The sequence below is a fragment of the Bradyrhizobium sp. CB2312 genome (assembly GCF_029714425.1).
Classification (GTDB): Bacteria; Pseudomonadota; Alphaproteobacteria; order Rhizobiales; family Xanthobacteraceae; genus Bradyrhizobium.
Window position 1 is genome coordinate 5,813,100 of record NZ_CP121668.1, and the last position, 112,503, is coordinate 5,925,602.

The following is a 112,503-nucleotide window of genomic DNA, read 5'->3' on the forward strand; positions in this document are numbered from 1 at the left end:
TTTGATGGTGCAGGAAGGCTTCTACTCCAACCGCACGGATTTCATCCGGACCGCCATCCGCAACCAGCTCGAACGCCATGCCGACGTGGTCAAGCAGTCCACGGCGCGAAAGAGCCTGGACCTGGGCTTGCGAAACTACAGCCGCGAGGATCTCGAGGCGGCGCGGCGCGCGGGCGAGATGCTGCACATCAATGTTCTGGGCCTCGCCACCATCGCCCCGGACGTCACGCCCGAGCTTGCCCGCGCGACGATTGCATCGGTCTCTGTGCTGGGGGCCCTGCATGCCAGTCCAGCGATCAAGTCCGCTCTCGCTGACAGGACGAGGTAAGGTCATGTTGAACCAGGACATCATTCGCGAAGCCACACGCCTCACACGCTCGGGCCAACTCGTCGAGGCCACCACGCTGCTTCAGCGCATGCTTCGGGGCGAGAAAGAACGGGGCGCTACCGCACCGATGACCGGCCACGCCGCCCTTGCAGCAGCAAGAGAGCCGCCGACCATCGACGCCAAGGCGAACGCCGCCGAGACGAGGCGTCCGCGTCGGGCGGCCCAGCCGGCAGTGGACATCGCCAAAAATCTCCCCGGGCTCGGACTGGGAGAAGCCCTGAGGCGTGCGCCGCCTTCCATGGCGGACATCGTGCCGGACGGCGCCAGGTTCGTCGAAGGAGTCTACGCAAATGCCGCGGGAAGCCGCGCCTACCGGCTCTTCATCCCGAGCGGCTATCATGGACAGGCCATTCCGCTGGTGGTCATGCTCCACGGATGCACGCAGTCGCCGGAGGATTTCGCCGCCGGCACGCGGATGAACTTCATCGCCGAAGAACAGACCTGCTTCGTGGCATATCCCGCGCAGCGGGCGGAAGCGAACCAGGCGAAATGCTGGAACTGGTTTCGGCCGGCCGACCAGCAGCGCGACGGAGGCGAGCCCTCGCTCATCGCCGGCATCACCCGCCAGATCATGCGCGACCGTTCGGTCGATCCAGAACGCGTCTACGTCGCCGGATTGTCCGCCGGAGCCGCGGCTGCGGCTGTCATGGGATCGACGTACGGCGATCTGTACGCAGCGATCGGCATTCATTCCGGACTGGCCTGCGGAGCAGCCAGCGACCTTCCCTCCGCGCTGATGGCCATGAAACAAGGCGGCGGAGCTGAGGCAATGCCGAGCGACGGCCCGCCGCTGCCGACAATCGTCTTCCACGGCGATCGCGACAGCACGGTGCATTCCAAAAATGGCACTCGGATCGTCCGACAGTTGATCGGCGGATCCCGCACCAAGGCGAAGGTGCATCGCGGGCGGGTACCTGGAGGGCATGCCTACACCCGTACAGTCCACACCGACGCCGACGGGCGCGAAATCCTCGAACACTGGGAAATCCACGGAGCCGGACACGCATGGTCGGGAGGCAGTCCCGCCGGCTCCTACACCGATCCAAACGGACCGGATGCGACGAGGGAGATGCTGCGTTTCTTTCTCGAACATTCGTTGCAGCGGAGACAAAATTACTAGCCTCGCTGAGGACGCAACGATCCGGTCTTGGGCTTGTGCTTGACGGCCGCCTCGCAAGCCAGCCGCTCCGCCTTCAGGCGCTCCCGGTTTGCATGGAATGTCTGTTGGTCGCGCTCATACTGCGAGGCCGGCACGCTGGCGCCTGAATCTCGAAACACCTTTGGAGCCTCACACTCGGCCGCGTTCGGCGCTCTCAATCCGATATGCGTTGCACATTGCTCCCTCCTCTAGGCGCAAACGGTCCTTACGCTATAACTGCATTCGGACCGCCAACCGCGATGGCGTCCGCTCCAACAGCAAGCGGATGAGAACCGCGCCTGCAGACAACAAGAGTCTCCGCTAACTCGCTTGCAATAGGTTGCTGAAATTTTTTTATGACTTGTTTTCGCGCGAAGTGACTTTATCTCCGCGCCATGGATCTCAGCGACACCCAGGACTACGCGATTCAGGCAAAACTAGCCGGTGTAATAGGCGCGACCGTATTCTACCGCGTGTTCGCCGGCGTCAAATTTGCTGAAGTCGACGGACCGCTTTTGTACGTATATGCGAAGGACGAAAGCATCGCCGCCGAGATCGAAGATGACTTCGCCTTGGTGATTGCGGATTTGGCTACGGAGATCTTGAAACAGGTGATTGAGGTAATCGTCGTGCTGCCCAAAGTCCTTCAGTAGCAGCAACCCGCAGCTTGCCACCAATGCGAAATAGCCAGTGACGGTAGCTTGCAGGTCAAAAAAACGGCCCCAGCACAACCCGCCGGAGCCGCCGTTGGAGGCCTCGACAGTAATGGGGAGCCGCCGAGGCATGCCGAGATCTAGGGTGATTCGGCAATCGGGTCTGTATCCCTTTGGATATAGGCGGCGCCCTTGATCGCGCCCTCTACGTGACCGACACGCTTTGCTTTTCCACACCCACGATGGACGGTAGCTCGGGGGTCTTCCGAGCCGCTAGGAATCGATAATTTGCGAGGTACTCACGATGCCGCTTTGATAGCGGCATGTCTCTCCCGATCCGACGCCACACTCCTAGCCACGCCGACGGCCGGCCGCTTAAGATCACTTTCGGTGAGATGCGCGAGATGGGGCTGCGCGATATCCTGGTCTACTGCCACTGCGGCCACCATGTTGCACTGAGCGCCGATCTCGAGCCTCGGTTCGTCTGCCGCGGATGCGGCAACCGGGGGGCGGTGCGGCCCGACTTCGAACGGGGCGGCGGACGGATTGCAATCGTGGGCCTGCGAAGTAGCCGCCAGACGGCTGAAGTGGCGACCTTATCGTCCCCCTGCAATCACACGGAAACGAGGAGCCGCCAGCTTGTCAGGCGGGACGCGAACTGGCGTGAACGTTGTATCGGTCCGCTGAGCGCGTTTGCAGTTCGGGCAGACAAAGAGGTGGGCGATTAACGGATCCGGAGTGTGTCGCACCAACTCGGAGCGAAACCATCTCATGATGATCCGGCAACTCGGACAGTCCGGGGCTTCGAGCTGCCCCAGCGCATTCTTCAGCCGATCCATGGCCCCTCCTTTGATCGGGAGACAGTAGCAGAGCCCTTTGGATCGCAACGTCTCAAATGATACACGAGAGCAAATTGGGGATGGAAAAAGCAGCTAACACGGCGCTGCCGCCAGGCGTCATGATGAGCAGCATTGTCAGCATTAAAACCGCCGGACGGCCCCGGCCGGCGGGGCATTTGGGGGTGTAGGCCGGGGCCGCTGCGCTTGGTCTCGGTTGCACCAAGCAAAGGCGAGCCTACGCACAGGTTAAAAGCCTGCTCTGTTCGCTTTCGCACAGTCTGTTGCCTATTTTTCCCGAATTGATTCACATAGACAAATGCAGTCGGGACATGATCAGCGTACTCGCCACCTCCGCAGGTGATTGAGAGGCGATGGTGAGTGAAAGCGCGCGGCCAGCGAACAGATTTCTCATTCGCATGGGGGGCGTGGGTTGGATGGTTTACGATCGAGAGCGCCGGGGGCCGGCACTGATCGGCAGCGACTGGGCAGCGAGTTTGACGCGGGAGCAGGCCGAGCGAGCGTATGAAATCCTTATTGGCTCAGCAGACGACTCTGAATAGGTTCTGCCGGCCAACTTGTGCTGCTCGATCAGTGCGGAGAGGAGCGCTGGACTTGAAAACGATTGATGAACGTGCCTTCACCAACCCGGAAATCGCCGCCCGCAAGCTGATCGAGATCGCCAGGGGCATCGAGGCCGTCCAGGACGGCCGCATCCACATTGAAAAGATCAATGCGCCGTTTCTCTATACGGTAAAGCCACCGGGCCCGAGTTCGGCGCCGCCATCAAGTTCGCCATCGAGAAGGGTTGGCTCGAAATGCACGAGAGCGGAACTTACGTGCGACTCAAGACGGGGCAGGTCTTCGTTTGAAGCGATCGGCGGCAAACTGCGGCCTTACTCATCCCAGACGCGTTCGCCGCACCGGCATTCGTAGAGACGAACTGTCTTGCCCCGTTGCGGGTCAAGCATCGAATGCCGCAGGCGAGGAAACGCGGCGCAGGTCGGGCAACGCGGCCCCTGATCCTGCACCGGCTGCTTAGCAAATTCGGCTTGCTTCCCGTCGGTCACACTCCCCCCCTCAGAGAGATGATTCATATAAGCACCAAAGTGAACACTTGTTCCCGTCCGGGACAGCTAGTCGGCCACATCCTTGACCGTTCGGACCTTCTCAGCTCGCCGGGCGAGGTAGTCGTAGCTCGCTGCCACCTTGCTCGGGGTTTCTTTGGTTTGTTGGTGCTCGCAATTGGCCGCCTTCGCCCGAAACTCCTCCGCGCGGTCGCGGAAGTACTTGGGTGAGTAGATGCGTTCAATGCCCATGACGCCAATCCCCGTTGGTAGGTATCCTAATTCCCCCCTGCGGGTGCGAACGGCCCCGGGCCTCTCCCGGGCTGGACGGAGACGCACCGAGACCGCCCGACGCACCGGCTCAATGCCGGACGCCGGTTGATAGTGTCCCGCCCGCTATTCGCTCGCGGCGTCTCAAATGATACGATGTGCTAAATTTAATCTGCGGGCGTCCTAATTATTAGGACAGCACCCGGGTCAAGACGGACAGGCTGCCAAGTGAGGCCTCACTGCCTCCTCAGTCGTTCTATCTTGATCGTGAAGCGCACCCGCATGACCGGGCCGGTATCGTCGCGGACCTCAATGGCGGCCTCGCCGGGTTTGATAGGACGGTGCAAGCTTTCTCGGGCCGCGTCGGCCATGGCTTGCGTGGCTTCCCGCTCTACACCCTCCATGTCCGTGAACTCCAAGCCTTTCCTCGTCAACGACAAGGCCCTCTTGGTCGACCAGGTCGAAGTAGTAGCGCGCCATTTGATCCCGCCAGTCTTTGGGCCAGTCGTAAGCGTAGCGCCGAGGCCCTTTGGATTGTTTGTGCGGAGTCTTGAGAGCACCGCTAGAAGAGTCATCTTCTGCAAGGGTGCTCATAATGGACGACCAATCTGACGACATAAGACGACCGTTGTCACCACGTATCGAAGTGTATGCTGGTGCAGGTCGCAAGCGCTGGCCGGACGATTTGAAGGCGCAGATTGCCGCCGAAAGCCTCGAGCCGGGTGCGGTTGTCACGGATGTCGCCCGTCGTCATGGCTGCCGGCCCCAGCAGGTGCATGACTGGCGGCGCCGGGCGCGGTTGGGCCAGTTGGTGCTTCCGGCGTCGGCGGACACGCTGTCGTTCGTGCCGGTGGTATCGGAATCGGCGTTGCCGGCGACCGCAGAACCGTCCGGGTCGCCGGAAGCCGCCGTTGTGACGGTCGAGTTCCAAGGGGCGCGCGTAGAGGTGCGCGGGACGCCTGGCCTTGCTGTGCTGAGTGATGTGTTCCTAGCGCTCCGACGGACACGTCCATGCTGACAATGCCCGCGAGCCTCATGATTTACGTGGCGACGCAACCTGTGGACTTCAGAAAAGGTGCGGAGGGCTTGGCGCTGTTGGCGAAGGAGACGCTGGGCCATGACCCGATGAAGGGCGTAGCGGTGGTGTTCCGTGCGAAGCGCGCCGATCGGGTGAAGATTGTCGTCTGGGATGGCAGCGGCCTTGTGATGTATTGGAAGCGGCTCGATGGCAGCGGCTTCAAATGGCCTCCCATCGTGGCCGGCGTGATGCGGATGAATGCCGCCCAGTTGTCGGCGCTTCTGGCCGGCATGGATTGGACACGCATGCACGCGCCTCGAATCCCGCAGCCGAAAGCGCTTGCGTAAAAATACAAATCTTCGCTGCATCACGGCGCGAAGCATGGCAAGCTCGGGCCATGAGTGATTTGCCCGATGAGCTGCCGAGCGATCCAGCCGAGTTGCGTGTCTTTGCCGCGGCTCTGCTGGATCGCTGCGCCAGGCTCGAGCGGTTACTCAAGCTTGCGAAAGATGCGCAGTTCGGTCGATCCTCGGAAAAGCTGGACGCTGATCAGCTGCAGCTTGTTCTGGAGGACATCGAAGAGGCCGTCGCGGCGCTAGAAGCAGCCGAGGATCGCGCTAATCCCAGAACCTGCGAGAAGAGAACTGCTAAGCGCAGGGCCAACCGTGGCAAGCTGCCGGAGCATTTGCCGCGCATCGTCGAAACCTTGCTGCCGGCTGACACCTGCTGCCCGTCCTGCAAGGGCGATCTCGTTGAGATTGGCCGCGATGAGAGTCAAAGGCTCGACGTCGTTCCGGTGCAATACCGAGTGATTGTGACCCGCCGGCCCAAACTGGCCTGCCGCGCCTGTCATGGCGTCGTCCTCCAGCACGCCGCGCCCGAACGATTGATCAAGGGGGGACTGCCCACCGAGCGGCTGGTCGCGCATGTGATCGATGCCAAGTATCATTGGCATTTGCCGCTTTATCGCCAGGCGCAGATGCTGGCGACGCATGGTATCGCCATCGACCGTTCCACGCTCGCCTTCTGGGTCGGCTATGCCGCCCAGGAATTGAAGCCCTTGTGGCATCGTCTGCGCGAGCTTTTGCTCGAGTCCTCGAAGCTCTGTGTCGATGAGACCCCGGCACCGGTACTGGATCCGGGGCGCGGCAGGACGAAAAACCGGCTACTTCTGGGCGCTCTCGCGCGATGACAGGCCTTGGGCCGGACCTGACCCGCCTGGGGTGGTCTATGCCTATGCACCGGGCCGTGGGGCCGTTCATGGCTTGCGGTTGCTTGAGGGCTATCGCGGCATCATCCACTGCGACGGCTATCAGGCTTACAAGACCATGACCCGAGAGACGCGTGCGGACGCCCTGTCCGGGACGCTCGCCTTCTGCTGGTCGCATCTGCGGCGCCAGTTTGTGAAGATCGAGCGCGAGGCTGCTCCGGCGCCAGCTCCGGTTGCCCGCGAGGCTCTCGAGCGCATCGCCCAGCTTTATGCGATCGAGAAGGCTCTCCGCGGCCGATCTGCGGACGAGCGCCACGCCGGCAGGCAGGCGCATGCCAGGCCTCTGGCTGCAGCCTTGAAGCAGTGGTTTGAGGCCAAGCTTGATCACCTTGCACAGAAGAGCGACACGGCGAAGGCTTTGCGCTATGCGCTGCGGCATTGGAACGGCCTGACGCTATACCTTGATGACGGGCGCATCGAGATGGATACCAATGCGGTCGAGCGAGCGATGCGGCCGATCAAGCTCAACGCCAAGAACTCCCTTTTTGCCGGCTGCGACGAGGGCGCCGAGAATTGGGCAGTTCTGGCTTCGTTAATCGAGACCTGTAAGCTCAATGGCGTCAGTGCCGAGCACTGGCTCGCTGATGTTCTCGCGAAGCTCGTTAATGGCTGGCCTGCGGCGCGACTGGACGAACTGCTTCCCTGGGCATCGACCTATACGATGCATGCGCTCGATCCGAGACTGGCAGCATGAGCCTTAACACGACCGTCGTCCGGATCAGGGTAACCCTCAAGGACGTGAAACCGGAGGTGATGCGGTGTCTTGTCGTACCGATCACTTTACGTCTTGACCGGCTGCATCTGACGCTTCAGGCGGCGTTTGGCTGGACGAATAGCCATCTCTTCGAGTTCCTAGCCGGCGGCGGCCGTTGGGGTATCCCTGATCCCGATGGAGATTTTGACCCTCAGCCCATCGATGCCCGCAAGACGCGGCTCTCCAATATCGTTCAAGAGACCGGCGCCAAGACGATCCATTATCTCTACGACTTCGGCGACAGCTGGGATCACGTGATCAAGCTTGAAAAGTGGTTCGACAACACGACAACGGAAGGACTTCCCCTCTTGCTCGAGGCCGCCGGTCGTTGTCCTCCGGAAGACGTCGGCGGTGCGTCCGGCTATGCCGAATACCTCGAGGCCATCAGCGACCCCGCCCATCCGGAGCACGAACAGATGCGCCTCTGGGGCCCGGAGCGGTTCGATCCCAACGTCGTCGACCGCAAGGCGCTCGAGGCCACCGTCAATGCATTGTCGGAAATATGGAAGCCTCGGCGACGCACCACGCGCTCAAAATAGCCGTCAAGCGCCGTTCAAAAAGGCCGCAGAGCTACGCTTACGGCCAGTCAATTAACGCATGTTGGCTTCGTTCCAATTTGGACGCCGCGCGGAACCGCCGGACCAAAACACCGGGATCGCCAGCTAGGTAGGCACACCGCTAATTGGGCCCGCTTGCGTATTACCGCACTTCGAGTTCTTTGATCGCGAGAGCCGATATCTTGGCCGGTTCATGGACGCCGCTTTGGGCGATCTCGATGATCTTCTTCGCGATCATTTCGGCCAGGGGATCATCGCGATCCTTGACGCAAAGAGTATTGAGCGCTTGCCCGTAAGCGGCCGTGATGCGGCTGACCATTTCCGGCTCAATCGCGGCGTCTTGAATTAGTTGATGAATAACACCCATCTCTCAACGGCGGGCGCGCCCAACTGCCTCCAACTCTTTCAGGATGCGGTCCCGATGCGCTACGTGGCAGGCCTGTAGCTGGCAATAGTTATCCAGCAAATCCACCGCCAAGCCCGTGCGTGACCGGCCAGCGCTAGTTCGTCAATGATTTCGACCTGCCGGGCAATATGGCGCTCACCGAGTGCAACGTGCTGCTCGGCTTCCGCTAAGTGCTGGCGCACCATGGGAAGGTCCATGGTTCCATCTTCGCACGAAAGCGGAATCGCACCTAATTACAATCGCCCAGGGCGGCCTATTCTTCCGTCTGGTAAGGCAGCGGAATGGGGTCGTAATGCTTCCGCCCCAAGAAAGTATCGGGCGGCGGCTCGCTCAATAGCTCGACCGATCTTTCCACTATGTCGCGGTATCTGGTCCAAAGGTGAGCGATGTCGGCCTCCAAATTCTCAGGTCGATAGACGGTCAACCTCTGTTGCAGCATCGTCTCCCTCCCATGCTGAGACGAACCATAAGAAAGCTTCCCCAGACGGAATTGTCGAAGGGAAGGCCGTGAATGCTGTGTAACACATCCGAAGTTCAGCGGTTCCCCCCGGAACCGCAAGGCCACGCGGGATCGCGGGCCGCGCGGCTTAAATGTCGCGCGGGGAGCGGCTTCCCACAAACAAGGGCCGCTGGTCTGGTACAGCGGCCCCCGCCGGGTTTCAATTATTTCCGAAATGAAATGGCTCGCCAGCCCCGGAGTCAAAGCATTCTTCCGGTTGGATGTTCCCGCTTTCACATGTTAATCCGGCCCCAAGCTCAGCGCTGAGAGCCGCTAAGACCACGGCCAGAGGTTGTCACCTCGGCAGGGCGACGGCTCGCTTTTGCAGCTGAGGTGCCTAACTGGGACTCTGGTCACTGGAGTTTTCGCGTATGGCCTCGCCTTCAATTGTCCCGAACGATCGGCTCGATAAAGACTTTTATCTTGTGCTCGAGGAGTTTCGAGATGGCGCGGCGTTCCGGGAAGCCGACTAAGGCATCGACCACCGGACCTTGATCGAAGACCTGCTTTCCGGTCAGTACGGCCAGGTGCTGCGTGTGGTCGCTTTTAACGCGGTTGAGAGCTGGTCACGGGATGCATCTGAAGACATCGCTGTAGAGATCGAGGGCGAGTGGCGGCTGAAGGTTGCGACATCTCCGATGGTCTGAAAGATTTCGTCGAGGACCAGCACGGGCGCGCGGTCGGTGGGCAGCTGACTCTGCCTCTAAGGAGCACCAGCCATGCCTGACAAAGGAAAGCCCGTCGGCGCTCGACCGCCGCAGCGCGAAGCCGCCCACTACGTCCGTTGCACGATCTGCGGTGAGATATTCGACAGGCGCGAGCTCCATCAGGTGCTTGATCATCTGCACAGCCAGGAAGTCGAACAACAGCCGACGCAACACTGGCGAACAAGAGAAAGTGACCTGCGTACGTTGCGCCGATACCCGCTGGGTGTGTGTGAAAGCCATCGCGACCGGCATGGGAAGGCCCTTTGGCTTGCGGTTGCGGAGGAGCCGGCGCTCCCTGCCCCCTCTGCAACAACGCCGTGCCAGACGACCTGCCGTTGTTGCCGGAAGGCTCCGAAACAGGTTTCACGACGACTGAGATCATGCGGCGGCGGCTTCGCAAGAAGTCACGTCCGAAGCGACCGCGCGACCCGACTTAGCTCTCCCGGGCAGAAGACACTCACCCCGTTTCACAGTATTCAGACGCGACGAATTGCGAGGCTGTTCACATCTCCAGCCACGACGGCATGCTACCGTACGGCGCGGTATGATCATTGAATCAATCTTTTAATGAAGTAGGATTGGGCCGCCTGAACTAAGATCAGGCTCTGAGATGCTGAACCACCTGCTACTCACAAGGATCCTGGCATGGAAATCAGGACGTGGCTGAGAGGGCTGGGCCTCGGACGGCATGAGTCCCTGTTCATCGCGAACGCCATAGATTGCGATGTGCTACCGCAATTGACGGAACTGGACTTCGAAAAGATCGGTATCCCGCTCGGCGATCGGAAGCGCCTCATGAGCGGGATAAATGCACTTCCCCCCGCCCTCCCTCACTTGTCCCGAACGCTGCAGTTGCGCCCTTCGCGGAACGGCGTCATCTCACGGTGATGATTTGTGATTTGGTTGATTCGACCGCCTTGGCGGCCCGGCTTGACCCGGAAGATATGGGTGCCGTTATCGATGCCTATCACGCCGCTTGTGCTCGTATAACGCGCTCCTATGACGGCTTTCTCGCGGACTTTCGTGGAGACGGCATACTTGTCTATTTCGGCTATCCCATTGCACATGAGGACGATCCCGAACGAACAGTTAGAGCAGCACTAGACATCATTGCTGCTGTCGCACGGCTTGAAACGCGCGCAAGTGAACCTCTTGCAGTACGCATCGGCATCGCTACGGGAATGGTGGTCGTGGGCGACCTCGGCGGTGAAGGCAAACTTCGTGAGCATTCCGTAGTTGGAGGCGCTCCTAATGTCGCGGCTCGAGTCCAAGCCTTGGTCGAGCCGAATACCGTGGTCGTCGCCGAGTCTACGCGCCGTCTTCTCGCCGATATCTTTGATCTTCGCGATTTGGGCGCACACCATCTCAAAGGCATTAGCACCCCCGTAAGCGCTTGGGTCGTTAAGGGCCTCTCGGCCTCCAAGAGCCGCTTTGAGGCGGTACGACCGGCAGAGCTCAGCTATCTCGTCGGCCGCGATTCCGAGTTGAAATTCCTGTTGGAACGCCGGCATTTGGCTCGGGCGGGCGAAGGCCAGATCATCCTCATCTCTGGTGAGCCGGGTATCGGCAAATCACGGCTTGCAACCGCTCTGACGGAATGTGCAGACAGCCATCTATCAGAAGTGCAATTTCGCTATCAGTGTTCGCCTTATCACGCCAACAGTGCACTTCATCCCGTGGTAGAGCAATTGGAGAGGAGCGCTGGGATCAAGGCGGAGGATACGGCCGAGAAGCGACTCGATAAGCTGGAGGCGCTGCTCGCCTTGAGAGCGCCGGAACTTGAGGCCGTGGCACCACTTTTCGCTGGATTGCTATCAATCCCCTTCGAAGGCCGCTATCCGGCACTGCAGCTAAGTCCCGCACAGCAGCGTCGACGCACGCTTGCCGCGCTGCTCGATCATTTCGAGAGCCGATCGCGCAAACAGCCGATCCTCTTGCTCTTCGAAGATGTTCACTGGGCCGACGACACCACCCTCGAACTGCTCGACCTCATCGTCGAACGAGCCCGTCTGCTGCCTATCCTTGTGCTGGTTACCTTTCGACCAGAGTTTGAGCCTGCTTGGACAGGACTTGCAAATGTTGGAAGCCTGACGTTAGGACGGCTCAATCCCGACGATGTTAAAGGCGTGGCCACCCAAGTGGCCAATGGCCGTGCGCTTCCGACCGACGTGATGAAACAGATCATAACCAAGACCGATGGGAATCCGCTTTTCGTCGAGGAACTCACGAAGGCTGTCCTCGAAGCGGGAATTCTGGTTGAAGATCAAGATCGCTATCAACTCGGCAGTCCGTTGCCGCCTTTCGCGATCCCAGAAACCCTTCACGATTCCCTCATGGCGCGGCTCGACCGCCTGCACTCAGTTAAGGAGATCGCCCAAATCGGCGCTGCCATCGGTCGTGAATTTTCCTATTTCTTGATACGAGCTGTGGTCGCTCGAGAGGAGACGCGTTTGCAGCAATCCCTCTCTGAACTCGAACAGGCCGGACTCATTTTCCGACAAGGTGACTTGCCGGATGCGGTGTACACATTCAAGCACGCATTAGTGCGAGATGCGGCTTATCAAAGCCTACTGAAAATACGACGGCGGCAACTCCATGCTCAAATAGGGCGCGCCCTGGAGGAAGAATTCCAGACAGCCGCCGTGAACGACCCTGAAATTCTTGCGCATCATTTCACCGAAGCCGGCCTACTTGAACAGGCTACTGATTATTGGCTCAAGGCCGGAAAGCGTGCGCTCGGCCGGTCCTCCAATGCCGAGGCCGTAAAGCATCTGGCGCGAGGCCTGGAGCTGATCCGACAGCTGCGGAGTTCACCACAACGCGACCGCAAGGAACTGGACTTCTATCTGGCTCTTGGGCCAGCAGTCGCCGCGACTGAGGGCGACGCTGCGCCTGAAACATTACGGGTCTTCTCGCGAGCTCGCGCGCTGCTTGGCGAAAGTGCGAGCCTCGAAGAACGAATGACGATCCTATGGGGCAATTACCTAGCTCACAGCATGCGCGCGGAGTATAGCACAGCACTCGAGGATGCCCGCCAATGCCTTGCGCTGGCCGCAGAGTATGATCATCCTGGCGTCTCTGTCTTAGCCACACGCTTCATCGGACAGACGCTGCATTGCACAGGCGTGTTCGCCGACGCGCGCAACCACCTGGAGCGTGCGCTCTCGTTGTGCTCAACCAATCCAGTCACGATATCGACCTATCGCCGCTTTGGAGTCGATGACGCGGTGAACAGCCTAGCTTGGCTCTCGTCGACCCTATTGGTGCTTGGTTATCCTGACCAATCTGCAAGGATCCTCGAGCAGACCGAAACTCTTGCTCGAACGAGGCAACAAAGCTTCACAACCGCGCTTGCTCTGGGGAACGTAGTCATTTTGGGAATAATCGGGGGCGACGCACAGCGCGCCTTGGCGCACGCCGACGAGGCGATATCACTCAGCGTTGAGCATGAATTCGCGGCGATCGAACGAAGAGCACGTTTTTTCCGTGGAGCACTATTAGCCCAAGCAGGAGAACTTCAAGCCGGAATCGACCTGATGCGCAGCGCCTTGGCGGCAACTTACCGCAATTCTGAACGAGGCCGTCGCACTCTCTACTTGGGCCATCTCGCCTTCGCCCATGCCAAACTCGGAGAGCCGGAAGTTGGACTTCGTCTGCTCGACGAAGGCGTTCAGATGGTGCAGTCAACAGGTGAGAGGTTCTTTGAGGCCGAGTTGCATCGTCTTCGCGGCAGCATCAACCTAAAGCTCGGCAGGCATGACCAAGCAGAGGCCGAGCTGCAGAAGGCCGTGGCGATCGCGCGGCAACAACAAGCCCGCTGGTGGGAGTTGCGTGCCTCGATCTGTCTAGCGCGGCATTGGAGCAACGAAGGCAGATATTTCGAAGCTAGGTCCCTCGTAAAGCCAATATACAATTGGTTCACAGAAGGTCGAGATACACCCGATCTGGAAGACGCTAGGACTATCGTAAACGAACTAAGCGCAGTTTCAGGACTGAAAGAGGAGCCAGATCACAGCAACTGCTAGCCACGCCTCTCAACATTACTCCCGTAAACTGACCAGCTTCCAATCACCGCCTCCCCTTCGACCCCTCTCGAGCCTTACGGCCCGTTCGTTCAAGCTTGGCAAGGGCGCTCTCGACATCTTTGATTGCCTTCTTGAGCTGCTTCTCGCGATTTAAAAGAATACTCTTGAGTTCTTTTCGCTGCTCGGGGGTCAATGCGGCAGATTTGATCAACTTCGCAAATGCGATGAAAGCCATTGCTTACGCTCCCGTTGGTAGAGGTCGTCAGGCGGTGATCACGATGTGCAACGGTGGAATGTAATATTCTCCAATATCACGGGCCTGTAGTCAAACGGCATTCTTCAACTCGATCGGCCCTCCTGCTGCGCAGTGGTGTCGTGGCGCGCGAGAACCAACGGTAACCTCACCCATCTCACTACGCACCGACATAGCTTTCAATTCCGCTTCTATTTTTTGCTACTTCGGTCGTGAGGTGCGCTTCGTGCGACCGGTTCGGGCGATCCGAACAGCCGGAGGGTCATGCTCGGGCCTTCGCTGCAATAAGCCACGAAGCATGGCAAACTGGTGTTGATCCAGCTGTTTGGCAAAGCTCTCAAAATTAGTCGCCTCACTGCCGATCTGGCTTAACCAAACAAACGCATTGTCCAGCGTGCGTAGCTCGGGCGTCTGGTATGACAGTAGATCGCGATAGTAGGTGGCCGAATCCTCGCAAAACAGATCACGCGCGATACCGTTTACGAGCCGCCGCACCCCATACTTTATTCCCGTGATGGCCGCTCCCGATATACCATTGCTCAAGATCGCTCCGAACGTGAAGTTGTGTAATCTTCGCAGGAACGGAGCGGCCCCCCGGTGCCGCTCCGTGAATTCAAAGGCTTGGCCCAAATAGGGATAGCGCGCGAGTAGCTCGCTCTCCTCGCCGCGTGGAGGCGTGAAGCGGTCGCACCAAAGGGCTATTTGCTCAGAGAATAGAGCGAGCTCCGGACGTGCCGAGAGATCCGTCTCGGCTCCGCTCGCGAAGATCAGGAAGTCGAATTCGAAGCTGCGATCGATGCTTCGGACCCTCGCAACACCGCATGCTTCGTCAACGAAGCTCCAGTCGCAGTCGGGGTGCCAGGCGAAATTCTCAAACTTGAGGCATCGCCAATAGGCGTCCTGTGTGGGCGGGACCGGAAGCTCCTCAAGAATGTGGCGCATGAATCGCCAGCGGTCCAGGTCCGTCAGCTCCCCGAAGTGGCCCAACATGCCGGCAAAATTCATCCAGGTGAGTGGGTTGACCCGCGGTATCTCCGAACGGCGGAAGCAGAGGTCAACTCGCGCGGCGCCCATCTCAAGTGCATGAGCTGCGTTGTCAAAGGCGGATGCCCCTGCACCAAGGATGCCAATGCGTTTTCCCGCAAGCTTGCGAAAATTGATATCATCTGCCGAATGCGCATAAAGATCTGCCGACAAACACGTAACCAGAGACTTAGGAACGCGCCAGCTACCGCTTCCCTCAAAGCCCGTTGCGAGAACGATCTTTCTTGCATGTACCCGCTCAATCCTGTCGGCACGCCGGATATGAGCAAGAAGGAGATCATCTGCAGGCTCAATCAATGTTAATTCGACGTCGTTTTCGACCGGGAGATCCAAGACGTCCCGATACCAATCCAGATAAGATCGCCAGATCTCCTGAGGGAGGGTATCTATCCGATCCCATGCTCGACGCCCAAATTTTTCTTCGTACCACGCCCGCACCGTCAGACTCGGGATGCCGAAATCAATGCCAGTCACCTCTTTCGGCGTGCGCAACTGTTTCATCCGAGCGAAACTTCGCCAAGGCCCTTCAAAGCCATTTTGGCGACGATCGATGATCCTGAAGTTTACTATACGCTCGAGCTTCAAACCGGAGGCTATTCCCAGCCCGCTCTGTCCAGCGCCGACAATCAGAACGTCCAGAACCTTCACGCCGTCAATAAATCGCGGGACTGTCCATTCCCGAGCCGGATAGTCCAAATAAGTCAGCTCGCGCCGAACGCGCTTTGTGAGTTGGGAGACGCTCATGGGACGCTCCTGCCGCTGCGATCTTGTCAGAAATGATCTTCGCTGTTCAGCCAAATTCTGTCTCATTATCATCGGAGGCAAATGATGGCTCGATCACGGATCACGCCCAAATCTTCCCTGGATTGGTGACTTGGCGCGCACGGCGGCTCGCCCAATCGCGCCGAGCCAACGCGGTCGAGACGAAGTCCCTTTCCGCAAACTCGATGCAGTGCCGAATAGCGCGGAACCATTCGTAGCTCGTCAGTAGCTTTTCAGACTAGCTTCGGGTAAATCGTCGGAAGTTGCAAGGAGTTCAACTGCTTGGTCAATGCTGTTTGGAGGAGCGGTGATCCTCGAAGCCGGCCATTCAGACGGGCCAGCGAAGACGCTCGCCATCCTGAGCACATTCTACCAAGGGCCAAGGCCCACAACGAACTCCCGATCTGATTACGAACGTGCGAGGCATGCGGGCGACGGAGCGCTTCGAGAAGGCCGAGCGCGAGGAGCATGCGCGCCGCATGCAGTACATCCTGCAGGGCTACCAGCCGCCGACCAACCAGCACGGCATCACCATCCCGATGTCGGTGGCGATGGCCACGGGCATGGTGCTTCAGCGCCGTGCGCCCGCGCCGCCGAAGTGCGAGTTTTCACCCGAGGAGTAACTCTGCGTCACGAGACCAATCCAACGATCCGGGAGCGGATTAAAGGAACAGGGAATGTTGGCAAGACCGAAGAAGCCAGACGAACTCGATCAAAAGGCTCCACTTATGAGAACGACTTCCGATAATACTGCCGGGCTTCTGGCTCAGGCCCGACCAGCATTGGTCGCCACTGTCCAAGAAACCATGACGGCTTTAAGGATTGGGCGCGCAAAACTCTACTAGCTCTTGAATGCCGGGATCCTGGAAAGCTACCTGGAAGGTTCGTCCCGCAAGATTACGTGGCGCAGCATTGAGGCGTATGTCGAGTGTCGCCTCCGCCAAGAGGCTGTGCGGCGGCAACAACGCGCATCTCGCGGGCTAAAGGTTGAACAAAACAGGGAAGATCACGAGGTAGGTTAACAGCAATGCTGGACATATTTCCTGGTGCCGAGATCGGGTCTGCACCCTACTGGCGGATACTCCCTCCTCCAAATCGCTTTGTTTGTGTTCGCTCTTTTGCGGCTTTGCTTGATAGCTACGGTTGAAATCTACGGTCATGGCTTCGAAGCAGGGTCTCGCAATCACGGAGCGCGGAGGTGTCGGCTTTTGGGGTAGGAAGCAGACGCAGGTCTAGAGCGACTGGATGCCGGCTTCCGCTTCAAGAGGTCGGTATTCCGCACGGACCATGCGTCGGGTGATGTAAGGCGCCTACACGTTGATCTCGCCGGCGGCCCGCACAATCGCTGCAATCGCTGCCTTGGCTGCCGGCGACGAGGTTCTCCCTCGTAAACGGACGATGCCCGTGCTCGACGGCGGCGACAGCCAGCCCTGCACGACAAGACGAACGAGCGCGCCGGACTCCAGCTCCTCTTGTACCGCCGCGTCCGTCGCACCCAGAACGGTATCGGTGGTGAGCGCGACAGTCTTGAGCATGCCATAGTTGTCGCACTCGAGCGCAATGGTGGCATCCTGGCCCTCAGGCAGGCCCAGCAAAGCGGCCAGTTCAACCGTTGAGGGGCTCAGCAGCTTAGGTACCGCAAGACCGTACGCCCAGACTTCCTGCAGCGTGTGCTCGCGCCCAGCCAGCGGATGGCCTGCCCGCACATACAGGTTGGCCGGTTGCCCCCCGATCAGCTGGATTTCCAGCGCGGCCTCCCTGGGCATGTCGCGCACATCGGCGGCAAAGAACTCGATGCTCTCGGTACGCAGACTCTCCAGCAACTGCACCGAGTTGCCGACCTCCATGCGCAATGCCACCTGCGGGTGCTGGCGGCGAAGCGCCACAAGCGCACGTGGCATAAGGGTGGCCGTCAACAGCGGCCCTACACCGAACGCCGTGTCGCCTAGCTGGCTGCCGCGGTAAAGATCCACGTCACGCTGCAGGCAGCGTGCCTCGAAGAGCAGCTTGCGCGCCCGCTCGATGACGAATTCGCCGGCCGGGGTTGGGCGGACATCACCCACGTCGCGGTCGAACAGGCGGATACCCAAGTCGCTCTCGATGGCCTGGATGCTGCGGCTGAAGGCCGGCTGACTCAGGTGGACAGCTTCGGCGGCGCGGGCGAAATGCAGGGTGTCGGCAAGGGCGACGACGTGGTTGAGGCGGCGCAGATCCATGGTAATGCGCTCCTTGCATCAAGAGAATGAGAACTATGCATTAGACGCATCGGGTTGGCACTCCTAAAATCGTTCCCACGATAAAAAACATGTGAGCGAGAGGAGACCCCACATGAGCTCGCAACTGCAATACCTCCTGATCGGCGCCTTAATCCTGGGCTTTGCCGCCATGGAGGTCATCACCCGGCGCTACCAGACCACCGTGCGAGACAATGCGACAGCCAACGACACCTGGCTGGAGGTGCTGATGTTCGTCAGCCTGATCGCCATCACCCAGCCGATCGCACTGTTGGGCAGCAACGCGCTGTGCAACTGGCTCATGCCCGCGCAGCACAACGCCTGGGCCAACCTGCCGTGGTGGGCCATGGCCGGCCTGCTGCTGATCGGCGATGACCTCACGCAGTACCTCTGGCACCGCGCCTCGCACACGCCGCTGCTTTGGCCGCTGCACCGCGCGCACCACAGCGCGGCCTACATGAGCGTGCGCATTACCTACCGCAACAACTTCTTCTACTACCTGATGATGCCGGGCCTGTGGATCGGCGGCGTGGCGGTTTATCTTGGCTTCGGCCCGATCTATGCGGCGTATTTGGTGGTCAAGCTGGCGGTCATCCTGGGCGCGCACTGCGCCTGGGCGTGGGACGCGCCGCTGTACCGCATCCGCGTGCTGCATCCGCTGATGTGGGTGCTGGAGCGCACCATCTCCACGCCGGCCACGCACCAGGCGCATCACGCGCTCACCAACGAAGATGGCATCGGCCACTACAAGGGCAATTTCGGCAACCTGCTATTCTTCTGGGACGTGTTGTTCGGCACCGCGCATATCACGCGCAAATATCCGGCCAAGGTCGGCCTGCAGGACGACATCCTGTTTGGCCCGGAGCGCTGGACGACGCAGATGTTCTACCCGCTGGTCCACTCCAAGCGCGAGCATTCGGCGCTGCGCCCCGGCGGCTATGGCTTCACCGAAGCCGACCTGCAAATCGAAGCCAAAAAGTAGGCCGCATGAACGACCGCACCTCATCGGTATCGTTTAGGAGAAGGCGATGATCGTCTGTTCTTGCAACGTGTTCAGCGACCATCAGGTGCGGTCAGTGGTCGCAAAAGAGGAGCGACGGCCTCGTATGAGCGAGGAGTATGCCTGCCTCGGATGCAGCGCCCAGTGCGGCCGCTGCACTCACGCCATCAAGCGGATCATGGATGAAAGACCCGGCTCCGTCATGCGGACGCAAGCGTGCACCAACCTGGAGTTGATACATCATGAACGTGCCTGTCAATTTCCGTTCGATCGCCATTGCCACTGAATTTCAGTCCTGCTTTGACAAACAGCGTGCGGCCTATCTGGCGGCGCCGGAGCCGTCCTACGCTCAGCGCAAGGCCGATTTGAAAGCGCTCGCTCAGCTCCTGAAGGACAACAAGGACGAGTTGGTCGCGGCGATCAACGCCGACTACGGCTACCGGTCTGAATTCGAGACCCTGTTCGCCGAATACTTCGTCGTCCTCGAAACGATCGCCGATGCCGCCAAAAATTTGAAGAAGTGGATGAAGCCGCAGCGCAGACACGTCGATTTCATGACCTATCCGCTCGCGCGCAATCGTGTCATCCCGCAGCCGCTCGGCGTCGTCGGGGTCATCGTTCCCTGGAATTTTCCGCTCAATCTCAGCTTCTGTCCGCTCGCAGCGATTCTGGCGGCCGCAATCGGGCGATGGTCAAGATGTCGGAAAACTCAAAGGCGCTCGCCCAGGTTCTGATGCGCGTTTCGCCAAAGTATTTTCCGATCGAGAAGCTTGCCTTTTTCGAGGATGGCGGCGGACGAGGACCGGGATTCTCGTCATTGCCCTTCGACCATCTGCTGTTCACGGGATCCGGTGCTACCGGTCGCTCGGTTATGGCCAATGCGGCCCGCAACCTCACCCCGGTCACGCTTGAACTGGGCGGAAAGGCGCCTGCGATTGTTGGGCCTGACTTCCCGGTCAAAACAGCGGCGGAGCGCATTCTCTGGGTGAAGATGTTCAATGCCGGTCAGATCTGTACGAATGTCGACTACATGTTTCTGCCCAAGGGAAGTGAGGACGAGTTCGTCCGCCATTGCCGTCGACTGTTTGCCGACCGCTTCCCTGATATCAACGGCCAGGACTACACGTCGATCATCGATGAACGGTCTTTCGCGCGGCTGCAGGCGACGCTGGAGGATGCCCACACAAAGGGCGCAGTCCTGATAAATCTTGCGGAACAGCAGGAGCCAGACGCGAAGCGTCGCAAATTTGCGCCGCATCTCGTGTTAAATCCGACCGAAGACATGATTGTCATGCAGCGCGAGATCTTTGGTCCGATCTTGCCGATCAAGACCTATGCAGATCGGCAGGAGGTCGCCGATTATATCAATAGTCACGACCGCCCGTTGGCAATCTATCCATTCACTCACAATGCCGAGCTGCGCGACTTCTACATCTCGCGGGTCATGTCGGGTGGCGTATCGGTCAATGAAGCTCTGCTGCACGTCGGCCAGCACGACCTGCCATTCGGTGGGGTCGGGGCGAGCGGCATGGGCCATTACCACGCGCGCGAGGGGTTCAACGCCTTTTCAAAATTGCGCCCGGTCTTCTACCAAGGCCCTCTCTCGCCGATCCAAATGCTATTTCAGCCGCCCTACTCCGGCCGCCCAATGAGCATCTTGCGGACGATGATCAAGTGGAAGACGTGATGTGCGCGCTTGATCCTCCTAACCAATTGGCTGCGGCCCGGCTTCATTCTCATTCGCGCGGAGACCATCATGAAGGGTAAAGTCGTTGTTATCACCGGCGCGCTGGGCGCGCTTGGCAAGGTGGTCGCCGAGGAAGCACATTCGCGGGGCGCGCGCGTCGCGGGCATCGATCATGCGGCGCCGCAGTTCGCGGCAACCGCCGAGCGGATCGAACTCGGCGGCGTTGACTTGACCGACGCCGTCCAGGCGAAAAAGGCGGTCGATGCTGCGGCGGCGCATTTCGGCGCAATCGATGCGCTGATCAATATTGCCGGCGGGTTTACCTTCGAGACCATTGCCGACGGCGATCCCAAAGCCTGGCAGCGCATGTACGCTCTCAATGCCGAGACGGCGCTGAACGCTACCCGCGCCGCGATCCCGCATCTTCTCAATTCGCACGCAGCCCGCATCGTCAATATCGGCGCGATGGGCGCACTGCAGGCCGGCTCCGGCATGGGTCCTTATGCGGCGTCGAAGGCCGGCGTGCACAAGCTGACAGAGTCACTCGCTGCCGAATTGAAAGGCAAGATCACAGTGAACGCGGTGCTGCCCTCGATCATCGATACCGCGGCAAACCGCGCCAGCATGCCGAAGGCCGATCCCGCCAAATGGGTCGCGCCGGAGGAACTCGCCGATGTTATCCTTTTCCTGGCAAGCGACGCCGCCAGTGCCGTCACCGGCGCGCTACTGCCGGTCAACGGACGGGTTTGACGCGTGACAAAAGTCATTGAAACGTAACGGGGAGCCACGCGAATCCTGGACGCCGCGGTTTGCGGTCATTAGCTCATTCAAGAGGCGAGCGACCGATCCTCGGCAGGTCCAGTTCGCGCCGCTTTGCACGCTATAGTACGCCGCAATACTCCACCGACAACCCTGGACTGGAATGGGCCACTAAGGTCGGGTTAAGTCGACGCGAACGACGCCGGTCAAACACCAGGACAGGACGGAGTGAGAAGAGCCATACGAAAACCCGCGCCAATCCGCGCAGCGGCTACCGGCCGCCCTACTCCCACTCAATCATTTAGGTGCACACTACCGCGTTGACTTACCAGCACAATGTCTCAAAGCCGACGGACAAATCCCGACGGTACGTCCGCCCCAACTTTTCGGTCTTGAATTCACAGATAAATTTGCGTGGCGCCGAGAAAGGGCTCCCTCGCTAACTATCGGAGTCAATCGATGAAGTGAACGCGTTGCTAAGGCGCAAAGCCGCCACCGCTACGCACTCCTGTCCCTCCCATACCGTCAATCTTCGTCAGTTCTCGGCAGAATGAGATGTGGCACCGCTTGGCGGCAGGACTGCCTTTGATTCGAAGCCGATTTTGATCCTCTGCTTGAACCGCTTTGCGCATTACCGGTGTCTTGAGGCGCAGGCCATTTAAGCGCGGTTGTAGACCACCGCCAATGATCCCCCGAACGGCAAAATATAGACGAGCTCGAATCTCTACACGCCGTCAGAGACCACAATGGTCTCGCCGGTGATCCGGCGCGCGTCGTCGGATGCGAGTAACGCCAAACCCATCGTTTGATCTACGGCCGAAAAGTTGGCGTTTCACTTCCGATTTTTCAAGGACTCCATCGTGAGTCATCTAGGTACTAGCCCAACCCTTCAATTTCTCGGCGGCCGTCGCGCCAGCCGTTCCCGGACCATCTGCCTCGCGAGCGGGTGCTCGTGCCGGGACCTGTGGCGTGCGCCTGCTGCGGCGGAGCGAGGTTGTCCAAGCTCGGGGAGGACATCACCGAGACGCTGGAGGTGATCCCGAAGTCCTGGAAGGTGATCCAGCACGTCCGGGAGAAGTTCAGCTGCCGTGATTGCGAGAAGATCAGCCAGTCCCCGGCGCCGTTCCACGTCATCGACCGTGGTTGGGCCGGCCCCAGCTTACTGGCGATGGTGCTGTTCGAGAAGTTCGGCCAGCACCAGCCGCTGAACCGTCAGGCCGAACGCTATGGCAAGGAAGGCGTGCCGATCAGCCTGTCGACCCTCGCCGACCAGGTTGGTGGCTGCACTGTTGCGCTGACGCCCTTGTTCCGGCGCCTCGAGGCCCATGTGCTGAGTGCCGAGCGATTGCACGGGGATGACACGACGGTGCCGGTCCTGGCCAAAGGCAAGACCGACACCGGCCGCATCTGGGTCTATGTACGCGACGACAAGCCTTTTGGCGGGCAGGCCCCGCCGGGAGCAGTGTTTTATTACTCGCGCGATCGCGCGGGCGAGCATCCCCAGGCCCATCTGGCCGGCTACAACGGCATCTTCCAGGCCGATGCCTATGGCGGCTATGGCAAGCTTTACGACCCGAGCCGCAACGTAGGTCCGATCCTGGAAGCGGCGTGTTGGGTCCATGCCCGACGACCGTTCTTCGTGATGGCTGATCTGGCGGAGAATGCGCGCCGCAAGGTACAAGGCAAAAAGCCAGCGGTGATCTCGCCTCTGGCACTGGAAGCAGTCCGTCGGATCGACGCCTTGTTCGAGATCGAGCGAGGCATCAACGGCGAGACGCCCGAACGGCGCCGGGCCGTCCGCCAGGAGCTGAGCGCGCCGCTGATGGCCGATCTGAAAGTCTGGATGCGTGAACAACGCGCCAAGCTCTCCCGGCGCAACGACGTTGCCAAGGCGATGGACTACATGCTCAAGCGCTGGGATGCGTTTACCCGCTTCCTCGACGATGGCCGCATCTGCCTGTCGAACAACGCCGCCGAGCGAGCCCTGCGCGGCATCGCCCTGGGGCGGAAGTCTTGGCTGTTCTGTGGCTCCGACCGCGGCGGCGACCGTGCCGCGATGATGTACAGCCTGATCGTCACAGCCAAAATGAACGACGTGGATCCACAAGCTTGGCTCGCCGACGTCCTGGCACGCATCGCTGCACATCCCGTACAACGGCTCGACGAACTTTTGCCCTGGAATTGGCGCGACCGAAATAAGCAAGTCAACCAAGCAGCCTGAGTGACCGCTACGCGGTCCTCACCGGATGCTTACCATTCAACCAATTCTGGCAGTGGCGAGAAAAGCCGCCCGGCAGCAGGCTGGTAATGTCGAACGAGATGTACGGCGCGGTGATGTCTTTGCCGGAAGCGGAGCGCACAAGCCGGAAGGCGGTCAACGCGGCAGTGGAGAACGGGGCCGAACTGCGCCGAACTGGACAAACCGTCTGGGTCTACCTGAACGGCTCTATTGAACACACACTCGATGTACGAACGAAGCTTAGAACTTTACCTTGAGAAGCTCATGGCCGTGAAACTGAGTGGCCCCATCTGAAGCCCCAGCGTCCAACTTTCGCTCCTCATGCTCAACAATGTTTGCTATCACAGATGTGTTGCTTTCTTTGACGGCGGCTCTTGCTTCGACGGCGTGCGGGATCGCCCGGTTTGGCGCGACGCGCGGTAAGTTGTCGTTTTCGCTAAGCTCGTTGTTAATGCCCCAAATGGCGGCTTGCGTCCGATTGTGCACCCCGATTCTGTGAAAGATCGCCTTTACATGGACCTTAACGGTCGACTCCGCGATGTCGATCTTCCGTGCAATGCATTTATTCGAATCGCCTTCGACGACGCAGCGCAAAATCGACTTTTGCCGCGGAGAAAGCTGTTGTGCGCTCCGTTCGTCTGGCGCGATTGTCATGTCCTTGCGCGCAGTTGCGCGATCATTGCCTCCACCCTTGAGATCGAGTGCCAAGGGCAGGAATGCCGGAGGAAACACCGTTTCGCCCATGATCACGAGTTCGATCGATCTGGTGAATACGTCACGGCTCATGACATCAACGAAATACCCATTAGCACCGGCCTGAAATGTTGCAGCCACTTCATCTGGCCGGTATCGATCGGCAACCACAACTACGCGCGCATCTGGGTGACCGCGTCTGAGAGGCTCGATTTGCTCGCGAGCAATCTGGAAATCGTGTCCGGTATGAACAAGGACAAACAGCTTTTGCCCCTGTTCGAATTTACTTTCGCACAATCGATCAGCACATGTCACTGAACTTACTGTGCCGAAATCCGCAGAGCGTAGGAATTCAGCAAGAGCGTCCTTTCGTAAGCAATTTTCTCCAATCACTATCGTTGTTAAGGAACGTTTCCTCCTGATAGATCTCCCGCTCATAATTGATCTCCCGCAGGCAATTCAAATCTCTCAAACGACAGGATGCCGCTCGGTGGCACTTATTCGATACTGATATTCCACGCGGCCCGGCTGAACCGGCATCTCACCAATCGGAGGCTCCTTTGCCTACGGTTGAGAAGCGCAATTACGGGCAAGATGTCGATAAAATGCGAAATCGCCGCACCTTAGGCCCGCGGCACTGCGCTCAGTAGCGTAGCGCGACCGCATGGCAGGCCGAGCACGCACTCTGCATGCGCGGCCACCACTGTAGAGGCAGTCGCATAAAGACCACGTGAGAGTCTGTATTGCTCAATACAGTCTACCACTTTTATTTGGTGCTGAACCAAAATTGGAACCGGACATCCGCAGTCTCCCTCCGGTGAGGGCCATCTTGCCGGGTTAAGACGGGTGCTGTGTAACAGCTCTTATGGACAGCAATAAGTTCAGTGCTCAGGTTGAACGGTTCGAGGTTGTCGAGACTGGCCGTCGCCGTCGCTGGACCGATGATGAGAAACTCAAGATTGTTTTGGAGAGTTTGCAGGCTCCGCGCGCGGTCTCGTCGACAGCACGTCGATACGGCATCTCGCGCTCGCTCCTGTTGACTTGGCGACGATCCTTCGGGACGCGGACGAGCGAACAAACTCAGCCAGCCTTTGTGCCGGCGATGGTGATGCCGGACCCACCGTCGGCGCCGTCAGTAGCTTTGGCGGGGCCAGCGGGCGGACGCATGGAGATTGTCGTCGGCAAGGCCTGTCGCGTGATCGTGGACGCCGGCGTTGATATGACCGCGTTGTCTCGCGTGTTGGATCTGCTGGAGCGGCGATGATCCCGATCGCAGCAGGGGCGAGGATCTGGATCGCAACCGGTCACACGGACATGCGCAAGGGCATGCAGGGTCTGGCATTGCTGGTGCAGGAGGGCCTCGGGCGAGATCCTTTTGCCGGCGACGTCTTTGTGTTCCGTGGTCGTGCCGGCACACTGATCAAGGCGCTTTGGCACGACGAGGTCGGGCTATCGCTCTACGCCAAGCGACTGGACCCTGGCCGCTTTATCTGGCCGGCGACGGTGGACGGCGTGGTGTCGCTGACGGCAGCTCAGATGGGCTATTTGCTGGAGGCGATCGACTGGCGCAACCCCCAACATAGTTGGCGGCCGCAGAGCGCAGGATAAGCAGCGCAATAGTCCCGTGAGATTGCAAAAAGGTCGCGCCAAATCGCGGCTTTTGTGATTCCATCGGTGCATGGGTGATGGTCCCGAAAATCTGCCGGAAGATATAAAGGCGCTGCAGGCGGCGTTACTGGCCACGCGGGCCGAACTTGCCAGCGTTCGCGCCCAGCAGTCCGACGACCAGGCGCTGATCGTGCACCTGAAGCTGCAGATCCAAAAGCTGAACCGCGATCGTCATGGCCCTCGCTCGGAGCGTACCGCAAGGCTGCTGGATCAGCTCGAACTGACGTTGGAGGAGCTCGAGGCTTCTGCGACTGAGGACGAACTCGCTGCCGAAATGGCCGCGGCCAAGACGACGAAGGTGGCCTCGTTCACGCGCAAGCGGCCGTCGCGCCAGCCGTTCCCGGACCATCTCTCTCGCGAGCGGGTGCTTGTGCCGGGACCGACGTCGTGCATCTGCTGCGGCGGTTTGCGGCTGTCCAAGCTTGGCGAGGACATCACCGAGACGCTGGAGGTGATCCCGAAATCCTGGAAGGTGATCCAGCACGTCCGGGAAAAGTTCAGCTGCCGTGATTGCGAGAAGATCAGCCAGGCCCCCGCGCCCTTCCACGTCATCGCCCGTGGTTGGGCCGGCCCCAGCTTGCTGGCGATGGTACTGTTCGAGAAGTTCGGCCAGCACCAGCCGCTGAACCGGCAGGCCGAACGCTATGCCAAGGAAGGCGTGCCGATCAGTCTGTCGACCCTCGCGGACCAGGTTGGTGGCTGCACAGTTGCGCTGACGCCCTTGTTCCGGCGCCTCGAGGCCCATGTGCTGAGGGCCGAGCGATTGCACGGGGATGACACGACGGTGCCGGTCCTGGCCAAAGGCAAGACCGACACCGGCCGCATCTGGGTCTATGTGCGCGACGACAAGCCTTTTGGTGGGCAGGCCCCGCCGGGAGCAGTGTTTTATTACTCACGCGATCGCGCCGGCGAGCATCCCCAGGCCCATCTGGCCGGCTATAGCGGCATCTTCCAGGCCGATGCCTATGGTGGCTACGGCAAGCTTTACGAGGCGGGCCGCAACGCAGGTCCGATCCTGGAAGCCGCGTGCTGGGTCCATGCCCGACGGCCGTTCTTCGTGATGGCTGATCTGGCAGAGAATGCGCGCCGCAAAGTGCAGGGCAAAAAGCCGGCGGTGATCTCGCCTCTGGCGCTGGAAGCAGTGCGCCGGATCGATGCCCTGTTCGAGATCGAGCGCGGCATCAACGGCGAGACGCCCCAGGGGCGCCGGGCCGTACGCCAGGAGCTCAGCGCCCCACTGGTCGCTGATTTGCAAACCTGGATGCGTGAGCAACGCGCCAAGCTCTCACGGCGCAACGATGTCGCCAAGGCAATGGACTACATGCTCAAGCGCTGGAGCGCGTTCACCCGCTTCCTCAAAGATGGCCGGATCTGCCTGTCGAACAACGCCGCCGAACGAGCCCTGCGCGGCATCGCCCTGGGGCGGAAGTCTTGGCTGTTCTGTGGCTCCGACCGCGGCGGCGACCGTGCCGCGATGATGTACAGCCTGATCGTCACAGCCAAAATGAACGATGTGGATCCACAAGCCTGGCTCGCCGATGTCCTGGCGCGCATCGCTGCACATCCGGTCCAACGGCTCGACGAACTTCTGCCCTGGAATTGGCGCGACCGGAACAAGCATACCAATCAGGCTGCCTGAGTGACCGCTACGCGGTCCTCACCGGATGCTTACCATCCGCAGCAAGCCACCTGTTGGAAACAGGAGGATCGGGTGGGGTGCAGATCAAAGATCAATTACTCCGGCACGACCGTCTTACGCGACACAGTCGACTTCTTGAACGACCTTAGGATCGCTGATCGTTATGGAGTAGCCCAAAGGATGTACTTGCACGGATGCGGTCGCTGCTCAACACTTGTGCGAGCGGACCGGCCCGGTCGCGAGGTATTTCGCCACCTGATCTTATCGGCAGCGAACGCCAATACTGATATTCATTTTCCAGGATAGACTTCCGATGAGAAGGCAGCTGGCTAAAAATAAACTACTTGCCGCCATGTCGCCTGCCGAGGTTGAGCTTCTCAGACCGGAGGAAGCTGAGTTCTCGCGCGGTGACGTCCTGTTTGACTGGCATGGTCGGGTGGACCGGATTTACTTTCCTCATACGGCGCTTGTATCGCTTTTGACCCACCTGAAGGAGGGCGGGACGATTGAAACGGGTACCATCGGTTGTGAGGGGATTGTTGGGTCTTTTGCGATTGATGGCGATGGCATTGCTCTGACGCGGTCGATTGTGCAGATTCCGGGACGTTGTTCCGTGGTCAAACTCAGTCGGATGAAGAAGGCGGTTTCCGAAAGCGACGGAATCCGTATGCTCGTCGGTCACTTTCAACAAGCCTTCGCCGCGCACGTTCTGCAGCAAGTTGCGTGTAATGCAGCCCATGATGTGCTCTCGCGATGCGCGCGCTGGATTCTTATGGGGCTTGACCGAAGTGAGACTGACGTTGTCCATCTCACGCACGAGTTCTTGGGAGAAATGCTTGGTACGGTGCGACCGACCGTGTCGTTGGCTCTCAAGAAGCTTCAAAACGATGGGCTCATCGAGACGTCCTACGGTAGGATCCGAGTGCTGGATCGTTCGGGACTCGAGAATGCGAGTTGCGAGTGCTACCGGATCATTCGAACGACATATCGGAGGCTGCTACCCCTGACGTATGCGTAAGGCCATCGCGAGGGAGTTGCGAGCGAGTGCGAACATGACTCAGCCCCGCGAAACATCCCTAAGCAGTTCCGAACAGACCTGCCACCTGGTTGGCCGGGCCTCGGTAGCACGCGTGCCGATTTTGAACATTGTTTGACCAACATCCGGTCCTGCGGCCTTCAATTGTACGTATGTACGCAGCTGGGCTCGCGAAGCCTTGGCGGTAACACGCTCAGGGCTTAACGTAAGTCCAGCCCTGCTCCTCCCGCTCCATGATGCGTACGACGCCCGAGTTGACGACTGAAGCCTCTGGAATGAGCTGTATCTCCTTATTCTCCTGCCTGCGCATGTTCTCCCGCGTGTTGCCGCACGCTTTAAACGTCACCTCCGGCGTGCTCGCCGACATTGTTTCAATTCGGCCTTTTACGGGCGAGGTATCGGTGCGGAGCATGTGCAACCCGGACCCGAAGGTGATCACTTCGATCTTAACCTTCTCGCCCATGTCTTTATAATGTTGCACCACGTTTGTAGCGTTGTTCAGGGTCAAATTCATCGCCGCCGCATCGTTGCTATTCACCTGCAAGATGAGGCGATGCTCCTTCTTAGCAGAGGATCGACTCTCTGAGCTGGATAAGCGGCGCACGTTTTTCTTCGTCGCAACCGCCCTTTTTTGTTTTAGCAGAAGGGACTCCGGCGCCCGGTCGGCCGGTCGGGCAACTTCTTGCCCCGCAGACAAAGATACCCCCAGCAGAAGCACAGCCAAGCTCGTCGTTCCCTTTAGCGCAATTTGCCGTAACATGCTTACCCACCTCCCATTAGCTTGTCAATCGGCGTTCGACTGGGACCCCCTATCGGCATCCAAAAGGGACCCCTTTGATCGGCGCGCTCTGCTGGTAGCGCTCGGGTCGTCGGAGCTGGTCGGGGTTGCGGAGACGGCGCGAGCGCGGGTTGTTTGAACATCGTCGCGGCTTTTGAAGCGCCAACTGTCGTTGCCGGTCTCAACGATGTCGCAGTGATGGGTCAATCGGTCGAGTAGCGCGGTGGTCATTTTGGCATCGCCGAACACGCTGGGCCATTCGCCGAACGCAAGATTGGTGGTGACAATGATGGAGGTGCGCTCGTAGAGCCGGCTGATGAGATGGAACAGGAGCTGACCGCCCGATTGCGCGAACGGCAGATAGCCCAGCTCGTCGAGAACGATGAAGTCCATGCGGGTCAGATGCTCAGCGAGCCGTCCCTGCCGTCCGTTGCGGGTCTCGGTCTCGAGCCGGTTGACGAGATCGACGACGTTGTAGAAGCGTCCTCTAGCACCATCGCGGATGCAACTTCTGGCAATGGCGATGGCCAGATGGGTCTTGCCTGTGCCGGTGCCGCCAACCAGCACGACGTTGCGTTGCTGGGCGATAAAGCCGCCGCCAGCGAGATCATTGACGAGAGTTTGATTGATCGGCGTGCCGTCGAACTGGAAGTCCGCGATGTCCTTGGCAAGCGGCAGCTTGGCAATGGTGAGCTGGTATTTGATCGAGCGGGCTTGCTTCTCGTTGATCTCGGCGTTGAGCAGGTCGCCGACAATGCGCTGGGGTTCGTGCTGGCGCTTGACGGCAGTTGCCATGATCTCGTCGAAGGCAGCCTTCATGCCGTAGAGCTTGAGTTCGCCCATGAGGTCGAAGATTTGGGTTCGTTCCATCAGATGGTCCTCCGGAGGTTGTCGTAGCGGGCACAATCGGCGATCGGTGCATGACGGAGTGTCAGTGCGGCCGGCGTCATGATGTTGGCCGGTGGGGCGGGTTCACGTTGACGGGCCAGGATATTGAGAACGACATCGGCGGAATGGACGCCATGACCGAGCGCTTCGGCACAGGCCGCTTCCACCGCGGGCAGACCGTCAGTCAGCACCGCGTTGAGGATGTCGACCATCTGCCGATTGCCATCGTCGGTGCTGGCAAGCTTGCGCCGGATCCGCTCGATCGCAGCCGGCAGCACCCAGTCTTTGAAGGGAGCACCGTTGCGCAAGGCGCCGGGTTTGCGGGCGAGCACCGGCACATAATGCCAGGGGTCGTAGACGGTATCGCCGCGGCCAAAGGATCGCGGGTGCTCGGCAACGATGCGCCCATCCTGACGGATCACGATACGATCGGCATAGGCTTGAACCTCGACCGGTCGTCCGACTGCGCTGGCTGCGACGGAGTACTTGTTGTTGTCGAAGCGCACCAGGCAGGTCTTCGAGACCGATGCCGTCACCGCATGGAAGCCGTCGAAGCGGCCGGCATAGGGAACGAGTTTGGGGCGCTCGGCTTCGAACACGTCCCAGATCGTCTGATCGGTCAGCTCCGGATGGCGATGAGCCTTGGCGTAGGCGATGCATTTGTCGAGCAGCCAGGCGTTTAACTCGTCGAGGTTCTTGAAGCGCAGCCGCGGGGTGAAGAAGCGTTCGCGGACCAGCCCGACCTGGTTCTCGACCTGCCCCTTCTCCCAGCCCGACGCCGGCGTGCAGGCGACCGGATCGACCAGATAGTAGCTGCACATCTGCAGGAAGCGGCGATTGTAGAGACGGCCTTTACCGACGAAGATCGTCTCTACGGCGGTCTTCATGTTGTCGTAGATGCCGCGGGTGCAGGTGCCTTTGAACAGGGCGAACGCCCGGTCGTGGGCGTCGAACACCATCTCCTGCGTCTCTCGCGGATAGGCCCGCACGAACAGCATGCGGCTGTGACAGAGCCGGACATGAGCAGCCTTCACCATCACTGTGGTGCCGCTCAGCAGGACGACCTCGTGGCTCCAGTCGAACTGGTAGGCTTCGCCTGGTGCAAAGCTCAGCGGCACATACGCCGACGCTGTCGAGGTGCCGCGTTCCTTGCTCCACCGTCGTGCGTATCGACGAACCGCATCATAGCCGCCGACATAACCGAGGCCGCGAAGCTCTTCGAATATACGGATCAGCGTCAGCCGTTCCCGCGCCGACTTGCTCTCATTCCCTGCCAGCAACCGGTCAAGCTCGGCACTCCAGGCACCCATCTTCGGGAGCGGCTGCGTCTCGCGCTCATACCGGAACTCCGTCGCTTGAGAACGAATGACCTTGCGAACCACCTTCCGCGATACGCCAAGTTCTCGGCAGATCGCCTTGATCGGACGACCATCAACAAAGTAGGCGCGACGGATCTTACCAATCGTCTCCACCACCAGCATCCCAACCTCGGCTTCCATGACTCGATGGAAGCCACTGTGGACCCTTGTCCCGGGGTCCCGATTGGATGCCGATTACCCCGAATACGGGGTCCTTATTCCATGCCGAAACACAATTAGCTTGCCTTGTGCGCAATATCAGCTGTTCGGCTTAGCGATGGCGGCAGGCCATTTGCATGCCATGGCTATCTTGGTACGCACCGCCTCAAGTCCGACCAGGGAGAACGTTCCATGTTGAGCGGCTCCCAGGCGGGAAGCAATGTACACGACCAGTTCGCCATCGCTTGGAAGAGACTGAAACAAGGCACTCGGATCGACCTTGAACGCGATACCGGTCCCGAATGCAGGAGTGGCTGCAGCGATTTGGACCGGCTGACCACCCTTGGTGCTGTAGGAGACGACGTAATCCTCAGCCCGCCCTGAGATCGCGGGGCCGGAGACAGCGAGTTCGCTCCGTCCACCCCGGCAGCGCATGGTGAGCTGCAGCGGTGAGCCGCCTGCGACCTCGCCCGACGCGGTCGTCGCGGTGGCGATGGGCGTGTAATCCACGGGCGACGTCGTCAGACTGATGACCCAGTCGCTTACCGCCGTTGTGGGCCCGGCTGGCGGCTCGACACTTCGCGCGAGCTTGTCCAAGCATTGCACTCGGTCCTCGCGCTGCATCAGATTACAGGTCCGAAGTTGCGCCAGCGGATCCTCGGCGCCTTGCGCGAGCGCCACTCCTGTAACGACAGCGAGCGCGGAAGCTGCGGTAAAGATCGCGCGATTCATTTCGATGCCTGCGTATCGCGAGAATGGTTATCCAGCCACGCCTGCGCCGCTGGAAAGCGGGTAAGCCCGGGCACAGTCGCGCCTAGATTGATCGATTTCCATTTCCGATCAAATCCGGGCTCCTGCAGTCTGCTGATGCGAGAGAACAGATGATCGACAAAGCGAGCGACACGCTCATAACGATACGTGTTATTTTGCCAATTGTAGGCGACCAACGCGGTCGGCACGGCGATCGTGTCGACGTGTTCGCCTTCTTTAATAAGGCTGGGATAGTCGGACGCTTCGAGAGATGCAGGGAGATAGTAATCCTCCAGCCGGCTTTCGTACGGTACAGGCAGGAACTTGAATCCAGGGTCCCAGCGTCCACGCACGAAGGGCTCGACCGGCTTGGACGTGATGAACACGACCGCAGCCATATCGCCTGTGCGCATTTGTTCCAACGCGACCTGATGCGGAATGAAGGTCTGCTGCACGTCAAGTCCGAGACGACTGAAGATCAGCGGCCCAGAATAGGCTGCGGCCGTGCCCTGATTGTTGAAATTTACCTTCTTCCCGACCAAGTCGGTCAGAGTGTGAATCTCCGGCCGAACAAAAATATGCAATTCGGAGGGGAAGAGATTCAGTACGTAGGCGAGGCGCTGCTGGACGTCAGGCACTTGCCTCTTGTACTCGTCGAGCACGTCTGCATTGATGATGGCTGCATCGATGCCACGCAAATAGAGCAATGAGTTGACGTTTTCGGCGGCTCCTCGCGTCACGATAGGCAACACATGCAGATTGTCGCCATCATCCGCAACACGAGCTATCTCTGCGGCAAGACGGATAGGCGCGCCCTCAAGAAGGCCTCCGGCAAGGCCGACAGTCCAGGCATTCATCGTCACTCGTGGTTCGGGGTGAGCGGGCGCTTTCGCTGACGAAGCAGTATTCATCCTGGCACCTTTTGTCCGCGCATCCAGGCCGGAGGGCTGCAGCAGCAACAAAGGAGCGAGTGCAGCGAGCAATAGTTGCGAGCGAAAGAACGTTTGCATTCGGCACTCCTTTTGGTGTGAGAATGAGTCACTTATCTCAGCGCTACAGTTCCTCTACCGAAGCGCTTCCAATCGCTGTTTCGCCTGAGTGTTGCCGATTGCCTCGGCCTTTGCGTAAAGCTCTCGCGCCTTTGTCGCGTCCCCAAGCGTGCCAACTGTTGACCATTTGGGAAGAACGTAGGGGTCGTAGGTCTCCGCTAGTGTGAAGACTGCCTGTGCGCTGCCTCTTTCGGTCGCGCGCTCAAGTACAATCCGGGCTGCGCCTATATCGCCCTGCTCAAGCAACATCCTCGCACGTGCGACCAATCGTCCTCCGGCCGCATCCTCGTCGGCACTGTCGGGCCGTGCGGCTCCGACACTTGCTGACCTGATCTGGTCTGCTTGGAGGGGCTTTGCCGTGTCACCCTCAGGCTTACTGCTAGCGCCTGGAATCGGACCGGCGTTTGCTACCACTGCGGCTGTAAGGGCGGGCTTGTTCGTGCGCTCGGACGTCGGAACGATTTGCTTCGCGCTTACCTGTTCTTGGTGCAGCGACTTGCGCCGGTCCGTAGAGTCCGTTTCGAGCACTTTCTTTGGCTGCTCAATTTGCCCGCTCTCATTGCGAGCCCGAGGCTCGTACTCATCTCTCGTGGCGTGCGCCGCCTGGAACTCTTTCGCCAGCGCCTCCGCCTTGTCACGCTCCTGCTGTAGCGATCGCTTCAACTGCGTCGCGTCACTCTCGGCTGCCTGCTTCAGTCGGCTGGTTTCGTCCTGTGCCTTAGTTACCAAGGCCGTTTGCGTCTCGACGTCGCGCTTAGCCGATGCCAGATCCTGTCCGAGCTGCGAGGCTCGTTTGCGCTCCTGCTGCAGCAATTTTCGCAACTCGGCCGCGCTATTGTCCGCTGCCCTCCTTTTGAGGTCTTCCAATTGCTCATCGGTTTTACGTGCTTGCGCCTCGTAGGCATATGTCTGGGTGCGCGCGCTTGACAGTTCCTTTGCCAGCGCCTCCGCCTTATCACGCTCCTGCTGCAGCGATCGCTTCAACTGCGCGTTACTCTCTACTGCCTGCTTCAGTCGGCTGGTTTCGTCCTGTGCCTTGGTTACCAACGCCGTCTGCGTCTCGACGTCGCGCTTAGCCGATGCCAGATCCTCTTCGAGCTGCGACGCTCGTTCGCGCTCCTGCTGAAGCAATTTTCGCAACTCGGCCGCGCCATTGTCCCCTGCCCTCTTTTTGAGGTCTTCCAATTGCTCATCGGTTTTACGTGCCTGCGCCTCGTAGGCATATGTCCGGGTGCGCGCGGTCGAAAGCTCCTTTACCAGCGCCTCCGCTTTGTCATGCTCCTGCTGAAGCGATCGCTTCAACTGCATCGCATCACTCTCTGCCGCCTGCTTCAGTCGGTTGGTTTCCTCGTTTGCCTTAGTTGCCAAAGCCGCTTGCGTCTCGACATCGCGCTTGGCCGACGCCAGATCCCGTTCGAGCTGCGACGCTCGTTCGCGTTCCTGTTGCAGGGATGCTCGCAACTCGGCCGCGCCTCTGTCCGCGACGTGGGGTGGCGCGGCACCCTCCTCTCCCTTGGCTGCTAGTGCTGTTTGGGCTTCTTTTTCGTGCCGATTTCCGGTGAACCCCTGGTTCGGCAAATCAGCCTGATGATGCTTCGGCTCGAGAGGATGCAGCAATCCGAGAGCGCGCGTTCCAACGGTGAGTTCGCAGGACCGTCTCTCCGCCGAGCCGTGTTCCACAGATTGTCCTATATCGCTGACGGCCGCTTGCGAGATGTGCATTGTTTTTTCACTGCTGTGCCGACCGGAGAGATAAGAGTCCTTCGCGGTTCCGAACTCGGACGCCACGAGCTCCGCCCCGTGGTGTTCTTCCGGCGCCTGCCGCGACATTGAATTGTTTGCTGCCGCTTGCATAAGCCGGGTCGAAGCGTTGCCGACACTGGCCGATCGCGCACCTGCGATGATGAGGGGACCCGCGGAAACGGGCCGTTGTTCCTGGGCGGCCTCCGAAAACGCACGCGTTTCCGCCCCTGATGTGGCCGCTAGGACGCTTACAGCAATGAGGACAACCGCCCGCCCATGAGGAAAACGCTGGCGCGCCGCTGGCTGTGCAAAAGCAATAGGTGGCTCGGCGGGGCCACGCGACGTTGCACAGGCGTTTGCGTCTTTGAGAAGATCATTCTGCTCTTCTCCCGGAGCATACCAAATCAACTTCCGCATGGCGAACCGCCCCTACTGCGATGCGTAACGGTACTCTTCTCAGCTTTGCGCTGCCATTCCTCGCATGGAGGACGTCCAATACTCCCTCTTTCCGTTCCTCGGATGGCCGATCCTTACCTATCCTTTTGGGTTAGGGTCGCGCACGACAGACCGTTGAGGCGGGATGGCTCCGTTGGCGATTGAGTGGTTCGGGATGGCTCAGGGCATGACCTACACGATCACATACATCATCCGCGGATCGCGAGCGATCGGCTCAAAGGTCTCTAATGGGGAGAGGTTTGTCGGCAACGCGACACCGGCTATAAGGCCTGAGATGCCCAACAGGAGCTCGCGTCCACTTCAACGAAGCGCACGATCGGCTTGCCCGCGTCGAACGTCAGGATCCCAATGAAGGCACAGTCAACTTAGCCCTGCAGCACCGCCCCTGGCCCAACACAGAATAGCGGCCCTGCTTCGTGCGCAATATACCTTGTTGCGTCCACTTAGACCACGTCGGCCGCTCTTCTTGGCGTCGCTCGAACGTTGCGGCCAGAAAGTAAGGAAGCCGCTCGAATGCGATATCGACTACAGCCTTTCGTTCGTCGATCAGCTCGTTTCGTCTACCCTCGTCAGGGTGCTGTCAAAACGCAACATCGGTTCGACAATCCGTTCTTCGATGTCGGCGGAGTTTGCACACTCTTCTGCGACCTGGACTTCCGTCAACCCAGTACAATCAAGCGCAATACCCTGATTTCCAACGAGAGCCAATTGCGTCCTGTTTGCGGCACCAAATTTCCTCATCAAATGGCCTACGTACACCTTCACTGTTGCTTCCGTCATCCCGAGCTCCCGCGCGATCATCTTGTTAGAGTCTCCGAAGCGGACACGCTCAAGCACCTCTCCTTCTCGTCCCGTGAGCTTGTTTTTCCTCCTGCGCCCGCTCTGATCGGATTTCGAGCCAGCATTGCAGTACTGTGATCGCGGTCTCTCTTCCTGTGACTGGTTTTGCGCTGATTGCCGCTGAAGTTGACGAATAGCAGCTTGTGGAAAATACGAACCACCATGCAGAATGAATGACAATGCTTCGCATGCGAGATTGGCGTCTATACCGGTTGGGACAAAGCCTGTTATCTCAGCGGCGACTGCGGCCTCGATCTCCTGAGGATCATCTCTATCCGAGATAATGATTAAAGGTACGTCGCCTGATTTCCCACGGAGCATCATGAACGTTTGCAAGTTTCCCGGCTCAGCGATGGAGTCGCCGCCCACGTTGACAATCAGCATCCGAATGTCTGCTTGTGCGTGAAGTGCTTCGCAGGCCTGCTCGACATCGAAAGATGTCAACCTCAGATCTTCCGAGTTTGCCCAATTCTGAAAGAAGCTTATCAAGCTCGCGCGTCGCAGGCTTTTTGAATCAATAATCGCAACTAACGGTTTCCCATGAGCGATGGACATTCCGCGACTCATGCGTCTGCGCCCCACACACTTGCATTGCGATTGGCAATTCAGATAGCTCAATTTGCCCGTGTACCGCAATCTCCTTCAAAATAGGTAGAGGCCATCACCTCAGAGGGGGATGGGACATGAAGCTCTCATGGATATAAGGCTCCCGTCAAAAGAATGGTGACGGCGGCCGCTAAGCGAGACGCATCCTCAGATCACATGTCAGGTCAAGCGGCGAATGCGTTCTGTCGGTGCGCATCGGAGCCATCGAACCGCACGATGCGGCAGCGCGACGCTCAGCGAGCAATTTGTCGGAGGTCATCACCCGATCGCGCATCGTAACAGAAGGAAACTCGTTTTAGGTCAAAGGTCGTATATCGCCGTTCTCAGAGCAACGGTCGTACGCGGCGACATTGGTCATGGGGCAGTCAAATGTCGTACACCTCATGCAGCGTTGCGCAACATTGAAATCTACGTAGCGTTTGTTTCGCAAGAAGACTGCCGACACTGGCAATCTATTGCGTCAGACCGACTCAAACAGGAGGCTGCAATGACCATGACTAGCAACAATGGAATGCGTGAGTTGGCCGATAAGGAACTGGATGCTGTGTGTGGAGGAGGATGGGGCGTCAGAACGGGAGACATTTATGCCTTCCAGAAAAACGTTGCTGTGGTGAACAAGAGCTGGAACACCACAATCTACCAGTCCAACAACAACAATACTGGAATTCAGTACGCATAACTGATTGCCCGCTCCTCCCGATCCGACTTGCGGAGGAGCGGGCTCTTCAACAGGAGACTCTCAATGACTTTAAAGCGCGCGCCCTATGACTTGAGCGATCGGGACATCGACATGGTCTCTGCGGGTCGGAGCATCCACATCGCGATCGTTGTGAGATCGTCAGATCAAACCATTGTTCAAACCGGCGGAAGCCAGCTCGATGTAATAACGAATAACAGGACCGTCATTGACGGCATGTCGATCGGCAAGCCCAGTAGGTAGTGGGTTTCAGTTCACTAACACCCTCTGATGGACTCCCGAGGCACATAGGCATTGGGTTCTGCAGCCGTGTCTTCACAGCTACTCTTATTTCGCCAGGAGGCAGTTGAGTTCCAACACGACCATCGGCAGTGGGGCCAGGTGGCGTTGCTCCAGACGAGATCGACGAAGGTCATAAGCTGGTTGATTGCGGCCGTAGTTGCACTTACGGCCACCTTCCTGTTTGTCGGACAGTATGCTCGAAAAGAGACCGTTGCGGGGTACCTGACGCCGATCGCCGGCACGGCGAAGATTTTCGCCTCAAAGGCGGGCACAATCAAAGAGGTTCATGTCAAAGAGGGTCAGGAGGTAAAAACAGGGCAGAGGCTCTTAACCATCGAAACCACCCAGATTGCGGCAAATGGGCAGGACGTGAACGATGTTATGCTCGGCACGCTGCGGTCGGAGCAAGTCTCACTAAGAAATCAAATCTGCGCGGAACAGGACCGCATTAACTCCGAGGAAGCACGCCTATCGGCCAAAATCGCAAGTCTCGAAACTGAAGTATCTCGGTTCGACGCCCAGATTGAGAACCAGCGCGATCAAATTCGGTTGTCGAGCGAACTCGTTTCGTCTGTAACGAGCCTGGCGGCTAGAGGCATAGTCTCAGACGTGGAATATAAAAAGCGGGAAATCGCCGCGCTCGAACAGAAGCAAAAGCTCGACTCCTTGAGGCAGCAGGCAGCCGCTCGGCAGAATGAGCTGACCGAAGCCCGTTCCTCGCTCGAACAACTGCCGACCATCACGGCAGGAAAGATCCAGAACCTGCGCAGCGCACTTGCCACGACAGAACAGCGCATAGCTGAAATTAATGGACGCCGCGCTTACGAGGTGCGAGCGCCAGCGGCGGGACGCATCTCAATTTTGCAAGCAACTGTTGGTCAATTCGCAGATCCGCAAAGACCGCAAATGCAGATCGTCCCTGACCACAGTGAGCTGCAAGCGAACCTGTTTGTTCCGGCCAAGGCCATAGGCTTTGTTCAGCCAGGGCAGGACGTCAGAATACTATATGAGTCGTTCCCTTATCAGCAGTTCGGTACATATCGCGGCCGCGTAAGTGAAGTCTCACAGACGATGATGACTCGCGCCGAGACCTCCGCGCCCATTGAGCTTAAGGAGCCTGCTTACCGAGTCACGGCGAGACTCGATCGCCCGGACATTGACGCATATGGCAAGCGCATACGGCTTCAGGCCGATATGCTTTTGAAAGCAGATATCATCCTTGAAAGGCGATCTCTGATCAGATGGTTACTCGATCCGTTGCTCAGCGTCAGAATGTCAATCTCAGGATGCTATCATGGTGGATGTACTAAACCGTAGGCATCACCTACCGGTAATCCGACAAACAGAAGCAGCGGAATGCGGTCTCGCGTGCGTTGCTATGATAAGTTCCTATCATGGCCACCAAATCGATCTGAACACGCTGCGCCGGCGCTATCCCGTGTCGCTAAAGGGTGTGACGCTAAGAGCCCTAATTCAGCTGGCCAGCCAGATGCAACTCGCTAGTCGTCCTCTGCGCTATGAGCTTGCTAACATCAGGGACCTGCACCTGCCCGCGATCGTGCACTGGGACATGAACCATTTCGTAGTCCTGAAGTCCACCACGAGGCGAGGTATTGTGGTGCATGACCCGGCGCTGGGAGAGAGGTTCTTTCCGACTGTCGAAGCCTCCAAGCATCTGACTGGCGTTGCTCTTGAGCTATCTCCAACCGAGTCATTTCTTCCCAGAGACGAGAGAGCGTGCCTCCCATTCTCAACTTTCTGGAGACAGCTGCGCGGTAACGCACATGCACTGGCCCAGGTTTTCGTGCTTTCGATAGTTCTTGAAGCATTTGTGATTGCCAGCCCTTTCTACCTCCAGCTCAGCGTCGATGAGGTAAGCGCCAGGGGCGATGCCGATCTGATGACGGTGCTGGCTCTTGGATTTGCTCTCCTAACTACCATCAAAGTTGTTTCCACTATTATCCGCTCCTCGATTATTCTGGTTGTCCAGAACGCGTTGCACTTCCAAATCGGCGCACGTCTGTTTCACCACCTGATCCGATTACCGATCGCCTATTTCGAGAAGCGGCATATCGGCGACGTGCTCTCGCGTTTCACGTCCATTGAACCAATTCGCACGACACTCGCAGAAGGCGTGATAACTGCCGCGATTGACGGGGTAATGGCGATTGCAACGTTGGCAATGATTTTTGTTTATAGCACCCAACTCGCAGTGGTAGTGCTTGTTACATTTGCAGGGTATGCCGTGGTGCGTCTAGGTCTCTATCGTTTGCTGCGAGAGCGCAACTTAGCCGTGATAGAAGCTAAGGCCTATGAAAACTCGACGTTCATCGAGACCCTGCGCGCGATCCAAAGCTTGAAGATTTTCAATCGTGAGACTGACCGCGAAACCCAGTGGCTTAACCGTTATGCGGAGGTTGTAAGCGCCAACGTTCGGCTGGGTCACATCAAAATAACTTTCACAGGTATCAACGACGCGCTGTTTGGTCTTGAGAACATTCTGACCATTTACCTCGCCGTCCAACTGGCTCTAGGCAATCACCTGACCGTCGGCATGATCTTCGCCTTCATTAGCTATAAACAGCAGTTTATCGAGAAGGCTGTTCAGCTAGTCGAAAAGGTTCTTGATTTTCGAATTGTCGAATTACATCTCGAGCGCTTGGCAGATATTGCCCTCAGCCCCCTTGAGCGGGGCCACGATCGGCCCTTGGCCTATACCCCGCGTGTTCAGGGCCGGATCGAATTGCGAAAAGTCTCTTTCCAATATGCTGAAATGGATCCTTTTGTACTTGAAGACGTCAGCTTTATCATTGAACCTGGGGAATTCATCACGATTATGGGTCCTTCAGGTGGAGGCAAGACGACCCTCGTCAAAGTCATGCTCGGGTTACTAGAACCGACAACCGGGGAAGTCTTGATTGACGATGTTCCTCTCTCGACGATTGGTGGAAGAGCCTATCGTGAGCACGTGGCTGCAGTGATGCAGGAGGATCAACTCCTCTCGGGCTCTATTGCCGATAATATTTGCTTTTTTGATGCCTCTTTCGACGAAGAGCGGATGATTCAATGCGCGCACCTGGCGGGTATACACGACGAGATCATGGCGATGGCCATGACCTACAACAGTCTAATCGGAGACATGGGTAGCTCATTATCAGGCGGACAGAAACAACGACTAATGCTTGCGCGCGCGCTTTATCGACAGCCCAGCATTCTGTTTCTGGATGAGGGCACGGCCCATCTAGACGTGGATAACGAAAAGCGCATCAACGAGAGCCTTAAGGGCCTGCAAATGACTCGGATAAATGTTGCGCACCGGCCGGAAACAAGTAGCGGAGCAGATCGAATTTTGCGAATTGCAAGGACGTTGACGAGCGATTTAAGGCGCGGTGAGCACCGCCAACGCAATGAAGCCGTCACCTCTTCCTTCTTAGAGTTGGAAAAACAGGGGCGTAGCGCTCCAAATTGAACCCAGATCCGCGGCCGTAGTCAGCAGCTCAGGCGCGAGCTCGGCGAGAAGCGTTCGATCTTGTATACCGCGGCATACGAAAATCGGAGGGATAAGCCGTCCACAGGGGCCCGTTGCTGACCTCAGCCCAGAGCGCGGGCTGTCCGCTTCATAGAGGTAACCCGACCAGATTATTCTGGCTACCGAGGGCAGCCATTGGACCCAAAAGACACATTTGACGAAGAAAGGCTGTGGGCGTTCGCCGACATCCTGAAGCGTCCTTCAATGACGATCGGATTTGAGGCGATCGTGTTCGACGCGGTTAACAACTGCAGCCGTTTCAGCACGAGGCGGCCACAGTGCTTCCGCCCCAGAACAAAGTGACTGTCGGCACAGCCGGCCTATCCTCCCAGCGCAGGGTTCTGCACGCGTCCGAGGCGAATCGCCCACTGACAGCCGCCCACGACTGTTGCCCCATAGGGCGCGGCGCTTACCTAAAGGACCTCTACTCGAACTTGTGCCACACCTCGATCAGTAATTGCTAAGCCGCGTGCAGCGCCAAGGGAGAGGGCCAGCACGCGGTCGCGAATCCACGGTCCGCGGTCTGCAATACGAACTATGACCGACCTGCTACTCGCAATGTCGGTCACGCGAACCCGAGTTCCGAAGGGAAGACTTCGATGGGCCGCGGTCATTTCATCGCGATTGTAGAGCGACCCGCTAGCTGTTTTACCTTTGGTGTAAGAATAGAAAGACGCTTTGCCGGTGAAAGACTTTATTGAACGATTGAAAGGCCGGGGATTGTCTGGCGTTCGCGTCCATAGTGGGCCTGCCCGAATATGCTCAGGAGGACCTTGTTTTTGCTCCTTCTCCTCGGGAGCGGGTTCAGCATGTGCCTTCAGAATAATAGGCCATCTATCGTCGAAGTCTTGTGCTGAAGCATAAGGAGACTGAAAGCAAGCAGATAAGGACGCGATCGCGATTCCTGCAAACAGAAGACGCATGATCAACTCCACTCACTGACGATACAAAGAATCAATGATTTTTAACAAGCGGCGTTCCCCAGCGTGCAGAGCAGCATACAACGGAACAGCCTTGTTCATTCGGGATGATTTTTTTTGGAGGTCGGAACTACTATGAAGCGTACACACCCGCGGCCTCAAACAGATTTGCCTGCAGCCCGAGCATTCCTGCAACCGCCTCGGCGCCCCTGCCGGAGGCAGAGATATCTCCATTGTCTTTGACTTCCACAACGGCGCCAGTGGAGAAGCTGAGCGACGGGCCGTTTGAGCGTGCGAAACTTCCTCGTTGCCCTTGATGCGGGCTCGAAAGGTATATCTGCAGCGAGCGCATCATGATCCTCTCATAGAGCCGATCGAGATCCTGGAGGTTCTGCACGTCCCCTCGGACGGCGGTCGCCCGGTCGCCGATTAGAGCGACCGCCATGTTGAGTTCCTCCTGCCGGCGGCCGGTGATGTAGACGAACGCTCCTTCCCGCGCGAACCGCTGGGCCGTCGCGAGCCCGAGACCGCTGCTGCCCCCGGTCACCACCGCTACCTTGTGCTGCAATCTGAGCATGGTTTTCCCCTCTCTGAGTCAGCGGCCTTCTCGAAGCGGCCGCGCAATCCACATCCGATCTATTTCGATACCGGCGGCAAAAACTTTCGATCGATCAGAGACTGCAGCGCCTTGCGGAACGAGAGCTCCGTGTCGACCGTCTTCGAGAATCCAGCCTGGCGCAGCTTGATGGTGCTCACGAAGGCTCGCGGCCCCGCCGGGGCGCCATAGGCGAACGCGAAGTCCGCATGCTGGTCCCCTTGACCGATAAGCTCACGGAGGTTGTGCGAGCGAAGGCCATGCTTCGCGACGATCTTATCCCAGACGCCGGCATTCTCGGCGATGTAGGCCGTCACGCTCGTCGGACTATCCGCTCCGGCTTCGGCCCCGAGGGTCTCCGCCAATCCCGGCCACAAGTTGCGCCACTCGAACACGTCGCCGTTGGTAATGTTGAACGCCTCGTTCGCCGCCTGCGGCGACTGAGCGGCCCACACCATCACGTCGCCGACGAGATCCGCATCGGCCGCCTCCCAGACGAACGACGGGCCGCCAGGGAATCCGAACGGCTCTCCCTTTTCGCGGCGGATCGCCGCGTAGACCCCGATGGCCGGCAGAACGTTCAGCGCGCCCGGAGTGGGCCCCGTGACGAGCTGCGGACGCAGAGCGGTGTAGTTGAACCCGTGTTTGGCGCCGGCCTCGCCGACATAGGCCTCTTGGTCGAAGAAGAAGTTCGGGTGATCCTTGCGGGCATCACGTTCGCGAGCCGGGATCGGAATCGGGTGCAGATGCACGCCGTAGACCTTCGTCCCCTGCAGGATGCTGATGTGCCGGAAGTCGGAGGCGTTGCGGACGATCGGTTCGACCACGTTGCGCAACATGGCGTTGTTGGTGTCGATCTGGTCCTTGCTCGACCAGCCGGCCACCAGCTCCGGCTTCTCATGCAGGGCCGTGTAGGCGATGTGCGTGACGTCCGTCAGCGGCTCGAAGGCGGCGCGGGACTTTTCCTCGTCTCGCAGATCGACGGAAAGAAACTGGACCTCGCGGCCGCTCGGCAGCTCGGGCTTGCGGCGTGATACGCCGATCACATCCCAGCCTGCATCGAGAAACTTCTCGATGGCCGCCACGCCGAGCAGACCGCTCGCGCCCGTGACGAGGACCTTATCCCGTGCGGGGTTTGCCTGATTGTTCGTGCTCATGTTTCCGACCTCTTGTTGTCGTAGGTGCTGGCCACGGATCTCACGTTCCGTGGCGGTCAACGCGAGCCCTTGATCGTCTCCCGTCTCCCTTGCCGGAGATAATTGCGCATCCGCGGTCGGCCCGGCAGTTTTCTCGAGGTGATATTGTTCATTCCGACCAGGAATGACAGGAGCCGATACCTTTCGCGTCCCGCGGCCATGCCCAGAGTCACGATCGCTGGGGGTAGGGATCGGTGAGACGTCTTGTCTTGCTGCTAGTGGTTGCCAGCCCGTTGTCCGAAGCTATGCAGATGTCGCGTTGGCCTCGAGCCATTTCGCGATGTTGGCCGCGGCATCGCCATAGAAGATACGGTACAGATCTTCGGTGACGTAGCCGAGGTGAGGCGTCGCCAGGACGTTTTCCAGCCTCCGAAAGGGATGATCGGAGGGCAGCGGCTCATGATCGAACACGTCTACCGCTGCGCCGGCGATCTTGCGCGCCCGCAGCGCCTCGATGAGGGCCGCCTCGTCTACGATCGGACCACGCGATGTGTTCACCAGTTTCGCGGTGGGCTTCATCAGAGCGAACTCGGGCGCTCCGACCAGGCCTCTGGTACGGCCGCTCAGCACTAGATGTATCGTCACGACATCCGCCTCGCGGAACAGGGTCTGCTTGTCGACGAGAGTAGCACCGGCGGCACTGGCCTTCTCCTCGGTTAGGTTCTGGCTCCAGGCGATCACCTTCATTCCGAAGGCGAGACCGATGCGAGCGACTTCCCTTCCGATGTTGCCTAATCCGACGATCGCGAGGCTTTTGCCGCGCAGGTTCGTGCCGAGACCGGTCTGCCACCCGCCGGCCCTGAGCGAAGCAGCCTCACGGTCGATGCCCCGCATGCCGGCCAGAATCAGCGACCAGGTGAACTCGATGGTCGGAGTGGAATCGTAGCCGGTCGCGGTGACCGCGATGCCGAGGTCGGTCGCGGCCTGGCTGTCGATCGATGCGTTTCGGGGCCCCGTCGAAGCTATCAGTTTCAGGTTAGGTAATCGATCCAGGATTTCCCGTGGAAGCGGCGTGCGCTCACGCATGACGCATACCACGTCGAACGGTCGCAACCGTTCGACGACTGCCGAAGGATCGGCCACGTGGTCGTTGAACACCGTGATCTCGGCGCGGCGACGGACGCCGGACCAATCGGCGAGCTGCAGCGCCACATTCTGGTAGTCGTCGAGGATTGCAACTTTCATCGGACCACTCTCCATCACTGCTTCGCAAAGAACTCGGCCAGAGCTCCCGCCACGCCTTTGGGGTCATTCTCCATCGGAATGTGTCCTGCCGAACTGATCCGGACGAGCTTGGTCTCGGGTATCTCACGGGCGTAGCGTTCGGCAAAATTGACGGTCTGGAACGGATCGTCCACGCCCCAAACCAGAAGCTTGGGCTTCCTGGATTGAAGCAGCGCCGGCAGCATCTCCATCGTGTAGCGGTGGTCCGCCGCTCCGGCGAGCGCCAGCCACGATCGTGCGACCCTCGGATCCGTCCAGGGCTCGAGGTATTCGGCGATCTCGGCTTCGCTCGCAGGACGCCCTAGCGCCTTCACGACGGACACGCGACGCGCGGCGAGAATGTCGTCCCTCGTCGTCGCGGCCGCCACTGTCGGGTCTCGGAAGCGGGCGACGCCGGGCACCGGCCAGGAATCGTACATGATCCCGTTCACCACGGCGACGCGCGGCACCTCCACGGCACCTGCGAGCATCAGGTGCTGCGCCACGCCTCCGCCGATGTCGTGGCCGGCGACCATCACGGGCCCCTTGTGCCCGATCGCGTCGAGGAAACGCAGCAGCCAGGCGGAAAGCCGCGGGACCGAAGCCTCCTCCACCGTGAGTTCACCAGCCGAGCGGCCAAAGCCGGGGAAGTCCACCGCCATGGGGCGCAGGCCCGCGGCGGCAATGCCATCGAGCACGGGCTGCCAGACCCGGCTCCAATAGGTGCCATGAAGCAGCAGCACCAGAGGACCGCCGTCGCCGGCGGTGAGATAACTGATCTGAACGCCGCCTACATCGACTGTCTCGCGCCTTGTCATCGGATGATCCTCCTCACATGTTCCTTGCCGAGCCCGACCGCTTCGATCTGGCTGAAAACGTCTTCGTGTCGCGGCGCCTCGCAGTACGCGATCGCCGTAGGTGCGTTCGCCTGTCACTGAAAAAGTCGCCATCTCCGCGACATCGTCGGGAACGAGCGACCGCGTTCGTCATTTTGCCCGCACACCTGCGGCAGTCTGACCGAACAGGATTTTCTTTCCTTCTTCGGTGACGGTCGGGCGATTCGAGTATGGCTCGCCTTTCGCATAGGCGCGCTGCGTCGCCGGGCGCGAGCGAACGCTGTTGAACCAGCGCCGCAGGTTCGGGAAGTCGTCGAGGTTCTGCTGCTGGCGCTTCCAGGGCACGATCCAGGGGTAGCACGCCATGTCGGCAATGCTGTAGTCATCGCCCGCGACGAACGTGCGGTTTTCGAGATGGCGGTCGAGCACGCCGTAGAGACGGTTCGTCTCCTTGACGTAGCGCTCGATCGCATAGGGGATTTTGCTCGGCGCATAGAGCCCGAAGTGATGGTTCTGTCCGGCCATCGGCCCCAGCCCGCCGACCTGCCAGAACAGCCATTCCATCACCGTCTTGCGGCCACGGACGTCGTTCGGCATGAACCGGCCTGTCTTTTCGGCCAAATACAGCAGGATCGCGCCGGACTCGAACACGCTGATCGGGTCGCCGTCGTCGGACGGCACAAGGTCGATAATGGCCGGCATGCGGTTGTTCGGCGAGATGGCGAGGAAGTCGGGCTTGAACTGATCGCCGGCGCTGATGTCGACGGGATGGATCGTGTAGTTCAGTCCTGCCTCCTCCAGGAACATCGCGATCTTGTGGCCGTTCGGCGTCGGCCAATAGTAAAGCTCGATCATTTGGATCTCCTCGCTCATTCGTCAGCCAAGAGATGCAGGGCGCCCGCGCCTAGGCATGGCGCCCCGCATCTAGCTCAGGCAGCCGGCCTCAACTTTCCGGGTGCGCTCCACTCGGCGCCCTTCATGAAGGCGTCGTTCGGCGTCTGCGCGAGATGGTTGGTGTAGTTCGAGATGAGCTTCGTAGCCGCGAGGACGAGAATATCGAGTGCGGCGCGGTTGTCGTAGCCCGCAGCCTTGAACGCGGCGACGTCGGCCTCGCTCACGAATCCGCGCTGGCGGGTGATCTTGGCGGCGAACTCGCGCAGCGCCCGCAGCTTGGGATCGGCGATCGGCCGGCCCTCGCGGACGGCGGCGATCGTGTCGTCGTCGACCTTTGCCATGCGCGACAGATTGGTGTGGCCGGCCATGCAATACGTGCACTCGTTTTCGTAGATGATCGCGAGATAGACGATGTTGCGCTCCTGCGGGGTGAATCCGGTCTTTTCCGCAATTTCCCAAAGGGTGCTGTAAGCCTCCAGAGCAGCGGGACTTTCCGCCAGCACGCGATGAAGATTGGGAACGAACCCCCACGCCTTTTGGACGCCGTTGAGAATCTCGGCCGAGGCCGCTGGTGCGGTGGAGTTGTCGTGGATCGAGAAGCCGTTGATCATGTGCGCTCTCCTGTTGGCAAAGCTTGGGTTGGCATCCGCACCCTGCTTCATTCCAGCTCCCCTAGGCAGAGAGGCGGAGGCGATATCAATCATTCCTCCAAAGAATGGGGCAGGCAATCGAATGATGGGTAAGGGTGACGAACCGTTCGTCCGGAGCGCTCAGCATTCCCCAGCGGAATAATAGATATGCCTGCGTCGAAGCTGGTTAGAATGGAGCCGGCATCATAGCCGTTTCGGCCCGGCAATACCGAGATCAGACGCGGACCGCGCGTGACCTTATCAATCACGTTCGACGGTGACCGGGCCTCCGCAATGCTCGACGTACTCGATCAGGGGCGTTGGGCGGACGTCCTATCGAGACAAGGGAGAACGGAATGAGAGCCGCAGGAGCAGCGCAAGTGTTCTCACAGGAGCAGTGGCCGTTCGAGCCCAAGTTCAAGCGTGTCAACGGGCTGGCGCATGCACTACGTCGACGAGGGCGCCGGCGATCCGGTCATTCTCCTGCATGGCAACCCGGCGTGGGGGTTTCTCTACCGCAAGTTCGTGAAGCCGCTGACCGAGGCGGGCCGGCGCGTCATCATTCCTGACATGATCGGATTTGGCCTGTCGGAGAAGCCGGTTCGCGAACAGGCGCACAGCCTCGATGGCCATATCGCAAATCTCACGGGCTTGCTGCGCCAATTGGACGTGCGCGACGCGACCATGGTTTGCCACGATTGGGGTGGGCCCACGGGTCTTGGATTCGCATTGTCCAATCCCGACCGCGTCCGCGCCCTGGTGATCATGAGCACGTGGGCCTGGCCGTTGCCGCCGGCCGAATTCCACAAGCGAATATTCCCTTGGCGCATGATGCACGCGCCCTTGGTCGGCCCCTATCTTCTTGGGCGCCACAACGCCCTCGCCGGCCGCGGCATGTACCTGTCGGTGGTCGATCGAAAGAAGTTCGCAGCCGAGGCTCAGGCCGTCTACGAAGGCATATTGCCGGATCCCGGCTCGCGTCTTCTGACCTGGACTTGGCCGCGCTGGATTCCTCTGGACGAGAGCGCCCGCGGATTGGCGCGCTTCGAATGGCTCGAGCGCGAGTTGAAGAAGTCGAAGTTTCCGACGCTTCTTGTGTGGGGCAGGGAGGACGAGGTTTTCGATCACAAGACGTTCGCGACCCGTTTCAAGGAGCTGATCCCTCATGCCGAAGGGCCCCTGCTCGTGACCGGGCGACACTTCCTGCAGGAGGACTCGGGAGCCGAGATCGCCGCGACGATCAATCTTTTCCTCAACCGTATCGACGCGAGGCAGTCGTGACGAACATAGAAATCATCGATAGTCCGGAGCTTGCCGGAACGAGAAGGGCGCTGGTGCTGACCGAGGACCGCGTCGGGCACTACCCGGCGTTCCGCGATTTCTTCGTCCGAACCTTTTCTCTGAATTCGGAAGGTTTGTCGCGGCCTGGCTACGTGCGGGCTCCTTCCGGGATGACCTACGCCCTGGTGTTCATCGGGCGGAGCGGCGAGCCGTTTCCGGACGGGATCGAGGTCTACGCTGTGCCCTCCGCGCTGGAGCCGTTGGACGACGCCAAGGTCGATAGCGATTTGTGGGCGCTGCTGAGGTGGATGATCGACGGGGTCGGAGGCGAATGGCGCGTCGAAGATCTCGACGCGACCGGCCGGCTCTATCAACTCAGCGCCGCCGGTCCTGGGTAGGATCGCCCCTACTCGGCCGCGAGTTTCCCAAACTCCTCGCCATCGTGCAGAATCACGCCCGACAACGGATCGAATTGGCCGACCCAAGGCTTGCGCGCGAGCACGGCGTTGGTATGGGCGTAGCCCGCCTCCCAACGCTGCTTGATACCGGCGGAGCTGAAATCGACGTCCTTGGTATGATCCTCCTGCGACAGTTGCGGAGCCAGGAGCTGCACGACGTGCATCCGCGTCTGGCAGCCGTAGGCGACGAGTTCGCGCACCTCCGGCCGGTCACGCTCGGACTCCGGCAATCGCGCCGCGAGCTCATTGATGACGTGTCGCAGCCGGTGCGCCTGCTGATGCCGCGTGATCTGGCTTGCGATCCGGCTGGAGTATTGGACGTCCTTTTGGCGGTTGAGAACCTCCGCCATCGTGGTCGGCTCGGCACCGACGGGATTCCAGAGGTGGACGGCAAAAATCAGCGAATCCCGGCGCGGATCGTCGTCGAACACGACTTCCGTCGGCGTGTTCGACAGGATGCCGCCATCCCAATACAGCTCGCCGTCAACGCGCACCGCGGGGAATGCGGGCGGCAGCGCTCCGGACGCCATCACGTGCTTCACATCGAGCTTGCAGCGGCGGCTGTCGAAATACGTCATCCGGCTGGTGCGCACGTGCGCGGCCCCCACAGTGAGGCGTGGACTCCCCCGGTTGATCAGGTCGAAGTCGACGAGTTCAGAGAGCGTGGCCTCGAGCGGCGCTGTGGAGTAGTAGCCGGCGTGCTCCGAGCCCAGCGGGTAGAAGTCGCCGAGGTGGGCAAGGGGATTGGGCGTGAAGAAGCCGGATATCCCGCGCGTCACGGTCCTCCAGTACGACCAGTTGTCGGCGAGTCCCGGCAGCGCGCCGAAGTGCCAGTCGGGCTCGCGCTGCACCCTGCTCCAGAACTCCTTCAACTTCGGCAGACGGTCCTGCCGCGCGTTTCCCGCGATCAGGCTGGCGTTGATGGCTCGATGGAAGTGCCGACGATCCAGTCGGGCTCGATGGCAGCATCATGCAGCGCTTGGTACACGCCGGACTGGTAGGCGCCGAGCGCTCCGCCGCCCTGCAGCACCAAGACGATTTGGCCCGGCATACTTTCCGAATCCGAAATTGGGGTCGCTGACGTGGCCGCCGTCCGATGCTCGCTCGGGTATTCCATTGGAGGCCTCCTGCTTCCGACTTGCCGCGCCTGCAACGCGATCGAGGCGCTCAGGCCGCCGTGCTTTTTCATCCTCGACAATGGAACATGCAACGCACCAAGGTCTCCAGATACGGCGCGGCAATGATTGCCAGGCTGGCCACCGCGCTCCCCGTCATCGCATAGGCCAACAAGGCAGCCCTTACCGTCCCGCTCAGAGTCTGAACGGTTTCGTAGACGACGGCTTTGGCCGAGGTCATGCGCCTGGCGACGGTCCCAGCCTTCCGAAAAGGTGTCGCGATCGGGTGTTGATTGGAGCTCATCGCTATCTCTCCTTTGCCCGCAGAGATGGCCAATTCCGGCCCGTCGTGGCAGATAGGGACGAGCGATATCGCTCATTCCTGCGGAGAATAGGATGGATCGTCTGGCCTCGATGGAGACGTTCGTGCGCGTGGTCGAAACCGGCTCCTTCTCCGGAGCGGCCCGGCAGCTTCGAGTGGGCCAACCGGCCGTCTCAAAGTCCGTCGCGCAGTTGGAGGAATATCTTGGGGTCAAGCTGCTGACGCGCTCGACGCGCGGGCTCACTCCGACGGAAGCCGGAGTTGGATATCTCGAGCGCGCCAGGCGGGCGCTCGAGGAAGCGGCAGAGGCCGAGCTCGCCGCACGCGGAGCGGGAGCAGGTCTCAAAGGACGATTGCGCATCTGCGCCGCCGTGACATTCGCCCGGATTCATCTCATTCCGATGTTGCCCCGGTTCATGGCGCAGCATCCCGAGCTGGATCTCGAGGTTATCCTGGACGACCGTCAGATCGATCTCGTCCAGGAAGGCATCGACGTGGCCCTCCGGATGGGGAAGATGATGGATTCATCGTTGACCGTTCGCCGCGTTGGCCGATGCAAGCGCTTCGTTCTGGGCACGCCCACGTACTTCGATCGGGCCGGCATACCCTCGACGCCGAGCGAGCTGAGCAAACACCAAGCCGTGGTCTATCTGCGGGAAGGTAGCGTCTGGTCCTTCAGCCGCGAGAGCACGGAATTGTCGGTCAGCGTTCAAAGCAAATTGCGGGTGACCGCCGCGGAAGGCGTGAGAGCCGCAGTGCTCTCGCATGCGGGCCTGACGATCGCGTCGGAATGGATGTTCAGCCCGGAGCTGCAATCCGGCGCCGTCCGCACTGTCTTGTCCGAATGGAGTCTTCCGCCCCTCGACCTCTGGGCCGTGCTTCCGACCGGGCGCGCGGCGACGGCGAAGGCGCGAGCCTTCGTCGGATTCTTCGAACGCTCCTTCAGCGCCTGAGCTCGAAGCCGCAGGAGGGGCTGACCTTGGCCTCGGAGCAGGACGTGAGACGAATCGGCATTCTTTCGAGCCATGCTCGCATTCAAAATCTCAGTCGCATGAGTACGGTGGCACGCAACGGAGCAGCTCATCCAGAGCTCTCGCAAGCGGAGTGTCACCATGTCCCGAACATCGATCCTGTATCGCTTGAGCAAGGCAGCCGGACGCATAGCGCTGTCGGCCGCCCTGCTGTCGCCGGCGCACGCAGCCGATCAACGGTATGCCGTCGCCGTATATCCCGATGTGTCCCGCAGCGCCGACCGCGCGCCGGCGGTGCTGACGTCCCGCTTGCCGTGGGTTGCTCCGGTCGGCCATCGCCAGCCCCGTCTGGCCGACGTCCCCCGACATGAATCCGTCGCCGCGTGGGAAAGCCAACAACGTCAGGCCGACGCGGAGTTGGACCGCAAGCTGGTCATCTGCAAGGGGTGCTGACGCGCGGCGCCCTCATCATTCCAACCCGGAATAAGGTCTAGTCCGACGAGCCGGCTACCTCCCGTGGCGGTCTCCTTTAGGTTGCTGCACGTGACTTCCACGAAATGGGCGGCGCCGCCGTCCCGCAGACGCCAAGGAGACTTGCGATGTCGCTTCAAGCCAAGCTCGACGCTTTCAAGGCCGATTTCGAGGCCGGAAAGCCGCCCTACAACGTTCCGCGCTCGGTCATCGATACGATGCATCGCGCCACCGCGGAGCTGATCGAATCCGGCGCGGCCAAGCGCGCCAGGAAGGCCGGAGACCTCGCTCCGTCGTTTTCGCTGAAGGATCCGGAGGGCAACGTCGTGAACTCGGCGGACCTGCTGAAACGCGCCCCGCTGGTGCTCAGCTTCTACCGCGGCGTCTGGTGCCCGTACTGCAACATGGAGCTGCAGGCGCTCGAAGCCGTCAAGCCGGAGTTCGACAAGTACGGCGCCTCGCTGGTCGCGATCTCGCCCCAGACCGCCCCGAACAGCCGCAAGTCGGTGCGTCAGAACAAGCTCTCCTTCCCGATCCTGTCGGATGCGAAGGGCAAGGTCGGCGCCGCCTTCGGACTGCGCTTCCACCTGCCCGACTATCTCGTCGAGCTCTACAAGCAGCTCAAGAACGATCTGCCGACGTTCAACGACGACCCGAGTTGGACGCTGCCGATGCCGGCCCGCTACGTCATCGGGCAGGACGGCGTGATCCTCTATTCCGAAGTGAATCCCGACTACACCCGCCGGCCGGAGCCTGAAGACATGATCCCGGTGCTCCAGCGGGCGGCCGCCGTCCACGCGTGACGGCACATGAGGCGGCCGGTGGGGCAACGACCACCGGCCGCTGTCCTTCCACCCCAGCCCCCCGAAGGGAATACGTCGATGTCCAAGCTCTTCACCCCGACCCAGGTCGGCCCCTACCGTCTGTCCCATCGCGTCGCCATGGCGCCGTTGACGCGGATGCGCTCCGATCCCGGTGACATCCCGAGCGAGCTGATGGTCGAATACTACAAGCAGCGCACGACGAAAGGCGGGCTGATCATCTCGGAGGCCACCCCGGTCTCGATCCGCGGCAACGGTTACGCCGGCGCTCCGGGCATCTACTCCGACACCCAGATCGCGGGATGGCGGCGCGTCACCGACGCGGTCCACGCCAAGGGCGGCCGCATCTTCCAGCAATTGTGGCACGTCGGCCGGCAATCGCATGTCGATCTTCAGCCGAACGGAGACGCGCCCGTCGCGGCCTCCGCCATTCAAGCCGAGGGCTACGCGTATTCCAAGCGCGGCGAGGTCCCGTTCTCGATGCCTCGCGCACTCGAACTGCATGAGATCCCCGGCATCATCGAAGAGTTTCGATCGGGCGCCGAGCGTGCGCTGCGAGCGGGCTTCGATGGCGTCGAGATCCATGGCGCGAACGGCTATCTGCCCGACCAATTCCTGCAGGACGGAACCAACAAGAGAACCGACGAGTACGGCGGCCCGATCGAAAACCGCGCCCGCTTCATGCTGGAGGTCACGCAGGCCGCCATCTCTGTCTGGGGAGCCGATCGCGTCGGCGTGCGAATCGCCCCGAGCGGCACCTATGGTTCGATGTCCGACAGCGATCCTGCGGCGACCTTCGGCTACGTTACGACGCAGCTTGACCGCCTGGGCATCGCCTACCTCCACGTCGTCGAGCCGCGCATCAAGGGCACCGAGGAGATCACGCACGGCAAAGCTCCGATTGCAGCACAGCACCTGCGGCCGAAGTTCTCGCGGACCTTGATCGCCGCCGGCGGCTTCACCCCGGCTTCGGCGGAAGCCGTCGTCACGTTCGGCGATGCCGACCTCGTTGCTTTCGGTCGCCACTTCATCTCGAACCCGGATCTGCCAGAGCGGATCCGACAAGGGTTGCCGCTCACGCCCTACGACCGATCGACCTTCTACGGCGGCGACGCGCGCGGCTACACGGACTACCCCGCTGCGCGATCCGCCGCGGCGGCCTGAGCGGGCCTACGTCAACTCCGGGCCAGCGAGGGCGCGTCCCGGCCCCTCGCTGGCCCGCTTTCGTCGGCCCGGGCGGCATCCGCCGTCGGCCTTGCGATGATGTCCCGGCCCTTCGGCTCCTGCAGTTTGCGCCACTGCGCCGGCGTGACGCCCATGTGGCTCTTGAAGGCGCGCTGAAAGGCGGCTTCGGATTGATATCCCACCGCCTCGGCCACGGCACCCGTCGAAAGCGACGACTTCCTCAACTCATTCGCAGCCATCGTCATCCGGATGTCGGTCAGAAGGTCGGAAGCCGATCGCCCGAGCTTCTCCTGAAACTGGCGGGCCAAGGTAGCACGCGACATGTTGCACAGGTTCGCGAGATCGGGCAGCGACCAGGCACGCGCGGGATCGGCGAACATGGCGGCCACGGCCGGCGCCAGACGCGGATGACCGGCCAAGGCCAGAAGGCCGCGCGGCGCATCTTCTGCTTCGCTTGCGAGCCGCAGCACCAGCGCGAACATCGCGGTCGACAGCGCGTTCAGCATCGCGCGTCCTCCGAGACGGTCAACGGCCGTCTCGCCGCGCATCAGTGTGACCAGGCCGGCGAGCTGCGTTGCATTTTCTCCTCCGCCGTCGCCACCGGCATGCACGACCAGGCGCGGCGGCAGATAGTTGCGCACCAGGCGGTCGTGCGGGGGCGCGATCGTGAAGTGTCCGCACAACAGGTCGAGCCGCTCGCCTTTGCCGGTGTTCTCGCTGATGACGAGATTGAGCTCTTGGCGGTTTCGTGCCGGCTTCGGCCGCGCCCCGCCGCCGTCATGCATGACGTGCCGTGGGTTGCCCGGCAGCAGCAGGATATCGCCGGTCTCGAGCCGCAGCGGCTTGCCGTCGGCCGGATCCTCCAGCACGGCCGAGCCGCCGACGACCGCGTGGTACGGAATCTCGTTCGCTTCGCCCGGCCCCTGATCGATCCGCCAGGGCGCGCCGTAGGAGCAGCGCAAATCCAATCGGCCGCGCACCGGCATCATTTCGAACAACCTGCTGAGCCAGTCCATCGCTTCTCTCCTACCGAGCCAACATGAGACGATGGGGCATATAGTCGAGATTTCTCGACATTCAAAGTCTCATGTCGGGCTCTTATTGTTACTCCGCAATCGTTCACCACCCAACCCAACGAAGGAGTGCCAACATGTCCCGTCTTTCAGTCCCCAATCTCGAATCCGACGCCGGCCCCTCGGGCCAGGTCTATGCCCAGATCAAGAAGGCTATCGGCAGCGTGCCGAATACCTTCGCGGCAATCGCTGCCCACGGCCCGGCCGCGCTCAAGGCCGTCCTCGCCGCCGACACCGTGCTCTCTGCGGGCTCCTTGTCGAAGCGCGACCAGGAAGCCATCAAGCTCGTCATTTCCGAGGTCGCAGGTTGCGACTACTGCGTGGCCGCTCACAGCCTGCTCGGCAAGCTCGCGGGCCTCAAGCCCGACGAGTTGAAGAACATCCGTGAGCGCCGGGCGACCGGCGACGAGAAGCGCGACGCGCTGATCCGCTTCGTCCGCGAGCTCGCCCAGTCCAGCGGCACCGTCAGCGACGACGACTTCGCCGCGATCAGGGCCGCCGGCTACACCGACGCGCAGCTCGTCGAGATCAGCCTCGCTTTCGCGACGACCGTCTTCACCAACGTCTTCAACCGCATCAACGACACCGAGATCGACTTTCCCCGCGTCGCGTGAAGCGATGCCGCGTCCAGTCAGATCTCCAGCAGAAAGGATTACGACCATGAGTACGCTCTCCATTAACGCTCAAAACCCGATCGTCCGCGCCCTGCACCGGTCCGGCCTCCTTGCCGAGGACCTCGACTACCACCTGCTCCGCGCCGCAATGGTGATCATCTTCGCGTGGTTCGGGTACGACAAATGGTTCGAAGCGGAGATCAGAGGACTGCTGCCCATAATTACCCACGGCCCGTTTATCTTCTGGACGATTCCGGTTTTGGGCATTCGCGGCACCGCCATTTTTCTCGGCACCTCAGAATGGACCTTTGGCACGTTGCTGCTTCTGGGTTTCTGGAACAAGAAAGCCGGCATGCTCGGCGCCCTCGGTTCGACCTTCACCTTCATCGCTACCTTCACGGTCCTGCCGTTCGTTCCTGACGCGTGGGATGCTGGCGCCGGAGGCTTTCCAGCGATGACGATTAATTCGGCCTTCCTTCTGAAGGATCTCGTGCTGCTCGCCGTCTCGCTCTACCTGCTGAGACAGGACGTGGTTCGCCTGACGCGGTAAAGCGCACTCCCGCGGAAGGCGATGCGTCGCCGGCGAGTGTCTCACCTCGCCGGCGATTGCACGTTTTCGCCATTACCGAGCTGATGTGCCTGTAGCGAATTCCGCTGGTCGGCCGGGTTCATACATCGGAAGTTACGGTCAGGCGCGCGTCGACTGGACGATCGAGCGCCACCTCGTTTGCGGTCGAGGCAATGCACTTTGCCATCGGCAATGCGATCCGAAAACGCCGGCGGCCACGTCTCCAACTATCTTGGCGTCGAGATCAAACGCGGATGGTAGCGGCATTCGATGTTAACGGCAGCTGAGCCATCCTCACCTTGAGGGCTGAACAGGTCAATCGCCCTCCTTACGATTAACTGCGCCGCAGTACTCCAATAGCGAAAACGCGGTGGAAAGCCGAACCTCGATCGGGCTAAGCCAAGCTAATGATTTCGGTCAGCGTCCCCGATGTGAAAGGAAGTGAGAACAACTTGCATCAAACTACGCCAAACTGCGCGATAGCCGCAGGCCGCGCTACTCCCACTCTATCATTTCGAACGGTGCTTCCTTGTTGATTTGCAAATACAAATTTCCATGTCTGACGGACAAATGCCGACGGTATACCCGCTGCAATCTTTCAGTCTTGAATTCACAGAATAATTTTGCTCCTCACAAGCACTAGCTATTCCGCTAGCTATCGAAGTCTATCGATTGGATGGCCCGCCGCGTGCGCAACAAACACAGACAGTGCTGGCGCTAACACAATCTTCAAGTACCGTCAGATGTCCGGAACACATTCCCGGTCCTCGGAGCCGCTCCCCCACATTGCTGTGGTCCGGCCTAAGCATTTGACGTCGGCGGATGCTCTCGACATCGACACTACGCGCTTTGGCATCAGCCTCCTCCCTGAGGCGGCTCGGTGACCGCCTACATCACTAAAAGTCAGGTCCGCTCACAGCTGGGCGGTGGCCCGCTGGAGACGTTCGAGGTAGGGCAATCGTTCTTCGAACCGCCCGGCGCGACGCATCTCGTCTCCGCCAACGCGAGCAACACCGAACCGGCCGAACTGATAGCCGTCTTTGTCGCTGATGAGGGAGCTGAATTGACCACCCTTCTCGAGCCATAGTTCAACTGACCGGCCGGCTTCTGCTGGCGAAGGGGCCGAAGAACAGTCGCCCTGCGGATCGACGTCCAGACCGTGGACGACAATACCGGACCCGAGGTCCTTGCGGTGACGAGAGTTGCACCGCCTTCCGCCGGACAGCTCAGTCGGCGCCGGGTCATCGGCCTTGACCGCTTACGGATGCCATGTCCTTTGCTCCAAAGCGGAAGAGCCATCGTATCGAGCCACCTTGGAGTTCCGTTACCGATCAGACGGAGCCTTGAAATCGTATGAAATGCGTCCGGCCGGCAGATAGAACAGCGCAATGACCGCGCCGCCCCTGACCTCGGGATAGTGCCTGCTGCCCGGATCCGGCGCCGTCCAGCCCGGTCCCTGCCAGCCCTGCAATCCCTTCAACTCCGCGCCCTTGTTCAAAGGTACCACGAGGTTGAGCTCGCCATAGGGGTGGCCATGATACTGTCCGCGCAACACGTCGTGATCGTCTTCGTCCTTAAAGCGGCGCGGATCGGCGCTGTTCATGTACACGGCGGTGATGCTGAACTGGAACGTTTCGGGAGTCGGCTCCAGAATGCGGCTGCGCCGGTAATTCGGGCCGTCCACCTCCTGGTTTGCCGCCCATCCCTCCTCGACCCCGATTTTGATCAGGCGAGCCAGATCCTGGTAGAGCGCGCTGTTTTCGCCGTATGTCTCGTTAAGCCAACGTTCCATCTCGGCGCCAGGTGTCATGTCCTTGACTTCCCGGAGAAACGGAATGCTGCGCTGAATCAGTTCTTCCCGGCTTCCCATAGTGATCTCTCCTCTTCGACTATTACGTTCGAATCCTACGAACGTGGCGAACTCATCAATGTCCGCCCGCGGCATCAATCTATCCGCCCGCTCAACCTTGGCTTTCCCGACCGAGATACCGCACACCACCATCTGCTCCGCCGGAATTGACAGCAGCGGGCGCAAAATTCGATGGTATTTTGCGAACGTTTCCTGCGGGCACGATTGAAGCCCGCGTCCCGCCGCCGCGAGCATCACGTTCTGCACGAACATTCCGAGGTCGAGCCAGCTTCCGACTTCCAGGCGACGGTCGATGGTCACGATCAATCCCACCGGCGCGCCGAAGAATGTGTAGTTCTTGGCGGTTTGTCTGCTCCTCGCCTCGAGATCGATTTGAGCAATTCCGAGCGAACCATAGAAGAGTCGTCCGAATTCCTGTCGCCGCTTGAGGTATGGATCGGGTAAGTCGCTGGCGTAGTACTTGTATTCCGAGACGTGCTCGTCGCGGGAGCTCTGGTGTGCATCCAGCAGCGCCGTCGAGACTCTGTCCTTGGCCGCGCCAGCCAGCACGTAGACGTGCCAGGGCTGGATGTTCGCACCGCTGGGCGCGAACCGCGCGACACGGAGGATCTGCTCGATCGTCCGTCGGGGGACCGGAGTGCTGCAAAACTCGCGGCACGCAAACCGCCGGGCCAAGATCTGATTGATCGGGCTCTTCGCAACGACGTCTCCCTCACGCGCGCCGATGGCGGCTCGTTCAGGACCGGACATCCTCGTACCGCTGGTATCCATCTCGGCCTCCTCGTCTCGGAGCAAGGAGGGCTCAGTGCGGCCAGGCTGAGCCAAGGATGATCGAGCAGAAGTTCTGACGGACATAGTTCATGTCCTTCAGCGCCAGGACGTCGGCCTTCACGTTTCCGAACGTCGTCAGCGGCTTCTTGATGATGCCGTTGGCGAAGTGATCGATGATATTCTCCTTGAAATTTGTCTCGCGCGGATGATGGACGCAGACATGGTCGCGCTGTTCATGCGTGAAGTCGTGATAGGCGATGCCGAGCACGTCCATCTCCACACCGGCGGTCACCAGCGCGATGGTCGGGCGCATATGCTCGGGGATCCCCGGCGTGGTGTGGAGCGCGATGGCAGTCCAGACGTCCTCGATGTCACGCTCGGGGACGCCGTAGCTTTTCATGAATTTGCGAGCGGTATTGGCGCCGTCGACCTCGAAGCGCAGATCAGGGCTCGAATATTTCTCGGTGAGACCCATGTCGTGGAACATGGCGCCGAGGTAAAGCAGTTCCGGGTCGTATTTCAGCCCGCGGCGCTCGCCAGTGAGCGCGCCCCAAAGGAAGACGCGGCGACTGTGGTTATAGAGCAGGTCGTCTTCGGTATCGCGCACGAGCTGCGTGGCGGCGCGCGCGATTGCACTGTCAGGCGAGCGGATGCCGGCGATGATCTCAGACACGGTGCAATCTCCTAGGTTGAATAATGGGCTGGTCGCTTCTCGGTATTAAGCAATAGAGCCCTGCTCCGGACAACGAACGGGATGCTGCGGATCAGGACAGCCGTACGTCGTTTCCTGACAAAAGGACCCTCGGCGCCTTCGCGCCAGCAGGAGACAGCCCTTTCCTCTTTAACTCGCGATCTATTCCGTTTCCGCTCGTCGGAAGCTGGCGCGGTACTGGACAGGGGTAACGCCGAGACGGGTGCTGAAGACAATCCTCATCCGGTCCGCCGATCCGAAGCCGCAATCGAAGGCAATGGCCTTCGGCGGTCGGTCGCTCGCTTCCAGCATCATGCGCGCGTTATCAACGCGGGCGCGCTCGATGAATTCGTGCGGTGTGGTCCCGGTCACCTGCCCGAAATGCCGGGCCAGATTCCGGGGACTCATTCCGACGACAGCGGCAAGCGACTCCAGGGTATGGCGATCCCCAATGTTGGCCATGACGTGATCCTGGATGCGTGCGATGGGCGATTCCGGATCGGCAGGTGCCGTGAGATAGGGACTGAACTGCGACTGTCCGCCCTGGCGCTGGGCAACCACGACCAGCCGCTTGGCGACCTTGAGCGCCGTTTCCGCGCCGTGCCGCTGCCCGACGAGCGCCAGGCCCAAATCTATCCCCGCTGTCACACCCGCCGCGGTGATCAGCCGTCCATCGCGCACATAGATCAAGTCCGGTTCGACTTTCGCCTTCGGGAATCTGGCCGCCAGCGCCTGTGCATCCTGCCAATGGGTTGTAACCCGCCGATCGTCCAGGAGACCGGCATAGCCAAGGACAAATGCCCCAGTGCAGATCGACCCATAAACGCTCGAGCGCCACGGCAGCTCCTTGACCCACTGAAGCAGACAGGGTTCGGGCTCCGCTTCTGGCGGCGTTGGGGTGCCGGCCACCAGAACGATGTCGAAGCCGCCCGCCGCCTCCTCGAAGGTCAGGTCGGCCACCATGCGTAGGCCGTCCGACGCGCGCAGCGGATTGCGGTGAGCAGCAACCAAAGCGGTTTCGTAGCGATCCGCGCTGCCGAGAAACGTATTCGCCTCGCTGAACACATCCATCGGCCCCGCCACGTCCAGGGCCTGAAAACCCTCACAGACGACAATCGCGACAGCTTGTACCGGCACCTGCTACTGCCTCTCCATCCTGGGGCCTCAATTATGCAGGTAGTCCGGCCTTCGCAAAAGGCCTGGCGCGGTCCGGGAGGCAACAGAACGAACATCCGTGCATCCGGGATCAACCAGGGGCTATGGACTTCTATTGGTCGATTTTGCTCACCCAGCGGCCGACCAAGCGACCCATGCATGTCCAAAAAGATCGTCGCGACAACCGGCGAATTTGTCGCGCCACTATTGTGATCCCGACGCCTTGTCTGGCGTGGTCAAAGGCCCGTCCTTGGAATCCACAACGAAGACCGCCAGTAGGCTGGCGGGCTCGTTGTCACTCGCGTTCTCACTGACCCTGTGATGTGAACCGGGCATTTCGTAAAAACTTTCACCTGCGTGATAGATCTTCGCGGGTTCGTCGCCGACTTGACTGCGGATGGTCCCGGACAGCACATAGGCGTAGATAAAAGCTGACGCCGCGTGGTGATGAGCGAGCGATTTGGCTCCGGGAGGATAACTCACCGTCACAGCAACCAGCCTCTTTCCCTCGACATTCGGCAGTGCGTGCGCGAAGGCGACTTTCACCTGCTCCCGGTCCTGCGCGATCGCCGGCGAAGCTCCCAGGGCGATTGCTGCTGCTATCAGCGGGACGGCGGCCTTTCGCAGTGCTCTTCTCGCTGCTTTTGCCAACACACCTCGACGGTTTGATACAGCACCAGTCCGATAGGCAAATCCACTGATCGACATTATCGCACCTTCTTCTCTAACGAGCTCATCGTGAGCGGATTGTGCTGCTGGAGCACAGGATAGGTCCTAGTCATGATGGTGAGCCTGGTGCTGGGAATCCGGGAAGGGCGAAGCAGCGATCAGGTCACAGGCGTTGGGACTCTTGAACCCCGGGATGAAACGTTCGCAGACGGCGGCGTTGACGGTGCCATACGTCGTCGCTGGCTTGTGCGCAAAACCGGCGAAATACTCCTGAATGAAGCCTTCTTTGAAATTTGTGCGCGGGTACTTGGCGACAATTTCCTCGCGCAGCTCAGCTGGGAACTGATCAAACCCCACCCCGATGACATCGAGAAGCACACCGGAGTTGAGGAGCGCCACTTCGGGCCCCATATGCTTCGGGATGCCGGGGGTGGTATGCAGCGCAATTGCTGCCCAGACAGTCTGCACCTGGTCTTCAGAGATGTTGTGGGTGCTAAGAAACTGTCGCGCGGCATTTGCGCCGTCGACTTCGAAGCGTTCGTCTGGGCTCGAGAACTCCTTGATCAGGCCGAGGTCGTGAAATGCGGCAGCGACGTAAAGGAGTTCACGGTCGAAGCGCAGATTCCTCTGACGACCCTGCTCAGCCGCGAACAGGTAGACGCGGATCGAGTGATTGAAGAGTAGATCGGTGGAATGCTGGCGCAGGATGTCTGTAGCCTCTTTCGCAAGCAACGAATCGGGAATGACAAGAGCCTGAGCGAGATTTCGGGTTGCCATTGTTGCGTCCTTTCAAGTATTACTGTGGGGCTTGGCTGTGCGTTGCACGCGAGCGCAACCATGAAACGATGCTGATCACCGCGCTCCGACGTCGAGCACGATCTTTCCTTTCGGCTGAGGCCGCACGCGTTCCAGCATCAAATGAGCCTCGCGCGCATCCGCGAGGGGGAGGACTGCCCCGACGTTGGTTCGCAGTTTTCCATCATCGATGAAGCGAGCGATCTCCGTCAGATATTGGCTGGTGACGTTGACCAGAAAGAAGGCGGCTTCGACACCATGGCGCCTTGCAAGATCCTGATCGGGACGGGACACTGCCGAAATCAGCTTGCCGCCGCGCCGAAGCACCTGGAACGAGCGGCTTTGGGTTTCGCCGCCGACCAGATCAATCACGGCGTCGGCATCCCGAACTTCTTCCTCGAAGCGCTGCGTCCGGTAGTCGATCACCGTATTTGCGCTCAGATTGCGCACGATGGAAATATCGCCCGTCGATGCGGTTACGACGGTTTGCACACCCGCGTGATGGGCCAATTGAACCGCATAGGATCCAACGTTGCCGGCCGCACCGTGAATGACCACAGTTTGACCTGCCTTGAGTTGGGCATGATCAAACAACGCCTGCCATGCCGTCACGGCAACAACAGGAACGGACGCGGCTTCAACGTGGGTTAGCGAGGTTGGCTTGTTCGAGACCATGCCCGCGGAAGCTACAGCGTACTCGGCGTAGGCCCCGACAAACTGCGGATTCGTAACACCATAAACCTGATCTCCCACACGTAGTTCGGTGACTCCGGGTCCCATCCCGACGATTTCGCCGGACAGATCCGAGCCCAGAGTGAGGGGGAGCGGTTGCGGCAATGCGCTCTTGCCGGACCTGATCCACCCATCCCATGGGCCAACTCCAGCGGCCGCAACTTTGACCAGGACCTCGCCAGGACCTGGCTCGGGTCGCGGCACGCGCTCGAACTTCATGACCTCTGGCGACCCAAACTCGTGCACGCGCCAGGCCATCATTGTTGACTGGGTTCGCTCTTCATCTAGTCGAGGAACGATGCTGCTGGAGGTCATCTCATGCTCCTTGCGCTCAGTTCGTCATGCTTGCCGTCGACCGTTCGGGGCGATTGATGGGACGGGCTCGCCCGTATGTCGCAAGGACTCGTGCCCCGGACAACGAGCACGATCCCGCGGATCAGGACAGCCGTACGTCGTATCCTGACAAAGGCCTGTCGCGCCTTCGCGGCAATAGAGGCGCTTTCGTCGCCAGATGATTCTGGATCTATTCCGATTCCACTCTGCAGAAGCTGCCGCGATGTTGCGTCCAGGCGGGTGCTCAGAGGCTCACACCGAGGATGGAAATCCCACGATAGTTGCTCGCGCGCATTCGCAGGCTATGGCTGAAGAACGTCACGGCAGGACCCCAGCTTACGTTATCGGCCGGGGCAGTCCCCTCCTCGGGTTCGCGCCGCGTTCTGCGCGCCTCCTGAAACCTATTTAGACCCGCGCCGATCGAGAAGATTGGCCAGGACCCCTCCCCACGCCTAAGTCGGATCATTGGCGCCCCCTTGAACGCCCCGCTTCTCCATCTAGGTACCATCCAGATAGATGGAAATTGGATGGAAGCCATGGCTAGTAACGTCCGCGAAATCCGACCAAAGCCGTCGGACTCGGAGAAAATCACGATCAATCTTGGCTTCGTCGATCTCGGTCAGGTCGACTTGATGGTCCAGGAAGGATTCTACTCAAACCGCACCGATCTCATCCGAACGGCAATCCGCAACCAGCTCGAACGTCATGCCGACGTGGTCAGGCAGTCCACGGTCCGAAAGAGTTTGGACCTCGGGCTTCGGCACTACAGCCGCGAGGATCTCGAGGCGGCGCGGCGGGCGGGCGAGATGCTGCACATCAATGTTCTGGGCCTTGCCAGCATCGCCCCAGACGTGACGCCCGAACTCGCTCGCGCGACGATTGCCTCGGTCTCCGTGTTGGGGGCCCTGCACGCCAGTCCCGCCGTCAAATCCGCTCTCGCCGACAGAACGAGGTAAGGCCATGCTGAATCAGGACATCGTTCGCGAAGCCACACGCCTCACGCGCTCGGGCCAGCTCGTCGAAGCCACCGCACTACTTCAACGCATGCTTCGGGGCGAGAACGCGCCAGACGTCACCGCCCCCAGCACATACCGCTCCCACTCTACACCAGGAGAGCCGCCGACCATCGACGCTATGGCAAATGCCGCAGAGACGCGGAGCCCGCGACGGACGGCCCGTCCACCGGCGGATCTCACCAAGAACCTGCCTGGGCTCGGACTGAGAGGATCGGTGAGACGCGTTCCGTCCATGGCGGAGATTGTGCCTCAAGGCGGTAGGTTCGTCGAAGGCGTCTACGGTAACGCCGCGGGAAGCCGCACGTACCGCCTCTTCATCCCGAGCGGCTATCATGGCCAGGCCATTCCGCTAGTCATCATGCTCCACGGCTGCACGCAGTCGCCGGAAGATTTCGCTGCGGGCACGCGGATGAACTTCATCGCCGAAGAACAGACCTGCTTCGTGGCCTATCCCGCGCAGCGGGCCGACGCAAACCAGGCGAAATGCTGGAACTGGTTTCGCCCGGTTGACCAGCAGCGCGACAGCGGCGAGCCCTCGCTCATCGCCGGCATCAGCCGCCAGATCATGTGCGACCATTCTGTAGATCCACGGCGCATCTACGTCGCCGGACTGTCCGCCGGGGCCGCGTCCGCGGCCGTCATGGGATCGACGTACGGCGATCTGTACGCGGCGATCGGCGTCCATTCCGGACTGGCCTGCGGAGCAGCCAGCGACCTTCCCTCCGCGCTGATGGCCATGAAGCAAGGTGGCGGGCCGGAGGCACCGCCGAGCGACGGCCCGCCCGTGCCGACAATCGTCTTTCACGGCGATCGCGACACCACCGTGCATTCCAAGAACGGCGATCGGGTCGTCCGACAGTTGATCAGCGGATCCCGCACGAAGAGGAAGGTGCATCGGGGGCGGATACCTGGAGGGCATGCCTACACCCGCACGGTCCACACCGACGCCGGCGGGCGCCAAATCCTCGAACACTGGGAAATCCACGGAGCCGGACACGCATGGTCGGGGGGCAGCCCTGCCGGCTCCTACACCGATCCGGACGGGCCGGATGCAACGAGAGAAATGCTGCGCTTCTTCCTCGAACACTCGCTCCCGCAGGGGCGGAATTGAGGTGGCATCCGCTTTTCATCCGATGATGGAAAGCGGAGGTCGCAATCATTCCTCATGGAACGGAAGCCCGCTGGCGCTAACCGTCCGATCTTTCAGCCAATCAGGTCTTTGGCTTCTGTTTCGCTGCCGCCTCTCGAGCCATCCGCTCCGCCTTCAGACGCTCCCGGTTTGCATGGAATGCCTGCTGAACGCTTTCATGCTCGGAGACCGGCACCTTCGCACTCGTGTCGCGAAACACCTTTCGGGCTTCCCGCTCGGCCGCGGTCGGCGTCCTCCGGTCTGATGTGCGATTGTTCATTGCTCCCTCCTCTGGGCGCAAACGGTCCTTGCGCTATGTTGCGCATTCGGACCGCCAACCTAGGGGGTAGGTTTTCCCCCGGCGGGGCTTTTGGGGGCCGGGGGCATGGACTCGACTCTTCGCGACCCCATTCGTTCCAATCCCCTGGTGTCTCGAAGATTTCGCCGACTTCGGCTGCGCCTTGGCTGGCTTTTTCGCCGCCGCTTCGCCTTGCGCGGCTTCTTGGCCGGGTTGGCAGCCTTCGCCGACGCGGCCTCTGCCGACGGATCGGCCCAGCGCCTCCATCAGGTCGACGACGTTGGTCGCCGCGGGCTTCGACTTGGGCGTGATCGGTTTGCCGGCGCACATCTGGTTGATGAGGTCGATCAGCGCGGTGTCGTACCGGCTCGAAGCGGCCAAGTCAGAGTGGTCGAACTCCTATCTCAGACGAATGTCGCTCGAACCATTTTGATTTCTGGGATGGCGGTTAGCTCGCTGTAGACGAAGAAGCCCTGAGATGGGCCGCTTCCCGAGCTTCGAAAGCCAAGCTATCGATGCTCGCGAAGCGTCAAGCTCTTTGGCGATGTGGGCAAGAGAGAGCACCGCTCCAGTTTCAACGGCCCCTTGACTGCTCAAAAAGTGCTCGTGCAAACTTGGTCCGGTCCGACCACTAAAGCATCGAAAGCACAACAACCCCATGTTCGAGCTCGCCTGAAGCAAGGCGTGCGCGTGCAATACGTTCGAACTCCGTTCGGTGCTTGTGTAGATAGCTGAACGCCTGTTTCTCAGTACCGAATGTCGTCGCAAGCCGGCACATCTGCCGATTTGCGCCGAACGCGAGAAAGAAGGTGATCGTCCCGCCGCGCTCCGATCTAGCTCTACGCAAGACGCCCGGCCTGTCGCATGATCGGCTCCCTGGATTTCGGCGTTTGCCTTACAGGCCACTAAACCCGCGGCTTTCTCGGGCGCTTCTTCGGCGGAGGCGCTGGCAACGCCGCCTGAAGGACTGCGTCAGCTGCTTCCTTGGCCTCACGAACTTCTCGAAGCCGCGCCATGTTCTTACGAACATGGATGGCCTGCTTTTCGACATCGGCCAATGCCCGCGCTCCTTCTTCAGCGGCCAAGCGCTTACGATCGGAACGCGCGATGGCTTCTGATGATGGCTCTGCCGGCTTCTTGGCGGTCATCGCTCGCCTGGCTCCACAACGACAAAACCCGCTCAATCCAACGATTGAGCGGGCAGAGGGCCCGTTCCAGTACATCCGTGAAACGGCGCCACGATATCAAGCCAGCGAGAGGTTCTCAGCGCTGACTTTGCCTCGCATCTTGTCGGTCTTGGTCTCGAAGTTGACCTTTTGGCCCTCTCCGAGCCCGGAAAGACCAGCTCGTTCAACGGCGCTGATATGAACGAACACATCGTTGCCGCCGTCGTTCGGCTGAATGAAACCGAAGCCCTTTTGGCCGTTGAACCACTTAACAGTACCTGTCGTCATTTTCTTCTCCAAAGCGCAAAAGCGCATACCGCGCGATGATCGCGCAGCTATCTTCAACTTCGACGATGTCTTTGGAAAAGGAGCCCGCGGGCGCATTCAACAAGGCACAGCGGCTAATCGAACAGCGCTAATATACGTCAGTTTTCGGATTTTGCAAGGAGGGAAGCCAATTAGTTTCGTCCTGCCAAGTCTGTCGAGATGCGAGAAAGAGTTTATCGATTGACAGTCGCCGACGCGAATGGTCACGTTGATGCACCAAGCTGCATTGCTGTTGCAGGCAGACTAGCACTTCGCGAACATCGCCGCCCGTTATCCTGAAGACCGAAATGAAGCTCCTGCGCATTTGGCTGCCTGCAGGACGTATCGCGTTTGCAGCCCAGCGAGGAAACTCAATTGCAGGTACTTGTCAGAGACAACAATGTTGAGCAGGCGCTCCGTGTTCTCAAGAAGAAGATGCAACGAGAGGGCGTCTTCCGGGAAATGAAGCAGCGTCGCTCCTACGAAAAGCCCTCGGAGAGAAAGACCCGCGAGAAATCCGAAGCTATCCGACGAGCCCGGAAGCAGGCCCGGAAGCAGGCGATCAGGGAGGGATTGCTGCCCGCGCCCCCGAAAAAGAAGCCGTTTGAGCGGAAGCCGCCCTTGCCGGAGGTCAAAGCACGAGCGGAGTAGAAGGTGGGCCTCGCTCCGGAGAATGCCGCACGTTAACTGACGTTGCTTGTCGGACCTCGTGCTATCAGGGCTGCGTCACCTGTGAAGCAGCGAAGACGATGCAGATCATGCATTCGCCGTGGCGGTCCTTACTGCCTGAAATCGATGCCTCGCAGCACAATGCCTGGCGGCGTGCCTTCGAACTCGGTCGCGCGATACTTGCTTGCCGCACGGGCTTCGATGCGATCTCGCAGGCGCGTGAATTGGGCTTCCCGCTGCTCGGGTCTGACTTGCGGCCCACCCTCGAGGGAGTCCATCGCAGAGGTTGAGATCGCGCAAGAAATCTCTCTGGCGCCGTTATGCATAGAGAACCGCACGATCATCCGGTCGTATTCGTGGGCGATAAAACGGCCGCTGGTCAATGTCATAGGTTACTCCGTTACATCATCGCTAGTTGGAAGGATCCGCCCCTCAAAGCATATCATTCTCGACTGCGTACCGCTTCGCGGTCGCAACGAGCCTGACACCGCCTCAGCCTTCCCCCGACAACCGGGCGAAATCATCGAACAGCGCAGCCACCAGGGCACGGTGGCGCGTGTCCTCGGCGGGGAGGCTTGCAGCATAGAGGTTGAGCAGATGCCGTGCCTTCACCGCCGCCTCCGGCCAGGAGCCAGCCGGCACCGTCATCATGCGATTTTCCAGATCAGCCTCGCGCTCGCGCAATTCGCGCAGATTGGTTTCGACCTCGGCCAGCGCCCGGCGCAAGTCCGTCGCCTTCTGCGCGGCCATCCCGCGGTGCTTGTCAAGGTCGACCGGCTGATCCGTCATTGACTGACGCTCGCGTCTACGGTTCGCGCATGCGCAAGTTTAACCGAGCCGGCCGACAGCAGCTCCGTGGCTTCGCACGGGCCCTCGAGGGGCAAGGTGATCGTCCTGGCTGTGAGGCGACAGCTAAGAAGCTCGGACGATGGATCGTCTCCTCGTCCGTGAGGATCTCCCAGCCCCCAGCCGGCAAGACACGCTCGCTCCCGCAGATGCGGAAAGCGACGGCTTCTCGCCGCGAGCGGATGGTCATGCATGGCCTTTCGCAAGCGACGCCCCAACCGACGCTGGCTATCACGACCATGCTCCCGTTGCCTGGCAATAGCCAGCACTATCGTCACCGGGGGCGAACTAGCGTCGCGCGCGACCGTCGCCTGCAATGCACATATCGCTCGCTACCGGATCGGCGCAGGCGTAGGATCGCTGCCATCACCGCACTTCTCAACGGCTTCGACCGGTGACTGAGGGTCACATGTGCTCCCGCCAAAGGCTTCGCAGGAGCATTCGATGGCGCGCTTTCGCATTTCGGAATGGATAGTGCCGCCGGTGATCGTTCCGTTGTTTCTTCTGCTTCACGTGTGCGGAGCCACCTTACTCAATGGCTAGGGCAACACGCGTACCGTATCTCGTCAGCGGGACCAACGAATACGGCAGCTCCAATCTCGGCCGCGGCCTGCGACAGTCGCGCTGCGCCTCGCACGTAAACTGCTGTGTGAAGGCTACATGGACGGTCAGGGTCTGTACCCCGCGTGGACGCGTGCTGCAGTCGGACGAACTCGACGAACTCAAGCCACCACCAAAGGAGAACGACATGGCGAAGGGCCAGCAACGCGGCAATCGCGAAGCCAAGAAACCGAAGAAGGAAAAAGCCAAAGTGATCGCCGCGGCCCCGAGCCGCAAAGAGGCCGCCTGGCAGCCGGACTTCGGACCTGCAAAGAAGAAGTAGCGAAGAGCTGATGGCGAGCGGCGGTGCTACCGCCCGTCGACGGCTCAATGACCTCTCACCCGGCGTGATCCGAGCGGACGGCTGGCCGTCGGCCTATTGCCAAAGCGGTCTGGGTCGAAGTGCCTTTGGACCGGTAACGGCTGCCGGCCGGCCCTGTCGACGATCGGGTTTGAAACCAATCCCCATTGGGCGCATTTAGCCCCTGCGCGAGGCATCTCGCCACGAGCCGAGCGATGAATGGCACGATCCTTCGAGACACGCATCTATCTCGTCCGCGTCCTGACCGACGACCGGACGAGCAGGCTTTGGGTTGCCGCAGGACCATCTTCCGAGGACGCGGTGCGCCTGGTTCTAAACGCCATTCCTGAGGGCTGGTCCGCCTCGCCGGCGCAGGAACAATTGACTTCCGCCGAAATGGAACGGCTCGATCTGAAACAGGGCGAAGTCCACGAGATCACACGCACCATCCGCATGTGTTGAAGGGCTACTTTGAGTTGGCTGAAAAGTGCGGCGCCCTAGTACAAAAGAGGACTAGCGATCCGGCGAATAAGAGCGCACGCTACCAAACATCACCGGCCGAGGCACTGTCCGATAGGCGTCGGTGGCTGAGAGACCGATTGTGCTCCCGCCTGCAAGGCAGAGGAGCACGCGATGTCAATCTATTCGTATGATCACGCAATACTCGCACGTTCCCGCGAAGTGATTCGCCAGTCTCTCGAACTGCTCAGATGGAGCGAGACCTGTGTTCGGCTGCATTGGAACAATCACATAGGTGAAGGCGCTGAGCCGAAGAATGCCACATTCTTGGCCGATGCAGCGAACGACCGACGATCTTTTAACTAGAGCGGAAGCGGCCATCGCGGAGGCGAGAGCTCTTCGTCATGAGCGCGAACGTCTCCTGGCCACGGCTCGAATGTGGGCGTGCGCCCCTCAGATCGCCTTGCGACAAATCCAAACCGGGCTCTATGAAGGCGATGGCTTTATGATCGGTCCGACGACCAGACGGTAGTTTGGGACCCAAGCGCTGTTCCAGCTTTCCAGCGTCTCCGCAATTGATGCATTCGAAGCTACTTACTTCCCGCGCTGGAACCATTGCTTCGGTGCGGTGATAGAGGGCTCCGCATTTTCAGTTTCCATGCTGCTCTTCATGCAGCAGGGCGTAACGCCGATTCGGGCCCAGCGGCCATCTGGACGATCGTAGATGGCTACAACTCGGGACCTATCGAGAGTAATTTCCAGAACCGCGCGCGATCAATTCGGCTGTGCAACAAGCCTGGCTCCCCTCGTTCAGCAGGCGGGAGCCCGCATGGTCTAACAGCCATCAACCCTCAGCAGGGGCCCCCTACTGGCGACCGACGTTACCGATGTTGTCAATCCGAACCGGCTCTGGAACCTTAACCTATGTTAATCGTTTGTACCGTCTAGGCGTTGAGGTACCGCGCATGGATCAGAAAGATCGAGTGGCCGCCATTCGTAATCGCATTGATGAGCAAATAGAGGTCATTGCGCAGGCGATCTGCGATAACAAAGAGCCCGTGGCGGCACAGCGCGTGCTTACAGCACTTGCGGCCCGTCTGGCCGCGGAAGAAGCTTTGGAAACCGGAAACGCCGGGCCTGCCCGACCCGCGCCCACTAAGGAGGTCGGCCTTGGGATGCAGAGCTCATCGCGTTGTTTGCGCCAGGGACTTTCAAGAAGTGGAAGCGATAATCTTCTGGCGGGCGATGCAGCGTAACATGACGGCCCCTGGCGCCGAAAATAACGACGTCGGCTGTTTCTGATCACGCAGTTCGGACGCCTCGCAAGAAAAGGAGCGCGCTGGATGTTACGCTCCTTGCTCATGTTCACGTGCTCTGCTTGCGATGTACAGTTTGGTCATAAAGGAATGACGTCGAGTGAAGCGTGCGTTCGACAATCTGACTTACGTCACAGTTTGATTTTTGAGGCCCGCAGGGTGAGCCGACCGCAGTTTTAAGAGTCAGTGAGTTGAGCGGCCACTCTCCTCCTTCCGGAAGCTGCAGACCGGCGTAGTCCCTTGACTAAAAGCGCTGGCGATCGGGCCGCCAACAAGGCCTGTGTCCAGCTTTGCGCTGCGCCCCCGTCTTTCAGAGGTTAAGGGTGACGCAGAAGTGTCCCCAATTTCTCGCTCAATTGCTCGATCGAGAACGGCTTACCGAGCGCGGGCGCATCCCGGAACTCCTCCTCCAGCGGTGGTCCGCCATAGCCCGTGCTGAACAGGAACGGAATTTTTCGATCGCGCAAGATGCGAGCTACAGGAAAAACCAGCTCTCCAGCGAGATTCACGTCAAGGAGCGCCAGATCGAAGGATGTCTTTGTCGCGAGCTCGCAAGCCTTTGATACGTGCGCCGCTGAGGCGACCACCTTCAATCCCAGTTCCTCAAGCATGTCTTCGATCATGAGGGCGACCAAGCCTTCGTCCTCAACGAGGAGAACTCTGGTACCGGAGATCTCAGCCATTGGATGCCGGAAGCATAATGGGAAACACCATGCGGCAGCGTGCGCCCTCTGGCTCGAAGACCAGATCGAACTCGCCTGCCAGGTCATGCTCTATGCAGCGCTCCATCAGCCGCGTGCCAAATCCGCGCCGCTTAGGAGGCGTCACCGGGGGTCCCCCACGTTCGCGCCATTCGCACTCGAGCGTGCTTTGGTTGTCCCTGCCCACCCGCCAAGTGAGTGACACTGATCCATCCGGCAGGGAAAGCGCGCCGTATTTCACCGCGTTGGTCAGAAGCTCGTTGAAGACCATGGTAACACTCAGCGCCGTGCGCGCGTCCAGATCGACGTGCGGCCCTTCTGTCACCACCCGCCCGCCAGACACCGGAGCGACGATATCGTCGACCAACTTTTCGAAAGGGGCATCCTGCCAGTTTCGCTGAGTAAGCAGGTCGTGCGCTCGGGCAAACGCAAGGAGGCGTCCTGTGAACGTTGGTAGAAACTCTTCCAAGTCGGCAGCATGGCGAGCCGTCTGACTCGCGAGCGACTGCACCGTTGCCAACGTGTTTTTCACACGGTGGTTCAGCTCGTCGATGAGGACCTTCTGAGCGTTCTCAGCGCGCTTACGCTCGCTGATATCGACCAGCATGTTGATAGCTCCGACCAGATTGCCCGCGGTGTCTCGCAGCGGCGTCGGATAAGGAATGAACGGCACGCGTCCGCCATCCGGGCGCTCGGCCACCGCCTCGGCACCGCGAACCGGCCGGTTTTCACGCAGCGCTACCGCCATCGGGCATTCACTGTGCGGCAGCGGCGAGCCGTCAGGCCAATAGAGTTTCCAGGTCACGCACCACTCGTCGCCCGGTAGCGGCGTTCTCCCAGCCATGTCCACCGCGGCTCGGTTGTAGAAGTTGATCCGGCCGTTCGCGTCGGTCGTGTAGATGGCTGCCGGCAGCGCCTCGAGAAGATCGCGCATGCGCTGCTCGCCTTCGCGCAGGCGGTCCTCCAGCTGTTTGGTGGCGGTGACGTCCTGGGCAACCCGCACACCGTACAGAAAGCGACCATCCGTGTCGCGCACCGATGAACTGAAAATGTCGAGATGCCGCACCGACCCGTCAGGCCGGAGTGCGCGCTTGCGAATGGTGTAGTTCGCGATGTCACCGCGCACCTGCCGCGCGTACAGCTCGGCATCCTCTGCCCGGTCATCAGGATCGGTGTAGTCGAAGAAAGTCATGCCGAGCAGCTCGTCGCGTGAGCGTCCGGTGATACGGCAAAGAGAGTCATTCACCCGCAAGAAGCGCCCGTTCTCGTCGATCTCGGAAATGCCGACGCTGGCGGCCTCATAAGTTGCGGCGAGCCGGGTCTCACTGGCTTGTCGCGCTTCCTCAGAAGCATGCAATTTGGTCACGTCAATCGTGAAGCAACGTGTGTTGACGAACTTGCCCTCCACGAAGCGGCTGTTCGATGTAATCAGCACATGCTTGACCGAGCCGTCACGCGCCCGAAGCCGGGCCGGAAAGCGATCGAGCCGCTCGCCGCATGAGAGGCGCTGAAGGATATCTCCGATTGTCGGAGCGTCGGCATGGAACTCGGCAACATGGCGGCCGATGTACTCTTCGGGTCTATACCCCAACATGTCCAGTTCGGCTTTGTTGGCGCGAAGGATGATGCCTTCGCTGCTGACGATATGCAGCCCCACGGCACCGTTCTCGAAAAAGTCCTCCAGATCCTGCGTTGTCTGGCGGACTTCCTCGTCAACCCGCTTGCGTCCGGTGATGTCTTGGAAGCAATTGATGGCGCCTTGGATTCGGCCAGAGTGGTCGCGCAAGGTGCGGATATTGACCAGGGCTGTAAAGCGAGAGCCGTCCGGCCGCGCCATGATGACTTCGGCATTGCGCGTGGGAGTACCGAGGCGAAGAGCGGTGGCCATCGGACAGTCGCCATGTGCAAGCGGCGTTCCATCGAGCAGATAAGGTCGACGGGAGCCGCAGAAGCGCTCCTTCTTGGCCAAATCAGGTGTTCGTCCCCACAATTGAACGGCCTCGGCATTGTAGGCGACGAGGACTCCCTCGGCGTCACAGAGGTACACTGCACCGGGAATGGCATCGAGAACGGCGCCACCGGCCGCGACCAGCGCCTCGAGCTCCGTCGGCTGCCGACGAAGGGAGAGCGGAAATTCTTCGACATTCGACATGAAACTGCTCTCGGGGCGAGAGACGGAGGGCCCTGTCCGAACCCGCTGTTCGAAAAAGGACATGGGCAGACGCCCCCGTTGGCCCGCCGAACCTTCCCTAACGTCTCTAGGAGGCAGCTGTTCCTGAATGCGCGTCACTGGTCGCCGACTAAACGGCAAGAATGGACGACTCGTTTGTTCTTGTTACGTCCTGACGCCACATGAGCGACCCACCCGCGAGCTGGCGGATGCCCACGCCGAAACGGACCCAGAGATGAGCCAAGATGCGCACTCCCAAGCCGCTGTTCGGACAGCGATATGCCGCAGGAATACTGAGTGCTGTCTTGGCAGATCCGCGCGTAGCCGGGTCGGGCATTCGGATCCAGGAGCCCCGTCTCACCGAGATCCCTCTACATTCCTGCTCGTAGTTTCCAGCGCGGCGTACGGGCGGTCGAAATTCAGAAAGCAGCTGCGAGTCGGCTCTTCGGCGGTGCGCGAACAGGAGCGGTCGCAGAGAGTGAAATCTCGCACAAGAAAAACAATTCGTGCGTGCTCTGATGAAGAACGATTGATCAGCCCCGTTGCGCGCCGCATCGAGCAATGCTCCTCCAGAGCAAACGAGCCACTTAGTGCAGCGTCGTAGGCGGCGCTTCCGTCCATTCCAACCGGCTCAGGCGGTCATCGATCTCCTCAAGTTCGCGATCGAGTGCGATCAAGCGCTCAGCTGACGCCTCCTGGCGGTCGTCGAGCAGGGCGCGCTTGCGCTCGAGAAGTTCAGCCACATACATGGCAGCACCGGTTATCGCCCCGGAGACGCTTTCCGTTTAATTTTCCGGAGGCTCGGACGTTCCTGCGCTTGCGCGTCCCGGCTGAGCAGCTGTACTTCGGACCGCCCCTCGACGTACCTCTCCTATCGGACAAGAGGAGTTGAGGCTCCGTCCGCCCGTGCTGCTTATCTCAGCCATTATCACTGACCTTACGCCGCCTGCTGTTCGTGGCGCGGCCGCTGCCTGCTTCGGATGGAGGGTCTCCGACCACCCAGGCTGCGTGAGGCTCGACGCTCCAGATCACCACCAGCCCGCCCCGAAGGAGTTCTGCCGGTCGAAAGCGAGCCGTGGTTCAGGCGGCCTTCCCGGCAACTTCGCCCACCGCTTCTTCTTCGGACGAGCTTCCACACGTTTGCCCGCATGCGGTTCGACCTTGATCTCGGAAGGCGGCGTTGCAGGCATTGCGGCGAGCGCCTCCCGCGCTGAACCCCGGCGCTCTTGTGGGAGGGGTTCTGCGGACGTGACCGCCGGGATGTCGGCGCGCGGACGCGTGTCGAACACGATCTTCTCCGGAAGGCTCCTCGCCGAGCGGATCCTAATCGTGGTCCTGTCGAGGTCAGTCTCGTCGGTACGCACGACGGCGGCCGGTAGGTACCGGTCGGCTGCGAAGAGCAGCGCGAGCAGAATCCCGCCCACAAATACGAAGTACCGAAAAATCGGCATGGAAGAACCGCCGCTCGCAAATCAAGGAAATCGATTCTCGGCGACTGTCGAGCGCCGGCTTGCGGCGGGGCGCCTCCTCCAGCGCGCCCCGCCCCGGCGGACTTAGTCCACCTCTTGGACCACGGTACGCGTGGACGGATCGACGAGCATGACGCGCTCGCCCGAGTAAACGTAACGGTACTTGGTGAGCGAGGGACCCCACTCCGCGGGCACCGCTTCGAGTTCGACATCGCGCGGCACCGGCTGGCCGACGACGATCTTCTCGCGCGTTTCGACGGGACGGATCTTGTGCTCAGTCACGTAGGTATGGATTTTGGTGCGGTATTCAGGCTCGATCTGCACGGCAGCGTGGCCGGCGCCGGTGGTGGTGACCACCGTCGACTGAGCGAACGCCCCGGTCGAGATCAGCGCGGCGGCCACGGACATAAGCAGCAGCTTCTTCATAAGTCTCTCCTCGCCGCAGGGTGCGGCGCTGCATGAACCCATCAATGATGGCAATCGTTCCGCAGTCCGGCAGGAAGACTTCCACTTTTTCCCGCCGGCTGATCGAAGCGAAACGCGTAACGGGGACCACGTCGCATCAGTTCCTGAAGCATCAACGGAGCGACTGTGAAGCTGCGCCGGCGCCTTCAGCCGTCCTTCAGCGCGTCCTTGACGTCCCTCACGGGCCAGCTCTCGCCCATAGGCCTGACGCGCACCTTCCCGCCGCCACCGACCAGCTCATGGGTGGCGACCTCGTCCTCGACTTCGACGACCGTCAGTTCGGTCTCCGGCTTCCAATTGAGCGTCAGATCGAGATCCCCCGGAAAGATCTGCCAGCGCGAGCCGTCCTCGAGCTCGACGATGTGGCTCTCGGAATGGGAGCGGATCTTCATCAGGCCGCATCAAGAGTCCGAGGCGGGTCGCGCGGCACGAACGGGCGCCGCAGCTGGCCCGCCTCGTCACCGTGACATCTTGCGCACCTGAACCGGACATCCGGCTGTGCGGATGACGTCCGCTGCAGGTTCGCGGCCATGGGCCAGGCGCCGCAGCGGGGGCATTTTTCCAAGAGGGTCTCGGTTTCGATCATCGTAACGGCTCCTTCAAGGCGAGCCCCCAAGCTTGCGAACGGCTTGGACTTGCACAGGTTCCCGCCTCGGCGCCTCTCCTCGATATCTGCCGGCGAACCACCGAGCACTCTTGCCGTTGTGCCGGCATCCGGATCGCCCTCGACCGCGTGCACCGAAACGACAACCATGAAGACCTACTCACACCAGCAACTCGAACCAGCCGGCGCTTGGGACCGGACCTACCTAGAGTCGCTGATCCGCGAGGACTACGAGCGATGCCATCCCGGTGAGACCTTGGACGATCTCAAGCGGCGAGCCTCCTTTTCGAGAGAGGACAGAGGCCTGCTGCGGGACTGGATGGCCGTCGCGGCGGCTCGCGCCACGGCCGCAATGCGCGGCTAAAGGAGAGCGCGGGCAAGCGACGATCGGCCGCCGCTGATCGGATCAACGGAAACTCACGACGATCCCGGTTCAAGCCGGTGAGGCCCCGCTCTCGAGTAGCTGCGAGACGGCGGCAGTCAATTGTGCCGGCGCAAAGGGCTTCTGGATCAGGACGCTGCCTTCGACGCCCTGCGATTGCCAGTCAGGCGCGCTGGCGCTCGTCATGTAGACCACCGGAAAGCCAGGCGTGATTTCCCTGATCTGCTGCGCCAGCTCCCAGCCGCTGATGCCGTCACCCAGGTTGACGTCGGTCAGCAGGACCCGACATCCCTCGCGGCCATAGCGAAACGTGGACATGGCCTCCTCCCCCGAATGGACCGAGCAGGCCTCGAAACCGCCGTCGGACAAGGCGTCCTCGACGAAGCCGACGATGAGAGCTTCGTCCTCTACGACCAGAACACGAACGGCATCATTCACTTTCAAGTCTCCTCGGCGATCAGCCCGGGTCGTCGGCCAGGCGTCGGCGGTGCGGCGAGCTTCGCGTCGAGCAGCCAGACGCCAGCGTGTCGTGCCTTCTCAAGCCACCGGCACACCGTAGTAGGCGTTCACGGAGCGCGTGGTCGCCGGGTCGCTCCAATTCCAAGTGCTCTCATCGGCGTATTTCGGGGCGCCGCGGAGCTGGTCCTGGGTGATGCCGGTGACGAGCCGCCAAGGTTGGTGTCGTATTTCAACGCCTGCCAGGGCAGCGGATAGTGATCGTCGCCGATGCCGAGCAGCCCGCCGAAGCTGAGGACCGCGTACGAAACCTTGCCGCTGACCTTGTCGATCATGACGCGCTCGATGTAGCCGACCTTTTCCCTGTCGGCCCCGTACACGTTCGTGCCCTCGACCTTGTCGCTGCCGATCAGGCTGAACGTCTCGCGATCTTCCATCGTGGCCATGTTGACCTCCTGGTTGTTGTCTTGGGAAATCAACGGTGCGACGATGCCTCCGTTCCTGGCACAATCCGCGGCGAAATGTTGATTTCCTGAGGAAGAAGCGGCCGATCGGATGACGCGCCGCAACGTGCCAGACGAAGTCGGCGAGCGGAGTTAGAGCATGGAGCTGACCGATCTGGAGCGCGATTTTTTGAGGAAGCTCCTCGGCGAATCCTGGGTCAGCCCGCCGACGTTCGACCATGAAATCGTGGCGCGGCTCGTGGAGCTCGGTCTCGTGGAAACCACTTCCATCCGGAGATATCGAGTATCGCATCACCGACGCCGGACGGGCGGCGGCTAGCGCGTGAACCACAGATCGGCGAGCCGCGGGCAGATCGGAGGAACGATAACCTTGCCACCCTATTGGACTGCAGGGACCGTCGCCCGCCGTTGAACTACGGCGCCTGTCGCGGATAGCCAAAGGTCTCACGACCCGCTATTCAGAACTAGCGCTCGCGAGGATAGCCAAAGGCGGCGGCCTCTCCGGAACCTCGGTGTTCTCGCAGCTATGCGCCTTCGCGCCCTCGCCGACAGGCGCGATCTCCATCCCGCACCCGCCTTATCTGCCCCTCAGCGATAGACTGATCCGCGTTACGATGTCGTCCCACTCGCGCTCTTCGCTCGCCGGGTAGTTGATCAGGACGCAGTGGATCAATCCGCTCGAGAAGTTGCACCGGTTGTACCAGACCTTGTCGCTCTTGTAGCTGGACACCGCAAAGAATCGAGGCGTCGTTCGCTTGTACTGAATGCGCGCGGGCGGATGCTTCTTTGCGAGAAATGCAGCGGGTGAATCGTTCGAGACGTTGGGGGCGGCCTGTATCGTGATGTCGGCTCGGCCGTCAGCCGTCCGAAATCGCTGTCCGTATCCGTCCGGACGGCCGGCTTCTTCGGTAAAGATCGAGGCCGGGAAATCGACAGAGGTGCCTGTCTGCGGGATGGAATACGTCGTCCATCTCACCGGTTGCGCCGAGACCGTGGAACTCGAGGCGGCAAGTCCGAGAACGAGCGCCGACACCATCCATTTCATCCCATCTCCTCCCAGGGAGTCATGAAGACCGGACGAGCGGCGTCTCGGTTTCTCGATCATCAGGATGGCCTGGCTCAGGCGGGTTTCGCGCGCAAGGCGGCGCCACGTCGAACCGCCCGCAGGTCTGGAAGATTACTTCTCGCCCGACGGCGCCTGAGCATTCGAATTGTTCGGGTTTTTCTTGTTCGCCTCATGATGGCCGATCACGCAGCCGGCGGCAGCGCCGAGCTTGCCGTGCCCCGCCATGTGGCCCGCGACGCCTCCGACGATGGCGCCCTTGATGCAACCCTTCGCGTCCGCGCCGGAGGCCGATGCCAGCGCCATTGCGGCCACGCATGCCGCCGTGAAAATCCATTTCATGAGCGTTCTCCGGCTCGGTTTCCGCCAGATCAATTCGATCGGGAGGCGGTCGTTCCGCTGCGGGCACGTTCCTGACTGCAGCTCCGCGATTTCGCTCATCGGCAACGGAGCCGGCCTCGTCGGCGAGAGCCGCCACCACCCTGGCATCAAGGAGCAAGTCGCTGGCCTCCGAGTTTCCTATCTGCTGGAGCGAAATCGTTCTTCCATGGAGAGGTCGTGCGCGCGGTCAAGGAGAGCAAACGATCCAAGAGGTCCCGCTTCCTCCGCGACGCGATGGTCGACGTGCAGATTGCCGGCCGCGGCATTCGGAGCAGGCGGGTCCTGCTGGCGATGCGGCAGGTCCCCCGCGAGATCTTCCTCGATTGGCGGTTCGCGGAAGCCGCGTATGAAGACAGCGCCGTGCCGATCCCGAAGGGGCAGACCATCTCTCAGCCCTACATCGTCGCCAGGATGCTCGAGGCCGCCGCGATCGCCAAGTCGGACCGAGTGCTGGAGATCGGCGCGGGTTCGGGTTATCTGGCGGCGCTCGCCGCCAAGCTCGGGCGGGAGGTTTGCGCGCTCGAGCGCCATGAAGCATTGGTGCAGCGCGCCCGATTGCCCCTTCGGCATCTCGGATGCCGCAACGTGGACCTGCGTCAGGGCGACGGGACCGCAGGATGGCCGGATGGCGGCGAGTTCGACGTCATCCTGGTGTCGGCCGCCGGCGCGCAAGCGCCTGCGGCTCTCAAGTTTCAACTGGCTCCGTCGGGACGACTTCTCATCCCGCTTGGCGATCCTGACGGTGTGCAGTGGCTGACGAAGATGACACGCGGACCGGACGGTAGTTTCGTCGAGGAAAGGATAGAGGAGGTGCGCTTCGTTCCTCTGATCTCCGGCTGAAAGTCCGCTCGCCGTCTCAACTGGCGCAAAAAGGCCGCCCGGAGGCGGCTAGTTTTTGACCTTCGCCTCTTCTGCTTATTTCTTGAGGGCGTCAGCGGCGTCCCGCGCCGCATCTTTTACGTCCCCCGCGGCATTGTGGGCGGATCCCTTGGCCTTATCGATCTTGCCTTCGGTTTCCATGTCCTTGTCGCCAGTGAGCTTGCCGGCACCTTCTTTAATGGCGCCTTTTGCCTTGTCGGCGGCACCCTTCACATGTTCGCGATCCATAATTGTATCCTCTGCTGTCCGGAAGACCAACACAACGAAAGTGTTGCGCAGGGGTTCCTGGCAGAACAAAGCACGGTGTTTTCAATGGAGACTTCTGAACGGGCCCTTGCCCGAACAAGGCAGGGCGTGGCGACGAGCACACCCGCCGCATCGTAGAGCAGATGGAAAACAGCTACCGTGCACTACGGCGCGTACTCATAAACTCGTCAGGTCCGCTCATGGACTGTCTGCTCGGGCCAATCAGCTCACTCCAACCAGCGCCTTACAGACCTCCCGGCTGGCCTCTTGGAATAACCTGACAGCAGCTCCGGCCCGTCGTCCCTTCAGGGTTATCGAGGCTATCGGGGCCGAAGTATCGCCAAGATCGACGTTCAGCGCGCGCAGCCATGCGCTACTCGATCGCATTCTGAGTATCTGCATGGGCAACAGGGTTATGAACCGGCTGCTCGCCAACAGATTCAACCGCATGTAGATTGAAATCGTGGTGACGGTCGTTGGCGGAAGCGGCAGGTTATGTCGCCGAAAAAGCTCGACGCCGGTACGACCCAGAAAAGAATCGGGCGGCGAGAGCGTCCATTGTTCTTGCATAAGTTCTGCGAGCTTCAACTTCTTCCTCGATCGCAGGAGCGGATGCCGTCGCTCCGCCATCACCGCAAGGGAGGATCTGAACAGCACCTCCGCGGACAAATCATCCGCGACCGGCAACGGAGCCCAGCGCGTTATGGCCAGATCAAGCATTCTCTGACGTAGAGCGTGCTCCAGCGCATCCCGATCACCTATCGTGATATGATATTTGATGCCCGGATATCTGCGAACGAGATGTCCGATGATTTCTGTAACGATCGCGGTGACCGGCTCGGTTGTGCCGATCGCAACGAGCCCTTGCGCCGGATCTGATCTTTGCACAATGTCGGTAACACCCAGCTTTATTTCGTCGAAAACGACGCGCGTGCGATCGACGAGAAGGCGGCCGCACTCGGTGAGTTCAACTCCACGCGAGGTGCGCTCCAGCAGCGCTGCCCCGACGGCGTGCTCCATGTCGGTGATAGCCTTGGAGATCGCCGGCTGCGACAATCCAAGACGGAGAGACGCCTTGGCCATGCTGCCGACCTCTGCGACCGTCTGGAGCGTGTGGAGATCCTTGAGCCGCAGCCGGCGACCGATGCGATCATGCCACTCCATCTACATTCACCCCACGTTATAGCCCAATAGCTCAATACGATTTCAGGTTATAGCGCTCTCGCTGCAGGATAGCGAGATAAAGGCCGGCTGAATCATTACGCTGCTTCTCAAGCACCGGGAGAACACCATGCAGCTTTGCTCACGTCGCGCCATCTTGGGCGCACTTTCAGCTATGGCTCTTCCGCTACCCGTTGTTGCCGCCGACCAGCCGCTGAAGATCGTGTTCCCATTCGCGCCCGGCGGTTCGGGAGATTCGATCGCCCGGGTGTTTGCCGAGCAGCTTCATACCAGGCTCGGAAAGGTGGCGATCGTGGAGAACCTTGTTGGCGCCGGCGGGCGCATCGGCGCTCAGGCGGTCAAGAATGCCGCGCCAGGCGAGGAGACGGTGCTGTTTGCTTCCGCCTCGCAATTCACACTTCAGCCGCATCTCTTCAGGAGCCTGGGATACGATGCAGAGCGCGACTTTGTGCCCCTTTCGCAGGTGATGACGGTCGATCTGGCTGTGGCAGTTAGCGCGAAGCTGCCCATCCATTCGGTGCATGAACTCATCGACTGGATGATGGTCAATCCCGAACAGGCCATGTACGGCTCGCCGGGAGCAGGTACAGCACCTCATTTCATCTGCGGCGAGTTTGGCCGGATCACAGGTCTGAACCTGCGCCACACGCCCTATAGAGGTACGCCTGCTGCCCTCCCGGATGTGCTGGCTGGCCGGGTCCCGATGTATATGGCGTTTGTTTCCGAACTCCTGGAGCAACACAGGGATGGTGGCATACGCATCATCGCCACCGCAGCCGGCGCGCGATCTTCCTTCCTGCCCCAAACCGCGACCCTCAAGGAGAGTGGGATCGATATCCACGCGTCCGGATGGTTCGCATTCTATGCGCCTGCCCACTGCTCCCGTCAGTTCGTTGAGCGCCTGGGAAAGGAGATCATTGCAATCGGAAGCGATCCCGAAATGCGCGCAAAGATTCATGCCATGGGCTGCGAGCCGACAGGAACAACGTCGGACGAGCTCCGACGGATCCAGCGCGCCGACTTAGATCGCTGGGGGCCGATCGTGAGGGCGTCAGGATTCCCGATCGAAGATTAGGGCGGCACATGACCACCAATCCCCCCGAACAGCTGTTGGACCTTGTTCAATCGCACCGTGTGACGGCTGTGATCTATGTTGCCGCCAGGCTGGGCCTTGCCGAATTGCTGCGCGACGGACCGCGAACGGCCGAAGAACTCGCGAGCCTCACCCGAGCGGACCGGGACGCACTTGCCCGCTTGCTCGTCGCTCTCTCGACCGTCGGCATTTGCTCTCGCGTCGGCGAAGGCCGCTACTTGCTGACCGAATTGGGGGCGGGACTCGACGGTGCTGCTGAACGATCGTTCAAGAACTGGGTCATCTTTGAAGGCTCCATGCTGGTCAGGAGGTGGGATGGTCTTCTCGATTCGATCATGTCGGGGAAGACGGCTGCCCAACTCCAGGACGTCGACGACAATTTCGATCTGATGGCGCGCACACCGGAGCATGTGCGGATATTCAATGAAGCGATGACAGACCTGACACGGCTGGTCACGCACCATCTACTGCAGGCATACGATTTTGGCACGATCTCGCATTTGATGGATGTCGGAGGCGGCTCTGGCGAACTCATGGGCGCCGTGGCGAGAGAATATTCGAATATCAAAGGAACGGTTTTCGATTTACCGAGGTGCGCTAACGCCGCCAACCAGCACTTCGGCAGCCTGGGACTCTCCGATCGCCTAACCTTTGTCGCAGGCAATTTCTTTCACGCGGTGCCTACAGTGGCCGATGCGATCATCTTGAAAAGCATTGTTCACGACTGGGATGATGAGCGGAGCTGCATCATTTTGGGAAACTGCCGCAAAGCGCTCCCCCGAAAAGGCAAACTGCTATTAGTCGAACGTGCGATGCCGGAATCGCCTGGTACCGATGACGCGAGCAGGTCGTGCGCCATGAGCGATTTGAACATGCTGCGCGGTCCAGGTGGACGGGAGCGGACCGAAAGAGAATATTATCGGCTCCTGACCGAGACTGGCTTCCGTCCTACGGCTGCTCACCGCGCCGACCGCTTTAATCTGATCGAGGCGCAGCCTTGTTGAGACCGGCAGCGGCTATGCGCGATGCGCCAGAGGCGGACGAACATGCCACAACGAGTGGGGCCTGCTATTCGAGGACATCATCGGCCGTAGCAACCTCGCGCACTGTCGATCAATCCGCCTATGCGAGGCCGTCTTAGAATGTGCAATGAGCTTGGCCAGGTCTTGGCTGATCGGCTGCTCAGAACCCCGTTCAATCGGGACTCCTGCCGCTGATCACGTGCTCCGTTACCCCCGGCAACAACTTCGATAAGCTCGCGCCGTCTCATTGGGCCTGCTCTCGGAACCGCAGATCGCTGGACGAATGAAGGTCCGAAGATGCGCTTCAGGAACCAATGTCGCAGTTGGGTCAACAAGCGGTGATCGCGCTCGCGCCGAGCCATGCCCGGTTTATCCCAATAAGACGGCTTACTTTGGCAACGGCCGGAAGCCGACGCGACGTTGTCATTTTGCTCGCTTCCAAATCACAGCGACGCTCTCCCCGCTCGGAGGACGAATAGTTAGCGTAAGCTGATCTCCCGTGATCTCAACGAAGCGCTTCTGATCTGAATCATTCCAATTCGGAAATGAACTACCCTCAACATGAATTGCGATACTGCGGTCTGCGTCATTCACCGAATAAGTCCCGAAGTAGGTCTGGGTCCCGTTCGCTGTTGCTTCGTTTTCTTCCGCGGTGCCTCGCCAGAGCGCATTGCTTGCGTACTTGGCCCGGTCTGAGCGCATGACCGTAATGATGTAGTGCCCATCCGCGTCAAAAATGGCCATGCCCCTTGGGTTTGCTCCGAACTGCCGCAAGGTGGTGCCGTCGTTTTTCTTCTGTTCCCAGGAGAGAACCATCCATGTTCCAACGAGCCCTTCCCTCAGCGATGGCTGCTGACCAAAGGCACTAGTCATATGCAGAGACAGCCCCAAGGCCGCAGCAATGCACGAACCGAGAACTCTACGGTGCTTCATTGGTGTCCTCCGTGGCCCCGCGTTGGGCCTCGTCCGCACTGTAGAGCTACAGCAGATTACAGGAAACCCCGGCTCGTGAGCGCCTGATTCCGCCTTGGGCCAGAGGTGGACTCCCATGCCGAGCGGTTCGCCCGCTACCAGTTGCAGTCGTCGTCGCATAGTCACGGCTTAGTGTCGCGGGGGATGTTACCCTTTCGCTGCGAATACGTAGCCATTGCCATCCTTGGCCAGCGTGCCAACGTTCGGCATCAACCAATGAGTACCGGAAATGGTGAGCTTGTCGGCAACCGCCCGATCGAAGATCTTCCTCCGCGTTTCCACCGCCGTTTGTGGATCCTGATCGATTGAGAGCTGCCACTCGGGATTTGTTGCAATGTGGGGCGCAAGATTGACCACGTCGGCGCTGATCAGGAACTGCTCGCTGCCGGAAACGACGAGATGCGCGACCATTCCTGGGCTATGACCGGGCACCTCAATGGCGTGCACGCCAGGCAGGAGTTCGGGCTCTCCCTCAAACCTCTGCCAATCTCTGAACCTAAGCGGACATCGTGCCAGGCTCAGAGATGGTAAGCTCGCGACTATTCGCATGATGAGGTGGAGTTACGCCGAGCAAATCTTCCAGCTGCAATAAAGCTCAGTAAGTGGTCCGGCATGATGCATGTTTCCGTATTCCCCATTGCACTGTCGTTGACAAAGCCGCTGGGCGCCGATGATGAGCCAGATATTGACCGCTCGTTGAGTGTATTGCCAAGCCGACTTCCTGTCGTTCCGTGACTGAGGGCGTTGCTCGTGTTTGGTCCTGGCGACCCCCCCGATCCCATTTACCGATCCAGGAGTGCTCGGGCCAGCCACCTGCTGCCGAACCAGCACCGCCGCCCGCCCCGGCGCCACCGCCGCTTTGTGCATAAGCCAGGGTGCTAAATGCGCTGCTGAAGAATAGTGCCACTAATCCCATCCGAACTCTCATGGCGAGACCCTCCTTCTGCTACGCTGACAAAGTGCGGGGGCGCGCAGTTCCAAAGAGCAGGCAGATGAAGAGCCGCTTCCTGCGCGCGGTCTCGTGCCGCGATCCCTGGTTGGAGGTCCGTCATACTCACTCCTAGCGTCGACCTTCCCAGCTAGAAAGGCAAAGGCCGAAGAAGGGTCACTGGCGGTTAGATCACGGAAGCTGATCACAACCCGCTACGGAGGAGCAGCGCGCTATCTCGTCTTCTCGGCGTGGATGTGCAGGACGTAGAGCGTATTCTGAAACTCGTCCGTGACCTCCATCCGCCATCCACGGTCCGGCGTTAACTTCCCATCGAGGCCTTGGAGTATCTGCCCTGCCGTCTTAGTGACCTCTTTTCAGGCGGCGTGCTTGTCGGGCAACTCCTCGCCTTCGTGGTCCGGTTCATGGCGTTCGTGAGTCACGTGAAAGAAGTATCTCGGCATTTGCCACTAATGCTGGCGAAACCGGCGCGTTCCCGAACAGGACCCAATTCCTTAACCAGCAGGGCCAGGAACAAAGGCCACTGCACAAGCTTGTGAGTCTCGCTGGCCCGCCGCCGGGGCTGGCGGAGCGGCCCCGGCCCATACCCCCAAGCCCCCTGCGAGCCGGGGCCGTCTCTCCCCAGAGTATTGGGGGTAAGAGTATGCGTGCCTCCCCTCGATCGTACCGACCGACCGCCTCGACCGCGTGATCCTGCTTCGCGCCGAGAGCAACCCCAGTCTCGATAATCGGACGTTGTCGAAAGCGTTGGATCCGTTCGCGGCGAATTGCTGAGTGCCCTGCCCCATCTTTCGAGTCGTCCACATGAATGGGCTGGCTATTTGTACCTCGTCACCGTAGCTACGAACGCGAACCTGATGCGACTATCAAAAAAATGCAGGGCGGTTAATGTCCTGGCGATTCCGCTTTGGAGGAGCGGTGATCTGCAAACAGTCTGTCTGCTTTGCACTAGACCAAGCGGGGCTTGGAGCTATAGCTTTGCACACCAGCCCTTCTGTACGATCAAGCACGCCGCAATACTCTGTCAGCCTAAACGCGGTGGATTCCTGATCCCTACCGGGATTAAGTCAAACTCATGACTTCAGTCGGGTAACGCTAAAGGGACAACACAACAAAGAATACTCTATACCGCGCGATAGTAGCCGCCGCTGCTACTCCCACTCAATCGTCCCGGGCGGTTTGCTGGTCACATCATACACCACCCGGTTCACGCCCTTCACCTCGTTGATGATGCGCGTGGCGGTCTCGCCCAGGAACTTCATGTCGAACTGGTAGAAGTCCGCGGTCATGCCGTCGGTGGAGGTGACGGCGCGCAGGCCAACCACATAATCGTAAGTGCGGCCGTCGCCCATGACGCCGACGGTCTTCACCGGGAGCAGCACGGCAAAGGCCTGCCAGATCTCGTCGTAGAGGCCGTGCTTGCGGATCTGGTCGATGTAGACGGCATCGGCCTTGCGCAGGATGTCGAGCTTATCCCTGGTGATGTCGCCGGGGCAGCGGATGGCGAGGCCCGGGCCCGGGAACGGGTGGCGGCCGACGAAGATTTCGGGCAGGCCCAATTCGCGACCGAGCTTGCGCACCTCGTCCTTGAACAGCTCGCGCAAGGGCTCGACGAGCTTCATGTTCATGCGCTCAGGAAGTCCGCCGACATTGTGGTGCGACTTGATCGTCACCGAAGGGCCGCCGGTGAAGGAGACGCTCTCGATCACGTCGGGGTAGAGCGTGCCTTGCGCCAGGAAGTCGGCGCCGCCGATCTTCTTGGCTTCCTGCTCGAACACCTCGATGAAGAGGCGGCCGATGGTCTTGCGCTTCACTTCGGGATCGGTGACGCCTTCGAGTTCGCCCAAGAACTGTTTTGACGCATCCACGTGCACGAGCGGGATGTTGTAGTGGTGGCGGAACAGGTCGACGACCGTCTTGGCTTCGTCGAGGCGGAGCAGGCCGTGATCGACGAACACGCAGGTGAGCTGGTCGCCGATGGCTTCGTGGATCAGCACGGCTGCGACCGCGGAATCGACGCCGCCGGAGAGGCCGCAGATCACCTTGCCCTTGCCGACCTGCTGGCGGATTTTTGCGATCTCCTCCTCACGGAAGGCGCGCATGGTCCAGTCGCCGGTGAGGCCGGCGATCTTGCGGACGAAATTGCGGATCAGCTTGGCGCCGTCGGGCGTGTGCACCACTTCGGGGTGGAACATCAGGCCGTAGTACTTGCGCTTCTCGTCCTGGATGATCGCGAAGGGCGCGTTCGGCGAGGTGCCGGCGACGGAGAAGCCCGGCGGCATCTTGGTGATGCGGTCGCCATGGCTCATCCAGACCTGGTTCTTGCTGCCTGACGACCAGATGTCCGCGAACAGCTTGCTCTCAGCCTTCACCTCGACATCGGCGCGGCCGAATTCGCGGTGATGGCCGCCCTCGACCTCGCCGCCGAGTTGGGCCGCCATGGTCATCTGGCCGTAGCAGATGCCCATCACGGGCACGCCGGAATCGAAGATCGCCTGCGGGGCGCGGGGCGAGCCGGCCTCGTGCACCGACTCCGGGCCGCCGGAGAGAATCACCGCCTTGGGCTTCATCTCCTTGAAGGCCGCGTCAGCCTTGTTGAACGGGACGATCTCGCAATAGACGCCGTCCTCGCGCACGCGACGCGCGATCAGCTGCGTCACCTGGCTGCCGAAGTCGACGATGAGAATCTTGTCATGCGCCGAGGCCACGGAGGGCGTCGACGCGGAGCGGTCGTTCTGTGCTGCTGTCATGGCAAGCAGATACGCGACCACGCCTCTGCCCGCAACCGCGCCGGCTCGCGCGCCCACATGCTTCTTTGGGCATGGACAAATGGATATAGGTAAGTATTATTGACCTAATTGCTCACCCATCGAACAGGGGCCAATCAGGGAGATCGCCATGTCACAACATCATCAGCCATCGACGCTAGCCGCGCTCGGCCGGACCTGGGTCGAGGCCTGGAACGCGCGTGACCTCGAGCGGGTGCTCACGCTCTATGACGAGGCGGCCGTGATGACCTCGGACCGCATTTCGGCGATGGGGATCGACGCCAGCGGCACCGTGCGGGGCAAGGAAAGCCTGCGGGCCTATTGGGGCAAGGCGCTCGCCCTGCTGCCGGAGCTGCATTTCTCGCTGATCGATGTGTTCGTCAGCCCTGATAGCATGGTGGTGTTTTACGAGAACGAGCGGGGGAAGAGGATCTGCGAATATCTGCGGGTGAACGATGCCGGGCTGATCGTGCAGGGTTCGGCGAACCATTTGGCGCATTGAGTGCCGCCTCTCGATGAGCACGCGTAGGGTGGGCAAAGGCGCGCTTGCGCCGTGCCCACCATATCTTTCAGGATTGCGGAAAGACACCGTGGGCACGCTTCGCTTTGCCCACCCTACGAATTGCGAGATCCAAGGACCGTCCTTCCATGAAGCTCCCCACCTCCCCGTTCACCGTCACCGACTGGAGCAAGGTCGAGGCGACCACGCATCCCGGCGAGACCGGGCAAGCGCTCTGGCGCACCCTCAACATCGGAGATCTCCGGGTGCGGATGGTCGAGTATTCGCCGGGCTATCTCGCCGACCATTGGTGCGACCGCGGTCACGTACTGTACGTGCTCAAGGGCGAGCTCGACTCGGAGTTGCGCGACGGGCGCAAGTTCAAGCTCACGGCGGGGATGAGCTACCAGGTCTCCGATTTCGGCGATGCCGCGCACCGGTCCTCGACGGCAACAGGAGCGACGCTCTTCATCGTCGATTGAAACGCGCGAATACGGCCAATTTGCACCGCAAAATAGCAAAGTCCCCGGACGTGCCGGGCCACGGGTGGTGCCTTGAAGAAGTCTAATTATCTCGCTATATTGTGATCATCGATACTTGGCCGAACGACTGGGCCGCTTCGCCTCGTCTAAGACAGGCGCGCACGCTTCAGATGATTTCTCCAAAACATCGACTCATCAGGGCTATGGGCGCAGCGTTGCGTACCGGCCCACGTGCGTACCGTCTCTAACTAACTAAAGGAAATTTCCCATGGCTATGGGCACCGTGAAGTGGTTCAACACCCAAAAGGGTTATGGTTTCATCCAGCCGGACGACGGCCAGAAGGACGTTTTCGTCCACATCAGCGCTGTCGAGCGCGCTGGCCTCTCCTCCCTCAACGAGGGCCAGAAGGTCTCGTTCGACATCGTGGCCGACCGCCGCAGCGGCAAGTCGTCGGCTGACAATCTCCGCGTCGGCTAATCGCCAGCGCACCGTTCTGACCGCGGACGTACCGGCAGAACGCTAGAACTCGAGAGCCCCGCGACCGGGATCCGGTCCGCGGGGCTTTTGTTTTGGGGGAATCCCGCGGCTGCGGCGGTTCCGTAGGGTGGGCAAAGCGAAGCGTGCCCACGACTTCAAAAACCGCAGAGAGATGGTGGGCACGGCGCTTCGCGCCTTTGCCCACCCTACGAGACCTTTTTCAGCACCGCGACGAAGAACCCGTCCGTCCCGGTCCGCCGCGGCGTCATCAGCCAGCCCTCAGGAGATTGCAGCGCCGCCTCGGCAAACGCCTCGGCCTTGTCCCAGAGCACGCTGGCGGTCTGCTCTGGCGGAACGACCGCGAACTCCGGATGGCGCTCCACGAACGCCCTCACCTGCTCGCCGTTCTCCTCCGAGAGCACCGAGCAGGTGATGTAGGCGATGCGGCCGCCCGGCTTCACCAGGGGAACCGCACGCTCCAGCACCTCGGCCTGGTCGCGCAGGCGAATCTCCAGCGCGCCCGGCCGCATGCGCCATTTGGCGTCGGGGTTGCGGCGCCAGGTTCCAGTTCCCGTGCAAGGCGCGTCGATCACGACGAGGTCGGCGCTGGCGTGGATGTCGGCAAGCGGATCGGCCTCGCCCTTGGGCGTGCGCACGTCGGCATTGTGGACGCCGGCGCGCGACAGCCGCTCGTGGATCGGCGCCAGCTGGCGCTTGTCGCGATCCGTGGCAATGAGGCGGCCCTTGCCCTGCATCAGGGCGGCGAGCGCCAGCGTCTTGCCGCCGGCGCCGGCGCAGAGATCGATCACCTGCTCGCCCGGTTTTGCCGCGGTGAACTGGGCGGCAAGCTGCGATCCCTCATCCTGCACTTCAACGCCGCCCTTGATGAAATCCTCCTCCGCCTGGATGCCGGGATTGCGCGCATCGGCCGAAAGCTCGATGCGCAAACCCGTTGCCGACCACGGCGCAGGCTTCGCGTGAAGATGAGCAAGCGCCTTCAGCACCTTGTCGCGGTTGGATTTTAGCGTGTTGACGCGCAAATCGAGCGGCGCCCGGCTCGCCATAGCGGCCGCCTCCGCGGCGCGATCCTCGCCGAACACTTTTGCGAAGTGCGGGTCGAGCCACTCGGGATAGTCGCCGACGACCGCAGCCGGGGCATCCTTGAGGGAGCGCGAGGCCAGCGCCGCCTGCTCGGCATCGGTCAGCGGCGCCGGCGCAAAGCGGCTGCCGTCGAACATCGCGGCCATGGTGGCCGAGTCCATGTCGCGCTCGAGCCGGAGCATGCCGATCAGCCTGGCACGCGCGGTGTCGGCGTCCATGAGGTACGCGCTCGAGGCGTAGCGGCGCAGCACGTCCCAGACGAGGCCGGCGATCGCGGCGCGGTCGCCGGAGCCGGCGAAGCGGTGCGCGGTGCCCCACTCCTTCAGCGCCTTGGCCGCGGGCACGCGGTCCTTCTCGATAATGTCGATCAGTTCGATGGCTGCGGACAGCCGGGCAGCGGGAGTCATTTTGAATCTTTCAGATCAGGATTGGCGCGCAAGCGCCTAGATCAGCAGGAGCATCTTCAGCGCGAAATAGATCCACATCGCGAGCAGCACCAGCACGCCGGCGAGCCAGACGGAGGAGCGCCGGCCGAGATCATTCGAGGAGACGAAAACGCCAGCATGGGCAAAGCGCGCCACCACGAACACCCAGGACATCAGCACGATGAAGAGATCGGCATGCCGGAGCGGCAGCGCCAGCGCGATCAACGCGTAGAACAGCACCGGCAGCTCGAACTGGTTGCGGTAGCAATTGGCGATTTGTGTGGCGCCCTCGGGCCAGTTCGGCTCGCCCAGCGCAATGTCGCGGATCTTGGTCTCGCCCGAGACCAGCGATCGCCGGCGTGCCAGTACCATGCCGATCAGCAGCGCGAAGGTGAGACCAACCTGCACGAAGACAGGCAGCAAGACCATTTGAATGGACATCGGAACTTTCCCGTAGAGCGGAGGGCCGCGGACCGTCATTAGCCGCGACTTCTGGCGCTGACAATCAACGAGTTGAACCGGCGTTCCCGATGAGGCGACCAACCACCGATTGTTAAAGCGATTTCGCCCCGTTTGGGCGCAAGGCGAGAGACCGCCATGAATACCCCGTTCAACCAGATCGCCGGCTTGATGGCCGGCTCGATCGCCTCCTGGGGCGAATCCGCTGACGGCCAGCTCGGCATCCTGATGTCGGCGCTGGCCGGTGTCGCCACGGCGCTTGCGGTTGCGCTGGCGATGACGGTGTACTTCCGCCTCTCCTACCGGACCTGGCGCGACGTCGTCAGGCACGGCCTGGCGACGCTCGCCGCCATCGCTCTCGTCGCCTTTGCCGCCTACGACATGCGGCACGCCGCGCTGGCCTATCTCGGCCTCAACCCGTCAAAGCCCGCGGTCGAGTTCGAGATCCGGATGCCCCGGGAGACGCTGACGGCGGTATCCGACAGCCAGATCGAGCTGCACACCGACCGCAACCAGACGCTGGCGCTGGTCGACGGCGTGCGCGACCTCACCGATGGACGCGCGGTGCTGCGCGGCGCGGTCGCGCTCAACCACCGCACGGCCGACCGCGTGCTCGTCGTGAACCTGCCCGGCCAAGGTATCTTCGAATTCCGCCTCCGCCTGCCCGCCGAGCCGCATCGCTCTGCAGAATTTGGCCCCTGGCACCTCGTCGACAGCGTCGCCTCCGCGGTCGCCGGCAGCCTCGCTCCGCAGGACGCCTACACGATCCGCTACCGCGTGCTCTGATCATGCTCCGAACGAAATATTGCGTCCTCGCTGCGCTTGCCCTCGCCACACTGCTTTGCCCGCGTATGCCGGCCGTCGCCGCGCCGGCCGACATCGCCACCTGCGACCGGCTGGCCGCCCATCCCACCGATCCGGACAGGCCCGCCGACGTGAAAGGCAATCTCGAGATCGCCGATGCCGACATCCCCGCCGCGCTGAAGGCCTGCAACGCGGCCACTACGTCGGCGGATGTTCCGCGCCGCATCTGGATGGAGCTCGGCCGCGCCTATGAGTTCGCCCGGCAGCCGGCTCAGGCGGCAAGCGCCTATCGCAAGGCGGCCGACGCCGGCAGCGCTTCCGCAATGGCCGGGCTCGGCGCACTCCTGATCAACGGCAATGGCATCAAGAAGAACATCGCCGAGGGACGAACGCTGACCGAGAGGGCCGCGAATGCCGGCGACGTCGAAGGCATGATCAATCTCGGCTCGCTCTACGGCGCCGGTGTCGGCGGGAAGACCGATTTCGCGATGGCCCGCAAATGGTATGCCAGGGCGGTCGAGGCGAATTCCAGCGAGGCCATGTATCAGCTGGGATTGATGACGCAGGACGGCGATGGCGGTCCGAAGGACGATGCCGCGGCCAAGGCGCTGTTCGAAAAGGGAGCCGCGCTCGATCACGCCGACGCGCTGGAGCGGTTAGGCGCCTATGCCGAAGCCGGCCGCGCGGGCGAGAAGGATGTCACGGCGGCGATCACCTTTTACAAGCGCGCTGCCGCGCTCGGCAATGAAGATGCCGGCAAGGCGCTGGAGCGCCTGCGCTGTCCGTTTGGCCTCAGGGATCGCGACGGCAAATCCGTCGGACGGATTTGCTTTGACGGCGAATGAAGGACGGTTACCGCGTGTTTTAAACTTTGTTCGTTGCGATGCATGCGTGCGTCGTCATCGTTTCGACGCGTGACGATCTGTATGCTCATCACATGTCCGAATTTCGCCTGACGCAGATTTCCGACACGCATCTTGGCCGGCGCTTTCCTGGCCTGATCGCCAACTTCCATCGCGTCAGCGCGCACATCGACACCGAGCGGCCCGATCTCGTCGTCAACACCGGCGACGTCTCCTTCGACGGGCCGAGCAGCCGCGATGATGTCGCGTTCGCCAAGAGCCTGCACGCCGACCTGCCCGTCGCCTGCCGCTATCTGCCGGGCAATCACGACATCGGCGACAATCCGACCGCGATCGGTCCAGCGCCAAAACCGCCGGTCGCCGAAGCGCACCGCCGGCAGTTCTGCGACCTCATCGGCGAAGACCATTGGTCGTTCGAAGCGGCCGGCTGGCGCTTCATCGGCCTCAACTCGCTGGTGATGAATTCAGGGCTCGCCTTCGAGGCCGAGCAGTTCGACTGGCTCGCCTCCGAGATCGCGCGCGTGAACGGCAGGCCGGTTGCGCTGTTCGTGCACAAGCCGGTGTTTCTCCACCTGCCCGACGACCCCGAGACGCCGGAGACCTCGATCCGCTACGTCCCGCAGCCGGCGCGGGCGCGGCTGATCGAGATGTTTGCACATGTCGACCTGCGCCTGATCGCCAGCGGTCACGTGCATCAGCGGCGCGACTTCACCCACCGCCATACGCGCCACGTCTGGGCGCCCTCGGCCGGCTTCAAGATCAACGATGCGCGCCAGGACCGCATCGCGATCAAGGAAGTCGGACTGGTGGAATACCGCTTCCGGCCCGACAGTGTTGAGGTCCGCCACGTCCGCGCGGCGGGTCAGGTCGATATCGACATTGAGGAGCTGTTCGCCCAGATGGGCGGCGAGCATTAAGGCTCGCCTCTCAAGCGCGATGAGATCAGGACGAATCGTCATCGCGCTTTAGCTTGTTGTTTGCGCATGATCTTTTCGGAAAACCGCTGCGCACTTTTCCGGATCATGCTTTAGGCGACGCTCTTCAGATCCTGCTGGATCGCGGCGAGCAGGGATTGCAGCGCCTCGCTGTTCACGGGCTTCGCCACCGCGTCATTCGGGCAGATCGCTCGCGACCCTGGGAGACTTGACCGGACGTTTCGGAAATGGCGGCGGTGGCGTCGGCATCGCAGGCTGGCCGAAATCGCCCTCCTCGCTATGCACGAACTTGCCGTGGATCACGTCGTCGTGGCGGCCCATGACGAACATGGCCACCCAATAACCGGCAGCCAATAGGATTACGCAGAAAACACTGATCTCTAACATCGCAACACCCAAAATATGCGCGATGATTCAATGCCTTCGCCTTGGCGTCAATGAACCGACGGTCACACCTGCGGCTTTTGCGGGCAGGTGTGGCCGATTGGTGACTCTTTGTTAACCATTGATGTCAGGCGCGTGACGCTGGCGCAACAACTACAGCTTGTCCGGCCCGACCCGCACCAGCTGCTTGCCGAAATTGGCGCCCTTCAACAAGCCGATGAAGGCGCCGGGCGCGCTCTCCAGGCCCTCGGTGACGAACTCCTTGTACTTGACCTTGCCGTCGCGGACCCACCCCGACATGTCGCGCAGGAAGTCGCCGTGGCGGGCGGCGAAGTCGGAGACGATGAAGCCGCGGAAGGTCAGCCGCTTGGTCAGCGTCGCGCGCATCATCGATGCCGCCCATTTCGGCGGCTTGGCCTCGGTGTCGTTGTAATGCGCGATCAGGCCGCAGACCGGCACGCGCGCGAACGGGTTGAGCAGCGGGAACACCGCCTCGAACACGGCGCCGCCGACATTCTCGAAATAGACGTCGATGCCCTTCGGACAGGCTTCTTTCAGCTTGGCGGCGAGATCGGGATCGCGATGGTCGATGCAGGCATCGAAGCCGAGCTCCTTCACGACGTAATCGCACTTGTCCTTGCCGCCGGCGATGCCGACCGTGCGTGCGCCCTTGATCTTGGCGATCTGTCCCACGGCCGAGCCGACCGCGCCGGAGGCGCCGGCGACGACGACGGTCTCGCCTTCCTGCGGCTTGCCGATGTCGAGCAGCCCCGTGTAGGCGGTCATGCCGGGCATGCCGAGCACGCCAATGGAGGTGGAGATCGGCCCGAGCTTCGGATCGACCTTGATCAGGCCCTTGCCGCTGGAGATCGCATGCGTCTGCCAGCCGGAGCGGATGCGGACGATGTCGCCTTTGGCAAAATCCGGATTGTTGGAGGCCGCGACCTCGCTCACCGCCTCGCCTTCCATCACGCCGCCGACCGGCACTGGCGCCGCGTAAGACGGGCCCTCGCTCATGCGCCCGCGCATATAGGGATCGAGCGACAGCCAGATCGTGCGCAGCAGGACTTCGCCGGCGCCGGGCGTCGGCACCGCGAATTCCTCCAGGCGAAAATCAGACGGTTTCGGTTCGCCGACGGGACGCGCGGCGAGAACGATGCGCTTGGCTTGGGACATGGCTTCCTCCTGACTGCTTGTTGCAGTCATTTAGGAGGTGCGTGGGAATGACGCAAATCCCACCTTGGCTGTCATGCCCCGCTAAGGCGGGGCATCCAGTACTCCGAGACAGTGCGGCTAGAGTCGAGCCGCTGCGGCGTACTGGATCGCCGCCTTCGCGGGCGATGACACCGAGAGTCGGCGCGCGCTGAAACCAGTGTGCCGCCGCGAGCAGAGTGCGACTAACCCCCGCCCGGATAGTTCGGCGCCTCGCGCGTGATGGTGACGTCGTGGACGTGACTTTCGCGCAGGCCCGCGCCGGTGATGCGGACGAACTGCGCCTTGTCGTGCAGTTCCTTCATGTCCTTTGCGCCGACATAGCCCATGGCGGCGCGGAGGCCACCGGCGAGCTGGTGCATGACGTTGCCGACCGGGCCCTTGTAGGGCACCTGGCCCTCGATGCCCTCAGGCACGAGCTTGAGCGAATCCTTGATGTCCTGCTGGAAGTAGCGGTCGGCCGAGCCGCGCGCCATCGCGCCGACCGAGCCCATGCCGCGATAGGCCTTGTAGGAACGGCCCTGCCACAAGAACACTTCGCCAGGGGTCTCGTCGGTGCCGGCGAGCAGCGAGCCGACCATGGCGATGTCGGCACCGGCGGCGAGCGCCTTGGCGAGATCGCCGGAGAACTTGATGCCGCCGTCGGCGATGACGGGAATGTCGGCCTTCTTCGCCGCTTCGACCGCATCCATGATCGCGGTGAGCTGCGGCACGCCGACGCCGGCGACGATGCGCGTGGTGCAGATCGAGCCCGGGCCGATGCCGACCTTGATGCAATCAGCGCCGGAATCGATCAGCGCCTGCGCGCCGTCGGTGGTGGCGACGTTGCCGGCAACGACCTGCACCGAGTTGGACAGGCGCTTGATGCGGTTCACCGCATGCAGCACGTGGCGGGAATGGCCGTGCGCGGTGTCGACCACGACGAGATCGACGCCGGCGTCGATCAGCCGCTCGGTGCGCTCGAAGCCGGTGTCGCCGACGGTGGTGGCGGCGGCGACGCGCAGGCGCCCCTGGGCGTCCTTGCAGGCGAGCGGATGGGCGACCGCCTTCTCCATGTCCTTGACGGTGATCAGGCCGACGCAGCGATATTGCTCGTCGACCACCAGCAGCTTCTCGATACGGTGCTTGTGCAGCATCCGCCGCGCTTCGTCCTGGCTGACATTCTCGCGCACCGTGACGAGGTTCTCGTGCGTCATCAGCTCGGAGACTTTTTGCCGGCGATCGGTCGCAAACCGCACGTCGCGGTTGGTGAGGATGCCGACCAGCTTGCCCGGGGTGGACTTGCCGGCGCCGGTGACGACCGGAATGCCGGAGATGCCGTGGTCGCTCATCAGCTTGAGCGCATCGTCGAGCGTGGCCTCGGGGCTGATGGTGAGCGGGTTCACCACCATGCCCGACTCGTAGCGCTTGACCTGCCGCACCTGGGCGGCCTGCCCTTCGGGATCGAAATTGCGGTGGATGACACCGAGGCCGCCGGCCTGCGCCATGGCGATCGCCATGCGGGCTTCGGTGACGGTGTCCATGGCGGAGGCCATGATCGGGATGTTGAGCGGAATGGCGCGGGTGACGCGGGAGCGGATGTCGACCTCGCCCGGCATCACGTCGGACAGGCCCGGCTTCAACAGCACGTCGTCGAACGTAAAGGCTTCGCGGATGCCCTGAAGTTGCACCGTGGCCATATGCCAACTCCTTCCTGCGGCCGTGCCGCAAATGCTTATGGATGAGCGCCGCCCTCGGCGTACCTTGCGGCATCGCCGGAGAATCGGAGCCCATCGGTGGGGTTGACGCCGGTCGATAGCACGGCCGCGTGACGAATCAAAGCAATTCGGACCGCCGGCCAGCCATGCACAGGCTTTTTACGTAAATTCGGCGGGGATAGCCCGGCGAAGGCCCCCCCTCCCGCCATTCGGGGGCGCGACCAAGTCGCGAGCCCGGAATCCATCCCTCAGCGGTCCCTGCGGCCCGGTGGATTCTCAGGTGCGCAATTGCGCACCATAGCTCGCGCCGCGTGGCGCGCCCTGGAATGACGAAGGAGCGAGCACAGCATTTAGGTGCTATGCGTTGATCCGCAATGGTCGCCGCCGGGCGGCGGTGTTAAGCCGCAAGTCCACCCATTCTTCTGATTTTCATTACCAATCTGTCATGGTCGACAAGCAACGCGTCATTCCGCTGATCGTGGCCACTGCTCTCTTCATGGAGAACATGGACTCGACCGTCATCGCGACCTCGCTGCCGGCGATCGCGGCCGATATCGGCACGAGCCCGCTGACGCTCAAGCTCGCCATCACCTCGTACCTCTTGTCGCTGGCGGTCTTCATCCCAGCGAGCGGCTGGACCGCCGACCGGTTCGGCGCGCGCATGGTGTTCACGATCGCGGTCGGGGTGTTCATGGTGGGCTCGGTCGGCTGCGCGCTCTCGACCTCGGTCACCGATTTTGTGTTCGCCCGCATCCTGCAGGGCATGGGCGGCGCGATGATGACGCCGGTCGGGCGCCTCGTGTTGCTACGCTCAGTCGACAAGAGCGCGCTGGTCAACGCCATGGCCTGGGTGACGGTCCCTGCCCTCATCGGTCCCGTGATCGGCCCGCCGCTCGGCGGCTTCATCACCACTTATGCCTCGTGGCACTGGATCTTCCTGATCAACATCCCGATCGGGCTGCTCGGCATCTTCATGGCGCTGAAGTTCATCGATCCCATCAAGAGCGAGACGCAGGAGCCGTTCGATCTCTACGGCATGGTGCTTGCCGGCGTCGGCCTTGCCGGCATCGCGTTCGGCCTCTCCGTGGCGGGACTCAACCTGCTGCCCTGGAGCACGGTCGCGGCGCTGGTCGTCGGCGGTGCGATCTCGATGACGCTCTACGTCATCCATGCCCGGCGGACGGGATCGCCGGTGCTCGACTTCTCGCTGCTGAAGCTGCCGACGCTGCGCGCGGCGATTTTGGGCGGCTTCATGTTCCGGCTCGGCATCGGCGCGCTGCCCTTCCTGCTGCCGCTCTTGATGCAGATCGGTTTTGGCCTGTCGCCGTTCCATTCCGGCCTCGTCACCTTCGCCTCCTCGTTGGGGGCGATGGGCATGAAGACGCTGGCAGGCCGCATCATCCGCGCCTTCGGCTTCCGCAACCTGATGACGGCGAACGCGATCATCAGCGCGTTCTTCCTCGGCGTCTGCGCGCTGTTCACCGTGACGACGCCGCTCTTGATCATCATGGTGATCCTGGTGGTCGGCGGCTTCTTCCGCTCGCTGGAGTTCACCGCGATCAACACGGTCGCCTATGCCGACGTCGAGACCGCGCAGATGAGCCGCGCCACCACGCTCGTCAGCGTCAACCAGCAGCTCGCGGTCTCCGCCGGCGTCGCCGTCGGCGCCGCCTGCGTGGAGACGACGATGTGGCTCAGCCATGTCAGCGAGCTCAATGCCACCGTGTTCGCACCCGCCTTCGTCGTGGTGGCGCTGACCTCGGCCGCGTCGAGCTGGTTTTTCTGGCAGATGCCGGCCGATGCCGGCCACGAGATCTCCGGCCGCAAGGCCACGGAGATCGCGAGCCGCAAGGGTGCGGGCAAGGGCGCGGCCAAGGCTGCCGTCAAGGCCGCGACCGAGGATACCCAGGACGTGCGGGACCAGCGGCTGGGCTAGCGCCGCCATCGGCCGCTCATGCTGGCGGATTTCAGACTTTCATCAACGCCGATTGATATTTGCCGCCACGCGCAGCGGCTAGAGTGCTGCGTCATGTGAGCCGGCGATGAATGGATGGCTTCCACGCGAAGCCGCCTCCAGTTCGCAGCTCATCTCACCGCAATTGCGTCTTTCCCTCGATCAGGCCGCCATCTCACGTCCGCCGCCACGGAATTCCATATGCTCGCGACCCAAAATTCCATTCCAGCCGCGGAGACGGCGACGGAGCGGCTCGATTTCGAGCGCGCTCGCCAGTCACCCGGCCTGTCGGGGATGCTCGCCGCAAGCGTGGTCGCCGTGATCGCGGCCGCCTTCGGCGTCATGCTCTGGTATGCCGACAGCTACGAGATCGAGATCGGAACCCGCGTCCGTGGCGACGAGATGCGGCTCGTCAACGGCGAGCTCTCGACCGCGTTCGACCGCGATGGCCGCTTCGCATTGGCGCTGGCCGAGGTCACGGCGCGGCGTGCGACGATCCGCCAGGCGCTCGCTGCGCGCGACCGGGCCGAATTGATGCGCCAGTCGGAGGAAACCTTTGCCCACCTCCACCAGCAGGCCGGCGTGCAGATCTTCGGTTTCCAGGACAAGAACATCCGTTATTTCCTGCGCGTCCACAAACCCGAGCAATTCGACGACGACATCTCCGGATTTCGCCCGATGATCGTCGCCGCCAATCGCACCACGCGCCCGCAGGTCGGACTCGAGATCGGCGTTGCCGGGATCGGCCTGCGCGGGGCGACCATCGTCGAGCAGCAGGGCGTCATGGTCGGCACCGTCGAAGTCGGCCTCGATCTCAAGCCGTTGATCGAGAGCGTCAAGGCAACGTCCAACGCCGACATTGCGATCGTTATCGTCCCCTCGCTTGCGGGCATCGCACTCGATCCCAAGCTGCCTGCCTTCGGCGATCTCGTGCTGGCGATGTCGACCGACGACCGGCTCTTCTCTTCGCTGCTGAAGACGATGCCGCTGCGTCCGGCGCATGACAGCGTGGCCGCCGCGCCGACGCTTGAGGGCCATCGCTATGACCTGATCACGCGGCCGCTCGTCGATTTCAGCGGCCGCATGATCGGCTTCTCCATTGCGCTCAAGGCTGATTACGGCACCGAGCTCGGACGCTCGCGCACCGAATTGCGTGTCGTTGCGATCTGCGGCGGCATCTGCGCCTTCATGGCATTCGCACTTCTGTTCCGCGCCACGGTCGCTCGCGGCAGGGCATGGCCATGAGAGCAATCGCCGGCATCCTCGGCCTTTTCCTGACGCTGTTCTGTCTCGTGGCAGCGCCGGCCGAGGCCGCTCCAACCGAGTTGCCCGCGGGAGCACAGCTACCGGTGCGGGTGCGGGTCGCGGTGCGAATCCTCAAGGTGCTCTCCATCAAGGAGGTCGTTGGAGAGGGACGCCTGTTCGTCGAGGTCACGCAGCGCTGGACCGATCATCGGCAGGCCTTCGACCCGGTCGCCATAGGCTTCGGACGCCTCGATCGCACGGGTGCGGATGCCGACGCGTATCTGAAATCGATCTGGACGCCCGGCCTCGAAATCGAGAATCGCATCGGCGAGCCGGAGGCTCGCACCGTGGCGACGTCGACCTATGCCAACGGCGAAGTGATGCTCATCGAGCGCTACGAGGCGCGCTATCGCTTTGGCCTCAACCTCAACGCCTTCCCCTTCGACCGCCAGGATCTCACGCTTTCGTTCTTTCTGCCGCGCCACGCGGCGCAAGACGCAATCCTGATCTCCACCGAAGCCGATCGGGACATCTCCGGCATCGAGGATACAACCGCGTCGGTCGACTGGCGTGCCGCCGGCCTGCGCTTCGCCAACCGCGACGCGATGGGCTGGAACGCCCGCAGCTATTCCAAGCTCGACGTGACCATGACGCTGGCGCGGATCTCGACGCACTACCTCCTGCGCATCTTTGTGCCAATCATGGCCGTGCTGGCGGTATCGGTTTTCGTGCTGTGGGCGCCGGATCTGATCTCGAAGGACAAGGGCAGCCTGATCTTCTCGTCGCTGCTCGCGCTCGCAGCCATCAGCTTCACGTTCGAATCGAGTTTTCCGGGCTGCATTTCGCTCAACACCCCGGTCGCCCAGATCATCTCCCTCGGTTACATGTACCTGATCGTGGTCCTGATCGTCGACATGTCGCTGGATACAATGTCACGTCGCACGCGGGCGGTGAGTGGCGCCGTGATCGATGAACTGAGGCGGCAGATGCGCTGGGCGCTGCCATCCATCATGGCTGCGATCTGCATCGGGGCGGCGGTGCGGGCGATCCCGGTCTGACCCCGGGGCGTTCCGCTTCAATGTCCGTCACGCGCGGGCCGGCTGCTGCACCGGCATCAGCGCATAGCCGACGCCGCGCACCGTCGCGATCGGCGCCGCCGTTCCGTCATATTGCATCTTCCGCCGCAGCCGCACGATCAGATTGTCGACCGTGTGCTCGCTGATCTCGCGGGGATCGCGATTGGAGATGACGTCGAGCAGGAAATCGCGGCTGAGCGGCCGCGTCATCTGCGAGGCAAGGGCGGCGAGGATGTTGAATTCGCCCGAGGTCAGCTTGACCATGCTGCCGTCGGGACGAAACAGCTCGCGCCGGACCGGGTCGAGAATCCAGCCGTCGAAGGTGATCACCGATTCCTTGGTCCGGCGCAGGACGCTGCGGATGCGGGCCAGCAGCGTGCGCAGGTTGATCGGCTTGGAGATATAGTCGTCGCCTCCCGCCTCCAGCCCCGACAGGACGTCGTCATCGGAATCCCGGCTGGTGACGAAGATCAGCCCGCATTGCTCGCCGAGCCGCAATTCGCGCGCGAGCGCAATGCCGTCGGCGTCGGGCAGGTTGATGTCGAGCAGGACGATGTCGGGCCTGAGCGCAGCGAGCCCCGCGCGCAGCTCGCCGCCGGTCGCCATGCCATGCGCGACCATGCCTTCCTCCCGAAGGAACGAGGTCAGCATCAGCCGGATCTCCGGTGCGTCTTCAACCACGAGTACGATCGTCGACATCGGCCCCTTCAAGCTCGCTGTTGATGGAAGCAGGCATCAGCCTGCTCTGCCCGGCGGCGTCCAGGTCCCTCAGGACGAGGGCGATCTGCCGTCGCAGCGCTCGGATCGCCTCGTCGAGACCGCCGCGGTCCGCTCCGGCGGCCCTCGCCGCCGTCAGCGCAACATCGGCGCGCGCGGCAAGCTCGGGCATTCGCAGATTTGCCGCGCTTCCCTTGATGCGGTGCGCGACGCTTGCAATATCCTTCGGCGCCAGATCGGCTCGCGCCAGCGCGCGGTCCAGCTCCCTGAGGCTGGTGCCGAACAGGCCCTGCAATTCATCGATGCGGTCGCGCTCAAAGACCTCTTCGAGCGTGAACGATCCGGATGCCTGCTGCGAGGCGAGAAAGGCGCCGATCTTCCAGGCGACGTCGTCGGGTGCAAACGTTGCAGCCAGCACGAGGTCGGCGCCCTCCTCCAACAGCCGCGCGGCGTCTCCTTCGGCGGGAACGCCGACGATGAACATGCCCTCTCCCGCCGCGCGCTGGCGCAGCGATCGCACGAAGCCCGGCGGCGGGCCGACAGCAACCATCGCCGCGAACTCCCGCGCCGCAACCATCGTACCGGCAGCCTCGAACGACTGCGCCGGAAAGACACGAAATCCCAGATCCCCTAGCGGACCATGCGTCGCCTTGCACGCATCACCCACCACGAGAACATCACCGCCGGCCTTCAGCGACGCGCTCGGGCCGGATGCCGGCCAGTGCCGGGCATCCACCGCCGCCTCGATCGCGGTATACAATGCTGCGACGTCGATCGGCTTGGCCAGATGCCCGTCCATACCCGCGGCAAGGCACGCGGCGACATCCTGCGACATGACGTTGGCCGTCAGGGCGACGATCGGGACCTGGCTGTGCGGAAATGGCAGAGCGCGAATGCGACGGGTCGCTTCCAACCCGTCGACGTCGGGCATCTGCATGTCCATGAGGACCGCATCGAACCTGGCGCTCCGCACCAGTTCGAGCGCCTGCTCGCCGGACCTGACGAGCGCGATGCTGTGCCCCGCCTTTTCCAGGATCCCGCGGGCGACCATCGCATTGATGGGGAGATCCTCGACGAGCAGCAGATTGAGAGGACGGACTTGCGGCACTGCTACGTCGACGGCATCGCCGTCAGCCGGTTCATCGATTGCCGGCAGCGGCAGGCAAAAACGAAAGCGGCTGCCCTCTCCCGGCGCGCTTTCGACGTCGATCTCGCCATGCATGCCGTCGACCAGCCGCTTGCAAATGGCAAGTCCAAGTCCCGTGCCGCCGAAGCGTCGCCGGATCGACGCGTCCGCCTGCCCGAACGCCTGGAACAGATGCGCCCGTTGCTCGGGGGTGATCCCGATGCCGGTGTCGGACACGCAGAACGTGATCAGCGCCCCATCCCGCGATCCGGCTGCCGTAACCTCGACGGTGACACTGCCCTGGTTCGTGAACTTCACGGCGTTACCGATCAGGTTGAACAGGATCTGCCTCACGCGCGACTGATCGCCGAGCACCCATTGCGGCACGAGGGGCGAGAGCTCCAGCTGGAGACTTAGTCCCTTCTCGTGCGCGCGCGGCGTCATCAGATTGACGATCTCGCGCAGGCTTTGCCGGAGGTCGAACGGCGCACGCTCGTAGACCTCGGCCTGCCGTTCGAGCTTCGAGATGTCCAGGATGTCGTCGAGGATGTTGAGCAGCCCCTCCGCCGAGGATTTGATGATCGACAGGCGCTTGCGCTGCGACGGCGGCAGCGGCTCGTCGAGCGCCAACTGCGCCATGCCGAGGATTCCGTTCATGGGCGTGCGGATCTCGTGGCTCATCACTGCCAGGAAGTCGGCCTTGACGTTCGCAGCCGCTTCCGCTGCGTCCTTGGCTTCACGCAGGTCGAGGTTGACCTGCTGCTCGCGCGCGATGCGCAGATATTCCTCGCGCCGCAGTCGGTTGAACTGCGTGCGTGCCACGGCTCCGACGACGTAGCCGACCGCCACGACCAGCACGATGATCGTGAGATCGAGCGGGCTCTCCGGATCCGGCCTGAGCACCGCCCAGAACAACAGGCTGACGATCGGCGCATAGGCGCTCATCAACGCCACCCAGCGAAACCGCCCGGGCAGGCACAGATTGAGCGCGATGGCGATCAGCGGCAGCAGCAATCCGCCGTGACGGGTCAGGCTCGGATGGTTGAAGACCAGCGCGTTGAGCGTGAAGAACGCAAACTGGTGCGCGTAGGTGATCGCGACGATGCGTACATATCCGTGCGTCCGCAGCAGGGCCAGCACGGCGGCGACCGCCGCAACCGCGATCAGGACACGCACTTCCAGGAAGAACGCGAGCCGCGGGCCGCTCAGTGTCATGACGTCGAGCGGCAGGAATGACAGGCTCGCGGCGGTGTCGGCCAGGACGCACAACAGGGCCATCGCGCGCGCCGACCGCCAGACACTCTCGGAGAACGCCGCCTCCGTGCTCGGGTCACGAAATTCGCCGCTGGTCCCGATGCGTCCCTGAAGGTCCAATTCTACCGCCGGCATCCCGGCCTATCCCCGCGCTCATTCACCCTGAGGTCTTCCATTGCAGAGTTGATCCACCCTCGTCCAGAGCCAATGTCGGCGGCTCTTTCGTTTCCGGCCGGCGGGAAGATCAACGCGCATTGATGGTCGTTTCCACGCCTTTCGCCTACCAGCCCTTTAGTTCGATCCCAGACAGGTCCGACGTCGCCTCACACGCGGGTCCACGTCGCAGCCAACTGCGGCTGGGATCTTGACGAGTGGGAATTGGGGTATGGCTTTCCTTTGTCTCGACAGGTGCGCACGTCTCGCCGGCTTCAGGCAGGCGACCTCGGCGGCACCCTTGGCTCTGCTCCGCACGCTCGCGTTGCTCATTCTGCTTCAGGCAACCGGCATAGGCTCAGCGCTCGCGGCGACCACCTGCGCCGGCATCAATGCCGGCGCCTTCAACGTGAGCGGGGCCGACTCTCAGCCGAACACGCCGGTGACTCTGACTGCCGGCGACGTCATCAAGCTGAACTACACGTTCGTCGTCGACACGACCCTCGTCTACGGCATCCAGATGGGCGTCGGCGGCCACAACACCGACAACTCCGGCGTCGTGTCGGGCACGCTGCAGATCACCGTGGCGACGTCGGGCACGCAGAATTTCGGCTGGAACGCCCTCAGCGAAGGCCTGCCGTCGCAGATCGACGTCACGGTCACCTGCACGGCCGCCCCCAGCCCCGGCCCGGTGGTGACCAGCGCCAATCCGGCATCAGGCCCGATCGCCGGACAGCAAACCACCATCGTCATCGGCCAGAACCTCACTGGCGCGACCTCGGTCAAATTCGGCGGCGTCAACGTGCTCGGCTTCACGGTGCTGAGCGCAACGCAGATTTCGGTGGTGACGCCGCCGCATGCGGCGGGTGCGGTCGATGTCACCGTCACCACGCCGCTCGGCTCGGCCACGGGGACGGCCATCTATCGCTACGCCGCGATGCCGGATCCGACCGCGGATCCGACCGTGAAGGCCATGGTCGACTTCCAGGTTTACACCGTGCAGGTGATGGGACAGCAACAGATCGACAATGTGCAGGATCGGCTGATCGAGCTGCACAATGACGACGTTCCCCTGGTCAGCAACAGGGCCTCCTTCGCGCAGATGCCCGCGCAGCAGAAGCAGTATGGCCTGCCGGTTGATGCCGGGGACAAGTCGGCCTCCGCGTCTGGCATGGCGCAGGCCCGGTCTAAGTCGAAGGATGGACAGGCTGTGCCGGTACCGATGGAATCCGATTCATCGCTGCGCTACTGGACCGCAGGTGCGCTGCTGTTCGGCCGCGACACCACCTATGCCGATGCCAAATACAACGTGTCCTCGACCGGACTGACCGCCGGCGTCGATTCGCGCCTGACCCGAAACCTGAAGGCCGGCGTCGCCGTCGGCTTCGGCATCGATCATGCCACGATCGGCAGCGACGGCTCGCACATCAACGCCAATGTCTGGTCGACGCAGGCCTATGCCAGCTACCGCGTCGCCCCGCAGTGGTTCATCGATGGCGTCCTCGGCTATGCCGTGGGCCGGCTCGGCAACTCTCGCTACGACAGCTCGGCGCAGGCCTTCGGCGCCGGACATCGCGGCGCCAATGATCTATTCGGCTCGCTGTCGTTGAACCATGAGATCAAGGTCGAGCGCTGGAAGGTCGCGCCCTATGCGCGGCTCGACCTGCAATGGATCCGGCTCGACGGCTATGTCGAGACCGGCGCCGGCATCTACAACCTCGCCTTCAACCAGACCTCGGCCGTCGATCTCGCCGGCGTGCTCGGGACCAGGTTCAGCCATGTGACGGACACGTCTGCCGGCACGCTCAAATCCAGCTTCGAGCTCGCCTATCGCCGCAGCTTCAGCGGCGCCTATACGCAAGCGATCGCCTACAGCTTCGATCCGACGACCATCTACAGCCTGTTCGGCTCGGCGGAGAAGCGCGACCAGGCCCTGATCGGCCTTGGCTTCGAGCTGCAGGTGAACCGGTCCGTCAGCCTTGGCCTTCAGCTCGACGAACTGATCGCCAGCAACGCACGGAGCGAGCGCGGGCGTGCGCACGTGAAGATCGGATTCTGAGACGGCACCGGGCCGCAGAATCGGTGGCGCGGACACACGAAGACTTCAACACGGCTTCCGGAGGACAACATGAATGTTGCAGGCAAATCAGCGCGAGCAGAATCGGCCGCACGGCCTCGCGCTCAGAATGAAACGGGCTGGCTCCTGGCCGTGGCCGCCGCCTTCCTGATCGTTCACATCGTCGCCCTGACGATCTGCGATCGCGCCACGGCGGACCGAACAGCCCCGAGACAATTGGCGCTGTCACAGGACTGCGACTAGCGGCTGCCCGGTCCCAGGATCAATCCGCGTTGATGGTGGATTTGCCGTCCGTCGCCTACCAGACCCGACAGAACGATCTCAGGTGTGTGAGATATCAAGCGTTGGCGGATCACCTCCTCTGACGTCCCCTCTCCTCGCCTGTCCAATCCCTGCGACGTCCATCGCGCGGGATTCGAACGACGGGGACAGGGCATGCATTCCGATGATCTCGATGAGCTAGCGCATGGCGGGCACCTTGAGAGCAGCCGCGCCACGCGAGCGACATCGTCGTTCGTCAACGCAAAGCCGATCACAACGGTGCTGTTTCGCACCGTTCGAAACGCTGTGGTCGGCCTTTGGCTGGCTGCCGTTCTGCTCTTCTGCGCGAGCGCCCCGGCCCATGCCTTCCGGACACTCCCGAACGGAACGATCGGAACCGCGTACTCGCAGAGCGTCACGATCTATACCGACATCTCCGACTGCCAGGTTTCGAACATAGGCGTCTTCGTGCCGGGGGTCACAGTTTCGGATACGTCGAACAGCCCCACGTGCTCCGTCTCCATGAGCGGCACCACGACGGCGGCGGGCACCTATTTCGGGTCCATATCGTTCTTCACCGGGTCCGGAAATCTTCCCCCGGATGCGACCCCGCTGGGCTCGGGCTGGGGCAGCATCCCCTACCAGATCACGATCGACAAGGCGTCGCCGACGCTGTCGGTCTCCTCGTCGTCATCGTCCATCATCTACGGCAATCCGGTGACGCTGACGGCGACGCTGAGCGGCGGCTATTCGCCGAGCGGAACAGTCACCTTCTACGCCAACGGATCGTCGGTCGGGACTGCGTCTCTCTCGGGGATGACCGCAAGCCTGACGGTCAGTTCGCTGCCGGTCGGATCGGACGCGATCACCGCGAGCTATTCGGGCAACTCCAACAACAATTCGGCTACGAGCGGCTCCGCCGCGGTCACGGTGGCCCAGATCACCCCCTCGATCGCGCTCGCCGCCTCGTCGTCTTCGGCAAGCTATGGCTCGTCCGTCGCGCTTGTCGCAACCCTGACAGGCGGGGCCTCGCCAAGCGGCACCGTCACCTTCCTGGAAGGCGCGACCCAGCTTGGCAGCGCCACCATCTCCGGGACGACCGCCATCCTGGCGGTGTCGTCGCTGTCCGTCGGCCCGCACACGATCACCGCGACCTACAACGGCGACACCACCAACGCCTCGGTCACGTCGGGCTCGATCACCGTAACGATCACGCAGGATGCGCCGACCGTCACCCTGGGCGCATCCTCGACGTCGACCAGCGCTGGCGACCCCGTAACGCTGGTCGCTTCGCTCAGCGGCGGCACCTCACCGAGCGGATCCGTCACCTTCTATGACGGAGCCACCTCGCTCGGCTCCGGCATCGTCTCCGGGTCGGCCGCGATGCTGACGGTATCGTCGTTGTCGACTGGATCGCATACGATCACCGCCGTCTATGGCGGCGACAGCCATAATGCCGGCGCGACCTCCAACGCCATCACGGTGACGGTCGGCAGCGCGTCGCTGTCAGTCTCGCTTTCGAGCTCCTTACTGTCGCCGACGCTCGGCCAATCGGTGACCTTTACGGCGACACTTTCCGGAGGCTCCTCGCCATCAGGCTCCGTGACCTTCAAGGATGGCTCCGCGACACTCGGAGCAGCCACGATTTCGGGCTCAACTGCAACCTTCACGACCTCGTCGCTTGCGGTCGGCACGCATCCGATCACCGCAATTTACGGCGGCGACGGCAGCAATAGCTCGGCAAGTTCAGGCACGATCACCGTCACGGTCGGCAAGGCCTCGCCGTCACTGACCGTTTCCAGCTCGTCAAGCTCGCCGACCGTCGGTCAGTCCGTGACCTTCACGGCAACACTTTCCGGCGGCTCCTCGCCGAGCGGCACCGTGACCTTCCAGGATGGCGCCACAGTGCTCGGCTCCGCCACCATTTCAGGCTCAAGCGCGACCTTCGCAACTTCCAGCTTCACGGTCGGCACACATGCGATCACCGCCGTCTATGGCGGCGACGGCAGCAACGCGACGACCACCTCCAGCGCGATCACGGTGACCGTTGGCCAGGCATCGCCTTCGGTCTCGCTCTCGGGGTCATCGACCGCGCCGGCCGTCGGCCAGTCCGTCACCTTCACGGCAACGCTGTCCGGCGGATCGTCACCGAGCGGCACCGTGACCTTCCAGGACGGAGCCACCGTCCTCGGCTCCGCCCCGATCGCGGGTTCGAGCGCAACCTTCGCCACCGCAGCGCTTGCGGTCGGGATACACACGATTAACGCGGTCTACGGCGGAGACAGCGGCAACGCCGGAGCGACATCGACCGCCGTGACGGTGACCGTCGGCAAGGCGTCGGCCTCGCTCGCGCTCGCGGCCTCGTCGACCTCGCCGTCGGCCGGACAGTCGGTCACCTTCACCGCCACGGTTTCGGGCGGATCATCGGCGAGCGGCACCGTGACCTTCAACGACGGCGCCACCGTCCTCGGCTCCGCCGCGATCTCGGGCACGACGGCATCCTTCACGACGGCGGCGCTCGCGATCGGCGCGCACGGCATCACGGCTGCCTATGGCGGGGACGGCTCCAATGCCGCGGCGACCTCCGGCGCCGTCACCGTCACGGTCGCCAAGGTCTCACCTTCGATCTCGGTGTCGGCCTCGTTGACGTCGCCGGCCGCCAGCCAGTCGGTCACATTCACGGCAATATTGTCCGGCGGCTCCTCGCCGAGCGGCACCGTGACATTCCGGGACGGCGCCTCCACGCTGGGCACTGCGACGGTCTCGGGCTCGACTGCAATCCTCGTGACCTCCGCGCTGACCGCCGGCGGCCATTCCATCACCGCGGTCTATGCCGGCGACAGCAGCAATGCCGCCGCGACATCAGGTGCGATCGCTGTGACCGTCGGCCAGGCAGCGCCCTCGATCCTGCTGTCCAGCTCGACGACTTCGGCGCCCGCCGGCCAGTCGGTGGTCCTCACCGCGGTGCTCTCCGGCGGCTCCTCGCCATCGGGCTCCGTCACCTTCAAGGACGGCACGACCACACTCGGCACGGCGACCATCTCGGGCGCGACCGCAACGTTCGCAACATCGACGCTTGTCGTCGGCTCCCATTCCCTGACGGCGATCTATGGCGGCGACGGCAGCAATGCCTCGGCAACATCGAGCGCGATCGCGGTGACGATCGGCAAGGCCGCGCCCTCGATCGCCGTATCGAGCTCGGCGAGCGCACCTGCGGCCGGCCAGTCCGTCACCCTGACGGCGACATTGTCGGGAGGCGCTTCCCCGACCGGCAGCGTGAGCTTCAAGGACGGCACGACCATGCTGGGCGCGGCGACGATCTCCGGTTCGACTGCATCCTTCACGACCCCGCCCCTGGCGTCGGGCGCGCATTCGATCGTCGCGGTCTATGCCGGTGACGGCAACAACGCCGCCGCAACATCAAACGCCATCTCGCTCACGGTCGGACGATCCGATCCTGGCGCAAGCGCGGCGGTGCGTGGAACCGTAGCCTCGCAGGTGTCGACGGCGGTCCGCTTCGGCCAGGCGCAGATCGGCAACATATTCCAGCGTCTCGAAGGCCTGCACGATGCGGATGATGGCGCATCCGGTTCCGGCCCGATCGCGGCCGCAGGCCCGTCCGGCGCATCGGCCAGCAATTCCGAAATCGACCGCCGTGCGGCCGGCCTCTTCAACGACCGGCCCGCAGCGGCACAGGCACTCGGCTATGCCGATGAGCTGCCGATCCGCACGAGCCTGACATCGCAGTCCGACGCCGGCCGTGCCGTCAATCAGCTCGCCGCCGCGCTTCCTCACGCAGTCGAGAGCATCAACAAGGCCAATCTGCTGCCCTTCAATGTCTGGGCCTTCGGAACGGTTGGCTTCGGCCGGCTGCAAAGCGACAACAGCTACGACAACCGTTTCACGTCCTCGGGACTGACGCTCGGTTTCGATCGAACCGTCACCGACGGCCTCAGGGCGGGCGCTGCATTCGGTCTCGGCTTCGACCACAACAAGATCGGAACGGACGGATCGCGGATCGACG

At 61.4% G+C, this 112,503-nt stretch carries 107 protein-coding genes and 8 pseudogenes (2 of these 115 running past the window's edge); 55 read left to right on the forward strand and 60 right to left on the reverse strand.

Annotated elements, in window-relative coordinates; translation table 11 throughout:
• The 4 genes from QA642_RS28615 to QA642_RS28635 all read left to right on the forward strand — a co-directional run.
• Positions 1-328, forward strand: partial view of a CopG family transcriptional regulator gene (locus tag QA642_RS28615; RefSeq protein ID WP_283086999.1) — the 3' portion only. The gene continues 92 nt to the left of window position 1, outside the view; only the last 328 of its 420 coding nucleotides appear in the window; its start codon lies off the left edge, out of view; the stop codon is at positions 326-328.
• Positions 329-332: 4 nt separating this feature from the next.
• Positions 333-1,508, forward strand: a complete 1,176-nt coding sequence (locus QA642_RS28620) for a PHB depolymerase family esterase (protein ID WP_283079827.1) — start codon at positions 333-335, stop codon at positions 1,506-1,508.
• A gap of 413 nt (positions 1,509-1,921) precedes the next feature.
• Positions 1,922-2,179 (forward strand): hypothetical protein, encoded by a 258-nt coding sequence (locus QA642_RS28625; protein WP_283079828.1) that lies wholly within the window; start codon positions 1,922-1,924, stop codon positions 2,177-2,179.
• 1,451 nt (positions 2,180-3,630) lie between these two features.
• Positions 3,631-3,951, forward strand: a complete 321-nt coding sequence (locus QA642_RS28635) for a hypothetical protein (RefSeq protein ID WP_349253799.1) — start codon at positions 3,631-3,633, stop codon at positions 3,949-3,951.
• A gap of 200 nt (positions 3,952-4,151) precedes the next feature.
• On the opposite strand, the gene QA642_RS28640 is transcribed toward QA642_RS28635, so the two are convergent.
• On the reverse strand, positions 4,152-4,334 hold the full coding sequence (locus tag QA642_RS28640; protein WP_283079829.1) for a hypothetical protein: 183 nt from the start codon (positions 4,332-4,334) through the stop codon (positions 4,152-4,154).
• A 254-nt stretch (positions 4,335-4,588) separates the two neighbouring features.
• Positions 4,589-4,771, reverse strand: a complete 183-nt coding sequence (locus QA642_RS28645; protein WP_283079830.1) for a hypothetical protein — start codon at positions 4,769-4,771, stop codon at positions 4,589-4,591.
• Between the two features lie 176 nt (positions 4,772-4,947).
• On the opposite strand from QA642_RS28645, the gene QA642_RS28650 reads away from it, so the two are divergent.
• The 4 genes and pseudogenes from QA642_RS28650 (at position 4,948) to QA642_RS28665 (ending at position 7,933) form a co-directional block, all read left to right on the forward strand.
• The gene (locus QA642_RS28650) at positions 4,948-5,370 is read left to right on the forward strand and encodes a transposase (protein WP_283079831.1); all 423 of its coding nucleotides are present in this window, start codon (positions 4,948-4,950) and stop codon (positions 5,368-5,370) included.
• A 2-nt stretch (positions 5,371-5,372) separates the two neighbouring features.
• Positions 5,373-5,717, forward strand: coding sequence for an IS66 family insertion sequence element accessory protein TnpB (tnpB, locus tag QA642_RS28655; protein ID WP_271597244.1), 345 nt, complete (start codon positions 5,373-5,375; stop codon positions 5,715-5,717).
• 50 nt (positions 5,718-5,767) lie between these two features.
• Positions 5,768-7,334 (forward strand): annotated as a pseudogene (locus tag QA642_RS28660) (IS66 family transposase).
• Entirely contained in the window at positions 7,331-7,933 is a 603-nt protein-coding gene (locus tag QA642_RS28665; RefSeq protein ID WP_283079832.1) for a plasmid pRiA4b ORF-3 family protein, read from the forward strand. The pseudogene QA642_RS28660 and the gene QA642_RS28665 overlap by 4 nt, the downstream one beginning before the upstream one ends.
• Positions 7,934-8,093: 160 nt before the next feature.
• Here the strand turns inward: QA642_RS28665 and QA642_RS28670 are convergent, their stop codons facing one another.
• Positions 8,094-8,318: a hypothetical protein gene (locus QA642_RS28670; RefSeq protein ID WP_283079833.1), complete on the reverse strand. Its 225-nt coding sequence runs from the start codon at positions 8,316-8,318 to the stop codon at positions 8,094-8,096.
• Between the two features lie 1,029 nt (positions 8,319-9,347).
• Between QA642_RS28670 and QA642_RS28675 the strand changes: the two genes are divergently transcribed.
• A complete protein-coding gene (locus QA642_RS28675) occupies positions 9,348-9,503 on the forward strand; it encodes a hypothetical protein (RefSeq protein WP_283079834.1) in 156 nt (51 codons plus the stop codon).
• A gap of 944 nt (positions 9,504-10,447) precedes the next feature.
• The gene (locus tag QA642_RS28680; RefSeq protein ID WP_283079835.1) at positions 10,448-13,588 is read left to right on the forward strand and encodes an AAA family ATPase; all 3,141 of its coding nucleotides are present in this window, start codon (positions 10,448-10,450) and stop codon (positions 13,586-13,588) included.
• A 43-nt stretch (positions 13,589-13,631) separates the two neighbouring features.
• Here the strand turns inward: QA642_RS28680 and QA642_RS28685 are convergent, their stop codons facing one another.
• Positions 13,632-13,823: a hypothetical protein gene (locus tag QA642_RS28685; RefSeq protein ID WP_283079836.1), complete on the reverse strand. Its 192-nt coding sequence runs from the start codon at positions 13,821-13,823 to the stop codon at positions 13,632-13,634.
• 219 nt (positions 13,824-14,042) lie between these two features.
• Positions 14,043-15,629, reverse strand: a complete 1,587-nt coding sequence (locus QA642_RS28690; RefSeq protein ID WP_283079837.1) for an NAD(P)/FAD-dependent oxidoreductase — start codon at positions 15,627-15,629, stop codon at positions 14,043-14,045.
• Positions 15,630-16,072: 443 nt separating this feature from the next.
• Here QA642_RS28690 and QA642_RS28695 point away from each other — a divergent pair, with 443 nt between their 5' ends.
• Positions 16,073-16,270: a hypothetical protein gene (locus QA642_RS28695; RefSeq protein ID WP_283079838.1), complete on the forward strand. Its 198-nt coding sequence runs from the start codon at positions 16,073-16,075 to the stop codon at positions 16,268-16,270.
• Between the two features lie 687 nt (positions 16,271-16,957).
• Here QA642_RS28695 and QA642_RS28700 read toward each other — a convergent pair.
• A complete protein-coding gene (locus tag QA642_RS28700; protein WP_283079839.1) occupies positions 16,958-17,863 on the reverse strand; it encodes a LysR family transcriptional regulator in 906 nt (301 codons plus the stop codon).
• Positions 17,864-17,975: 112 nt separating this feature from the next.
• Here QA642_RS28700 and QA642_RS28705 point away from each other — a divergent pair, with 112 nt between their 5' ends.
• From QA642_RS28705 to QA642_RS28730, 6 genes and pseudogenes are all read left to right on the forward strand, one after another.
• Positions 17,976-18,863: a sterol desaturase family protein gene (locus QA642_RS28705; protein WP_283079840.1), complete on the forward strand. Its 888-nt coding sequence runs from the start codon at positions 17,976-17,978 to the stop codon at positions 18,861-18,863.
• Positions 18,864-19,123: 260 nt separating this feature from the next.
• Positions 19,124-19,615 carry an aldehyde dehydrogenase family protein gene (locus QA642_RS28710; protein ID WP_283079841.1) on the forward strand — a complete coding sequence of 164 codons (492 nt, stop codon included), beginning with the start codon at positions 19,124-19,126 and terminating at the stop codon, positions 19,613-19,615.
• Complete coding sequence (locus tag QA642_RS28715; protein ID WP_283079842.1) at positions 19,570-20,568, forward strand: aldehyde dehydrogenase family protein; 999 nt, start codon at positions 19,570-19,572, stop codon at positions 20,566-20,568. Before QA642_RS28710 ends, QA642_RS28715 begins: the two co-directional genes overlap by 46 nt.
• A gap of 69 nt (positions 20,569-20,637) precedes the next feature.
• Positions 20,638-21,318, forward strand: coding sequence for a 3-oxoacyl-ACP reductase FabG (gene fabG, locus QA642_RS28720; RefSeq protein ID WP_283079843.1), 681 nt, complete (start codon positions 20,638-20,640; stop codon positions 21,316-21,318).
• A gap of 907 nt (positions 21,319-22,225) precedes the next feature.
• A pseudogene (locus tag QA642_RS28725) lies at positions 22,226-23,548 on the forward strand (IS66 family transposase); the annotation flags it as partial.
• 86 nt (positions 23,549-23,634) lie between these two features.
• Positions 23,635-23,823 carry a hypothetical protein gene (locus QA642_RS28730; protein WP_283079844.1) on the forward strand — a complete coding sequence of 63 codons (189 nt, stop codon included), beginning with the start codon at positions 23,635-23,637 and terminating at the stop codon, positions 23,821-23,823.
• On the opposite strand, the gene QA642_RS28735 is transcribed toward QA642_RS28730, so the two are convergent.
• A complete protein-coding gene (locus QA642_RS28735) occupies positions 23,807-24,697 on the reverse strand; it encodes a response regulator transcription factor (RefSeq protein WP_283079845.1) in 891 nt (296 codons plus the stop codon). The genes QA642_RS28730 and QA642_RS28735 overlap by 17 nt on opposite strands.
• 427 nt (positions 24,698-25,124) lie before the next feature.
• Here QA642_RS28735 and QA642_RS28740 point away from each other — a divergent pair, with 427 nt between their 5' ends.
• The 4 genes from QA642_RS28740 (at position 25,125) to QA642_RS28755 (ending at position 28,584) form a co-directional block, all read left to right on the forward strand.
• The gene (locus QA642_RS28740; RefSeq protein ID WP_283079846.1) at positions 25,125-25,523 is read left to right on the forward strand and encodes a transposase; all 399 of its coding nucleotides are present in this window, start codon (positions 25,125-25,127) and stop codon (positions 25,521-25,523) included.
• Positions 25,520-25,867: an IS66 family insertion sequence element accessory protein TnpB gene (gene tnpB, locus QA642_RS28745; RefSeq protein WP_283079847.1), complete on the forward strand. Its 348-nt coding sequence runs from the start codon at positions 25,520-25,522 to the stop codon at positions 25,865-25,867. The genes QA642_RS28740 and tnpB (QA642_RS28745) overlap by 4 nt, the downstream gene beginning before the upstream one ends.
• A gap of 70 nt (positions 25,868-25,937) precedes the next feature.
• On the forward strand, positions 25,938-27,566 hold the full coding sequence (locus QA642_RS28750) for an IS66 family transposase (protein ID WP_283079848.1): 1,629 nt from the start codon (positions 25,938-25,940) through the stop codon (positions 27,564-27,566).
• A gap of 313 nt (positions 27,567-27,879) precedes the next feature.
• Positions 27,880-28,584: a Crp/Fnr family transcriptional regulator gene (locus QA642_RS28755; protein WP_283079849.1), complete on the forward strand. Its 705-nt coding sequence runs from the start codon at positions 27,880-27,882 to the stop codon at positions 28,582-28,584.
• A gap of 211 nt (positions 28,585-28,795) precedes the next feature.
• Here the strand turns inward: QA642_RS28755 and QA642_RS28760 are convergent, their stop codons facing one another.
• The 7 genes and pseudogenes from QA642_RS28760 to QA642_RS28790 all read right to left on the reverse strand — a co-directional run bounded on the left by QA642_RS28760 (position 28,796) and on the right by QA642_RS28790 (position 37,178).
• Positions 28,796-29,326, reverse strand: a complete 531-nt coding sequence (locus QA642_RS28760; protein WP_283079850.1) for a hypothetical protein — start codon at positions 29,324-29,326, stop codon at positions 28,796-28,798.
• Between the two features lie 60 nt (positions 29,327-29,386).
• Entirely contained in the window at positions 29,387-30,250 is an 864-nt protein-coding gene (gene istB, locus QA642_RS28765; protein ID WP_166107168.1) for an IS21-like element helper ATPase IstB, read from the reverse strand.
• A gap of 8 nt (positions 30,251-30,258) precedes the next feature.
• Positions 30,259-31,749: pseudogene (gene istA / locus QA642_RS28770) on the reverse strand (IS21 family transposase); the annotation flags it as partial.
• A 135-nt stretch (positions 31,750-31,884) separates the two neighbouring features.
• Complete coding sequence (locus tag QA642_RS28775; protein WP_283079851.1) at positions 31,885-32,517, reverse strand: hypothetical protein; 633 nt, start codon at positions 32,515-32,517, stop codon at positions 31,885-31,887.
• Complete coding sequence (locus QA642_RS28780) at positions 32,514-33,545, reverse strand: TAXI family TRAP transporter solute-binding subunit (protein ID WP_283079852.1); 1,032 nt, start codon at positions 33,543-33,545, stop codon at positions 32,514-32,516. The genes QA642_RS28775 and QA642_RS28780 overlap by 4 nt, the downstream gene beginning before the upstream one ends.
• 54 nt (positions 33,546-33,599) lie before the next feature.
• A complete protein-coding gene (locus QA642_RS28785) occupies positions 33,600-35,744 on the reverse strand; it encodes a hypothetical protein (protein ID WP_283079853.1) in 2,145 nt (714 codons plus the stop codon).
• Between the two features lie 585 nt (positions 35,745-36,329).
• Positions 36,330-37,178: a response regulator transcription factor gene (locus QA642_RS28790; RefSeq protein WP_283079854.1), complete on the reverse strand. Its 849-nt coding sequence runs from the start codon at positions 37,176-37,178 to the stop codon at positions 36,330-36,332.
• A gap of 538 nt (positions 37,179-37,716) precedes the next feature.
• Between QA642_RS28790 and QA642_RS28795 the strand changes: the two genes are divergently transcribed.
• The 3 genes from QA642_RS28795 (at position 37,717) to QA642_RS28805 (ending at position 41,677) form a co-directional block, all read left to right on the forward strand.
• Positions 37,717-37,908 (forward strand): hypothetical protein, encoded by a 192-nt coding sequence (locus tag QA642_RS28795; protein ID WP_283079855.1) that lies wholly within the window; start codon positions 37,717-37,719, stop codon positions 37,906-37,908.
• A 312-nt stretch (positions 37,909-38,220) separates the two neighbouring features.
• Entirely contained in the window at positions 38,221-39,525 is a 1,305-nt protein-coding gene (locus QA642_RS28800) for an HlyD family efflux transporter periplasmic adaptor subunit (protein ID WP_283079856.1), read from the forward strand.
• Positions 39,503-41,677, forward strand: coding sequence for a peptidase domain-containing ABC transporter (locus QA642_RS28805; RefSeq protein ID WP_283079857.1), 2,175 nt, complete (start codon positions 39,503-39,505; stop codon positions 41,675-41,677). The genes QA642_RS28800 and QA642_RS28805 overlap by 23 nt, the downstream gene beginning before the upstream one ends.
• A gap of 473 nt (positions 41,678-42,150) precedes the next feature.
• On the opposite strand, the gene QA642_RS28810 is transcribed toward QA642_RS28805, so the two are convergent.
• The 7 genes and pseudogenes from QA642_RS28810 to QA642_RS28840 form a co-directional block, all read right to left on the reverse strand.
• Positions 42,151-42,660: a septal ring lytic transglycosylase RlpA family protein gene (locus QA642_RS28810; RefSeq protein WP_283079858.1), complete on the reverse strand. Its 510-nt coding sequence runs from the start codon at positions 42,658-42,660 to the stop codon at positions 42,151-42,153.
• Positions 42,661-43,012: 352 nt separating this feature from the next.
• Positions 43,013-43,234 (reverse strand): annotated as a pseudogene (locus tag QA642_RS28815) (SDR family NAD(P)-dependent oxidoreductase); the annotation flags it as partial.
• Between the two features lie 59 nt (positions 43,235-43,293).
• Positions 43,294-44,409 carry an SDR family oxidoreductase gene (locus tag QA642_RS28820; RefSeq protein ID WP_283079859.1) on the reverse strand — a complete coding sequence of 372 codons (1,116 nt, stop codon included), beginning with the start codon at positions 44,407-44,409 and terminating at the stop codon, positions 43,294-43,296.
• A 282-nt stretch (positions 44,410-44,691) separates the two neighbouring features.
• Positions 44,692-45,633, reverse strand: coding sequence for a D-2-hydroxyacid dehydrogenase family protein (locus QA642_RS28825; RefSeq protein WP_283079860.1), 942 nt, complete (start codon positions 45,631-45,633; stop codon positions 44,692-44,694).
• A 14-nt stretch (positions 45,634-45,647) separates the two neighbouring features.
• Complete coding sequence (locus QA642_RS28830; RefSeq protein ID WP_283079861.1) at positions 45,648-46,469, reverse strand: alpha/beta hydrolase; 822 nt, start codon at positions 46,467-46,469, stop codon at positions 45,648-45,650.
• 168 nt (positions 46,470-46,637) lie between these two features.
• Positions 46,638-47,342 carry a glutathione binding-like protein gene (locus QA642_RS28835; protein WP_283079862.1) on the reverse strand — a complete coding sequence of 235 codons (705 nt, stop codon included), beginning with the start codon at positions 47,340-47,342 and terminating at the stop codon, positions 46,638-46,640.
• Between the two features lie 74 nt (positions 47,343-47,416).
• Positions 47,417-47,992: a carboxymuconolactone decarboxylase family protein gene (locus QA642_RS28840; RefSeq protein WP_283079863.1), complete on the reverse strand. Its 576-nt coding sequence runs from the start codon at positions 47,990-47,992 to the stop codon at positions 47,417-47,419.
• Between the two features lie 459 nt (positions 47,993-48,451).
• Here QA642_RS28840 and QA642_RS28845 point away from each other — a divergent pair, with 459 nt between their 5' ends.
• Positions 48,452-49,291: an alpha/beta fold hydrolase gene (locus tag QA642_RS28845; protein ID WP_283079864.1), complete on the forward strand. Its 840-nt coding sequence runs from the start codon at positions 48,452-48,454 to the stop codon at positions 49,289-49,291.
• A gap of 53 nt (positions 49,292-49,344) precedes the next feature.
• Entirely contained in the window at positions 49,345-49,689 is a 345-nt protein-coding gene (locus QA642_RS28850; protein WP_283079865.1) for a hypothetical protein, read from the forward strand.
• Between the two features lie 8 nt (positions 49,690-49,697).
• Here QA642_RS28850 and QA642_RS28855 read toward each other — a convergent pair.
• Positions 49,698-50,800: pseudogene (locus QA642_RS28855) on the reverse strand (patatin-like phospholipase family protein).
• A 134-nt stretch (positions 50,801-50,934) separates the two neighbouring features.
• Positions 50,935-51,168, reverse strand: coding sequence for a hypothetical protein (locus QA642_RS28860; protein WP_283079866.1), 234 nt, complete (start codon positions 51,166-51,168; stop codon positions 50,935-50,937).
• 92 nt (positions 51,169-51,260) lie between these two features.
• Here QA642_RS28860 and QA642_RS28865 point away from each other — a divergent pair, with 92 nt between their 5' ends.
• From QA642_RS28865 to QA642_RS28880, 4 genes are all read left to right on the forward strand, one after another.
• Positions 51,261-52,139 carry a LysR family transcriptional regulator gene (locus QA642_RS28865; RefSeq protein ID WP_283079867.1) on the forward strand — a complete coding sequence of 293 codons (879 nt, stop codon included), beginning with the start codon at positions 51,261-51,263 and terminating at the stop codon, positions 52,137-52,139.
• A 159-nt stretch (positions 52,140-52,298) separates the two neighbouring features.
• Positions 52,299-52,610, forward strand: coding sequence for a hypothetical protein (locus tag QA642_RS28870; RefSeq protein ID WP_283079868.1), 312 nt, complete (start codon positions 52,299-52,301; stop codon positions 52,608-52,610).
• A 146-nt stretch (positions 52,611-52,756) separates the two neighbouring features.
• Positions 52,757-53,431, forward strand: coding sequence for a peroxiredoxin-like family protein (locus QA642_RS28875; RefSeq protein WP_283079869.1), 675 nt, complete (start codon positions 52,757-52,759; stop codon positions 53,429-53,431).
• 78 nt (positions 53,432-53,509) lie between these two features.
• The gene (locus QA642_RS28880) at positions 53,510-54,613 is read left to right on the forward strand and encodes an alkene reductase (protein WP_283079870.1); all 1,104 of its coding nucleotides are present in this window, start codon (positions 53,510-53,512) and stop codon (positions 54,611-54,613) included.
• 11 nt (positions 54,614-54,624) lie between these two features.
• Here QA642_RS28880 and QA642_RS28885 read toward each other — a convergent pair whose 3' ends face one another.
• The gene (locus tag QA642_RS28885; protein WP_283079871.1) at positions 54,625-55,650 is read right to left on the reverse strand and encodes an AraC family transcriptional regulator; all 1,026 of its coding nucleotides are present in this window, start codon (positions 55,648-55,650) and stop codon (positions 54,625-54,627) included.
• Between the two features lie 134 nt (positions 55,651-55,784).
• Between QA642_RS28885 and QA642_RS28890 the strand changes: the two genes are divergently transcribed.
• The 3 genes and pseudogenes from QA642_RS28890 to QA642_RS28900 form a co-directional block, all read left to right on the forward strand.
• The gene (locus QA642_RS28890) at positions 55,785-56,321 is read left to right on the forward strand and encodes a carboxymuconolactone decarboxylase family protein (RefSeq protein ID WP_283079872.1); all 537 of its coding nucleotides are present in this window, start codon (positions 55,785-55,787) and stop codon (positions 56,319-56,321) included.
• 46 nt (positions 56,322-56,367) lie between these two features.
• A complete protein-coding gene (locus QA642_RS28895; RefSeq protein ID WP_283079873.1) occupies positions 56,368-56,871 on the forward strand; it encodes a DUF417 family protein in 504 nt (167 codons plus the stop codon).
• Positions 56,872-57,763: 892 nt separating this feature from the next.
• Positions 57,764-57,976 (forward strand): annotated as a pseudogene (locus tag QA642_RS28900) (hypothetical protein); the annotation flags it as partial.
• Positions 57,977-58,213: 237 nt separating this feature from the next.
• On the opposite strand, the gene QA642_RS46595 reads toward QA642_RS28900, so the two are convergent.
• From QA642_RS46595 to QA642_RS28930, 7 genes and pseudogenes are all read right to left on the reverse strand, one after another.
• Positions 58,214-58,759, reverse strand: a complete 546-nt coding sequence (locus QA642_RS46595) for a DUF4863 family protein (RefSeq protein WP_349253881.1) — start codon at positions 58,757-58,759, stop codon at positions 58,214-58,216.
• A gap of 162 nt (positions 58,760-58,921) precedes the next feature.
• A pseudogene (locus QA642_RS46600) lies at positions 58,922-59,614 on the reverse strand (nitroreductase); the annotation flags it as partial.
• Positions 59,562-60,203, reverse strand: coding sequence for an HD domain-containing protein (locus QA642_RS28910; protein WP_283079875.1), 642 nt, complete (start codon positions 60,201-60,203; stop codon positions 59,562-59,564). The pseudogene QA642_RS46600 and the gene QA642_RS28910, both read right to left, overlap by 53 nt.
• 180 nt (positions 60,204-60,383) lie before the next feature.
• The gene (locus tag QA642_RS28915) at positions 60,384-61,358 is read right to left on the reverse strand and encodes a GlxA family transcriptional regulator (protein ID WP_283079876.1); all 975 of its coding nucleotides are present in this window, start codon (positions 61,356-61,358) and stop codon (positions 60,384-60,386) included.
• Between the two features lie 222 nt (positions 61,359-61,580).
• Positions 61,581-62,003 (reverse strand): cupin domain-containing protein, encoded by a 423-nt coding sequence (locus QA642_RS28920; protein WP_283087000.1) that lies wholly within the window; start codon positions 62,001-62,003, stop codon positions 61,581-61,583.
• Between the two features lie 147 nt (positions 62,004-62,150).
• Positions 62,151-62,822: an HD domain-containing protein gene (locus QA642_RS28925; RefSeq protein WP_283079877.1), complete on the reverse strand. Its 672-nt coding sequence runs from the start codon at positions 62,820-62,822 to the stop codon at positions 62,151-62,153.
• A gap of 75 nt (positions 62,823-62,897) precedes the next feature.
• Positions 62,898-63,887 carry an NADP-dependent oxidoreductase gene (locus QA642_RS28930; RefSeq protein ID WP_283079878.1) on the reverse strand — a complete coding sequence of 330 codons (990 nt, stop codon included), beginning with the start codon at positions 63,885-63,887 and terminating at the stop codon, positions 62,898-62,900.
• 554 nt (positions 63,888-64,441) lie between these two features.
• Here QA642_RS28930 and QA642_RS28935 point away from each other — a divergent pair.
• Positions 64,442-64,861 carry a CopG family transcriptional regulator gene (locus QA642_RS28935; RefSeq protein ID WP_283087001.1) on the forward strand — a complete coding sequence of 140 codons (420 nt, stop codon included), beginning with the start codon at positions 64,442-64,444 and terminating at the stop codon, positions 64,859-64,861.
• A 4-nt stretch (positions 64,862-64,865) separates the two neighbouring features.
• Entirely contained in the window at positions 64,866-66,032 is a 1,167-nt protein-coding gene (locus QA642_RS28940) for a PHB depolymerase family esterase (protein ID WP_283079879.1), read from the forward strand.
• Between the two features lie 100 nt (positions 66,033-66,132).
• Here the strand turns inward: QA642_RS28940 and QA642_RS28945 are convergent, their stop codons facing one another.
• The 5 genes from QA642_RS28945 to QA642_RS28965 all read right to left on the reverse strand — a co-directional run bounded on the left by QA642_RS28945 (position 66,133) and on the right by QA642_RS28965 (position 67,802).
• Positions 66,133-66,330 carry a hypothetical protein gene (locus QA642_RS28945; protein ID WP_283079880.1) on the reverse strand — a complete coding sequence of 66 codons (198 nt, stop codon included), beginning with the start codon at positions 66,328-66,330 and terminating at the stop codon, positions 66,133-66,135.
• 33 nt (positions 66,331-66,363) lie between these two features.
• Complete coding sequence (locus QA642_RS28950; RefSeq protein ID WP_283079881.1) at positions 66,364-66,729, reverse strand: hypothetical protein; 366 nt, start codon at positions 66,727-66,729, stop codon at positions 66,364-66,366.
• Positions 66,730-66,979: 250 nt separating this feature from the next.
• Entirely contained in the window at positions 66,980-67,195 is a 216-nt protein-coding gene (locus tag QA642_RS28955) for a hypothetical protein (RefSeq protein WP_283079882.1), read from the reverse strand.
• A gap of 58 nt (positions 67,196-67,253) precedes the next feature.
• Positions 67,254-67,496: a transcriptional regulator gene (locus tag QA642_RS28960; protein WP_283079883.1), complete on the reverse strand. Its 243-nt coding sequence runs from the start codon at positions 67,494-67,496 to the stop codon at positions 67,254-67,256.
• A gap of 96 nt (positions 67,497-67,592) precedes the next feature.
• Positions 67,593-67,802: a cold-shock protein gene (locus tag QA642_RS28965; RefSeq protein ID WP_283079884.1), complete on the reverse strand. Its 210-nt coding sequence runs from the start codon at positions 67,800-67,802 to the stop codon at positions 67,593-67,595.
• Between the two features lie 393 nt (positions 67,803-68,195).
• Here QA642_RS28965 and rpsU point away from each other — a divergent pair, with 393 nt between their 5' ends.
• Positions 68,196-68,471 (forward strand): 30S ribosomal protein S21, encoded by a 276-nt coding sequence (gene rpsU, locus QA642_RS28970; RefSeq protein ID WP_283079885.1) that lies wholly within the window; start codon positions 68,196-68,198, stop codon positions 68,469-68,471.
• 128 nt (positions 68,472-68,599) lie between these two features.
• Here rpsU and QA642_RS28975 read toward each other — a convergent pair whose 3' ends face one another.
• Both QA642_RS28975 and QA642_RS28980 read right to left on the reverse strand, forming a co-directional pair.
• Positions 68,600-68,878, reverse strand: coding sequence for a DUF1488 domain-containing protein (locus tag QA642_RS28975; protein WP_283079886.1), 279 nt, complete (start codon positions 68,876-68,878; stop codon positions 68,600-68,602).
• A gap of 103 nt (positions 68,879-68,981) precedes the next feature.
• Entirely contained in the window at positions 68,982-69,278 is a 297-nt protein-coding gene (locus QA642_RS28980) for a hypothetical protein (RefSeq protein WP_018321975.1), read from the reverse strand.
• Positions 69,279-70,083: 805 nt separating this feature from the next.
• Here QA642_RS28980 and QA642_RS28985 point away from each other — a divergent pair.
• The 3 genes from QA642_RS28985 (at position 70,084) to QA642_RS28995 (ending at position 71,951) form a co-directional block, all read left to right on the forward strand.
• A complete protein-coding gene (locus QA642_RS28985; RefSeq protein WP_016841200.1) occupies positions 70,084-70,218 on the forward strand; it encodes a hypothetical protein in 135 nt (44 codons plus the stop codon).
• Between the two features lie 237 nt (positions 70,219-70,455).
• Positions 70,456-70,698, forward strand: coding sequence for a hypothetical protein (locus QA642_RS28990; RefSeq protein ID WP_283079887.1), 243 nt, complete (start codon positions 70,456-70,458; stop codon positions 70,696-70,698).
• 962 nt (positions 70,699-71,660) lie between these two features.
• Positions 71,661-71,951, forward strand: coding sequence for a hypothetical protein (locus tag QA642_RS28995; RefSeq protein WP_283079888.1), 291 nt, complete (start codon positions 71,661-71,663; stop codon positions 71,949-71,951).
• Between the two features lie 377 nt (positions 71,952-72,328).
• Here QA642_RS28995 and QA642_RS29000 read toward each other — a convergent pair whose 3' ends face one another.
• From QA642_RS29000 to QA642_RS29025, 6 genes are all read right to left on the reverse strand, one after another.
• A complete protein-coding gene (locus tag QA642_RS29000; RefSeq protein ID WP_283079889.1) occupies positions 72,329-72,694 on the reverse strand; it encodes a response regulator in 366 nt (121 codons plus the stop codon).
• Complete coding sequence (locus QA642_RS29005) at positions 72,687-74,864, reverse strand: PAS domain S-box protein (RefSeq protein ID WP_283079890.1); 2,178 nt, start codon at positions 74,862-74,864, stop codon at positions 72,687-72,689. The genes QA642_RS29000 and QA642_RS29005 overlap by 8 nt, the downstream gene beginning before the upstream one ends.
• A gap of 605 nt (positions 74,865-75,469) precedes the next feature.
• Positions 75,470-75,631: a hypothetical protein gene (locus QA642_RS29010; protein ID WP_283079891.1), complete on the reverse strand. Its 162-nt coding sequence runs from the start codon at positions 75,629-75,631 to the stop codon at positions 75,470-75,472.
• Positions 75,632-75,910: 279 nt separating this feature from the next.
• Positions 75,911-76,333, reverse strand: a complete 423-nt coding sequence (locus tag QA642_RS29015) for a hypothetical protein (RefSeq protein ID WP_283079892.1) — start codon at positions 76,331-76,333, stop codon at positions 75,911-75,913.
• Between the two features lie 102 nt (positions 76,334-76,435).
• Entirely contained in the window at positions 76,436-76,777 is a 342-nt protein-coding gene (locus QA642_RS29020; RefSeq protein ID WP_283079893.1) for a DUF1236 domain-containing protein, read from the reverse strand.
• A gap of 185 nt (positions 76,778-76,962) precedes the next feature.
• Entirely contained in the window at positions 76,963-77,208 is a 246-nt protein-coding gene (locus QA642_RS29025) for a hypothetical protein (protein WP_283079894.1), read from the reverse strand.
• Positions 77,209-77,568: 360 nt separating this feature from the next.
• Between QA642_RS29025 and QA642_RS29030 the strand changes: the two genes are divergently transcribed.
• Positions 77,569-77,784 carry a hypothetical protein gene (locus QA642_RS29030; RefSeq protein WP_283079895.1) on the forward strand — a complete coding sequence of 72 codons (216 nt, stop codon included), beginning with the start codon at positions 77,569-77,571 and terminating at the stop codon, positions 77,782-77,784.
• A gap of 69 nt (positions 77,785-77,853) precedes the next feature.
• On the opposite strand, the gene QA642_RS29035 is transcribed toward QA642_RS29030, so the two are convergent.
• Both QA642_RS29035 and QA642_RS29040 read right to left on the reverse strand, forming a co-directional pair.
• Entirely contained in the window at positions 77,854-78,240 is a 387-nt protein-coding gene (locus tag QA642_RS29035) for a response regulator (protein ID WP_283079896.1), read from the reverse strand.
• 99 nt (positions 78,241-78,339) lie between these two features.
• Positions 78,340-78,704: pseudogene (locus QA642_RS29040) on the reverse strand (PRC-barrel domain-containing protein).
• A 157-nt stretch (positions 78,705-78,861) separates the two neighbouring features.
• Between QA642_RS29040 and QA642_RS29045 the strand changes: the two are divergent.
• Positions 78,862-79,041 carry a hypothetical protein gene (locus QA642_RS29045; protein WP_283079897.1) on the forward strand — a complete coding sequence of 60 codons (180 nt, stop codon included), beginning with the start codon at positions 78,862-78,864 and terminating at the stop codon, positions 79,039-79,041.
• A 258-nt stretch (positions 79,042-79,299) separates the two neighbouring features.
• On the opposite strand, the gene QA642_RS29050 is transcribed toward QA642_RS29045, so the two are convergent.
• Positions 79,300-79,767, reverse strand: coding sequence for a hypothetical protein (locus tag QA642_RS29050; protein WP_283079898.1), 468 nt, complete (start codon positions 79,765-79,767; stop codon positions 79,300-79,302).
• Positions 79,768-79,899: 132 nt separating this feature from the next.
• Positions 79,900-80,127, reverse strand: a complete 228-nt coding sequence (locus tag QA642_RS29055; protein WP_283079899.1) for a hypothetical protein — start codon at positions 80,125-80,127, stop codon at positions 79,900-79,902.
• 216 nt (positions 80,128-80,343) lie between these two features.
• Here QA642_RS29055 and QA642_RS29060 point away from each other — a divergent pair, with 216 nt between their 5' ends.
• Positions 80,344-81,006 (forward strand): protein-L-isoaspartate(D-aspartate) O-methyltransferase, encoded by a 663-nt coding sequence (locus QA642_RS29060; RefSeq protein ID WP_283079900.1) that lies wholly within the window; start codon positions 80,344-80,346, stop codon positions 81,004-81,006.
• A gap of 75 nt (positions 81,007-81,081) precedes the next feature.
• On the opposite strand, the gene QA642_RS29065 is transcribed toward QA642_RS29060, so the two are convergent.
• A complete protein-coding gene (locus QA642_RS29065) occupies positions 81,082-81,273 on the reverse strand; it encodes a CsbD family protein (protein ID WP_060912872.1) in 192 nt (63 codons plus the stop codon).
• 240 nt (positions 81,274-81,513) lie between these two features.
• Positions 81,514-82,455: a LysR family transcriptional regulator gene (locus QA642_RS29070; RefSeq protein WP_283079901.1), complete on the reverse strand. Its 942-nt coding sequence runs from the start codon at positions 82,453-82,455 to the stop codon at positions 81,514-81,516.
• Between the two features lie 127 nt (positions 82,456-82,582).
• On the opposite strand from QA642_RS29070, the gene QA642_RS29075 reads away from it, so the two are divergent.
• A complete protein-coding gene (locus QA642_RS29075; RefSeq protein WP_283079902.1) occupies positions 82,583-83,548 on the forward strand; it encodes a tripartite tricarboxylate transporter substrate-binding protein in 966 nt (321 codons plus the stop codon).
• 8 nt (positions 83,549-83,556) lie between these two features.
• Entirely contained in the window at positions 83,557-84,570 is a 1,014-nt protein-coding gene (locus QA642_RS29080) for a methyltransferase (RefSeq protein ID WP_283079903.1), read from the forward strand.
• A 441-nt stretch (positions 84,571-85,011) separates the two neighbouring features.
• Here QA642_RS29080 and QA642_RS29085 read toward each other — a convergent pair whose 3' ends face one another.
• The 3 genes from QA642_RS29085 to guaA all read right to left on the reverse strand — a co-directional run bounded on the left by QA642_RS29085 (position 85,012) and on the right by guaA (position 89,259).
• Complete coding sequence (locus QA642_RS29085; protein ID WP_283079904.1) at positions 85,012-85,521, reverse strand: lipocalin-like domain-containing protein; 510 nt, start codon at positions 85,519-85,521, stop codon at positions 85,012-85,014.
• A 186-nt stretch (positions 85,522-85,707) separates the two neighbouring features.
• Positions 85,708-85,971: a hypothetical protein gene (locus QA642_RS29090; RefSeq protein ID WP_283079905.1), complete on the reverse strand. Its 264-nt coding sequence runs from the start codon at positions 85,969-85,971 to the stop codon at positions 85,708-85,710.
• Between the two features lie 1,689 nt (positions 85,972-87,660).
• Entirely contained in the window at positions 87,661-89,259 is a 1,599-nt protein-coding gene (gene guaA / locus QA642_RS29095) for a glutamine-hydrolyzing GMP synthase (RefSeq protein WP_283079906.1), read from the reverse strand.
• A gap of 148 nt (positions 89,260-89,407) precedes the next feature.
• Between guaA and QA642_RS29100 the strand changes: the two genes are divergently transcribed.
• The 3 genes from QA642_RS29100 to QA642_RS29110 all read left to right on the forward strand — a co-directional run bounded on the left by QA642_RS29100 (position 89,408) and on the right by QA642_RS29110 (position 90,736).
• Complete coding sequence (locus tag QA642_RS29100) at positions 89,408-89,779, forward strand: nuclear transport factor 2 family protein (protein WP_283079907.1); 372 nt, start codon at positions 89,408-89,410, stop codon at positions 89,777-89,779.
• A 146-nt stretch (positions 89,780-89,925) separates the two neighbouring features.
• Positions 89,926-90,258, forward strand: coding sequence for a DHCW motif cupin fold protein (locus QA642_RS29105; RefSeq protein ID WP_235546915.1), 333 nt, complete (start codon positions 89,926-89,928; stop codon positions 90,256-90,258).
• A 268-nt stretch (positions 90,259-90,526) separates the two neighbouring features.
• On the forward strand, positions 90,527-90,736 hold the full coding sequence (locus QA642_RS29110) for a cold-shock protein (protein ID WP_008141931.1): 210 nt from the start codon (positions 90,527-90,529) through the stop codon (positions 90,734-90,736).
• Positions 90,737-90,942: 206 nt separating this feature from the next.
• Here QA642_RS29110 and QA642_RS29115 read toward each other — a convergent pair whose 3' ends face one another.
• Together QA642_RS29115 and QA642_RS29120 are read right to left on the reverse strand one after the other, a co-directional pair.
• Positions 90,943-92,244, reverse strand: coding sequence for an RsmB/NOP family class I SAM-dependent RNA methyltransferase (locus QA642_RS29115; RefSeq protein ID WP_283079908.1), 1,302 nt, complete (start codon positions 92,242-92,244; stop codon positions 90,943-90,945).
• Positions 92,245-92,280: 36 nt separating this feature from the next.
• Positions 92,281-92,703: an MAPEG family protein gene (locus QA642_RS29120; protein WP_283079909.1), complete on the reverse strand. Its 423-nt coding sequence runs from the start codon at positions 92,701-92,703 to the stop codon at positions 92,281-92,283.
• Positions 92,704-92,859: 156 nt separating this feature from the next.
• Between QA642_RS29120 and QA642_RS29125 the strand changes: the two genes are divergently transcribed.
• From QA642_RS29125 to QA642_RS29135, 3 genes are all read left to right on the forward strand, one after another.
• A complete protein-coding gene (locus QA642_RS29125) occupies positions 92,860-93,507 on the forward strand; it encodes an acriflavin resistance protein (protein WP_283079910.1) in 648 nt (215 codons plus the stop codon).
• Between the two features lie 2 nt (positions 93,508-93,509).
• Positions 93,510-94,370: a tetratricopeptide repeat protein gene (locus tag QA642_RS29130; protein WP_283079911.1), complete on the forward strand. Its 861-nt coding sequence runs from the start codon at positions 93,510-93,512 to the stop codon at positions 94,368-94,370.
• Between the two features lie 92 nt (positions 94,371-94,462).
• On the forward strand, positions 94,463-95,305 hold the full coding sequence (locus QA642_RS29135; RefSeq protein ID WP_283079912.1) for a metallophosphoesterase: 843 nt from the start codon (positions 94,463-94,465) through the stop codon (positions 95,303-95,305).
• 192 nt (positions 95,306-95,497) lie between these two features.
• Here the strand turns inward: QA642_RS29135 and QA642_RS29140 are convergent, their stop codons facing one another.
• The 3 genes from QA642_RS29140 to guaB form a co-directional block, all read right to left on the reverse strand.
• The gene (locus tag QA642_RS29140; RefSeq protein WP_349253800.1) at positions 95,498-95,710 is read right to left on the reverse strand and encodes a hypothetical protein; all 213 of its coding nucleotides are present in this window, start codon (positions 95,708-95,710) and stop codon (positions 95,498-95,500) included.
• Between the two features lie 150 nt (positions 95,711-95,860).
• Positions 95,861-96,883 (reverse strand): NADP-dependent oxidoreductase, encoded by a 1,023-nt coding sequence (locus QA642_RS29145; RefSeq protein ID WP_283079913.1) that lies wholly within the window; start codon positions 96,881-96,883, stop codon positions 95,861-95,863.
• 221 nt (positions 96,884-97,104) lie between these two features.
• Positions 97,105-98,598 carry an IMP dehydrogenase gene (gene guaB, locus QA642_RS29150; RefSeq protein ID WP_027557456.1) on the reverse strand — a complete coding sequence of 498 codons (1,494 nt, stop codon included), beginning with the start codon at positions 98,596-98,598 and terminating at the stop codon, positions 97,105-97,107.
• A 463-nt stretch (positions 98,599-99,061) separates the two neighbouring features.
• On the opposite strand from guaB, the gene QA642_RS29155 reads away from it, so the two are divergent.
• The 3 genes from QA642_RS29155 (at position 99,062) to QA642_RS29165 (ending at position 102,873) form a co-directional block, all read left to right on the forward strand.
• Positions 99,062-100,552, forward strand: coding sequence for a DHA2 family efflux MFS transporter permease subunit (locus QA642_RS29155; RefSeq protein ID WP_283079914.1), 1,491 nt, complete (start codon positions 99,062-99,064; stop codon positions 100,550-100,552).
• Positions 100,553-100,771: 219 nt separating this feature from the next.
• The gene (locus tag QA642_RS29160) at positions 100,772-101,815 is read left to right on the forward strand and encodes a cache domain-containing protein (protein ID WP_283079915.1); all 1,044 of its coding nucleotides are present in this window, start codon (positions 100,772-100,774) and stop codon (positions 101,813-101,815) included.
• Positions 101,812-102,873, forward strand: coding sequence for a neurotransmitter-gated ion-channel ligand-binding protein (locus QA642_RS29165; protein WP_283079916.1), 1,062 nt, complete (start codon positions 101,812-101,814; stop codon positions 102,871-102,873). Before QA642_RS29160 ends, QA642_RS29165 begins: the two co-directional genes overlap by 4 nt.
• Positions 102,874-102,900: 27 nt before the next feature.
• On the opposite strand, the gene QA642_RS29170 is transcribed toward QA642_RS29165, so the two are convergent.
• Together QA642_RS29170 and QA642_RS29175 are read right to left on the reverse strand one after the other, a co-directional pair.
• Entirely contained in the window at positions 102,901-103,590 is a 690-nt protein-coding gene (locus QA642_RS29170; protein ID WP_283079917.1) for a response regulator transcription factor, read from the reverse strand.
• Positions 103,565-106,123 (reverse strand): ATP-binding protein, encoded by a 2,559-nt coding sequence (locus tag QA642_RS29175; RefSeq protein ID WP_283079918.1) that lies wholly within the window; start codon positions 106,121-106,123, stop codon positions 103,565-103,567. Before QA642_RS29175 ends, QA642_RS29170 begins: the two co-directional genes overlap by 26 nt.
• A 250-nt stretch (positions 106,124-106,373) precedes the next feature.
• Between QA642_RS29175 and QA642_RS29180 the strand changes: the two genes are divergently transcribed.
• Positions 106,374-108,200: an autotransporter outer membrane beta-barrel domain-containing protein gene (locus QA642_RS29180; protein ID WP_283079919.1), complete on the forward strand. Its 1,827-nt coding sequence runs from the start codon at positions 106,374-106,376 to the stop codon at positions 108,198-108,200.
• A gap of 453 nt (positions 108,201-108,653) precedes the next feature.
• Positions 108,654-112,503 carry the 5' portion of an Ig-like domain repeat protein gene (locus QA642_RS29185; RefSeq protein ID WP_283079920.1) on the forward strand. Its footprint extends 635 nt past the window's final position, so 3,850 of the gene's 4,485 nt are visible here — the first part of the coding sequence; it begins with the start codon at positions 108,654-108,656; the stop codon falls past the right edge of the window.

Excerpts from the sequence above, each read along its gene's own strand:
- QA642_RS29100 (WP_283079907.1), top strand. The coding sequence starts at position 89,408 with ATGTCACAACATCATCAGCCATCGACGCTAGCCGCGCTCGGCCGGACC.
- istB (WP_166107168.1), bottom strand. The coding sequence starts at position 30,250 with ATGGAACGAACCCAAATCTTCGACCTCATGGGCGAACTCAAGCTCTAC.
- QA642_RS29140 (WP_349253800.1), bottom strand. The coding sequence starts at position 95,710 with ATGTTAGAGATCAGTGTTTTCTGCGTAATCCTATTGGCTGCCGGTTAT.
- QA642_RS28875 (WP_283079869.1), top strand. The coding sequence starts at position 52,757 with ATGTCGCTTCAAGCCAAGCTCGACGCTTTCAAGGCCGATTTCGAGGCC.
- QA642_RS28755 (WP_283079849.1), top strand. The coding sequence starts at position 27,880 with ATGAGAAGGCAGCTGGCTAAAAATAAACTACTTGCCGCCATGTCGCCT.
- QA642_RS28835 (WP_283079862.1), bottom strand. The coding sequence starts at position 47,342 with ATGATCGAGCTTTACTATTGGCCGACGCCGAACGGCCACAAGATCGCG.
- QA642_RS29130 (WP_283079911.1), top strand. The coding sequence starts at position 93,510 with ATGCTCCGAACGAAATATTGCGTCCTCGCTGCGCTTGCCCTCGCCACA.
- QA642_RS29055 (WP_283079899.1), bottom strand. The coding sequence starts at position 80,127 with ATGAAATGGATTTTCACGGCGGCATGCGTGGCCGCAATGGCGCTGGCA.
- guaA (WP_283079906.1), bottom strand. The coding sequence starts at position 89,259 with ATGACAGCAGCACAGAACGACCGCTCCGCGTCGACGCCCTCCGTGGCC.
- QA642_RS29175 (WP_283079918.1), bottom strand. The coding sequence starts at position 106,123 with ATGCCGGCGGTAGAATTGGACCTTCAGGGACGCATCGGGACCAGCGGC.
- QA642_RS29115 (WP_283079908.1), bottom strand. The coding sequence starts at position 92,244 with ATGACTCCCGCTGCCCGGCTGTCCGCAGCCATCGAACTGATCGACATT.
- QA642_RS28895 (WP_283079873.1), top strand. The coding sequence starts at position 56,368 with ATGAGTACGCTCTCCATTAACGCTCAAAACCCGATCGTCCGCGCCCTG.
- QA642_RS28995 (WP_283079888.1), top strand. The coding sequence starts at position 71,661 with ATGGATCAGAAAGATCGAGTGGCCGCCATTCGTAATCGCATTGATGAG.
- QA642_RS29165 (WP_283079916.1), top strand. The coding sequence starts at position 101,812 with ATGAGAGCAATCGCCGGCATCCTCGGCCTTTTCCTGACGCTGTTCTGT.
- QA642_RS29070 (WP_283079901.1), bottom strand. The coding sequence starts at position 82,455 with ATGGAGTGGCATGATCGCATCGGTCGCCGGCTGCGGCTCAAGGATCTC.
- QA642_RS29170 (WP_283079917.1), bottom strand. The coding sequence starts at position 103,590 with ATGTCGACGATCGTACTCGTGGTTGAAGACGCACCGGAGATCCGGCTG.
- QA642_RS29025 (WP_283079894.1), bottom strand. The coding sequence starts at position 77,208 with ATGAAGATCCGCTCCCATTCCGAGAGCCACATCGTCGAGCTCGAGGAC.
- QA642_RS28790 (WP_283079854.1), bottom strand. The coding sequence starts at position 37,178 with ATGTCCATCGCTCATGGGAAACCGTTAGTTGCGATTATTGATTCAAAA.
- QA642_RS28865 (WP_283079867.1), top strand. The coding sequence starts at position 51,261 with ATGGATCGTCTGGCCTCGATGGAGACGTTCGTGCGCGTGGTCGAAACC.
- QA642_RS28985 (WP_016841200.1), top strand. The coding sequence starts at position 70,084 with ATGGCGAAGGGCCAGCAACGCGGCAATCGCGAAGCCAAGAAACCGAAG.
- QA642_RS28925 (WP_283079877.1), bottom strand. The coding sequence starts at position 62,822 with ATGGCAACCCGAAATCTCGCTCAGGCTCTTGTCATTCCCGATTCGTTG.
- QA642_RS29030 (WP_283079895.1), top strand. The coding sequence starts at position 77,569 with ATGAAGACCTACTCACACCAGCAACTCGAACCAGCCGGCGCTTGGGAC.
- fabG (WP_283079843.1), top strand. The coding sequence starts at position 20,638 with ATGAAGGGTAAAGTCGTTGTTATCACCGGCGCGCTGGGCGCGCTTGGC.
- QA642_RS28820 (WP_283079859.1), bottom strand. The coding sequence starts at position 44,409 with ATGAGCACGAACAATCAGGCAAACCCCGCACGGGATAAGGTCCTCGTC.
- QA642_RS28710 (WP_283079841.1), top strand. The coding sequence starts at position 19,124 with ATGAACGTGCCTGTCAATTTCCGTTCGATCGCCATTGCCACTGAATTT.
- QA642_RS29075 (WP_283079902.1), top strand. The coding sequence starts at position 82,583 with ATGCAGCTTTGCTCACGTCGCGCCATCTTGGGCGCACTTTCAGCTATG.
- QA642_RS29010 (WP_283079891.1), bottom strand. The coding sequence starts at position 75,631 with ATGTATGTGGCTGAACTTCTCGAGCGCAAGCGCGCCCTGCTCGACGAC.
- QA642_RS28860 (WP_283079866.1), bottom strand. The coding sequence starts at position 51,168 with ATGAGCTCCAATCAACACCCGATCGCGACACCTTTTCGGAAGGCTGGG.
- QA642_RS28665 (WP_283079832.1), top strand. The coding sequence starts at position 7,331 with ATGAGCCTTAACACGACCGTCGTCCGGATCAGGGTAACCCTCAAGGAC.
- QA642_RS28845 (WP_283079864.1), top strand. The coding sequence starts at position 48,452 with ATGCACTACGTCGACGAGGGCGCCGGCGATCCGGTCATTCTCCTGCAT.
- QA642_RS28620 (WP_283079827.1), top strand. The coding sequence starts at position 333 with ATGTTGAACCAGGACATCATTCGCGAAGCCACACGCCTCACACGCTCG.
- QA642_RS28980 (WP_018321975.1), bottom strand. The coding sequence starts at position 69,278 with ATGACGGATCAGCCGGTCGACCTTGACAAGCACCGCGGGATGGCCGCG.
- QA642_RS28740 (WP_283079846.1), top strand. The coding sequence starts at position 25,125 with ATGGACAGCAATAAGTTCAGTGCTCAGGTTGAACGGTTCGAGGTTGTC.
- QA642_RS29085 (WP_283079904.1), bottom strand. The coding sequence starts at position 85,521 with ATGAAGCACCGTAGAGTTCTCGGTTCGTGCATTGCTGCGGCCTTGGGG.
- QA642_RS29180 (WP_283079919.1), top strand. The coding sequence starts at position 106,374 with ATGGCTTTCCTTTGTCTCGACAGGTGCGCACGTCTCGCCGGCTTCAGG.
- QA642_RS29110 (WP_008141931.1), top strand. The coding sequence starts at position 90,527 with ATGGCTATGGGCACCGTGAAGTGGTTCAACACCCAAAAGGGTTATGGT.
- QA642_RS28685 (WP_283079836.1), bottom strand. The coding sequence starts at position 13,823 with ATGGCTTTCATCGCATTTGCGAAGTTGATCAAATCTGCCGCATTGACC.
- QA642_RS28935 (WP_283087001.1), top strand. The coding sequence starts at position 64,442 with ATGGCTAGTAACGTCCGCGAAATCCGACCAAAGCCGTCGGACTCGGAG.
- QA642_RS29090 (WP_283079905.1), bottom strand. The coding sequence starts at position 85,971 with ATGGTCGCGCATCTCGTCGTTTCCGGCAGCGAGCAGTTCCTGATCAGC.
- QA642_RS29065 (WP_060912872.1), bottom strand. The coding sequence starts at position 81,273 with ATGGATCGCGAACATGTGAAGGGTGCCGCCGACAAGGCAAAAGGCGCC.
- QA642_RS28870 (WP_283079868.1), top strand. The coding sequence starts at position 52,299 with ATGTCCCGAACATCGATCCTGTATCGCTTGAGCAAGGCAGCCGGACGC.
- QA642_RS28695 (WP_283079838.1), top strand. The coding sequence starts at position 16,073 with ATGCGGGCGACGGAGCGCTTCGAGAAGGCCGAGCGCGAGGAGCATGCG.
- QA642_RS29015 (WP_283079892.1), bottom strand. The coding sequence starts at position 76,333 with ATGCCGATTTTTCGGTACTTCGTATTTGTGGGCGGGATTCTGCTCGCG.
- QA642_RS28965 (WP_283079884.1), bottom strand. The coding sequence starts at position 67,802 with ATGACGACAGGTACTGTTAAGTGGTTCAACGGCCAAAAGGGCTTCGGT.
- guaB (WP_027557456.1), bottom strand. The coding sequence starts at position 98,598 with ATGGCCACGGTGCAACTTCAGGGCATCCGCGAAGCCTTTACGTTCGAC.
- QA642_RS28670 (WP_283079833.1), bottom strand. The coding sequence starts at position 8,318 with ATGGGTGTTATTCATCAACTAATTCAAGACGCCGCGATTGAGCCGGAA.
- QA642_RS29080 (WP_283079903.1), top strand. The coding sequence starts at position 83,557 with ATGACCACCAATCCCCCCGAACAGCTGTTGGACCTTGTTCAATCGCAC.
- QA642_RS29000 (WP_283079889.1), bottom strand. The coding sequence starts at position 72,694 with ATGGCTGAGATCTCCGGTACCAGAGTTCTCCTCGTTGAGGACGAAGGC.
- QA642_RS28945 (WP_283079880.1), bottom strand. The coding sequence starts at position 66,330 with ATGAACAATCGCACATCAGACCGGAGGACGCCGACCGCGGCCGAGCGG.
- QA642_RS28940 (WP_283079879.1), top strand. The coding sequence starts at position 64,866 with ATGCTGAATCAGGACATCGTTCGCGAAGCCACACGCCTCACGCGCTCG.
- QA642_RS28805 (WP_283079857.1), top strand. The coding sequence starts at position 39,503 with ATGGTGGATGTACTAAACCGTAGGCATCACCTACCGGTAATCCGACAA.
- QA642_RS28830 (WP_283079861.1), bottom strand. The coding sequence starts at position 46,469 with ATGACAAGGCGCGAGACAGTCGATGTAGGCGGCGTTCAGATCAGTTAT.
- QA642_RS28785 (WP_283079853.1), bottom strand. The coding sequence starts at position 35,744 with ATGCGGAAGTTGATTTGGTATGCTCCGGGAGAAGAGCAGAATGATCTT.
- QA642_RS29120 (WP_283079909.1), bottom strand. The coding sequence starts at position 92,703 with ATGTCCATTCAAATGGTCTTGCTGCCTGTCTTCGTGCAGGTTGGTCTC.
- QA642_RS28990 (WP_283079887.1), top strand. The coding sequence starts at position 70,456 with ATGGCACGATCCTTCGAGACACGCATCTATCTCGTCCGCGTCCTGACC.
- QA642_RS29105 (WP_235546915.1), top strand. The coding sequence starts at position 89,926 with ATGAAGCTCCCCACCTCCCCGTTCACCGTCACCGACTGGAGCAAGGTC.
- QA642_RS46595 (WP_349253881.1), bottom strand. The coding sequence starts at position 58,759 with ATGGGAAGCCGGGAAGAACTGATTCAGCGCAGCATTCCGTTTCTCCGG.
- QA642_RS28975 (WP_283079886.1), bottom strand. The coding sequence starts at position 68,878 with ATGACATTGACCAGCGGCCGTTTTATCGCCCACGAATACGACCGGATG.
- QA642_RS29005 (WP_283079890.1), bottom strand. The coding sequence starts at position 74,864 with ATGTCGAATGTCGAAGAATTTCCGCTCTCCCTTCGTCGGCAGCCGACG.
- QA642_RS28780 (WP_283079852.1), bottom strand. The coding sequence starts at position 33,545 with ATGCAAACGTTCTTTCGCTCGCAACTATTGCTCGCTGCACTCGCTCCT.
- tnpB (WP_271597244.1), top strand. The coding sequence starts at position 5,373 with ATGCCCGCGAGCCTCATGATTTACGTGGCGACGCAACCTGTGGACTTC.
- QA642_RS28705 (WP_283079840.1), top strand. The coding sequence starts at position 17,976 with ATGAGCTCGCAACTGCAATACCTCCTGATCGGCGCCTTAATCCTGGGC.
- QA642_RS28735 (WP_283079845.1), bottom strand. The coding sequence starts at position 24,697 with ATGAGCGGGAGATCTATCAGGAGGAAACGTTCCTTAACAACGATAGTG.
- QA642_RS28880 (WP_283079870.1), top strand. The coding sequence starts at position 53,510 with ATGTCCAAGCTCTTCACCCCGACCCAGGTCGGCCCCTACCGTCTGTCC.
- QA642_RS28625 (WP_283079828.1), top strand. The coding sequence starts at position 1,922 with ATGGATCTCAGCGACACCCAGGACTACGCGATTCAGGCAAAACTAGCC.
- QA642_RS28885 (WP_283079871.1), bottom strand. The coding sequence starts at position 55,650 with ATGGACTGGCTCAGCAGGTTGTTCGAAATGATGCCGGTGCGCGGCCGA.
- QA642_RS29050 (WP_283079898.1), bottom strand. The coding sequence starts at position 79,767 with ATGAAATGGATGGTGTCGGCGCTCGTTCTCGGACTTGCCGCCTCGAGT.
- QA642_RS28715 (WP_283079842.1), top strand. The coding sequence starts at position 19,570 with ATGGTCAAGATGTCGGAAAACTCAAAGGCGCTCGCCCAGGTTCTGATG.
- QA642_RS29020 (WP_283079893.1), bottom strand. The coding sequence starts at position 76,777 with ATGAAGAAGCTGCTGCTTATGTCCGTGGCCGCCGCGCTGATCTCGACC.
- QA642_RS28690 (WP_283079837.1), bottom strand. The coding sequence starts at position 15,629 with ATGAGCGTCTCCCAACTCACAAAGCGCGTTCGGCGCGAGCTGACTTAT.
- QA642_RS29125 (WP_283079910.1), top strand. The coding sequence starts at position 92,860 with ATGAATACCCCGTTCAACCAGATCGCCGGCTTGATGGCCGGCTCGATC.
- QA642_RS28775 (WP_283079851.1), bottom strand. The coding sequence starts at position 32,517 with ATGAATCGCGCGATCTTTACCGCAGCTTCCGCGCTCGCTGTCGTTACA.
- QA642_RS29135 (WP_283079912.1), top strand. The coding sequence starts at position 94,463 with ATGTCCGAATTTCGCCTGACGCAGATTTCCGACACGCATCTTGGCCGG.
- QA642_RS28700 (WP_283079839.1), bottom strand. The coding sequence starts at position 17,863 with ATGGATCTGCGCCGCCTCAACCACGTCGTCGCCCTTGCCGACACCCTG.
- QA642_RS28960 (WP_283079883.1), bottom strand. The coding sequence starts at position 67,496 with ATGACCGCCAAGAAGCCGGCAGAGCCATCATCAGAAGCCATCGCGCGT.
- QA642_RS28795 (WP_283079855.1), top strand. The coding sequence starts at position 37,717 with ATGACCATGACTAGCAACAATGGAATGCGTGAGTTGGCCGATAAGGAA.
- QA642_RS29145 (WP_283079913.1), bottom strand. The coding sequence starts at position 96,883 with ATGTCCCAAGCCAAGCGCATCGTTCTCGCCGCGCGTCCCGTCGGCGAA.
- QA642_RS29160 (WP_283079915.1), top strand. The coding sequence starts at position 100,772 with ATGCTCGCGACCCAAAATTCCATTCCAGCCGCGGAGACGGCGACGGAG.
- QA642_RS28840 (WP_283079863.1), bottom strand. The coding sequence starts at position 47,992 with ATGATCAACGGCTTCTCGATCCACGACAACTCCACCGCACCAGCGGCC.
- QA642_RS28930 (WP_283079878.1), bottom strand. The coding sequence starts at position 63,887 with ATGACCTCCAGCAGCATCGTTCCTCGACTAGATGAAGAGCGAACCCAG.
- tnpB (WP_283079847.1), top strand. The coding sequence starts at position 25,520 with ATGATCCCGATCGCAGCAGGGGCGAGGATCTGGATCGCAACCGGTCAC.
- QA642_RS28890 (WP_283079872.1), top strand. The coding sequence starts at position 55,785 with ATGTCCCGTCTTTCAGTCCCCAATCTCGAATCCGACGCCGGCCCCTCG.
- QA642_RS29155 (WP_283079914.1), top strand. The coding sequence starts at position 99,062 with ATGGTCGACAAGCAACGCGTCATTCCGCTGATCGTGGCCACTGCTCTC.
- QA642_RS28650 (WP_283079831.1), top strand. The coding sequence starts at position 4,948 with ATGGACGACCAATCTGACGACATAAGACGACCGTTGTCACCACGTATC.
- QA642_RS28640 (WP_283079829.1), bottom strand. The coding sequence starts at position 4,334 with ATGGGCATTGAACGCATCTACTCACCCAAGTACTTCCGCGACCGCGCG.
- QA642_RS29045 (WP_283079897.1), top strand. The coding sequence starts at position 78,862 with ATGGAGCTGACCGATCTGGAGCGCGATTTTTTGAGGAAGCTCCTCGGC.
- QA642_RS28730 (WP_283079844.1), top strand. The coding sequence starts at position 23,635 with ATGTCGAACGAGATGTACGGCGCGGTGATGTCTTTGCCGGAAGCGGAG.
- QA642_RS28825 (WP_283079860.1), bottom strand. The coding sequence starts at position 45,633 with ATGAAAGTTGCAATCCTCGACGACTACCAGAATGTGGCGCTGCAGCTC.
- QA642_RS28750 (WP_283079848.1), top strand. The coding sequence starts at position 25,938 with ATGGGTGATGGTCCCGAAAATCTGCCGGAAGATATAAAGGCGCTGCAG.
- QA642_RS28810 (WP_283079858.1), bottom strand. The coding sequence starts at position 42,660 with ATGCGTCTTCTGTTTGCAGGAATCGCGATCGCGTCCTTATCTGCTTGC.